Consider the following 115343-nt stretch of genomic DNA (forward strand, 5'->3'; position numbering starts at 1 on the left):
CAAACGGGTCCGGGGCATCAACCCGAGCGAGTTCCGCCGCACCGCGACCACCGTCTACCCGGCGGCCGGGCGCCCTGCGACTACCGTCTCCCCGCCGGCCGGGCGCCCTGCGACCACCGTCTCCCCGGCGGCCGGGCGCGCCGCGACCACCGCCTCTTCGGCGGCCGGGCGCCCTGCGACCACCGTCTCCCCGGCGGCCGGGCGCGCCGCGCGGAGCTGACCGATGTCGCCGCACCGGGCGCGGCCGGTGTCAGCGGGCGAACTTCTCGACGGCTGCCGGGGTGACGGGGGTGAAGAAGTTGACGAGGTTGCCGTCGGGGTCGCGGAACAGCAGTGAGCGGTTGCCCCAGGGCATCGTGGTGGGCTCGGTGACGACGTCGGCGACGACGTCGCCCAGGTTCCGGTACACGCGGTCCACGTCGTCGACGAGGAACTCGGTGATCACGCTGTTGTTGTCCGCCGGGCGGGCCGAGCCCGGCGCGAACAGCGGGACGGTGCGGGTGCTCGCGATCGCGAGGGTGGCCTTCGGGGTCCGCAGTTCGGCGAAGTCCTCCGTGGCCCATGCCGCTCGCACCCCCGTGGCCCGCTCGTAGAAGGCGACGAGGCGCGCCACGTCGCCGGTGATGATGCGGATCGAGACGAAATCCATGGTGATCTCCTCGGCTGATGAAGTTCTCGGGCCTCGCAGGCTAGAAGAAATAGGGGACAGAACCAGTCCGGTATCCGCGTTAGGGTGCGTAAATGCCTCGACCCACCGGACGCGTGCTGACGCTCCTGGAACTGCTGCAGTCCGGCGGTACCCGGACGGTGGCCGAACTCGCCGATCGGCTCGGCGTCGACGGGCGCACCGTGCGGCGGTACGTGAACCAGCTGACCGAACTCGACGTGCCCGTGGAGTCGGTGCGCGGCCGCTACGGCGGATACCGTCTCGCCCCCGGGTACCGGCTGCCGCCGCTCATGCTCAGCGACGACGAGGCGCTGGCCGTGCTGCTCGGCCTGGTCGCCGGCCGCCGGGCGGGGCTGACGACGACACAGCGCACAGCGAGCGAGACGGCTTCGGCCAAGATCCGGCGGGTGCTGCCCAAGCACCTGGCGGGCCGGCTCGACACGCTCCTGGAATCCCTCGACTTCACGGATCGGCCCGGCCCGGACGTCGGCCCGGACGCCGGGGTCCTGCTCACCCTCGCCGACGCGGTGCGCCACCGCAGGCCGGTTTCGCTCAGATACACCGACGGCCACGGCCGGCGCACCGAGCGCACGCTGCACGCGTACGGCATCGTCGCCCACGCGGGCCGGTGGTACGTCACGGGCACGGACCCCGGGATCGGCGAGGACCGGACCTTCCGCCTCGATCGCATCGCGGACGCGCGAACCCTGCCCGGCTCGTTCGAGGCGCCCACGGGCCCCGGTCCGGCGCAGCGCATGCTGTCGGGGTTCGCCACGGCCGAGTACCGACACGAGGTGACCCTGCGGATCCACGGCACGGTCGAGCAGATCCGCGCCCGCCTCCCAGCCGGCGTCGCACGCCTCGTGGAGCAGGCGCCCGCGGCGTGCGAGGACCGAGCGGCCGAGCGCTGGCGACGCGTCGAGGTGCGGGCGGAGCGCCTCGACTGGCTGCCGCCGGTGCTCGCCGCGCTCGACCGGCCGTTCGTCATCGAGCGCCCCGCCGAACTGCGCGACCTCGTCGGCGCGTTCGCCGACCGCCTCGCCCGCCACGCCCGCGGCGACGGCGGACGACCACCGGCCTGACCGGGCCGGACAGCCGCCGACCAGACCCGTGCGGCACGGCACATGGTCCGGACCCGTGCGGCGGTCGAGCCGGCGTCCGGCACCCCTACCGCGATCAGCGGCAGGGCCTCCCCGATGATGCTGTCGCCCACCCCGCTCACGGTCCCGCCCGCCCGGAGAGCTGGACGACCTTTCGGCCGGTGCCGAAGAGACACGGGTCTAGCGTCGGCCGTATGAGCGACATCGCACGGGAAACGGCACAGAACGCCGGACGGGAAGCGGCACAGGACGCCGGACGGGAAGCGGCACAGGACGCCGGACGGGAAGCGGCACAGGACGCCGGACGGGAAGCGGCACCGGTGACCGCACCGGACACGGTGCCGGCAGTGGCCCGGTCCTTCGGCGAGCTGCACCGTCGTCCGGGTGCGCCCCTGCTGCTGCCCAACGCCTGGGACCACGCCTCCGCCGCCGCCCTCGCCGCACGCGGGTTCGCGGCGATCGGCACGACGAGCCTCGGTGTCGCCGCGGCGGCCGGGCTGCCCGACGGCGCGGCGGCGACCCGCGACCACACCCTCCGACTCGCCCTGACGCTCGGTACCGAGCCGTTTCTGCTCTCCGTCGACGCGGAGGGCGGCTTCAGCGACGACCCCGACGAAGTGGCCGAGCTGGCACGGCAGTTGTGGGCCGTGGGGGCCGTCGGCATCAACCTGGAGGACGGGCTCGGACCCATGGACCGGCACGCCGCGAAGATCACCGCCGTCAAGTCCGCCGCCCCCGGCCTCTTCGTCAACGCACGGACCGACACCTACTGGCTGGGCGACGGGCAGGGAACAGGAAAGCGGCTGGATGTCTACCAACGGGCGGGCGCGGACGGCGTGTTCGTGCCCGGCCTGAGCGACGCTGACGAGATCGCCGCCCTGGTACGGCACCTCGACGTCCCCCTGAACATCCTGTACTCGCCCACCGGACCCACCGTCCCCCACCTCGCCGACCTGGGCGTACGCCGGATCAGCCTCGGTTCGCTGCTGTACCGCAGGGCGCTGGGCGCAGCCCTGGACGCCATGGCCGACATCGCGGGCGGGCGCGCCCCGCGCGGTACGACGCCCTCGTACGACGACGTACAGGCGCTGGAGCGGGGACCGGAATGAGACGCGACGGCCCGCTCCGCAGCCGCGGCCGGATGAGAGCGAGGGCACTGAACCGCCCGGCGCGCGCTGGTACGGTGGGTGCTTTGCTGGGTATCAGACCCTTTGGACTCAGCACCGGCGAGGGACCGAGGAACCATGGACCTGGAGATCCCCGGCGAGAGGCGACTGGCGGCCGCCGTCGTGTTGGACGAGCGGGAGCGGGTGCTCCTGGTGCGGCGCAGCGAACGCGAACGGTTCCTGCCCCGGGTGTGGGGCGTGCCGTGCGGGAAGCTGGAGCCGGGGGAGACCCCCGCGGACGGCGCGCTGCGGGAACTGAAGGAGGAGACCGGCCTGCTCGGCGAGGTCGTCCGCCGGGTCGGCGAATCCTCCTTCGTCAGCGACTACCGCGGGCACGAGGTCAAGAACTGGCAGGACAACTTCCTGGTCCGGCCACTGACCCGGGTCATCACCCTGCCCGAGCCGGACCAGGACTACGCCTGGCTGGCCCTCGACGAACTGTCCCGCGTCGACATCGACGACTACAACCTGGACGTCGTGCGCCAGGCCGTCACACACATGAGTTCCTGAGCAGTTCCGCCAGATCGTCCAGCGCGGCCAGATAGTCCGCTACGTCCAGCGGCACCTTGGCCACCGCCCCCAGAAGGCGCTCCCTGCCACTGTTCCGCCGGGGGCCCGGTGGGGCGGGCTGGCCTTCAGGGGCCGGCAGGAGGCGCAGGCCGGGGGAGTCCGGGTCGGCGCAGGTGCGCGTGGTGTGACTGGTGTCACAGGGTGGCCGGGCGGCCCTCTTCCGGGGTGGTGAGGGCGCGGGGCCCCCGGGCGTCCCCCGTCTCGGCACGGGGCGCGGGACCCTGGCCGTTCCCGTCTCGGCGCGGGGCGCGGGGCAGCCGGCCGGTTTCTTCTCCGCGGGGCGCGGGGCGCCCGGTCGGTTTCTTCTCGGTGCGGCGCGCGGGGGACCCGGCACGTCGGGCGTGCGGGCGGGGGCATACCGTGAGGAGTCGAACGCCTGAGCCGGGAGGAGACACGGGATGGGCAGCCGTACCGCGCTGGTCGAGGATCTGATGGAGCGGTTCCCGCATGTACCGCGGGAAGCCGTCATCAAGGAGGACCTGCTCCGGGGCGGTGTCGCCTTCGACGCGTCCGCCCTGTCCGACAACGAGGACGGCGAGGTCAAACCGAAGTCGTACTTCATCTTCTCCTTCGACCACGGCACCCTGCCGGAACTGGGCGAGGCCGCGCTGCGCCGCCCACCGGAGGAGATCATCCTCACCGGCGGCCCCTACGACCTGCGCCGGACCGTGGTCTCCGTGCGGGTGAACCCGTCCTCGCCGTACCGGGTCGCCGCCGACGACGAGGGGCTGCTCGGCCTCTACCTCGACGGGAAGCGGATCGCCGACGTCGGCGTCCCGCCGATGCCCGAGTACTACCGGCACACCCTGTCCAACGGGAAGTCCGTGATGGAGGTGGCCCCCACCATCCAGTGGGGCTACCTGATCTACCTGACCGTCTTCCGGGTCTGCCAGTACTTCGGCGCGAAGGAGGAGTGCCAGTACTGCGACATCAACCACAACTGGCGCCAGCACAAGGCGGCCGGGCGGCCCTACACCGGCGTGAAGGACGTCGAGGAGGTCCTGGAGGCGCTGGAGATCATCGACCGGTACGACACCCAGAAGGCGTCCACCGCCTACACGCTCACCGGCGGCGCCATCACCAAGACGGTCGCCGGGCGCGACGAGGCCGACTTCTACGGCCACTACGCCAAGGCCATCGAGGAGCGCTTCCCGGGCCGCTGGATCGGCAAGGTCGTCGCGCAGGCGCTGCCCAAGGACGACGTGCAGCGCTTCAAGGACTACGGCGTGCAGATCTACCACCCCAACTTCGAGGTGTGGGACCGCAGGCTGTTCGAGCTGTACTGCCCGGGCAAGGAACGCTACGTCGGCCGCGACGAGTGGCACCGGCGCATCCTCGACTCGGCGGAGATCTTCGGCGCGCGCAACGTCATCCCGAACTTCGTGGCGGGCGTTGAGATGGCCGAGCCGTTCGGCTTCACCAGCGTCGACGAGGCCATCGCGTCCACCACCGAGGGCCTGCGCTTCTTCATGTCGCACGGGATCACGCCCCGCTTCACCACCTGGTGCCCGGAGCCCACCACCCCGCTCGGCAAGGCCAACCCGCAGGGGGCCCCGCTGGAGTACCACATCCGGCTCCTTGAGGCCTACCGCGCCACCATGGACGACTTCGGCCTGTCCTCCCCGCCCGGCTACGGCCCGCCCGGACCCGGCCGTGCCGTTTTCTCCGTCAGCTCCTTCATGGACAGCCTCCCCGCGCAGGAACCGGCCGAACTCTGACCGCGCCCGCCTGCCGGTTAGGGGCCCGGTGCGGACAGACAGACGCGGTGCCACGACGCGGGCGCGGCCGGCGGCGTGCCACGGTGAGTCAAAACCCGGTCGCCGTCCGTACAGAAGGCCGGAGTTGTGGCTCGCGGCGGACCGCGCCGCACGGCACCGTACGACGGAACGACCCGCCGTACCCTGCCCGCAGCCAGAATTGAATAGGCCGCTTGTCAGTTGTGTCGAAAGCGTGAAAAGCTCGGGCCCTTCCGCGAGGTTCCCCCCAACTCCATTGCCGATATGGTGAGTTGACCTCGTTCGTGGATGCAGGAGACCCATGCCCGACCTGCCGACCCCCCAGGACGCCACCGAGGCCGCGCTGTTCGCCGAGTACTGGGATGCCGTGCTCTCCTATGCCGACCTGTGTACGTCCGGCGCCCAGACGGCCAACCAGCTGGCCACCGAGGCGTTCGCGACGGGCCTGCGCGAGGCGCGCGCCGTGGGGTCCTCGCCGGTGCGGGCGGGCCGGCGCGCACCGCGGCTGCCCATGATCCCGCTGCTGCTGACCGCCGTCCGCAGCACCGCCGCCGGCTGGGAGGCCGACGGGCTCGGCCACCGGCTCGACCCCGACCTCCGGCTGTGGCTCAACTCGGACAAGGCCGCCCGCTACACCGGGCCGCCCCTGCTGCGCCCGATCGCCCTGCGCGCTCTCAGGGACCTCCAGGAAGCGGACGCCTCGCTGCTGTGGCTGGTCGAGGTGGAGGCGCTGCCGCTGCCCGTCGTCGCCCGCCGGCTCGGTCTCGACCCGGATGTCGCGAGCCAGGAACTCGACCAGGTCCAGGCCCTGTTCCGGGACCGCTGCCACCGCGCCCACCTCGACACCCCGATGGACGCGCAGTGCCGCAGCTACGCCCGGCTGCTCGACGCGGTCACCCGCTCGCCCGCCACCGACACCCCCGACGACCTCTCCCGGCACCTGGCCACCTGTGTCCAGTGCGCGGAGGCCGCCGCCTGCCTGCGACTGCACGGCGGCGGGCTGCCCGCGGCGCTGACCGGCGGGATCATCGGCTGGGGCGGCCTCGCCTATCTGGAGCGCCGCCGCCGGGCCGCCGAGGTGAGGCTCGGCGTCGGCCGCCCGGGGGCACCGGCGGACCGGGAGGGCGAGGACCCGAAGGAGGGCACCGGCCGTGGCCGTCTGCTGCGCGGCGGCCTGCTCGCCGCGGCCGTCCTGCTGTCCCTGCTGGCGCTCGGTGTGTCGATGATGCCCTTCGGCGGCTCGGCCGAGGACCGGACCGCACGCCCCGACGACCGGCAGCCGGTCGCCGATCCCGGCGTGCCGCTCCCTTCCGCGGACCCCTCGCGCGCCGTGCCCACCGCCCGCTCCACCGCGCCCTCCGCGTCCGGTACCGCGATGGGCGGCCCGACCGGGTCGGCCGGCCACGCCCCCGACCCGGAACCCCAGGGCACCTCCGCGGCCACCGCCCGCGGCTCGGATGCCGCGACTTGGCCGGGGACCGCCTGCCGGTTCGCGTACGAGCAGGTCAACGAGTGGCCCGACGGCTTCCAGGCCACTGTCACCATCAGCACCGCGAAGGCCCTCGCCGACTGGCGCGTCTCCTGGTCCTTCCGGGACGGCCAGCAGGTGAGCCAGATGTGGGACGCGAGCCTCAGCCAGCACGGCGCCCGGGTCACCGCCACCGCCGCCGACTACAACAAGTCAGTCGCCGCGGGCGGCCACCTCAGCTTCGGCTTCCTCGCCTCATGGCACGGCAGGAACTCGACGCCGTCCGCCTTCACCCTCAACGGACATGCCTGCACGGCCCATTGACCCACATCCGGCACCGCCCACCGATCACCCAGGGAGAGCGGGTTGACGGGGCAGGCCCAGGGCGGGACACATGCAGCCTGCCACCGGCCGACCACCACTCACCTCACCGCGCCTGTCCGCGCGGCACAGCCGGGGCGACCTTGTGAAGTCCACCCCACACGCGGCCGGCGTACTGCCGCCCGGCCGGGGGCGCCCGTGTCGACGGCGGCAGTGCGACGTGATCACCCCCGCCGGTGCGCTGCGCGCCGACACCGCGTTCGTCACCCCACGACCCGCTGTGGTCGTGTGCACCGGTGACTGCGTCGCCGTCGACCCCGGCGGCACCCCGCGCTACGTACGGGCGTAGCTGCCGCGCCGTACCGCCTTCGTGCGCTCCGTCTCGTCCAAGCGGTCCGAGGGGCAGATCCTCGCCGCCGACGTCGACCACGCGACCGTCGCCGTGTCGCCCGCCCTCGACCTCGACCTCGGCCGCATCGAACGGTTCCTGGCCCTGGCCCGGCGTGTCAACCCGCAGGCCGAGAACGGCATCCTCGACATGGACCGGCCGCCGACTCTCTCGCCTTTCTGCCCGCACTATGGGGAGTCTTTGGAGGGAGGTGCCGGTATCGAGACGGCGATTCGCCGGTGTGCCTGCTGAAGACTCGGCTGAAGTAGAAGGCGCTTCGGAAGCCGCAACGCTCGGCGATCACTTGCAGAGTGTCGTTCGACTCGGTCAGGAGGCGCTGTGCCGTCCGCAGTCGAACGGTACGGAGATAGGCGATCGGTGTGACGCCGTGCACGGCCCGGAAACGCCGGGAGAGCTGTGCAGGGCTGATGCCGAGTGCGAAGGCCAGATGAGCGAGTGAAAGGTCCGCAGAGGCGAAGTGGGTCCGGAGGTACGCAGTGGCCTGCCGCACCAACTCGTCCTCGGGTGCGTCGCGTTGCCGGCACAGCATCAGGACGATGTCGGCAACGACATGAGCAGCGACCATGTCGGCGTGCCGCTGAGCCGCTTCGAGCATCGCGAAGTCGGTGCGGAGCCGGTCGTGGTCCTCCACCCGCGAGCGACCGATGGGTGGTTCGAGATCGGTACTGAAGCGCGCGTGGAAGAACGACGTCGGAGCCTGCATCCGGCGCCAGAGAGACCCTCCCGGCGGGCACATCACGATGTCGTCGAGGCGTGCCACCTCTTGCCCGCCGCCGGAGACGGCGAAGGCGAAGGACCCCGTCCGGGGGATCAGCAGACACCAGTCCTCGTAGGTGTCGATACTGCGGCTGAACCGTTCCTGGGGCGGCGCGAGCAGATAGCCGTCCAGCGTCACCATGGCAAGAAAGTACATGTCCGTGATCGGATTTGCCATGCCCTCACGGGGCCTCACAGCGCCACAGTGGGTGGCTATGAAGACAGCAGCCAGTATCTGTGTCTATGGGGGAACGCCGGCGGGTTGTGCGGCCGCTATCACGGCGCATCAGGAGGGCGCGTCCGTCATTCTGATCGAGCCGAGTCGATGGCTCGGCGGCATGCTGGGCTCGGGCATCAAGCCCGAGCAGGACTGCCCTGTTCCCGCAGCGGCCGGCGGGTTGACGGGCGAGGTGATCCTCGGGTTCGGCACCGACCCTCGCGCCATCATGCTCGCGTTCCAGGAGTGGATCGAGAGCAACGACATCGAAGTGATCTACGAGCGCCGCGTCCGTGCGGTGCACAGGGAAGGCAACCGCATCACCGCCGTCCAGTTGGAGACGTCGGGGCCGGACCGGTGGGGAGTGCCGTTGCCGGCTTCGCTGGCGGCGCCCGATGCTCTCGTAGAGGCGTCGGTCTTCATCGACGCGTCGTACGAGGGCGATCTGATGGCGCTGGCCGGCGTTCCCTATCGCACGGGACGGGAAGCACAAGACGCCTACGGCGAAGACGTCGCCGGCGTGCGAACCGTCACCAACTGGGCACCTGTCGATCCGTATGTCGTTCCAGGCGACAGGACGAGCGGACTGCTGCCTCTGCTCGATCCGGATCACGGCTTGCCCGTCGGGGCCGCGGACGACTACACACAGGCGTACAACTTCCGCTTCTACATCACGGCGGACCCCTCGCGCGGGGCTGAGATCACTGCGCCCGACGGTTACACAGCCGAGGACTTCGCGTTGGTGAAGCGGTATGTGGAACACCTGGGGCCGGACATGGAATCGCTGCGAGGAATTTTTCCCGGCTGGCTCAACTCGGGGGAGTACAACTACCAGCGGGCGTCACTGATCACCAATGCTCCCCTCGGGGTGAGCCGTTGGTACCAGGACGGCGACTGGAATGTCCGATCGCGGCTGTGGCGTCACCACATCGACTATCTCCGTGGGCTCCACCATTTCCTTTCGACGGATCCAGCCGTGCCCGAGGAGTTCAGGAAGGAGACGGCGAAGTACGGACTGGACACGAGTGTCTTCCCCGACACCGACGGCTGGCCACCGCAGTTGTATGTGCGGGTGGCGCGACGGCTGGACGGGAGATACACCCTCACACATGCGGACGTGCTCAACAAGACCGACCCCAGTGACGGTGTCGGGCTCGCACTCTTCGGCGTGGACGTCTATCCGACGCGACGGATACCGCGTGCTCATCCGGAGACCGGGCAGCTTGGTGTGGCGACCGAAGGGGACATGTTCATCGGTGGGCACCTGGGTACCGGCCGGCCGTACCCGGTCCCGTACCGCGCCATCACCCCGCAGCGGTCCGACTGCGGCAACCTGCTGATACCGGTATGCCTGTCGGCCACGCACATAGCCTATGCGGCCACTCGGATGGAACCCGTCTTCTGCGTCCTGGCCGAATCCGCCGCGGTTGCCGCGGTGCAGGCGTTGCGTGAACGGACCGACGTGCAAGGCATCGACGTCGGCACGTTGCAGACTCGGCTCGTCGAGCGCGGTCAGGTGATTGCCTGGGCAGGACGGTAGCGCTTCACCGACGCTGCCCAGGGTGTCCGGTAGGGGCACAGTGGTCGACGTGGTAGATGACGGACTGGTCAGGGTGCAGGCGCGGCATGGCCACTCCTACCTGCTGCAGCACCTGCCCGGACAGTACCGCCCCGTCGAAGGAAACGTGGTCGCGAGGGCGGGCGTGCGAGGGGGCTCCGGTGAACACCGTGCCGTCCTGGTGGCCTTGCCCCCACCACAGTGGGGGAATCAGACCTGAGGGTGTGGGTCCTGGGAAGACGGGACGTATCCGGTAGGCCCGGGAGGCGTCGAGGCCGCGGAGCTTGAGGCGCGCCGGAGGATCGGGATAGCTGGAATCCAGGGTTGCCACGGCGAAGATCGCACGGGAGCGGTCATCGTTGACGACACCGTGGGCGGACACGCGCGTGTCGGGGGTGTCGATGCGTACGAGGGTGCCGGCGAGCAGAAGGTGTCGTTCGTTCTTGTAGTACGCGAGCCAGCGGCGCAGGGCGTCGAGTTCCTCGTCGGTCGCCCGGGTGAGGTCCCACTCGATACCCAGATGACCGAAGACGGCCGTCGCGGCCCGGAAGGCCAGGTCGTGGTGGCGGCCGGTGACGTGGGAGCGTCCGGAGGCGATATGCGAGCCGATGTATTCGGGTGGGAGCAGTTGTGTGGTCCAGCGCAGCACGGACTGGCGGTCGTGGGGGTCGATGTTGTCGGATGCCCAGACGCGGTCGGTTCTCTCCAGGACCTCCAGGTCCACGCGTGCGCCGCCGGAGGAGCAGGACTCGATCTCCAGTCCCGGGTGCGCGGCACGGACGTCATCGAGGAGCCGGTAGAAGGCTCGGGTCTGGGCGTGGACGGCTGGTCGCCCCTCGTCGTGCTGGGACCCGGCCTCGATGAGGTCGCGGTTGTGGTCCCACTTGATGTAGTCGATGGGGTATTCATCCAGCAGGGCGAGGATCCGGGAGCGGATGTGTTCGTACGCTGCCGGGACGGTGAGGTTGAGAACCTGCTGGTTCCGGGCTTCGAGCGGCAGGTGTGCTCGCGCGGACATGATCCAGTCCGGGTGTGCACGGGCAAGATCACTGTCGGGACTGATCATCTCCGGTTCGAACCAGAGACCGAACTGCATGCCGAGCCTGCGCACCCGGTTGACCAGGGGGTGCAGGCCATCGGGCCACACGTCCTCGGAGACGACCCAATCGCCAAGTCCCGACGTGTCGTCGCGGCGCGAGCCGAACCAGCCGTCGTCGAGGACGAAGCGCTCGACGCCGAGCGCCGCCGCGCGTTCGGCGAGTTCGGTCAGATGGCCGAGGTCGTGGTCGAAGTAGACCGCTTCCCAGACATTGAGCGTCACCGGCCGGTCGGCCGAGACGTTCCCGGCGCGGCTTCGGACGTGACGATGGAAGCGGTGGGCGACCGCGTCCAGCCCCACTCCGTGGGCGGCGTACAGCCAGGGGCTGTGGTAGGTCTCGCCTTGGCCGAGTTGTACCTCGCCGGGCCACAGTAGTTCACCCCCTCCGATCAACTGCTCACCGGTGAAGACCTGTTCGGCGTAGTGGCGATGGTTGCCGCTCCAGGCGGTGTGCACGGCCCAGATGTGTCCGTCTGCGAAACCGAAGCCGGGGGTGCCGGCGCCGCCGGTTCTCCGATACTCGGCCCAGTTTCCTCCACAGGCCGGCGGGGCCGGGTGCTTCGATGTGGTGAGCACGCAGCAGCGTCGGGACCGTCTCGAACGGCGTCCTGTGACGGTGCGGGTTGATCAGGTCCTCGTCGACGTCGTCGTCCGCGATGACATCGACGCGGCGCAGGCTCATCGGCCGCGGCCACGACGACTTCAGCCAGGTCTCCGGGGCGTCGGCTTCCAACGGCTCCGACACCCACATGTGCGGGCCCGGGTACAGCGGTGTGACCGTCCATGGCCCTGACCAGGGCTAAAGCGGAGGTTGCCGGTGCCCGGAGGCAGAAGCCGCGGCGCAGCAGACGGCTTCGGCCAGGCCGCCTTCGACGACAGTGATGTCGTGTCGGGCGTTTCGTTTCTCATGGCGAGTAGACCTTCAGTCGTGGGAGCGGCGAGGCCGAAGCCGGCGTGCGCCGCCGCAGAGGGTGAAATCGGGCCGAAGAAGCGAGTTCTTGCGCCGGGGTAGCTCAGCGCATGCGTGCGGGACCGGTGGAGGCGCGCGGAACCAGGCGGGAATCGATCTCCGCGCAGGGGCTCACGGTGCCGTTCGTACGGCCGTTGACTGCTTCCAGGAGCAGTTCGACGGCGCTCGCCACCTCGCGGATCGTGACTGGCACTGATGGCTCCTCATTGCCGCACCGCGGCCGGAGGTCGACTCCGGACCGTCGGCGCTGAGGATCCTTGCGAACGTTCCCGGACGTGTCAAGAGCACTCCTCGCACACAACGTCCCTTCGGTAGAAAGAAGTTCGCGGGGTCTGGATGGCGTCGACGCTGCTCGGACGCCGACCTTGCTGCAATCACGGGAACGTTTTCATGATGCTGGGCCTCCCGCTGTACATGTCACACCCGCCATGGCCGTCGACTCCGGTGGGGCTCAGGTGCCCGGCGCGGTGGTCTCTCCCACGATCAGCTCGCCCGGCACGGGCTGTGGGCCGCGGGGGAGCGGCGCGGTCCCTGCCGCTGCCGCCACCAGGGCCTCGACGGCGCGGCGGCCGATCTCGCCGAGCCGTGGTTCGACCGTAGTCAGGTGCTGGCGGCGCGGGTACCTCGCGCCGGGCCAGCTGTTCCCCTCTGTGTTGTCGTACCCGACGAGGGCGATGTCGTCCGGCACTCGGACTCCGTGACGGGTGAGTGCGGACTCCACCCCCAGCGCGATCGCGTCGTTGCCGCAGAAGATCGCATCCAGTTGACCCATGCGTGGCAGCAGGCGTCGGGCTGCCTCCTCGCCCCAACCACGGCTCCAGTCGCCGTGCAGGGACCGGCGGACCACCATCTGAGTGCCCCGTTCACGCAACCGGTCGACGAAGCCCTGCTGTCGCTGTCGGGCGGCCAATGAAGCGCTGGTGGTCACATGGGCGAAGCGGCTACGCCCGAGGTCGAGCAGGTGGTCGGCCACCATGCGTCCGGCGCCGATGCCGTCGGTGACAAAGCTGGCGTCCGTCCGGTTCGCGGAGATCGCGTAGGCGAACGCGACCGGTACACGAAGGCCGCTCGTCACCACCTTGAGCGGCTGCTCAGGGCCCTTGCCGAGGACGAGCAGTGCCTCGATCTTGCGGGATCGCATGCGCGCCGTGATGCGTTCCAGGGCCGAGAGATCCCCGTCGGCGTCGTAGTGCAGCATGGCGATGTCATGCGCCCCGAGAGCGAGCGAGGCGCCGCCGAAGGTCGGCAACGCGAAGGTCTCCGCGGCATCCTGCGTCAGGACGCCAAAGGTGCGACTGGTTCCGCGAGCGAAGAAGAGCGCTTGGGTATTGGGCACGAAGTCCAGGTCACGAGCGGCTTTGAGGATCCGTTCCCGGGTCGCCGGTGACACATTGCCCTGACCGTTGAGCACCCGGGAAGCGGTCGAGTAGTGCACCCCGGCACGGGCCGCGACATCGTGCAATGTCACTGATGGAGCCATGGACCCCCCAGGAATGGGAGTGAGTGAACCGCTGCTGCCAGCACAGACATCGGACGAGGTTACCACCGCGCAAACCCTTGACAGCGCTGCTCCGCCCGCCGCAACATCCTCAGGCAAACGTTTGCCTCTGGCTTTGAGCCGTTCAACTTCCCATCCGGTCTCACGTTCTGAGGGCCATTCATGAGGAGATCCGTCCGCTCCGTACGTTCGTCATCACCGAAGACCGTGCGCCTCGCAACGGCGGCCTGCGCCGCCCTGGCCGCATCCGTCGTATACGTCACCGCGCCGACGAGCCTTGCCGCAGGCGCTTCAGCAGCCGACGCCGCCACCCTCACGCTGAAGCAGACGGTGAAGGGCAACATCTTCGCGCCGTCCGTCCCCCGCACCGTCGTGGCCAACACCACTGACCCGCTGGTCCGTTGGACCCTCAGCGACACGGACGGGGTCACCGTCAAGAGCGGGTCCGTCGCCCCGTCGGGCGGTTCCGCAGCCATCACCGTCCCCGCGAGCGTGCCCCACGGCTGGTACTCGCTCACGGCGACCGACACGTCCGGTGACAAGGCCACCACCACGCTGGCCACGGTGTCCGCCTCGCCCTCCGGCGCAGGCCGCTTCGGCGTCGGGACGCACTACGCGTTCGGCCGGGACACCTCGACCCAGGCGCTCATCCTGCCCAGCGGCGCGGTGACCGTACGGGACGAGGCCATGTGGGGCACAGCCGAAACCACCAAGGGCGTGCTGGACTGGACCGCCGCGCACAAGTATCTCGACCCGCTCTTCGCGAAGGGCATCCGGCCGCTGCTGGTCGCCGACTACGGCAACAACTTCTACGACGGCGGTCAGGGCCCCACCACGGACGCGGGACGCGCCGCGTTCGCGAAGTACGCGGCCGGTATGGCCAAGGAGTTCGGTGCGCATATCGCCGGCATCGAGGTCTGGAACGAGTGGGATGTGGGCACCGGACACAACGCCACCAGGGACCCCGAGAACTATGTCGCGCTGCTGAAGGCGGCGTCGAGCGCGATCAAGGCCGCCGACCCGTCGGTACCGGTGCTCGGCCCGGCAGTGGCGAACCTGTCGACGTCCTGGCTGGAGACGACGTTCCAGAAGGGCGCGCTGGCCTACGTCGACGCGGTCATCGCCCACCCCTACAACTGGCCCGCGTCCGCTGACGGGTTGGGGCCGCGGATCACCGCGGTGCAGTCACTCGTGCGCAAGTACAACAACGGTGCCGACAAACCCTTGTGGATCACCGAGAACGGTTGGCCCACCGGGACCGATGTACGGGCCGTGAGCGAGGTCGACCAGGCCCGCAACACGGCCAAGGCGGCCGCGATCGCGACCTTCCACGGCGTGGCGAAGTACTACGTCTACGACCTCATCGACGACGGTGACGACCCGTCGAACACCGAGCACAACTTCGGACTGATCCACAGCGGAACCAATACGCTCGGCGCCTACACGCCGAAGCCGGCCTTCGCTGCCTGGGCCACGGCGACGCGTCAACTGGCAGGGGCCGAGCCCCTCGCGCCGGTCACCACCCCCAGCGGCGTCACGGATCTGCGCTACCGGACCGCCGACGGCCAAAGGGTGCAGGCGGTGTGGGCAGACAAGGCCACCACCCTGGCCTTTCCTGGCGCCACCGGGAACGTCCTGGTCACCGACATGAGCGGTGCCTCCCATGTGGTGAGTCCGATCGACGGAAAGATCACCGTGCAGGCAGGCGTGTCGCCCCTCTGGATCCGGGGAGCCCTCGGCGCGCCCACCGCGACCGCGGACAAGTTCGTCGTCGAGCCGACCATCACCCATGAGAGCGCCAGGGCACAGTGGACGGTGCAGAATCCCGACACCTCCCGGTCGCACGAGTTCCGGCTGACGGTGGGGCACACATCTGCCACCGCTCGCGTCCCGGCCGGTGCCAGCCGCGACGTCACCATCTCCCTGCCCGCACAGTCGAGCCCCTCGACGGTTGTCTACCGGGCGGCGGTCACGATGGACGGCAAGCCGTTCGTGCGCCTGTCGGCAGAGGGTAAGGTACGGGACCCCGTCACGTTCGACGGCGTCCGCTCCGTCACGGACGACGGGAAACAGTCCCTGCGCCTGAGTGTGGCCAACGCCGCATCCACCCCCGTCACGATCCAGAGCGTGACCTGGAAGATCGGCAGCGCCACGGGTTCCGGCCTGGAAGGGGCGTCCGTGGCCGCGAAGGGAACCGCCGTGCTCTCCGCGCCGCTGCCCACCCTCGTCTCGGACACCAAGTGGTCGGCCACCGCCACGACAAGCGGCGGCGCGACCTACCAAGTCGGCGGCACACTGCGTCAGTTGGAGAGCGATGCCATCCAGTCCGTGCCGTCCACGACCGTGCACGTCGACGGCAGCGCCGACTTGGCCGTGACGGCGCGGCCCGGCATCGATCTGGACGCCGCTGCGTTTGTCCCGGTGACATCGGGCGCCGGCCGGCCGAGCGGCTTCGGCGGCAAAGCCTGGTACACCACGGACACCTCCCATCTCTACGTCACGGCCGTCGTCGCGGACCGGGTCCAGCACCAGGCACACTCCGGCGCGGAGATCTGGCAGGGCGACTCGGTGCAGTTCACAGTGGCCCGCGGCGGCCCCGGTGAGCAGGCCTCGTGGAACGAGATCGGGGCAGCCCTCACCTCGTCCGGGCCGCAGCTCTACCGATGGCTCGACCCGGTTGATCCCGCGCGCACTTCGGTCGACGGTGCCAAGGTCGCCATAGCCCGGGACGAGAACGCCCACACCACCACCTACGAGATCGCGCTGCCGTGGACCTCGCTCGGGGGACCGCAGGCATCCGACGGACTGTTCTCCTCGTCCCTCGTGGTCAACGACGCCGACGGCGCCGGCCGACTCGGTTGGATCGCCTGGGGCGGCGGCATCGCGGACGGCAAGGACTCCGCCAAGTTCCACGCCCTGCACCCGCAGACCTCCTGACCCCGCCACCGGTACCGAACGAGCGGGCGGGGCCCGCCGTTCAGGTTCGCAGGGGGCCCCGCCCACACCAGGACGCACCAAGCCCGGTTCCTCGCCCTTCGCTCCGCCGTCAAAAGCGCTCACCGACCACCACCTACGTATGGAGCACCACATGAACGCACATCGGACACCGTCCGCCCCTGAACGGCAATTCGGCGGCTCGGCGTACCCGCTGTATCCGCGTGACGGTGGAAGCAAGCCCAAGCAACGCAATTCCTTCGCCCGAGCCGTCGTTGTCGCGATGGCCTGCGCACTGACGAGTTCCCTCGCGGCTTGTTCATCCGGCGACGGCGACAGGGGCGACGGGAAGGTCACCATCACGGTGCAGGGGCTGCCGCCCAAGTCCGCCCCCGCGGCGAGGAAGTCCTTCCAGACACAGATCGCCGCATTCGAGAAGGCCAACCCGGCCATCACGGTCAAGGCCACCGACGCCGCGTGGGACGCGCAGACCTTCGCGGCGAAACTGGCCGGCGGCAACGCGGAGACCGTGATCACGGTACCGCTCACCGAGCCTCAGGGACTGATCGCCCGGCGACAGGTCAAGGACCTCACCTCCGACCTCAAGTCCTGGCCGCAGTACAACGAGTACAACCCGAAGCTGCTGACACCCAACAAGGACGCGGCCACCGGCAAGGTCTACGGCCTCACCGCTCCCGTGGGGGCGTACAGCGTGGGGCTGGTCTACAACCGCTCCCTCTTCGCCAAGGCCGGTCTTGATCCCGACAAGCCGCCCACCACCTGGGAGGAGGTGCGCCGGGCGGCCAAAGCCGTCCACGACAAGACGGGCAAGGCCGGCTACGCCGAGACCACCACCAACAACACCGGTGGATGGCACCTGACCTCACAGACCTACTCCCGCGGCGGCACGATGGAGAAGAAGCAGGACGGCAAGTACGTTCCCGCCTTCACCGGGCAGCCGACCCGGGACGCTCTCCGACTCCTCCACGACATGCGCTTCGTGGACAACTCGATGGGAACCAACCAGCTCCAGAACCAGCAGGACGTCTGGCGCCGTTTCGGCGCCGGCGAGGTCGGCATGTTCCTCGACGGGCCCAGCGCGGTCACCCCGATCGTGCAGCAGTACGGCGGCACATTGAAGGACTTCGGCGCCGCCGCGCTGCCGCAAGGCGGCGGCAACGCCACCCAACTGGGCGGCTCGGTGTTCATGGTCAACGCCCGCGCCACGCAGGCTCAGACCGCAGCCGCCGTCAAGTGGATCCTCTTCAAGTACGTGAAGCCGTACTACGACCCCAAGGCGGCCGCAGAGCAGGCCAAGGCGCTGTCCGCCGATCCGAAGAATCTCATCGGAGTGCCGGAGGTGGCCGGCTTCTCCGACGATGTGCAGAAGAAGGTCGCCGCGGCCCGCAAGCCGTACGTAAACGTGCCGCAGGGCAACTTCCGGCCCTACACCGAAGGAAACGCCAAGCTGAAGCTGCTGCCCGAGCCGCCGGTGGCAGCCCAGAAGGTCTACGCCGCTCTCGACCCCGTGGTCCAGGCCGTACTCACCAAGAAGGACGCCGATCCGGCAGCGCTCCTGGACAAGGCCGCACAGCAGGTGGCAGCAGACCTGGAGCGCGGACAGTGACGTCGCTCGACGTGCGGAGCCGCGTACCGAGGCAGATGAGCAAGACGGCCGACGAGACGAAGAACGCCCCGTCACGCACGGTGCGCCGTCGGCTGCACAACGACGTGGTGGCGCTGGCGTTCCTGCTGCCCGCGTTGTTCTGCTTCGGATACTTCGCCTGGTGGCCGGTGGCCAGAGGACTTGAACTGTCCTTTCAGCAGACCAACCTCGTCGATCCGGCCCAGTGGGTGGGGCTGCGCAACTTCCAGCGCATCCTTGATGATCCGCTGCTGGCGACGGCGGTGCAGAACACGCTGCTGTTCGCCGGACTCGCCCTGGTCATCGGGTTCCCGCTGCCCTTGTTGCTCGCGGTGCAGATGTCGACGCTGCGCCGTCTCGCGGGGTTGTACAGGTATCTCGTGTACCTGCCGGTGATGCTGCCGCCGGTAGTGGGTGTGCTGCTGTGGCAGATGTTCTACGAGCCGGACCATGGCCTGTTCAACACGGTGCTGGGGATGGTGGGCCTCGGCCCCTACCCGTGGCTGCAGTCCACACACTCGGCCATGTTCAGCCTGGTCCTCGAAGCGACGTGGGCCGGCATGGGATCGGCCACCCTGATCTACCTCGCCGCGATCACGCGCGTGCCGCCAGAGCTGTATGAGGCCGCAGAGACCGACGGAGCGCGGATCTGGCGCAGGATCTGGCACATCACGTTCCCTCAGCTACGGGGCACCGTGCTCCTGCTCCTGTTGCTGCAACTCATCGGCACGTTGCAGGTGTTCGCCGAGCCGTACCTGATGACGGACGGCGGCCCGGAGAACGCCACCGTCACCGTGCTTCTTCTGATCTACCGCTACGCCTTCGTCGACGGCGACTACGGCGCCGCAAGCGCCATGTCCATGCTGCTGGCGGTGGCGCTGTCCCTGCTGTCCGCCGTGTACCTCTGGACCACCCGCCGCTGGAGCACCTCATGAGCCTCATCACCGACGGCAGCGTGCGGCAGACGTCCGAGCGGCCCGCCAAGGGCGCGGCGAGGGAGCCGGTGAGCCGACTGATCTCGCCGCACGACCGGCGAAGGCCGCTGATGCGGGTCGGCCTGCGGGCCACCGAGATCGTCGTCCTCGTGTTGCTGCTGCTCTTCTGCGCCGGGCCGATCCTCTGGATGATCAAGGCGGCCGTCTCCCCGTCGGGCGACATCGTGGCGCACCCGCTGTCACTGTGGCCCTCCGAGACTCGTTTCGGCAATCTGAGCGAGGCACTGACCAGTCTGGAGATCGGCCGCTATCTGCTCAACAGCGTGTATCTCGCCGCGGGTTGCCTGGTCGTACAGCTGATCGTGTCGACCAGTGCCGGTTTCGCGCTGTCCGTGCTCAAGCCCCGCTACGGCAAGGTGCTGTACGCCATGGTGCTGGCCACGCTGCTGGTCCCCGCAACGGTCAGCCTGGTCCCGCTCTACCTCACCGCGCAGCACATGCCGGGCCTCGGGGTGAATCTCATCAACTCGTTCTGGGCCGTCTGGCTGCCCGCCGGTGCCAACGCGTTCAACGTGCTGCTGGTCAAGCGTTTCTTCGACGGCATCCCCGCCGAACTGTACGAGGCGGCACGAGTGGACGGCGCCGGCCCGCTGACTCTGCTGTGGCGCATCGTGCTGCCGATGTCCCGGCCGGTCCTGGCCGTCGTGTCGCTGTTCACCCTCATCGCGTCCTGGAAGGAGTTCATCTGGCCACTGATCGCCCTGACCGACCCGCAGAAGCAGCCCATCGCAGTGGCCCTGCCCATGATCGCCAAGACATCCGATCAAGGGCTGCTCATCGCCGGTCTGCTCCTGGCGAGCGTGCCGCCGTTGCTGTTGTTCGTCGTCTTCCAGCGGCAAGTGGTCAACGGCGTCGGCGGTGACACCGGTACCAAGGGCTGAGCCGACGAACCCCGGGCAACGCACACGCCTTCAGCCGCACCCGAAGAGTCCGCAAGGGGCTCCAACCTCACGCGGACACAGAACCCACCGAACTTAGGACACACATGACAGGGCACCACCCGGACCGTCTGCTGGATGCCACGGGCGCTCTCCCGCAGGCCGGTCCACCGTGGACGCACCGTGACCGCCTGCGCATCACCCGAGTGAGGGCGATCGTCACGGCCCCCGAGGGGCTGCCGCTGGTCGTCGTACGGGTAGACACCTCCGACGACGGCCTCCACGGGCTCGGCTGCGCCACCTTCACGCAGCGCTACGAGGCCGTGGTCGCCGCGGTGGAGAAACATGTCGCGCCGCTGGTGATCGGCCGTCACCCGGCCGACATCGAGGACATCACCAGGCTGGTGCACTACTCGTCGTACTGGCGCAACGGGCCGGTGCTGAACAACGCGCTCTCCGGCGTCGACCAGGCACTGTGGGACATCGCGGGCAAGCGTGCCGGCCTGCCGGTGCACGAGTTGCTCGGTGGGCGTACCCGGGCGGCGGTCGAGGTCTACACCCATGCCGCGGCTCCCACCGTCGAGGCCACCTTGGACCAGGCCGAGGAGTTCATCGCCCGCGGCTACCGCAACGTCCGCCTGCAGACGGGCCAGCCGGGTGTGGGCGCCTACGGCGCTCCGGGGCAGCCGGGCGGCTATCCCCGTTCTCCGTACCCCGACGGCTGGGACGTGGAGCGCTATGTGCGCAGCACACCTGCGTTGTTCGCGGCCGCGCGTGAGCGGCTCGGGCAGGGCATCAACCTGATGCACGACGTGCACAGCCGCCTCACACCGAAGCAGGCGGTGGTGCTGGCAAGGGCACTGGAACCGTACGGGCTGTCGTTCCTGGAGGACGTCATCGCGCCCGAGCACTACGACCGGCTGCCGGAAGTCCGTGCTGCCTCGCCGGTACCCATCGCGGTGGGGGAGCAGATCGGATCGGTGACCGACGCCGCCCGCCTGGTGAAGGACGGCGGTGTGGATCTGCTGCGGCTGCACACCTCCTCGGTGGGCGGCCTGACCCCCACCCGCAAGTTGGTGGCACTGGCGGAACTGTGCGGGGTGAGGACCGCCTTCCACTCGCCCGGCGACATCTCCCCGGTGGGGGTGGCGGCGAACCTCGCCGTTGACATCTCCACCCCTGCCTTCGGGTTCCAGGAGTCGCACGAGTACAACGACGCCACGCACGAGGTCTTCACCGGCACGCCGGTTGTGCAGGACGGCCACCTGACCCCGTCCGAGGAGCCTGGTTGGGGTGTGGGCCTGGACGAGAAGGCAGCGGCGCAGTTCCCGCCGACGAAGTTCCTGCACGAGTCCTGGGCGGCGCGCGTGCGCCGCCCCGACGGCGGACTCGAGGCCCCGTGATGCGCGACGTCGCCAACGGCGAGGCACATCGGCCGCAGCGGGTCCTGGTGACCGGTGCCGCCGGGATGGTCGGTCGTTCCGTCATCGATCTGCTGCACGCGCGGGGCGTCGAAGCCACCGCGCTCGTTCTCGACGACCCCGGTGACCTGCCCGTGGACCGCGTGGTCACCGGCGACGCCGGTGATCCGGCGAGTGTGCGCCTGGCTCTGGACGGTGTGGATGCCGTCATTCATCTCGCGGCCCGGCCGTCTCCGCACCACGGCACTCCCCTGGAGGTGTTCGCGGGCAACAGTCGCGCCACCTTCGTCGTCCTTGAGGAGGCGGGGCAGGCGGGCGTGGGCCGGGCGATGATCGCCAGCAGTTACTCGATCCTCGGTATCCCCTGGGCCCCGACGACACTGCACCCCGCGTACTACCCGATCGACGAACAACTGCCGCTTCAGATCACCGACGCGTACGCGCTGTCGAAGCTGGCCGATGAGGGCACCGCGCAGATGATGTGCCGTCGGCACGGCATGAGCGTCGTCGCCATCCGGTATCCCTTCATATCCAACCAGGCCAGGCTCGCCGACCGGCTGGCGATGACCCTCGACGATCCCGGTGCGGCAGCCGCGGACTCCTGGGCCTACCTCGACGTGGACGACGCCGCCAAGGCCGCGTGGCATGCCGTCACCGAGCCGCTGACGGGCTTCCACGCCGTGTTCGCCGCGGCACCGGACATCCTCGCCCCCTACCCGACGGAGGAGTTGATCGCTACATACCACCCCAACACTCCGGTGCGCCGTCCGATCCCCGGCCGTCGCACGCCGATCGACACCAGTGCGGCGACCAGACTGCTCGGCTTCACTCCACGAGCGACGACCGATCTCGAAGAACGCCCCCTCGGCGCGGCCGCCGGCTGACGCCGCCCGGCACGGCTCGCGCGGCTCCCGAGCGCCAAGGGGCCGCTCGGGCCATGCGCAGTCCTGCCCTCACGGTTCACCGGAGCCATCAGTGGCTCCCGCGAAAGCGAAGCCGGCCCGGGACAACTCACGGAGCCGCCACCCACATGTGCTCCGGCCGAGGCAGCGGGCCCATGTCTTGGGCCCGCCGCCACCCCAGCGAAAGAGTCCTTCCATGTTTGTCGACAAACCCCTGGCCGAACTGCGTTCCTACCGGCCTGAACCCACGGAGCCCGCCGATTTCGATGCCTTCTGGCAGCGCACCGTGGCCGGGGCCCGGACCGCGGCGTGGCCCGCGCGCTACGAGCCGTACGAAAGCGGACTGCGCACCGTGGACGTGTTCGACGTAACCTTCAGCGGCTACGAAGGACAGCCGGTACGCGCCTGGCTGATCCTGCCGCGGCATACGCAGGGGCGCCTGCCGTGCGTGGTGCAGTTCATCGGCTACAACGGCGGCCGCGGTCTGCCGCACGAGTATCTGACCTGGTCGGCGGCCGGCTACGCACACCTCGTCATGGACAGCCGCGGCCAGGGCAGCGGAGGGTTCGCCCACGCCGTGACACCGGACCCGGACCCCTCCGGAAAACCGTCCACCCCGGGACGGCTGACCCAGGGCATCGGTTCGCCGGAAACCTATTACTACCGGCGGCTGTTCACCGATGCCGTCCGTGCCGTGGACATCGCCTCGGCGCATCCTCGAATCGACGGCGACCGGATCGCGTTGCAGGGCGGCAGCCAGGGAGGAGGCATCGCCATCGCGGCCGCCGGGCTCGCCCGGGGTGTGGCCGCTGTCATGGCCGACGTGCCGTTCCTGTGCCATTTCCGGCGAGCTGTGGAGATCACCGACGCGAATCCCTACAACGAGGTCGCGACATACTGCCGCACACACCGCCTCAGCGAGGAGCAGGCGTTCAACACGCTCGACTACTTCGACGGCGTCAACCTCGCCGCACGGGCGACCGCACCCGCATTGTTCTCCGTGGCCTTGATGGACTCCGTGTGCCCGCCGTCGACCGTCTTCGCGGCCTACAACCGCTGGGCCGGAACGGACAAGGACATCACAGTGTGGAAGTTCAACGGCCACGAAGGTGGCGGGGCCTTTCAGACCGCGGAACAGTTCCGGTTCCTGACAAGGATCCTCGCCTGACCGGGACGGGGCAATCGGACAGCTGCGCGTCCAGTCCTGTCACCTGTCTGTGCGCAGACGGCCGCCGGTGAAGGCGGCGTGCGCACAGAACCTCAGAAAGGAGAAGACACCCATGTCTTCAGATGGATTTCCCACGCCGGTGGAAGAGACAGATGTCCTTGTGGTGGGCGGTGGCCTCGGTGGCGTGGCCGCCGCGCTCGCCGTGGCCCGGCTCGGACGGCGGGTCGTCCTGACGGAGGAGTCACCCTGGCTCGGCGGCCAGATGACCTCACAGGCCGTACCACCGGACGAGCACCCCTGGATCGAGGAGCAGGGGGCCACCCGCAGCTACCGGCGGTTGCGGGAGAACATCCGTGCCTACTACCGACGCAACTACGACCTCAGTGAGGACGCCCGCACAGCGCCGCTGCTGAATCCCGGCGGGGGAGCGGTGAGCCCGGTCTGTCACGAGCCTCGGGTGGGTGTCGCCGCTGTCGAGGAAATGCTCGCGCCGTACCGGGCCGATCGCCGGCTGACCGTGCTGGAGCAGCACGAACCGGTGTCCGCACAAACCGACGGTGACCGGGTGAGTGCCGTGACATTGCGCTCCCGGGCGACCGGCGCCGAACTGACGGTGAGCGCCCCCTACATCCTGGACGCCACGGAGCTGGGCGATCTGCTGGACCTCGCCGGTGTCGAACACGTCACCGGAGCGGAGAGCCGCGAGGAGACCGGTGAACCGCACGCTCTGGAGGGACCGGCCGACCCGCTCGATCAGCAGTCCTTCACCTGGAGCTTCGCCGTCGACTACCACCCCGGCAAGGACTTCACGATCGACCGCCCGGCCGAGTACGCCTTCTGGCGTGACTACCGACCGAACTGCTGGCCGGGTCCTTTGCTGTCCTGGCAGGACGTGCATCCCCGCACGCTCGCCCCTCGACACCAGGCGCTCTTCGACCACGTGAACTCGCCACGAGGACACGCCGCGCCCGACCGATGGAACTACCGCCGCATCTTCAACGTCGCCCACCACACTCCGGGCCGCTACCAGAGCGACATCACCCTGGTGAACTGGCCGCAAATCGACTACATGGCGGGCCCGTTGACCGGCGTCGACGAGGAGACCCGGCAGCGTCACCTGGAGGCCTCCCGTCAGCAGAGCCTCTCTTTCCTCTACTGGATGCAGACGGAAGCACCACGCCTGGACGGAGGCACCGGCTACCGGGGTCTGCGTCCGCGTGGTGACGTACTGGGAACGGCAGACGGTCTGGCCATGCGCCCCTACGTCCGTGAGTCGCGCCGGATCCGGGCGGAGTTCACCGTCCTGGAGCAGCATGTAGGCGTCGACGCACGCAAGCAGGAGGGGCTGCCGGTCGGATCGGAGATCTTCCCTGACTCCGTCGGTCTCGGCTCCTACCGCATCGACCTGCACCCCAGCACCGGGGGTGCGGACGGGCCCGGCCCGTACATCGACATCGCCGATTACCCCTTCCAGATCCCGTTGGGCGCGCTGATCCCACAGCGCGTCGAGAACCTGCTCCCGGCCAACAAGAACATCGGGACGACACATATCACCAACGGTTGCTACCGCCTCCACCCCGTGGAGTGGAACATCGGCGAGGCGGCCGGGGCGCTGGCCGCGCACTGCCTCAACACAGGCATGACTCCCCGAAAGGTCCGCAACGACCCGCACCGCCTCGAAGAGTTCCAACAGGTGCTCACCGGCGTGCTCGGCTTCCAACTCGGCTGGTCCGAGCGCATCAGAACCACCGAGCAGTGAACCCGCACAGCAGCACACACAAGGTGAGCATCAACGCCGTTGAGACCGGGCCTTTGGAGTTCGCCCGCACCTTCACTTATGGAGAACCCTTGACGCGTCTGCGCACGGCCGTCGCCGCCGGAGCGTACGCCGTGAGTGTCCCCGGCGACTGCGAAGGACTACCACGCAGGGACGAGCTGGCGGCACTCGCATGCACCGCAGACGTCATCCGATGACCCCTGCCGCCCCCTCGCTCCGCCCCTGTCCGACCATCACGGGAAGAACGTACAAGCAATGAGTGATTCGCGCTCACCGATCGACGCGGTCTTCGAGGAAGCAGCCGTACCTCCGAGATTCGGCGTCAACTACGTACCCTCGCGCGGCTGGTGGTACAGCTGGCTGGACTGGGAGCCCGCCGCCGTGGCAACTGATCTGTGTGCCATCGCAGGTCTGGGCATGGATCACATCCGGATCCACTGCATCTGGCCGGTGTTCCAACCCAACCCCGGCCGTATCAGCTCCACAGCGCTCACTCACCTCGTCGCATTGCTCGATACGGCGGACGAGTGCGGTCTCGACGTCAGCGTCACCGTCCTCAACGGGTGGCTCAGCGGCTTCTACTTCCGGCCCGCCTGGCAGCACGAAGACGTCAACCTGTTCACCGACCCGCGGGCAGTCTCCGCACAGTGCGAGCTGCTGACCGCCATGGCCGAGCGCATCGCGTCCCACCCCCGGTTCCTCGGCTTCGACATCGCCAACGAGCCCAACGTGCTGGGGCACTATCCAGGTAACGGCATCACCACTGAACAAGGAGATTCCTGGACCAGGCGTCTGCTGGACCACTGCGCAAGCGTCGCGCCGGGACGCATGCACGTCGCCGGATTCGATCACGAGCCCTGGCTCACCGACTCCGCGCCGTTCAGCCGCGAAGCACTGGCCAGGACCGGCAGCGCCACACCTCTTCACGCCTGGATCGAGTTCACGGGGGTCCTCAAGCGTTACGGGTACCCGTCGACCGCCGCCCACCACCTTGGCGAGTACCTCCTCGAACTCGCCAAGGCATTCCAGGCGGACACTCGTCGCCCCGTGTGGCTGCAGGAGTTCGGCGTCGCCCCCCAGTGGATTCCCTCGGCCCGCATCGCGGACTTCACGGAGGCGTTCACCACCGCTGCTCTGACCTGTGACCATGTGTGGGGCATCACCTGGTGGGCCTCCCATGACATCGATCGGAGCCTCGCCGGGTTCGCTGACCTGGAGTACGACCTCGGGCTGCTGACCACCGACAACCAGGTCAAGCCCGCCGGCCGGCGCCTGGCCACCCTTATCTCCGGTCTCCGCGACAAGCCGCTCACACCTGTGCCCCGCACCACCGCGCTGGTCCTCGATGACACTCGAGCCCCCGGCTGGTCGTTCGCCGAGCGCTTCTTCTCGCTCGTGGACGAGGGCACACGTCCCGCGATAGTCCGGTCCAGCCGTCAGGACGATCTCGCTCATCTCGCCGGACGCGGCATCACCAGGGTCATCGACGTATGATTGGCCGGGGGTGCCCATGAGGGTCTGGGGCCGCCCAGCAGACACTGCGGAAGGCCGCCCCTGGCGGGCCTGCGGGGAGGACCAGGGCCGCGAAGACCTTTCTGTGCAGGGGCCCGTCTGCCGTCGGACGAGGAGCCGTCGGGGCCAGAACCGATCGAGCGTCGGCAGAAGCTCCGAACCCGAGGAAACCTCCAGGGGCCCTTGCGTGCGACGTAGCCGTTCGTCGTGTCCTCGGCCTTCATGGGTGCCCAGCAGGTCGATGATCTTACGCTGTCTCGTCCGTCGATGTAGGGGCACAATGATCGGCGGTCTGCCCGCCCGGGTCGGACACGGTGTGGTGCACGATCCCAAGGCCCGCACCGGCCACGAGGTGGATGTGGCGGTCATCGGCATCGCCGACGAATCACGGCCGCCGCTCCTGGCCCTCGGCGAGGCCAAATGGAACGACACGATGGGCATCGCCCACATCGAACGCCTCCAGCACATCCGCGACCTCATCACCCAGGCGGGACGCTACGACACCACCGGTACCCGACTCCTGTGTCTCAGCGGCGCGGGCTTCAGCGACAAGGCATACGCGGCCGCACAGGCGGACCCTGATGTCCAACTGGTCGACCTGCAGACGCTCTACGGCATGGAATGACCCGTGGGCTCCCCGGCGCACACGCTCCGGAGCGTTGCTTCACATGGGTGCCGCGGTCGAAATTCGGTGGCGTCCGGGGGTGTGTGCGTCTATGGTGAGTGCGCTTGTCGCGGTGGCTGTCCGCTGCCGCTGTCGGCCGAGTGAAGAACGGGAGGTGTGACCGATGGCTGTCTCTGTGATGGGCCCTGCCCGCAACCAGAAGTTCATCCACTCCACCTCCGTGGTCTCCGGCTGACCTTTTCCTTCCTCCGCGCCGTGAGCGCGCGCAGCCGGGGCCGCCCTTGTGAAGGGTTTCCCCCTTGAATCCGTCTTCTCTTTCGGCTTCCTCACACCCTCTCGCCCGTTATGGCTGGGACGAAGGCTGGGAGGCCGAGTTTGTCCCGTACGCCGAGCAGGGTCTCCTGCCCGGTCGTGTCGTCCGAGTCGACCGCGGCCAGTGTGACGTCGTCACCCCGACCGGCACCGTCCGCGCCGATACCGAGTTCGTCGTCCCGCGTGATCCGATGAAGGTCGTGTGCACGGGTGACTGGGTCGCCGTCGACCCCGAAGGCGGCGACCCGCGGTACGTACAAACGCTGCTGCCGCGCCGTACCGCCTTCGTGCGCTCCACCTCGTCCAAGCGGTCCGAGGGGCAGATCCTCGCCGCCAACGTCGACCACGCGATCGTCGCCGTCTCGCTGGCCCTGGAACTCGACCTCGGCCGCATCGAACGGTTCCTGGCCCTGGCCTGGGAGTCCGGCGCGCAGCCCGTGGTCGTGCTCACCAAGGCCGACCTTGTGCCCGACCCGGTGACCCTCGCGCACCTGGTCGAGGACGTGGAGACGACCTCGCCCGGGGCTCCCGTGCTGAGCGTCAGCGCCCTGCACGGGGACGGCCTGGACACCCTCTTCGCACTGGTCGGCACGGGCACCTCCGTGCTGCTCGGGCAGTCCGGCGCGGGCAAGTCGACCCTCGCCAACGCCCTGGTCGGCGAGGACGTCATGGACGTACAGGCCGCGCGGGACGTGGACGGCAAGGGCCGGCACACGACCACCACCCGCAATCTGCTCGCCCTGCCCCACGGGGGTGTGCTCATCGACACGCCGGGGCTGCGCGGCGTCGGGCTCTTCGACGCCGAGACCGGGGTCGGACAGGTCTTCGCCGAGATCGAGGAACTGGCCGGGGGATGCCGCTTCCACGACTGCGCGCACGACAGAGAGCCAGGCTGCGCGGTCACGGCCGCCGTCGAGACCGGCCGGCTGCCGGCCCGCCGCCTGGACAGCTACCGCAAGCTCATCCGTGAGAACCAGTGGATCGTCGCGAAGACCGACGCGCGGGTGCGCGCCGAACTGCGCCGGGACTGGAAGCGGAAGGGCGCGCAGGGCCGGGCGGCGATGGAGGCCAAACGGGGGCGCCTGCGGTGACCCGACGGGGGCGGCAGCGTCGCGTCCGATTTCCGCCAGCCGCCCCCGCCCGCGTCGCCCACACTGGATGACGTGATGGACGAAGACACCAGGTACGAGGCCGTGCGCAGCCGGGACGCCCGGTTCGACGGGGAGTTCTTCTTCGCCGTCGAGACGACCGGGATCTACTGCCGGCCCAGCTGCCCGGCCGTGACCCCGAAGCGGCGCAATGTGCGGTTCTTCACGACCGCCGCCGCCGCGCAGGGCCGCGGCTTCCGGGCGTGCCGCCGCTGCCGCCCGGACGCCGTGCCAGGCTCCGCCGACTGGAACGTGCGCGCGGACGTCGTGGGCCGTGCCATGCGGCTGATCGGCGACGGCATCGTGGACCGCGAGGGCGTCGCCGGGCTCGCCGACCGGCTCGGCTACAGCGCGCGACAGGTCCAGCGGCAGCTCACCGCCGAGCTGGGCGCCGGACCCGTCGCGCTCGCCCGCGCGCAGCGGGCGCACACCGCGCGCGTCCTGCTGCGGACCACCGACCTGCCGATCACCGAGATCGCGTTCGCCTCCGGGTTCGCCAGTGTGCGGCAGTTCAACGACACGATCCGGGCCGTGTACGCGGCCACCCCGAGCCGGCTGCGCGCCGCCGCGCCCCGCGGCGGGGGCGGAGTGCAGCGCGGCGGGGGCCGGGCTCCGCGTGCCACCCCAGGCGCCGGGATACCGCTGCGGCTCGCCCACCGCGGGCCCTACCAGGCCGCCGCCGTCTTCGACCTGCTCGCACGCGAGGCCGTGCGCGGGGTCGAGGAGGTCAGCGGCGCCCGCGGCGACCGCACCTACCGGCGTACGCTGCGGCTGCCGTACGGCACGGGCATCGTCGCCGTCGCGGAACGCACCCGGTCCCCTCGGACGGGGCCCGCCGCCCACCCCGGCGGCTGGCTCGACGCCCGGCTGCACCTCACCGATCCGCGGGACCTGACCACGGCGGTGCAGCGGCTGCGCCGGCTCTTCGACCTGGACGCCGATCCGTACGCGGTCGACGAACGGCTGAGCGCCGACGCACGACTCGCCCCGCTGGTCGCCGCCCGGCCCGGGCTGCGCTCACCCGGCGCCGCCGACCCGGCCGAGTTCGCGGTGCGCGCGCTGGCCGGGCCCGCGGAGTCCGAACGGCTGGTGCAGCGGTACGGCAAGGCGCTGGACGCCCCCTGCGGCAGCCTCACCCATCTGTTCCCGGAGCCCGCCGTGCTCGCCGAGGCCGAGCCGCGCGGCACCCTGGGCGCGCTTACCGCCGCGCTGGCCGACGGCACCGTACGGCTTGATCCCGGCGCGGACCGGGACGAGGCCACGCAGGCGCTGCTCGCCCTGCCCGGCCTGGACCCGGCCGTCGCCGCCGCGATCCGGATCCGCGCCCTGGCCGACCCCGACGTGGCCCCGCCCGGCCTCGACATGCCGGACGGCCGACGGCCCTGGCGCTCCTACGCCGTGCGGCACCTGGAGACCGCACGGGACCTCGGCGCCGGGCCGGACCCGTACGCCCCGCAACACCCGCATCCCGAAGGGAAGTCCACGACGGCATGACCCAGGAACCGACGTACTGGACCACCGTGGCCGCGCCCCTCGGCCCGCTGCTGCTCACCGCGGGCCCGGACGGCGCGCTCACCTCGCTCTCCGTGCCCGGCCAGAAGGGCGGCCGCACGGTCGGCGAGGGCTGGCGGCGCGATCCCGGCCCGTTCCGGGCGGCCGAGGAGCAGCTTTTCGCCTATTTCGCCGGTGAGTTGAAGGAGTTCCGGCTGCACCTGCGGACACACGGCACCGCGTTCCGGGAGCGGGTATGGGACGCGCTCGACTCCGTTCCGTACGGGGCGACCACGACGTACGGCGAGATCGCCGCGCGGATCGGCGCGCCACGGGCCGCGGTACGGGCGGTCGGCGGCGCGATCGGCGCCAACCCGCTGCTGATCGTGCGCCCCTGCCATCGGGTGATCGGCGCGGACGGCTCCCTGACCGGCTACGCCGGCGGCCTCGACCGCAAGACCTGGCTGCTCACCCTGGAGGGAGGCCAACCGGAATACGCCGGAAAGGCGCCGTAGGCCGCCAGCGGCTTCTCACGGCAGATCAGCGCGGCCCAGCCACTTCGGCTTGACCGGCACCCCGTCGGGGTACCGCTCTTCGGACGGCGAGGCCGGCGGCATCGTGTCCACAGGCTCAGGCTTGGTGGCCTCGCGTCCGGCCGTCGACTTCATCGTGGCCTCGCATGGATCCGTCGGCTTCGCCGGTGCGGCGGTGTCCTCCAGCAACTCCGCGATCGTGTACCGAATGCCCGAGGACCGCCAGGCGTCATCTACGACCATCAGGAAGTCGTCGCCGTTGCGGAAGAGCCGACGGCGCTTTCGCTTCTTGGGATGAGCCATTGAGTGCCGAGCATGCCGCTCCAATTCCGCCAGAGCTTCTTCGTACGTACCTTCCACATATGCCAAGACGCGTGTCTCCGTGATGTAGCTGTCCCAATGCTTCACGTTTGTTTTCTCGAGGATCAGCCCCCAGGTCGCCACCGGCACCCTCTTCCCGTTGAGATCAATACGAAGTGCGGCGCCGGGCGACACCGACCCTCCCCTGCTTCTCCAGCGGGGGGGGGTCGGTCGCCGCAGGAAGCTGCCAGGCTCTCTTTACCGCATCAGCTCTTGAGAGTGTCGTTGCTGACGTAGAGCCTTTGGGAGGAGGCTCCGCGGATGCGGATGCGCACCAACTTGTCCTCGGCGATGCTGAGGTTCCAGGTCGCGCTCACACCAGGCTGGAGAGTCCGCCACATCGCGATAACCCATTCGCTGCCGTTGTACCACTCCACGGTGTAGTCCATGTGCCATCCGGCCTGGTTCTTGATTTCGACGACTTCGCCTTTTGCTTCGAAATCGATCGAGGCGAATCCGCTGCCGTTCTGCCATTTGCGTATGTCGGCTGATCCGCTGACGCCACCTGCGTCGCCGTCGTCGGTGTAGCGGTAGCAGGTTCCATACCAGTCTGCACCGGTGTCTTCGTACGGGCATGTGATCAATGCGGCGCTGGCGGAGGGGGCGGAGATGCCGATGAGGGCGAGGGCCATAGCCAAGGAGACGACGGCTATGCGCTGAAAACGTACCGACACACGTACTCCTGTATCCGTTGCGTGGAAGATGATGAATGTCTGGCAGTTCACTGCCGAAGCCTGACCAAAGCCTCACGAGATAGAACGCGAGCTTATTCGACACAGCCCGACAGTCATTTCACGTCGACTCCCTCGCTCCATCTTGATCGGACTGCACGCCTTTGCCATGTCCGCGCGGTGTGTGGAGTGGACACTTCCAACAGTGCAGGGCCGTCAGGGAAATGTCATTGGCCGGCAGTCCACAGTTGCTTGGCTGAGCGTCTACCGAGCATGGGCGCTATTGCGGTAGTCCCTGGGCGGGATGCCATAGGCGGTGCGGAAGGCGCGGGTGAAGTCGGCTGCGTGGGTGAAGCCCCAGCGGGCGGCGATGGTGTGGATGGGGGCAGCGTGCAGCGCTGGGGCGGCAAGGTCGTGACAGGCTCGTTCCAGGCGCTGGCGGCGGATCCAGGCCGCGACCGTTTCTTCTTCGTGCTGGAAGAGGCGGTGAAGGTAGCTGGTGGAGATGTTGTGAACGGCGGCGATGGTCCGCGGGGTCAGTTGTGGATCATGCAGGTTCGCCTGGATAAAGGCCCGGATGCGTAAGACCAGGGTCTGCCGGTGGCTCTCTGGCAGGAGCGAGTCGCCGGCGTCGAGCGCATGGGCGAACAGTGCGGAGAGCAGGTCCACCGCCACGACTCCCAGTCGGGGTCCGTCGTCGGGCCGGTAGGAGCCGGAGTCCCGGGTCACCTGGGTGAGGAACTGGGCGAGCAGCGCCCCGATACCTTCCCGCCCCGATAACCGCTGCATGATCAGTGAGTCGATCGCCTTCTCTGGCAGTGGCAGCAGTTTCCGAGGAATGAAGAGTCCTGTTCCCAGGATTGTGTCCTCGCCGTGGCTGGTGGTCGCCCGTATGAGGTGGGGCTGTGAGGTGTCGTGGAGAACCAGGTCGTACGGTTCGTATTCGGTCTCGTGATCGGAGCGGGCGAGCCCCATCGTCCCGCGCAGGTTGAGCGAGAGATGGTAGAGCTCGGGGTCGGACTGCTGGATCAGCTTCCGCGTTCGCCGCAGCGTCATCGGTGAGTGCTCCATCGTCCACAGCTGTACGGCTCCCAGTGCCAGGACGCGCTGCGACACCGTGGTGTCCGCTGTGCGGTTCCCTTCGACGTCCATCGGCACGTACGTCTGGGCAATGTGCTCGCGCCAACACGAGAAATTGTGAGGCGCGAGCACATCCCGTGTACTGAAAGCCGTTTCGATCAGCATTCTTCTCCCCCGTGAATCCTTGAGCGGCATGCTTCGCATCAATGGCCGTGTGCAAGAGCACACTTGGCGCAGATGCGTACAGTATCGAATTCCCTGGCGGGGTGGGGACCGCATTTAGGGGCGGTGGCCTGTGTCTCGGACGGCCGGATCGGGCTCGTGGGCCCGACGGTCGGGTGGCCGCTCCGTCTGGGGAAACCGGCCCCCGGCTCGAAGACGTCAGGCGGCCGTCCACAGCCGCCCTACCGCTTCGTTCTCGGGCGGCTCCATGTCGAGGTGCCAGGTCCCGGAGCGGCGGGTCTTGCCGGTGATGTTGCCGAGCCTGCGCAGCGGCGCGGCTGGGGACAGCCGGCCCTCGCGGATGGAGAGCACCACGCGTATGAGGTCCTGCCAGTCGTTCTCGATCAACCGCTCGGTCAGGTCGAGCAACACCTTGCGGTGGCTGCGGAAGTGCCGCCGCATCAGCGGGGCGTAGTTGTCGCCGTGGTGGGCCCGTGCGGACCGCCTGCGTGGAGCTGCTCGCGCGAGTCGCCCGCGCGTGCCACCCGCGCGAGCCGTTTGTGCGGACTGCCCGCATGAGCTACCCGCGCGAGCGGCCCGCGCGTGCCGCTCGTGCGTGTCGCCGGGGTGAACTGCCCGCGTGCGCCGCTTGGTTCGGGTTGTTGGTTGATGCGCGCGCTGGGCCGGGTGGGTGGTGTCGTGGTGATGCTGTCCGCGTACCCGTCGGACGTGTGTCACCTTCGGCTCCTGCGGGCCATCGGGAAGGGCGGGCGCACACATGGTCAAGGCCGGGCGGGTACTCGCGGCGGTGCTGCTGGCGCTGGTCGGTACGACGGGCGCGGCGCCACAGACGGGGGCGGCGACAGCCATCGCGCCTGCCACGGCGACGGGGGCGGCGCGCACGGCGGTGTCCACGGCTGTGTCCACGGCGGTCCGTATCGAGTCCCTGCCGGGCTCCTGGACCGGCACCTGGGAGGCCGCCCCGTCCGGCACCGCCCCCGCGCTGCCCGGCGCCGCCGTCCGCAACGTCGTGCACCTCAGCGTCGGCGGTCAGCTGCTGCGGATCCGCCTCAGCAACCGGCTCGGCACCGCACCCCTGACGCTCGGCGCGGTCACCGTAGCGCTGCGGACCGCGGCCGGCCCGGACGCGGTCCCCGGCACGATGCGCACCGTGACCTTCGGCGGCGCGCCCACGACCGTGGTCCCGGCCGGCGGCGACATGGTCAGCGATCCGGTGCCGCTGGCCGTGCCGGCCGCCGCCGATCTGCTCGTCACGGTGCACACCCCCACCGACGGCGGACCCGCCACCTACCACCGCACCGCCCTGCGCACCAGCTACGTCGCCCCGCAGGGCGCGGGCCGGGCGGCCGACGAGGACGGCTCGGCGTACACGGCCACCACCAGCCACTGGTACTACGTCACCGGCGTCGACGTGCTCGTGACCGGCGGCGCCGGCAGCGTCGTCGCCTTCGGGGACTCCCTCACCGACGGCACCGGCTCCACCCCGGACACCGACCGCCGCTGGCCCGACCGGCTCGCCGAACGCCTCAGGCCCCACCGGCTGGGCGTGCTGAACGCCGGGATCGCCGGCAACCGACTGCTGCGCGACGGCACCGGGCCGAGCGCGCTGTCCCGGCTGGACGCCGACGCCCTGTCCCGGTCGGGCGCCCGGGTGCTGATCGTCTTCGAAGGCATCAACGACATCAACGGCAGACCCCAGGCGGACGACGTCGGCGACTTCAAGACCGCGTACCGCGCGATCGTCTCCCGCGCGCACACCCTCGGTATCCGGGTGGTCGGCGCCACCCTCACGCCGTACGGCGGCCACGGCGCCTTCACCGCCGCGCGCGAGGACGTACGGCAGCGGATCAACACCTTCATCCGCACCGGCGGCGCCTTCGACGCCGTCGCCGACTTCGACGCCGCCGTCCGCGACCCGGCACAGCCCCGCCGGATCAGGCCCGCCTACGACCCCGGAGACCATCTGCACTTCAACGACGCGGGCATGCGGGCGCTGGCCGACGCGATCGACCTCGCCACCCTGCGGTGAACCCCTCGCGGCGCCCGGTGGCTCGTTCCGTGCCGCGCCGGGCACGGTCGCGGCGTCAGCCCCAGACCACCGCGCCCAGCCACGCGCCCATGATCAGCAGACAGCTGAACAGCTCCATCAGCACGCCGGAGCCGCCCGAGCGCATCGTCGTGCGCAGCGCGGCCACCGCCTCGCCGTGGCGGCCGAGGCGCAGCCGCTCGTGCAGATAGACCCCGGCCAGAAAGCCGGGGATCGCCCCGACCACGGGCACCAGGAAGAAACCGAGGAACGCCCCAAGCCCCGCGTACGCCCCCGCCCGCGGCGCCGCACCGCCCTGCCACACCCGTCGCGGCGGCAGCGCCCAGCGCACCACCTGGGACAGCAACAGCACGCCGGTGGCACCCACCAGAACGGCCCAGGCGAGCGGCTGCGGATCCTGCAGCGCCCACCACAGCACCGCGGCCCACACCAGCCACGACCCCGGCACCCCGGGCACCAGCACCCCGCACAGGCCGAGCGCCATCACCACGCCGACCAGCAGGAGTCCCCACACTCCCATCTGCCCAGCGTGCCGGACCGCGGCCGGTCCCGCAGGGCAGGTACGCGTCACTCCCGGGCGTCCCGGGCCACCCAGCCGCGCTCGTAGGCATGCCAGCCCAGTTGCAGCCGGGTCGTCACCCCGGTCAGCTCCATCAGCCGCTTCACCCGCCGCTGCACGGTCCGCAGGCCCAGGTCCAGCTGCTTGGCGACGCTCGCGTCGGTCAGCCCGGCGAGCAGCAGCGACAGCACCTCCAGATCGGTGCCGTCGGGGCCTTCCGGCCGCTGCTCGCACACCCCCCGCGCGCCCAGCCTGAGCGGCAGCGCCTGGTGCCACACCGACTCGAACAGCCCGTACACCAGCTCCAGCAGGCCGCTGGCGTGCACGACGAGCGCGGCCGGCTCCGCGCTGTGCGAGGTGAGCGGCACCATGGCCAGCGAACGATCGGCCACCACCAGCTTGGTCGGCACCTCGTCCACCACCCGCACCTGCTCGTCCCGGCCCAGGGCCGCCGTCAGCTCGGTGATCCCGTCGGGCAGGTCCAGCACCGCGCGCTCGACCACCACCCGGTAGCGGACGCCGCGTCCGACGGCCTGCTCCTCCGCATGGTTCTCGATGCCGGAGACGACCATCGGATTGCCGGTGACCAGCGCACAGACCTCGTCGCTCGCGGCCAGTTGCATCTGCAGGAAGCGCTGGGCCACCGCGGCGGCGCCGGTCACCACCTCGACCAGGTCGTGCACGGCGGGCTCGGCCGCCGCCGCCCGGTACTCCTCGGCGAGCAGGGCCGCCGCCAGCTCGGCCTTCTCCAGCTCGTGCCGCTGCTGCGTGAGCAGCGCGCCCAGCGCGACGCCCGGCGGCGCCGCCACCCAGCGGCCCGGACGGGCCGACGACTGGGCCGCGAGGCCGTGCCGCTCCAGCCGGCGCAGGGCGCGCTCCGTGTCGTGCTCGGCCAGCATCAGCCGGCGTGCCAGATCGGGCACGTCGGCGGCGCCCACGGACACCAGTGCCCGGTACGCCGTTTCGTGTGTCTCGTCCAGCCCTATCGCTGCCAGCATCAGCCCTCGTCCCTCCCCGGCGACACGACCACCCCTCGTGGCAGGTGTGGCGGAGACCGGCCACGGCGCAAACCCGCCTCGGCACATCGTCGCCGCACCACCGGTCACTCTGCCATGGTGGCCTCACCGCGAAGTCGATCATCTGCTGTTCGGCCGCGCAGACCGTGGTCCACGAGCGGGCCACCGGGATGTCGCCGGGCGGTTCTCCCGTGGGGGGTGGAGCCGCCCGGCGACGGGTGCCGACGGTGCCCGGCGTACGGCTGGACCGGCTACTGCCGTTTCCCGTAGTACGGCTGGACCGGCTACCGGCGTCTCCCGACATACCCCTGGATCGGCTAGCGCCGCTTCCCGTACGGCAGTTCACCGCTTGGCCCGGCACACCGTGCGAGGCGGTGCGTGCGTCGTTTTTCCCGTGCCCGTTTTCCCGATGCCTGTTCTCCAGGGGCCCCGTGCGGTGGACAATCAGGGCATGAGCCAGCAGGGGGGCGGGCCCGCCCGAGACGCGGACGACTGGTGGGGCCAGCTGTACGACGACTCCACCCAGGACACGGGCCCCGCACCCGCGACCGATTCCCTGGACGACCGCTTCGCCTCGGCATCGCACACGCTCAGCCCCGGCGTGCCGAGCCCACCGGCCGCGGAGGCCGGCACCGACCGGGGCACCTCCGAGTCCCGTCCCGGGGCCCGGCCCGGGTCCGGGTCCGAGGACGCACCGGGCCCGCCGGGCCCGCCAAATTCCGGGCCCGGCGCCGGTGGCCGGTCGGACGAGTGGCGCGCGGACGCGGCCGGCGCGGGAGCAGACGACCGTCTCGGGGGAGAGGACACGGCTCCGGCGGGACATGCCTCCGCTGTGCCGGACGCCGGCCCGGCCCGGCCCGGGGCCCCCGGTGAGCCACCACCCGCGGACCCGCCGCCTCCGCCGGCCTTCCCGGCGGCGACGCAGCAGCGCCCGGGCCCGCAGGAGCGCGCGCCCGAGGACGATCCCGCCGCGCCGCGGGCGGCATCCGCGAGCCCGGCGGAGCCGACGGCCCCCACGCACTGGGCACTGGGCGAAAGCGCCCCGCAGGCAGGGGTGTTCGGCGCGACGGGACCCGCCGCCGGCGGCCCGCAGGAGCAGACGGGTCCCGACGACCGGGATGCCTCACCGGAGTCCGAGGGCACCGCGGCGGGCCCCGGCATCGGACAGGGGGTGGGCGCGGCAGCGTGGGGCGTGGAGTACGTCGGGTCCGGGCCGCCCACCTATGACGCCGAGCCGACCGCGCTGCCGCTCGCCGACCCCGACGGTCTCGACGAGTTGGTCGCCGACACCGTGCTCGACGGTGCCCGGTACGGGGTGTGCACCCTGCGGGCCGCATCCGTGCGGGGCGACTCCGCGCGCTACCGGGGCGAACCGCGCCGCGACGCGCTGCTCACCGCGCGGTTCGGCACCGGCGAACAGGCGCTGATCCTCGTCGCGATGGCGACCGGCACCCGGGCCACCCCGGGCGCCCACCGCGCCGCGGCCGAGGCGTGCCGGTGGATCGGCCAGGCCGTGGGCCGCAGTCATCAGCGGCTGGCCGAGGACATCCACGCGGGCCGCCGCGGCGACCTGAAGTCCGGCCTGCACCGGCTCACCGACCGCAGCCTGGGCAAGCTCCGCGCCGGCGCCACCGAGCAGGGCATCGACCCGGAGGAGTACGCGGCCGGTCTGCGCTGCCTGCTGCTGCCGGTCCGCCCCGACTGCCGTACGCGCATCTTCTTCGGCATCGGCGAGGGCGGCCTTTTCCGGCTCAGGGACGGCGCCTGGCAGGACATCGAGCCGCAGGTCAGCACCGCCGACACCACCGGTGACGCCGTGCTCGGCTTCGGGTCGCCGCCCGCCGAGACGCCCGACGGCGACCGGCTCACGATGGACCTGGGGATACCGACGCCGCCCAGCCCCTACGAGCCCGCCCCCGAGCCGCCCCGTGAACCCTTCCGCTTCCGGGCCTCCGTCGCCCGCCCGGGTGACGCGCTGCTGATGTGCAGCGGCGGCCTGGCGGAACCGCTGCGCGGCGAGCCCGCCCTCTGCGCCTATCTGGCCCGGCGCTGGTCCGGCGGCAGCCCGCCCGGCCTGGCTGCGTTCCTCGCGGACACCCAGGTGCGGGTCAAGGGATACGCGGACGACCGTACGGTCGCCGCCGTCTGGGAGGCGTGACCGCGGCCCCTGGATTCATGGAACCGCGAGCCGACCGTCTCAGACGGCCCGCTCGAACCTGCGGAACATCCCCCGCCCTGAACGGACGTGACGGCGCGGCAGGGCGATCGATTCCGGACAGATTCAACTGCACTGACTGGACGTCAGCGCCGGGCGGAGGATGTCCCGGCTCGTTGTGTCGCAGCGTTCGTGGCGTCCTACCGCCCTCTCGGTGGCCGGATCACGGTGCCCGTGGCGTCCGGGCCGCCGTGACGGCGCCGTACCGCCATGGCCGAACCGCTGGTCGTCGACGGTAGGCCAGGACTGGCCCAGGGCTCATGGGGCATGGATCCCCGTGAACGTGTTCGACCAGGAGGGGCAACGACGACGGCGTGCGGGCGGGGGACATGAGAAAGCAGGTACGAGGGGGCGGTCCCGTGGTCATCAGGGGCTCCTCGGGGAAGGCGACGAGAGAAGGCACCGACGACGGCACCGACCGGGCGCAGGCGCCGCAACTGCGGCGCAGTCTCGGCCGGGCGAACCTGCGGGCCGTGCCCGAGGCGCGCAGGGAACTGCGGAAACTCCTGCGGCACTGGGGGAAACCGGGCCGCTCCGAGATAGCGGAACTCCTCACCAGCGAACTGGTCACCAACGCACTCGTGCACACCGACCGGGACGCTGTCCTGACGGCGGTCGTCGGACCGCGCGGACTGCGGGTGGAGGTAAGGGACTTCGTGGCCCGCAGGCCGGTGCTGCGGGCGCCGTCCGCCGACGAAGCCACGCATGGCCGGGGCCTGCTCCTGGTGCAGTCCCTCGCGGACGCGTGGGGCGTACGACCGCACGGCGTCGGCAAGTCGGTGTGGTTCGAACTCGCCGCAGAAGCCGCCTGAACAACACGACCCACGAACGGCACGGCGGCCCTGGCCGGTTGGCCCGCGAAGGGGGTGCGTGCGGGAGTGGGGTGGCTTGCACAGGGGTGGGTGCGGGAGTGGGGTGGCCTGCGCAGGGCGGCCCCGCGAACGGAGCGATCCTGCGACGAGGCGGGCCTGCGAAGGCGTGGAGGTGTGAACGGGGCGGGGGCGTGAACCGTGTGGTTACGCCCCCGCCCCGTGGTGGCCGGTCCCGGCCGAACCGGCCCTGACCGGACCGAGTCCTAGCCGAACTGCTGCTCCAGATCCTTGAGCTTGCGCTCCAGCGAGTCGAGGCGCGGCAGCGCCATTGTGTCGTCCTCCGCGGTCAGATCGACGGTGATCGGGTCAGCCCCTTTGCGGACCGGCTGAAGAGAGGGCCGAGAGCGTACGGGCAGTTCCGGCGCCGCTATGGCAGGCTCCGCGGAAACCTGAGAGGAGCCACGCTCCACCGCCTGCACCTCGACCTGCCGGCCGCCACGCCCGAAGCCACGGGTGCCGCGGCTGATGGCCTTGAGCTGGGCCCGCTCCAAGCGCTGCTGCTCACGCCTGCGCAGCCGGGCCTCTTCCTTCTGCCGCTTGTCGTCGCGGACCTCGTCGACGGCCTCGTCCAGGCTGCGCACGTTCTCCAGCAGCATCAGGGACCAGGCCCTGTAGGTCTCGCGGGGCGCGCGCAGCCAGCGGACGATGCGGATCTGCGGCAGCGGACGCGGCACCAGGCCCTGCTCGCGCAGGGCGGCCCGGCGGGTCTGCTTCAGCGCCCGGTCGAACAGCACGGCCGCGGAGAGGGACATGCCCGCGAAGAAGTGCGGGGCGCCGTCGTGGCTCAGCCCCCTGGGCGCGTGCACCCAGTTGAACCAGGCAGCGGCGCCCGCGAACGTCCACACGAGGATCCGGGAGCCGAGGGCCGCGTCGCCGTGGCTGGCCTCGCGCACCGCGAGGACGGAACAGAACATGGCCGCGCCGTCCAGGCCGAACGGCACGAGGTACTGCCAGCCGTTGGACAGGCCCAGGTTCTGCTCACCGAAGCCGACCAGACCCTTGAAGGAAAGGGCGGCCGCGACCGCCGCACAGCAGAAGAGGAGTACGTAGGAGGCCGTACCGTAGATGGCTTCCTTGCGCCTGCGCCGCTCCTCGCTCCGTTCCCATGAGTCCTCGGTCTTCGCGTGCTCCCCGGACCGCTTGCTGCGCGCGAGCACCGCCACCGCCGCCAGGATGCCCAGGAGCAGTACGGCGCCCGGAAGCAGCCAGTTCAGCGATATGTCGGTCAGTCTCATCTGGGGTCCCTTGCATTGGGATAGGGCGTAACGCCCGCCATAGTGGCCCAATTCCACCGGCCCTCAGGGGGTTTCGGGGCAAGAGGCCGCCAAGGAGGTGCAAGGGGATGCCCATGGCAGCGTTCTGCTCGAACTGCCGCTTGAGGGGCGGGAGTTGAGTTCGAGTAAGACTACCCGTACGGATGGTTCTACGGAAAGTTCCCGCGACAAGTGAGGAAGTTGTGAATGGGTCGCCCCCGTACGGGTGTCCTGGTTGCAGGTGATCTTACTGGACGTCAGGGGATGCCTCGTCCCGCTCCGTGGCGAGATAGATGCGCCTTGCCTCGCCTTGTCCGTTCGGAATTTGAACTGTCGCGTCATGCGCCTAAGGTGCTTGACGGACAGGTAACAACCCGTCGTAATGACCCCAAGTGCCGACAACCCGGAGGAGGACCCGTGAGGCACGGTGTGCACGACTCCGCCGGGACCGGGATCCCGGAGCTGCGGGCCGGGGCGGCCCGGGTGCCGGCCCAGGTCCTGCCCGCGGACCGGGGCCGGGAGCGGGGTGCGGCGGCGCCGGGCGTCCGCGGGGAGCACACGCACGGTGAGCGGCCGATTCCGCAGCCGCGTCCCGTGCAGCGGGCGTCGGTGCGCGGGCAGATCCTGGACGCGCTGCGCACCGCGCTGGTCACGGGCGAACTCGCACCCGGCGAGGTGTACTCGGCGCCGGCGCTCGGGGAACGGTTCGGGGTGTCGGCGACACCCGTGCGGGAGGCCATGCAGCAGCTCGCGCTCGAAGGCGCGGTCGAGGTCGTGCCGAACCGTGGGTTCCGGGTGGTCGAGCGGGGCGCGCGGGAGCTGGCCGAGCTGGCGGAGGTCCGGGGGCTGATCGAGGTGCCGGTGGTGCTGCGGCTGGCCCGCACGGTGCCGGCCGAACACTGGGCGGAGCTGTGGCCGCTGGCCGAGGACACCGTGCGCGCCGCGTCCTCCGGCTGCCGGGCGACGTACGCCGAGTCGGACCGGGTCTTCCACCGGGCGGTGCTGTCCCTGTCCGGGAACGAGCAGCTGGTGCAGATCGCGGAGGACCTGCACCGACGGTCCCAGTGGCCGCTGGTGGGCGGACCGGCCCGACGCCAGCGCGCCGACCTGCTGGCGGACGCGGTCCAGCACACGGCCCTCCTGGAGGCCCTGATCGCCCACGACCTGACCACGGCCCAATCCCTCACGACAGCCCACTTCACCCCCACCCCCTGACTCCGGGCCCTCCCGGCACGGGACCAAGACCGCTGCGGCGTGCCGACCGGCCGTGGCCGGCCGTGCCGCGTCCTCACCGGCTGCGCCGTGCTTGGCGGTCCTACGCCCGCCAGCGGCTGCCCGCCGAACGCCCCGAGGCGGTGCCGATTCGACACGCGACGCCGGCGCACGCGGGCCGGTTCGGTGGGGTGCTCCGCGGGGCGCGTCGGCGCAAGGCCGTAGGTGGGGTGGGATGGCTTGGTGGGTTTCACTGTCCGTCTGTGGCGGCGGGCGGCGAGTGGTCTGGGGTGGGCGGCGGTCGGGCGTTGCCCGGCGGTGGTGGCGTCGGGCGTGGGGCGGGAGCGCTGTGGTGCCGACCGGTCGTTCTCGGGCCGTGCTGCGCGCTCACCCCTCCTCGCCTGTGTCTTGTTTCGCAGTCCTGGGCCCGACAGGGGCGGCCGGATACGGGCGGCCCGGGGGTGGTCCGGTCCGGTTCCCGGTGTTGGTGCACTCGGGCCGGGCCGGTTCGGTGGGTGCTCCGCGGGGCGCGTCGGCGCGGAGCCGTAGGTGGGGTGGGACGGCTCGGTGGGTTTCACTGCCCGTCTGTGGCGGCGGTCGGGCGTTGCCCGGCGGTGGTGGCGTCCGGCGTGGGGCGGGAGCGCTGTGGTGCCGACCGGTCGTTCTCGGGCCGTGCTGCGCGCTCACCCCTCTTCGCCTGTGTCTTGTTTCGCAGTCCTGGGCCCGACAGGGGCGGCCGGATACGGGCGGCCCGGGGGTGGTCCGGTCCGGTTCCCGGTGTTGGTGCACTCGGGCCGGGCCGGTTCGGTGGGGTGCCCCGTAGGGCCGTGTCGGTGCGGAGCCGTAGGTGGGACTGCTCGGTGGGTTTCCCTTCCGTGCGGGGGTTTCGACCGGGCGCCGTGGGGGGCTGGTCAGGCTGTGGCCGTGTCTGGGGTCGGGGGGGTGAGGTGGTGGGCCAGCCAGGTGGGTACGCCGCCGAGGAGGCGGAACAGGCGGCGGGCCTCCTCGCGCAGGCGGGACGCCTCCGGCTCCGACTCGGTCTCGGCGAGCGAGGCCAGGGCCGGCGCCGTACCGACCAGATAGCCCAACTCCTCGCGGATGCGCAGGGATTCGGCGAAGCCGTGGCGTGCCTCGGCCATCTCGCCGTCCCGCAGGGCGAGCCCCGCGAGGTGCCGCCAGGTGAAGGACAGCAGCAGCGGGTCCGCGTGCGCGGCGGCGCTCGCGTGGGCGCGGCGGTACGCGGCCCGGGCCGCCTGCGGGGAGCGGGCCAGGTTCTCGGCCAGCAGACCCCGGCGGAAGTCCAGCAGCGCCCGGCCGGGCGCCCCGGGCGGGACCAGCGCCGCCGCACGCCCCAGCGCGGCCCGCGCCTCGTCCGCCCGGTCCCGCACCCCGTGCAGCGTGGCCGCGTAGGCGAGCTGGCCGCGCTCGCAGGCCGCCGCGCCGCGCTCCTCGTCGCTCTGGGCCACCGCCTCCGCCGTACGCAGCGCGTCCTCGGCCTCGGCCCAGCCCCGCTCGGTGTACAGACAGCGCTCGACCAGCAGTGCGGCCCGCTGGAGCGCGGCCGGCGCGGTGTCCGGCCGGAGCAGGGCCGCCGCGTCGGCCCAGCAGGCCCGCGAGCGCAATCGCCATACCGCGGTCTGGAGCGGATCGTCACCGGCGGTCGTTCCGTTACCAGACATGGCGGAATGCGCCACGTTGCCCTCCCCGAGCGCGCCGTCGAGCTTTGAGTGGTGGCGGCATTCCAGCACCCTTTCCGGGGCCGGGCCAAGAGGCTGGGTGAAGGATTTCACAAAGTCGTGGGACAAGGCGCCACCCGGTGTCCACCCGGCGCACGCCCGCGTGACCTCAGCTCATGCGCAGCGCCAGGAAGAAATCGAGCTTGTCCTCCAGCCGCGAAAGGTCCCGTCCCGTCAACTGCTCGATCCGGCCCACCCGGTACCGCAGCGTGTTGACGTGCAGATGGAGCCGGGCGGCGCAGCGGGTCCAGGAGCCGTCGCAGTCCAGGAACGCCTCCAGCGTCGGGATCAGCTCGGCCCGGTGCCGGCGGTCGTAGTCGCGCAGCGGGTCGAGGAGCCGGGCGGTGAAGGCCCGCCGTACGTCGTCCGGCACGAACGGCAGCAGCAGCACGTGCGAGGCCAGCTCCTGGTGGCCCGCCGCGCACACCCGCCCGGGGCGTGCCGCGGCCACCCGGCGGGCGTGCCGGGCCTCCTCCAGCGCCCCGCGCAGTCCCTCCGCCGAGTGCACCGCCGCGCTGACGCCGAGGGTGACCCGGCCGTCGTCGTTCAGACCGGCCGTCAGCGGGTCGCGTACGGACGCGAGGAGCGCGTCGGCGAGCACCCCGGTCTCCGAGCCGTCGTGCTCGGTGGAGACGGCCGGGAGCGGGACCAGCGCGACGGCCTCGTCGCCGGTGTGCGCCACGGCGATGCGGTCGGCGGGCTCGGACCCGGTGGCGAGCGGGTCGACCAGGATCTCCTCCAGCAGCGACTGGGCGACCGGGCCGCTCGCGATGCCGCCCGCCCGGTGCCCGTCGGCGCCCTCGGCCGGGGCGTCCGCGGGCCCGCCGGGCATGTCCTCCCACTCGGCCCGGGCCACCACCACCTGCCAGTGCGGGGCCGCGCCGAGCCCGGGCAGCAGTACCGGCGCGGCCACCCGCAGCCGCGCGGCGATCTCGGCGGGCGCCGCGCCGGCCTGCACCAGCTCCAGCACCTCCTGCGCGAGCCGGCGCCGCACCGCGCGCGCCGTCTCCCGCCGGTCCGGTTCCACCGCGATCAGCTGGGTGACGCCCTGGAGGAGGTCGAGCCGTTCCTCGGGCCAGTCCCCGGCGTCGGCCTCCACGGCGAGCAGCCAGTTGGACAGCACTGTCTCCCGTACGTCCCGTAGGTCGTCCCGGGGGGCCTGCGGGGAGCGGCCGCCGGAGCGGATCGGGAAGAGGGAGTACGTCGCGTGGCCGAGGACCAGCCGGTGCGGCCCGCGGCGGCCGGTGCGGCCGGCGGCCAGGTGCTCGGCGGCCAGCCGGGCGCCCGCCCCGGCCGGCAGCTCCGCTCCGGCGGCCTTGGAGCCCGCGATGAGCCGGCCGGTGGGGGAGAGCACCCAGGCCCGCAGGTCCAGGTCGGTGCCGAGCAGGTCGAGGACCACGTCCGGGCCGCCGCCCGCCGGGCCCGCGGTCATCATCCGCCGGTGCCGGTCCACGACGGCCGCGAGGTCACCGGCGCGCTCGCCGGACACCTGACGCACGACATGCTCGGTGATCGTCGCGAACGCCACCGACTCGTGCACCGCGAACAGCGGCAGCCGGTGCCGCGCGCAGGCCAGCACCAGGTCGTCCGGGACGGCGCCCAGTTCGGCCTCGCCGGCGGCCAGGGCGGCGACCCCGGCCTGCACCAGGATCCGTACGAACCGCTCGGAGTCGGTGGCGTCCCGGTGCCAGGCCAGCCCCGTCAGCACCAGCTCACCGCCCGAGAGGTAGCGGCTGGGGTCGCGCAGGTCGGTGGTCATCACGCCCCGCACGGTCCGGTCCAGCTCGTCCTCGCCGCCGAGCAGCCGCAGGCCCAGCGCATCGGAGTCCAGCAGTGCGCGCAGCCGCATGTCGTCGCCGCCGTTCTGTGTCTTGAAACCAACGATGAATCTTGGTGGGGAGTCGGGGGAGGAAACCGGCGACCGGTGCGCGAACCGCTCTCCACGGCGGCCCGGCTGTGTCCCGTGTTTCCTCGGGGAAACGGAGTGGTCACTGATGACCTCCGTTCATACGAATCTACAAGATGTGCGTCCTGGCCAGCCGACTCCTTCATGGTTTCGGTGACTGACCCGCTCGGAGCACGGCGCTGTGTACTGACACCAGGCCGCGTGAAACAGCACATGAACGAGCCGGGCCCGCGCACACGGATGGGCTTGATCCGTACGCTCCACCGGTCCCGGCTCGTACGGGATGCCGACCGCGACCCTGGCGTGGCCGTCGAAGTCAGGGCTCGTCCTGCCCTGCGTGAAGTGGAGAACCAAGCCCGCTGCTTTGCCCGCCTGTTGGTGGATGGTGTAACCGGAGACGACTCGTGAGTAGTCGGTTCCATCTATCTGTATCGAAGCCTTGCTGCCGTCCGCCGTGATTCTGACCTGCTGAAGCTCGGCGGCCGGAGTGTCCGTGATCTACATACGCCGAGCGTAGGACGGTTCTCGGACACTCCGATTCGCCTCACGACGGCGGTGTGATCTCGTCCAGCCGCGTCACGCGCACCAGCTCCACGGTCGACGCTTCGGCCGGGTCGAGGACCTGCCAGCCCCGACCGCCTGTTGCCGCGCTGCCCGAGTGCGCGACCGTGACCTCGACCCGGTCGTACCGCGCGGGCACCGGCGCCCCGAGCGGCCTCAGCAGCCGGTACCAGGACACGGTGTCGTCGAGCCACTGCTTGCCGATGATGCCCTCAGCGGTCACCTGCCCGTGTCCGGACAGCATCGCGCCAGGCCCCTCGTAGACCAGGTCGGCGGGTGCCTCGCCGAGGAGGCCGGTTGCTGGGTCGAGCGCCGGCGTGCCGGTGGGCCGGGTGACGCGCACGGTGTCGAGCAGGAGCTTGGCCTCCAGCTCCTTCCGCACTTCCTCCGGATCGATCGCTGTCGTCACTTCACGCTCCGGTGGTCTGGGTGTTCTGGTCCACCCACGTGGTACGGACGATGCTCAGCGTTGAGGTCTCCCCGATGTCGATCACGCGCCACGTCCGGCCGATGGCTGACTCGTCTTCGGCTTCCACGACGGCGACGGTGTCCTCGCGCGAGGCGACCGGCGCCGACAGCGGCGTCAGGAGACGGTACCGAGAGGGCGTGTCGTCCACGTACGCCTGACCCGCGATGTGCAGGACGACGGACGGCCCGCCCGTTGGAAAGATGGCGCCCGGTCCTTCGTAGACGGTGACGGGCGGCCCAGGTTCGTACTGTCCCGTGTCTGGGTTGAATACCGGCTCGCCAGGCCGGTAGATGCGGATCTTGTTGGTGAGGATTCTCGACGATCGCGCTGACGGCCCCCAGAGTCAGCCCTTCAGTAGGCACGCTCATGCGTTCGAGAGTAGCCGCGAGCAACGACAGGCCGGATTCCGCGCGCTCGGCTCACCGTGGCGTCGCGACGCTCAGGGAGCGAGTGATCACGGCTTCGCTGGCGTCGAGCGCGGCTGAGAGGTCATCAGCCAGGTCGTCAGGCAGGTTTCCTGCCCCCAGTCCGCAGGACCGGAGCAGGTCACGGCACTCCTGGGCCTGGTTGTCTGGTACGAGGGAAGTGAACAGCGCGTGCGCCAGGACCTCGCGGGCCGCGTACCCGTCGCGCGTTTCCCTTGTCCGGAGGAGCAGGTTCTCGACGAGACGGCGGCCTGCGGGGTGTTGGGCGCCGACCGCGTCCAAGACCGTAAGCCCGAGGCGAACGTCGAAGACGGTGCGGCCTGGTTGGGCCTCGTGGTTGAGGTACGTGCTCACCAGTTCGTCTGCGTCGTCGCCGAGGTCTCGGCCGGTGTTACGGCGGCAAAGGGCGGTCAGGCACGCGGTGACGGCCTGTTCCCACGGATCGCCGGGTGCCGTCTCGGTGAGCAGTTCTGCGGCGCGTTCGGTGTGCCCCTCGGTGAGAGCTGCGACTACGGCGACTTGGCGGCCGTCGAGCATCCGTGTGCCTACACCGCGGTGCTGCTCGATGTGGGTCAGTGCTTCGCGCCAACGGCCTTGAGCGGTGAGGCTGCGCGTGCCGTCCGCGAGCACCACACGCCACAGCCAGGCGTGGACCTCCCGCCGGTCCTCGTCGGTGCTGGTGAGGTCCGCTGGCACGGTGATGCCTTCGAAGACGGCGGTGCGGCCCGTGCCGACGGCTTCGTACAGGTCCAGAAGGCGTTGGCGTCCGTCGTCGTTGTGGCCGGCGCGGATCTGCAAGCGCGCGAGGTTGACCAGGGGTTCCAGCCCACGGATGGCGGTCATGGCGGGCAGCGGGCCCGCCCGGAGGTACGCCTCGGCGTGCCGGTGGCACATGGGCCGGGCGAGGTCAGGCAGGTCGATGTCAGAGGCGACAAGCGCGGCCTGGTTGAAGACGGCGGAGGCAACGCCCTGATCCCCCTGGTTCGTCGCCTTGACGGCGAGTTCGGCCAGGGCCCGCACCCGGGCGGGCAGCGGCGAGCAGGCGGGCCGGAATCGGGCGACGAGCGGAAAGCGCCTTGCTATCGGGCCGTGCGGGTCCATGTGTCCCCCTGGTGCGACGGTGCCGGGATGGAGGAGGGCGAGGTGGTGCCCGTCGGCTGTGCGACGGGCACCACCTTTCACAGCCGAGCTGGAGTCACCGCCAGTCGACGACGATGCGGTTCAGCGGAGTGTCAAGAGCGAACAGGCCGGGCACCTGCTCGATGGCCGGGGCGTCGAGGGGCTGGATCTCGAACGTGGCTTCACGGTCGCGGTACTCGCGGTCCCAGGTGCGAATGGCGTCCGCGACCCGCGCGGCGAGCTCGTCGCTGCCCGGACCGTGGCCGATGACGCCGAACTCCCACAGCTTGCCGCCCTCGGGGGTCTTCTTCTCCGACACTCGGCGGGCGAGGTAGGTGACGGCGCCCTTGTCAACAGCCGCGGTTGAGGAGGGGTAGGGGTCCTCCGTGAGCAGCGTCCCCTTGGCGTCGGCGGGGAACAGCATCCGGATCAGGCCGCTGGGCAGGGAGCAGGAGACGAACAGCTCCATCCACTCGGGCGACTCCATGGCGCGAACCGTCATGCCGGTCCACTCCTCGGTGCGCGGCTGGTCCAGCGCTCCGGCCAGGGCGTCGACGTCGATCGGCTGCCCGGCAGGGGCCTGGAGCCGTACAGCGCCGTCCGCGCTGAGGGGGATGACGCGGCGGTCGTCGTCGGCGATGCCGCGCCGTAGCGGCATGAAGGTGTTCATCTTGCTGCTGACGCTGATCCAGCGGCCGTCGCGCTGCTCGTAGGCGATGGAGCGGGAGACGCTGCCCTTGAGGCGCTGGGGAACCACAAGGCGCCCACCGGGTGCGAGCTGCTGCATCCAGGCGTGCGGGACGCCATGCGCGCCGACGGTGGCGATGATCCGGTCGTACGGAGCACCGTCGGCGTGACCGACCGCTCCGTCGCGGGTCAGGGCCTCGACGTTGGTGAATCCGGTGGCAGCCAGGTGCGCGAGGGCGCCTTCCACGAGGTCATCGTCCACGTCGATGGTGGTGACGTGGCCCGTCTCGCCGACGAGGTGAGCGAGCAGTGCCGCGTTGTAGCCCGTGCCGGCGCCGAGTTCGAGGATGCGTTCGCCAGGCTGGGCGTCCAACTGATCCAGCATGAGCGCGACGACTCCGGGCTGCGAGGCGCAGGAGATCGACGTGCCGTCGGCGTCGTACTTGACGTTGACCGGCGTGTTGGCGTACGCGTCTTCGAGCGTGGCGTCGGGAACGAACAGGTGACGGGGCACGGTGCGCAGCGCGGTCTCGACTACGGCGGTGCGGGCGTAGCCGGATTCGCGGATCTTGTCGACCAGGGCGTTGCGGAGCTGCGCTGCGTCGGCCTCGGAGTTGGCGAGCGTGTCGGTATTCACCGCCCTGACGCTAGTGGTTTCGGGCGTCCCCTCGGCGGACGACGCGGTGTTGTCACTCGATCCCATGACTGCCTCTCGTGCGATGTTGAACAGGGCGCTTTGGTCGTTCGAGCGGAGACCTGCGCGGTTTGCGTGGAAGATCAGGTGGTGGGTGACGATGGCGCGCAGGCCGCGGGTGAGGCTGCCCCCGGTAGACAGGTCGGCGAGTGTCGCACCGGCCCGCTCGAAGGCGGCCACCCACTGGTCGTGACCTTCCAACGGACCGCGCGGACGGCACAGGCTGCGGGTGTCGACGGTCATCAACCGCTTCATCGCCTTGCCCAGTGCGGCGGCCCGATCGGGAGCCAGCTCCTCGGGCGCCGGTCGGAGTGCGGCGGCCTTGGCCCACACGTCGCCCTGCTCGAACCAGTCCAGGCGTGCAGCCCGCATCAGCGTGCTGATCAGAAGGACGGCGGTCTCCCGTCTGCCCAGTCGTCCGGGTTCAGGTGGGTAGGTGAGCAGGTGGCGACTGTCCTGGTGGAATAGCTCGTGGGCGGCGTTCATGCCTTCCGGTCCCCCGAACGCCGTGGTCTCCGGCTCGTAGATGCCAGGAAGCCACGACCGGACCGATCCGTCGTCGACAAGATCGCTCAGCACGGACTCGATGAGCGGGGACGGCGCAGCAGAGCGGTACCGCAGCGGCCAAGGCTGCTTGTTCATGAACCACCAGGCGGTGAGCTGTCCGTCTTTCTCGGCTTCGAGCAGGGCAGGGCCGAGGCGGTCGGCTATGGCGCGCTTGCCGGTCGCACGGTCGGCGAAGGTGACGTTGTGCTGGTGCCAGCGGTCCGGGGGCATGGCGAGTCCTTCGGTCGGTGGGTCAGGCGATGGCGAGGCAGGTGTCCCAGGCGGATCTGGGTGGAGCCACGGTGGCAGGGGCCAGGAGCGCCAGCGCCATACCAGCGGCGCCGTTCAGGAACCCGGGCCCTGCTTCCTTGTCCTGGATGATCGCCTCCGCCATGTCCTCCGGGACGGTCCCCGGCGGGCAGACCGCGACCAGGAGCGGCGGTATCACCGCGCGGAGCTGTCCGGCAGTGGAGGCGTGCGCGTCCTCCGCGGTCCGGGCCGCGATGTGGGCGAGGCCGGCGAAGCCGTGGCACAGTCCGCTGTCCGTGGTCGCCTTGAGCTGCGCGCGATCCGTGAGGGCGGACACGAGCGCGTTCTCCGCGTCGAGCTGGCGTTCGGTGTCGCCGAAGGCGAGGGCGGCAAGCTGCCGGGCACGGGCCAGACCGGCCGTTCCGTAGCACCACGACGGTCGCCGTGGCGGGGACGGATCGGGGCGGCCGGAGCGCAGCTCGTCTCGCGTAACCCAGTAAGGCCACGCTTCACCCCGGCCGGTCTTCTCTGTCCACCGGTCGAGCCAGGCCAGGATGGTGTAGGCGGCCTCACGATGGCCGTCGACAATGACACCGCGCCGGGCGGCGAGCCCCAGCAGCGCGAGCACGCCACCGATGCCGTGAGCCATTCCGTTGTTGGCGTGTCCGCCCGGAAAGCGGTCGTCCAGTCGGCCGGACGGTCCGCTCGGCGTCCACCATCCCGGCCAAGCTCCGCCATTGCAGGTGACCGGCTCGGTGAGACGTACGCAGTAACTGAGGATGGCGCGGAGGTCGGCACCAGTCGTGTCGCGGCGCAGGAAGTAGGCGCCGTAACCCACCAGCCCCCGGATGGCGTCGAACTCCGCCAGCTCTGGAAGGCGCCCCTCGTCGATGCGACGGTGCGCCGCCTCCAGACGGCGGCGGACGTCGGCGCTCATCCGCTGGTTCAGGGAGTCCCAGGCCCGCTCGTAGGCGCCGGGCAGATGGTCGGCGGCACAGGCCACGGCGTGTGCGAGGGCAGGTGCACCGTAGAAGGGGTGGCTGTCGGGGCCACTGGTGAACGGCTGCCGGGCGGCTGCGGCGAGCCAGTCCTGGGCCCGCTGCCACGGGCCCAGGCCGGCGGCGGCCCGCTCGATGTGCAGCAGGGCAATGCCGGTCGGCCCGTACGCGAGATGCTGGCGGTGCAGAGACGCGTCACCTGGTCCGGTCGGTGCGGTAGCCGGGTCGGCCAGGAGGTCGGCGACGGCGTCCACCGTCTTGAGCGCGAGGGAATGGATCATCGTGCCCTCCTGGACATCCAGGCCAGGGCGGCGGCGCGGGTGAGGTAGAGGCAGATCTCTTCCTCGGTGAAGTCGACCGCGACGTGCCGTACGAAGTGGACGTGCAGGAGCGAGGAGAGGACGTCGTCCAGTCGGATGCCCCGGGTGTCCGGGCCGGGGATGTGCGGCCGGTAAGCGGCGAGCGCCATGTCGCGGTCGGCCCATGCCTCCGCGATGGATTGCCCGCCGGGCACGTCGCGCAGGGCTGCCCAGTCGCCGGACGGGTCGGCCAGCCGTACGACCTCGGTGAACTGCGGGCGCGGTACCGTCGCGGGCGCGGCAGGCGGGATGTGTTCGATCAGCCAGCGCATCCCCTCCTCAACGCTGCCGAGGAACGCCGTGGCAATGGCGATCGTGTGGGCCGCCACCAGTGCGCGCTGGGGCGGGCGGTGCGACTGCGAGAGCTGGGCAACGATGGCACGCGAGTCCGCACGGAACACCTCCTCGGCCGCGTTCCAGGCATCTCCCGAACCCCACCGCCCCATCTCGCGGTAAGAGGTGGGCAAGCGCATGTCCGACAGCACTCCGGCACTGCGCAGTTCATCGGCCCAGGTGCCGACCGTGCGGGCCGTCGCGGCGAAAGCATCGGGATCAGGCAGGGCGATCCGCACCCGCAGATGCTGATCCGGGTCGCGGAACCGGATGAACCACCACGGTGGGCTGCCGAGCCGGTCCAGCAGGACAGGGAGGTGCTGGGCGAGCAGGACATCCTGACGGCGCAGGTCGCCGTACAGGGTGGTCAGCAGCAGGGACGAGGCTCCGGGCGTCTGGATCTGCTCCGGGGAGAAGGTGCGGGCCGGTGTGGGGGTCGGCAGCGCGGGCCACGCCGGCGGTCGCGACGCCTTGAGCGGCAGGACGACCTCATGCGCACGGCCGTCGGACCAGCCGTACGCGTCGGCGGCCGGGGCCTCCACGAAGACGGCCACGCCGACGCGGTTCAGGTGCTGGCGCAGCAGGTTGCGGTGTCCGGTCTGGTCAAGGTCGAGGTGCAGACGCCGGTCGTCCTCGGCCAGCACAACCCGCTGCGGCATCCGCCGCCGGGTCCGCCATTCCTCAAGGGCGGTGTCCCACTGGCCTTGAGGGCGGTCGTGGCCGGGCAGCTCTGCCGCGTCCAGCCGCCACCGTGCGGGGGCGAGCACCGTGCGGCCGTAGCGGAGCCGGGGCAGGAAGGGCATCGCGCTCGCTGCTCCCCAGTTGAACAGAGTGACCTGCGCGCACTGGGCGCGGGACAGTTCGGTGAGGAACCGGACGAGCGGCGGGGTGTGCGTGGTGAGGTTCAGCGCGTGCATCCCCACGGCCTCGACGCGATGACCCAGCTCTGGTGCCGCCAGATACATGCGGCGCCCGTCGCACGCCACCGCCAGGTCGCCGGGCGTCAGGACGTCGCTGCCGGTGTCGCGGTGCTCTTGGACGCTGATCACCGTGGGCAGCACCTGCGGAGCCCGCGTGACGTGGGCGCTCGTGGGCAGCAGAGGCGGGAACGACAACTGCGCGGCGATGGTGCCAGCGTCAGCGGCCGGCAGGTCGGCCAGCTCCGCTGACAGCCGCTCGCGGTCTTCGGGAGCCAGGACGTCGAGGAAGCGGCCGGTGGTGACCCCGACACCACGGGACACGCTCGCAACCTCCAGGCGGAAGCACCCGCGGTGCAGTTCCTCGACGCTGGCTGCGTGCACCCGGACACCGACCTCCAGGTGCGGCGGCACCCTCGGGCGCTCCGGGCCCAGGTCCATCGCGGAGATCAGGTCGTCGGTGAGTACCACCTCGTCGCGGCCGTCGAGGGCGGCGGCCTGAGCAAGCCGCACCAAGGTGTCGTCCCGTACGGAGAGGCGGGAGCGGTCCTCGGTGGTCTGGGTGCCCGGGTACCCGTCGGGAAAGCCGGTACCGCTGTCGGCGACGACTTCTCGGAGCGGCACCATCGTGCCGATGCCGTACCGCTCGTAGAACCGCCGCTGGTACGCCTTCCACGCCGCAGTGCCGTACGGGTGGGCGCTCACCCGGGTCAGGACACCGGCGGCACGCTCGATCTCCTGCGCGACCGCTTCCGGCAACTCGACCTGAGCGTCCAGACGCAGATCCAGCGCCAGGGGGTGCCGCTTCAAGCCTGGGACCACAGCTCGCATCCGCACGGCGGCACGGGCCCGGCCGCGGCGGGAGTCGCAACCGGCGAGGTCGAGGTGAACGGCATGCAGATCGCGGACCGTATCAGCGACCTGCGCCACGCTGTCGGCACTCACCGAGTCGAGCCGGCCCAGCAGATAGCGCAGTGCGTCAGTCTCCGTACTCGGTGCCCGCAAGTTCGTGATCAGCACCTCGTGCTGAATGAGTTCTCGTACAAGCCGTTGAACCTTTTCAGGACCTGCTGCGGGGAACTCCGCAGCAAGTTTGTCCGCGAGGGCACCCGCTGGGATCGGCGCCCGTGCTGCGTCCAGCACCGCCTGCACCGGCCTGGTCAGGGCCACGGATACTTCGACCGCATGCCGACGGTCGCCCTGGGGGTCGGACCGGTACGGCACGATGAGCCGGTCATCGCGTGTCGCAGTGGTGTTGTTGACGACCACCAGGAGCCGTTCCATCAGCTCGGGGCACGACTCCAGCCGTTCGACCACGGCAGTCAGCCACTCCGCACTCGCCCGGCCGACAACCGTGTGATCCGAACCCCAGGCAGCGCGCGGTCTGGACCCTATGGCGGCCGATGCGACGCCGGCGAACAGGCCGAACGGAGTCGCCCGGCGTTCGGCGCGCAACACGTAACGCGCGACGGAGGCGACGGCACGCCGCACGTCTCGCGCGACAGGGGCACTGGACGAGCACAGGGCGCTCACCTGCGAAGCGAGAGCAGGGCTGGCGTGCTCCAGAGCCTCGGCCACGTCCTCCTCGGACCAGACCTCGCGCAGCCAGGCGAGCCGGGCTGCCGCACCGCCCGGGGACGAGTCGTCAAGGTCGGGACACGGGGGCACGGGAAGTTCCGGCCGAGCGACGGCGCGCAGGAGAGCGGTCTTCCCGGCGCGAAACGCGGTGCTTGAAGCCATCACGATCTCTGTGGTCCAGGCGGGCGGCCGGTGCCTTCGCGCGGTGAGTCGCGAAGGCACCGGCCTGGATGACATGCGGCTCAGGTCAGGCCACGTTGGTGGTGCAGGCGCCGCAGGTCTCGCCGCAGCCGTCGTCCGTCAGGCTGATCAGACCGGCGGTGTCGGAGACCTCGACCAGGCTGACGTCCAGGTCGAAACCGTCCGACGTCGTGCCCGAGCCCTGGGGCTTCACCTGGGTGGTGTGGGTGATCTGGGGACTCATGCGAACTCCCGTGTCTTCGAGTGGAATTGCGGATGGTAGTTCTGCCGAGCACCTACGCGCGGAGCGTATGAAGACCACGACGCCGCAGAGGTGATTCCCGGCCACCGACCCGAGGTGCCTTGCCCTTCACGTGGAGCGTGCAGGGCTGCCTGTCCCAGGTCGGAGTCTTGCGCCGCCTCGGCGGTCGGGCCTGTACCCACCGATTCACCGAGGCGGCCGTTTAGAGGCGAGCTGTCGCGATCTCCCGTTCGAGGTCGACAACCGATACGCCGCGTAGCTCGCGCACGAGCTGCGAGGCGAGGAACCAGGGCCTGAGCAGGTGGTCCTTGTACGGCAGCGGAGTGTCCTTCGCCTCGTCGCTCACCACCACCGGCACCGGCCGCAGGTTGGCCCCGGTGGTGTAGAGGGTGCCGACCACCCCGTACAGGCGCGGTACGCGTACCCGTAGCGCGACGGCTCCGGCCCTCGACAGGTGGGGGCACTGCTCGACCGCGATCGCGGCGCAGCCGAGGCAGAGGGGCGGCTGCCAGGTAAGGACTAGCTCGGGCCAGTCCGGCGCCGGTGAATCCGTCAGCCTTGTCGCGAGGAACAGGTATCCGCTGGCGGTACGGCTGGCCGGCTGGACGACGCAGACCTGGCACCGTAGTTCCTGCATCGTCTCGCGCTGCCGAGACGGATGCACCATGCTCCATCGCGGCGACCCGACCGGCCAGCCATCCTCGCGGGACGGGGAGCACCGAGCCCAGAGGCCCCCTTGGTCATCTCTGTCTCCAGGGCCCTCGTCCAGATAGCACAATCCTCCGCCGCCGGGGCGGAAGCCGAGCATGGCCGTGCTCTCCGGTTCCTCGCCGCGGCGAGCGGTGATGTACGGGACGACAGCGGACCAAGGCGGGGAAGAAGTCACGCCGCTGCCCCCACCACGTTCGAGAAGGGGCGGTGCGGCGCGACGATCTTGCCGTCCGGGAGCAACTCGCCGGTGTCCTCGAAGATCAAGACTCCGTTGCAAAGCAGCACACCATCCCTGCTCGGGATGATGCGCTGCGGCGCGAGCGGCCTCGCGGTCAGAGGCTTCTGCTGGCGGACACGGAGGCTGGTGCTGGCACATGTCATTCCTCATCGACAGCCCCTCCCCACCGGTTCGTCTCGGGGGACCAGAACGAGCTGGTGGAGAGGGAGATCGTTACCGCCGTTGGCGGCTGTTCGTGGTGCGTGAGGCGGCGGCTCCGGGCAGCCGAAGCCGGTGGAGTACCCGAAGAAGCGGAGACGTTCGGGGGCGCCGACCGGTTGGTCTGGGGCCCGTTCCCCCCATTCGACAAGCCAGCTTTCGCCGTACGCCCTGGACAGGCTGACGCGGAGCAGGGGGAACCCCGGCCGGCCGAGCAGCGCAGTGCGTACGGCAAGCGCAACCGTCACCGGCCCCGCGTCGATCCGTCCGCCGCGTCGGCACCCGCCGACTGGGACAGCGAGGAGAGGCGCCCGGAAGATGCGCACGGCAACGCTGTCGAGCAGGAGGTTCGGGTCGTGCAGGCGGGCGGCCACGAATTGGAAGTCGTAGGCTTCGCGAGCGGGCAGTACCTGGATCGCCAGCGGCGAGCGGGCGCAGTCGTCCTGCTCGGGAGCAGCCACTCGACGGCTCACGGCATGTCCTCCAGCAGCTCATCGAGCAGATCCGATACGGCTATGGCAAGGCGCCGAAGGTGAGCGAGAGCCGGAAGGGCTTCGGGCGGAAACCGCTCGGATAAGAGACCGCGGGACGCAGCAACCGTGGCGGGACGCACGCCGGTGTTCGGATGCCCGGCCGCGCCAAGAGCGCGGCGGTACACAGCGTGAAGACGCGGAGTCAGGCTGGCAACTTCCGAGGCCGTCAAAGCGGCGCCCTCACCGAGGATGCGTTCGAGGTCATCGAAGACGGCGTCTACAACGGGGATCTCCGGCGGCTCCAGCAGGAACCGCGCTCTCAGGGCGGCAAGAACCCGCGCCTTCGTCTGATCGTCGTTCTGCGCTTCTCCCCCGTAGTGCTGAGGAACGGCGCCCGTATCGCGCTCAAGCACGCTGCTCCTCATTCGCTTCTCCGCTTCTTCTCGGGGGGCCTTGAGGGTGCACCAGGTCCTCGTGCCGTCCGGACTGACGCCCCATGACGAGGCGATGGCGTCCACGAGGAAGAGGCCACGGCCGCTGAGCGAGTCGGGGCCGGCGTCGCGAAGCTGGGGACGTGCAGGCGAGCCGTCGTCCACTTCGAGCAGCAGCAGCCCGGTGCCGATCACCAGCCGGAAGGTGATCTGGTCACCGCTGCCGTGCCGGAAGCCGTTTGTGACGAGTTCGCTGATCAGTAGCTGAGCGTCATCGACCAGGGCCGACAGGCCCCAGACGTTGAGCTTGGCCCTGCCGATCCGGCGAAGCCGCCCGACCCAAACCGCTGTCGTGCTCGGCACGTCTCCGCCAGCCGTCAGGTACTCACGATCGAGGATCAGCGAGAGGTCGTCGAGGACGGTGGGTATGGCGTTCACAGCGCACCCGGTGCGCAGCTCCTCAAGGATCTCCGGGTCCAGTGCAGCGACAGCCATGCCCCACTCCTTCGCAGCTCAGAAGGGCAAGGCACAGGGAATCCGTACAGTCGGTTGATCAGATTCCTTGCTTCGCTGCCCGCGTTCGTGCTGGCTCAACTACCGTGGACCGGAGGCGGGTTCATCTGCAACCGAATCTGCGCTGAAAATTCAGCGAAGACGATATTGGACTATGCATGAATCTGCACAAGGGGCTGTCAGCCCAGAACACGAGGTGCAACACTCTGCACACGGCACCTCAAGGTCGGCACACGGACACAGGGAGCGTGCACAGGTGGCAGCGAAGCGGGGGGCGACAGGTCGGCGCCTCGAACTGGGCCTTCAACTGCGGGGCATCCGAGAGAACATCCTCGTCAACGGCAAACCGATGACCCGCAAGGTGGCGGTGCAGGGTTCCAGGCTCTCGGAGGCCGCGCTCCAGCGCATCGAGACCGGGGGCCTCAACTTCCGCAACGTCGGCGACCTGAGGAAGCTGCTGGCCAAGTACGGAGTCGAAGAAGAGGAGACCGTCGAGTCCTTCGTCGAGATGAACCGCGACGCGACCAGTCAGGATTGGGTGACGCGCTACCGGGGACAGGTGCTGCCCGCCATGCAGGGGTTCGTGGGGATCGAGGCAGAGGCTCAGGAGATCCGGATCTACCACCCGCAGGTGGTGCACGGGCTGCTACAGACCAAGGCGTACGCAGAGGCGATCTTCGAGATCGAGAAGCCCATCGAAGAGACGAAGACGGAGTTCAACCAGGCCAACGTCGCGCTGCGGATGGAACGCAAGCAGCGGGTCCTGGAGCGCGAGCCCGATCCGGTCAAGCTGTGGGTCATCCTCGGCGAGGCAGGACTGCGCTACCTCATCGGGGGCCCGGACGTCATGCGCGAGCAGTACGAAGAAATCACGCGGCTGTGCTCGCTCGAACATGTCAAAATCCAGGTGCTGCCCATCGACGCTCAGGGGTATAGGGCCAGCAGCGACTTGGCCATCCTCGACCTGGGTGACGGACTGCCGCCGATGGTGCAGGTGGACAACGCCTGGGGTGCGGTCTCCACATCGGACAAGCCCAGGGAGGTGGCACGGTTCACCCGTAGGTTCAACGAGATGATCGCCACGGCGCTTCCGCCCAGGGAGACGCCCGATTTCATGCAACGACTAGCACGAGAGTTGTAGAGCCATCAACACTCACATTCCAGCCCTTGAGCTGGCACCGGAAGATGCCTGGTACAAGTCGTCGTACAGCGGCGGCTCCGGAAATAGCTGTGTCGAGATCGCCGATGTGATCGCCGCCCGCGGGGTGGTCGGTGTTCGCGACTCCAAGGACCCGAGCGGCCCGGCCTTGCAGTTCAGCCCGGCCGGGTGGTCATCGTTCGTGGGGCTGGTGCGTTCGGGCGAGGCCGACTTCGGCACCGTCTGACGTCGGACGAACTGCCCTGGCAAGCAGGCCGATGGCCCTCCTCTGGCGATTAGAGGAGGGCCATCGGTATTCGCCCTGCGGGACAGCGAGGATGCCATGCTCGCACCAAAACAGGCCGCTCGTCTCCGGCGAGGTTGTTGCTCTGGTCGATGGTGACCACGCCGTCAACCGTCATGCGCAGTGGTTCGGCGAGCAGCTTGGCTCGGCGCTCGGCGAGGACTTCGGCAGCGACAGAGCGGGCGCGGCCGAGGCGTGCGTATCGGGTGACGAGGTCCTGTTCGTCCGTGGCAGTGCCGAGCTGCGCCCGCAGCCAGGCGAGAAGGATCGGGTCCATCAGTGCTCCTGGATGGCCGTCGCCCGCCCCCACCCGGACGGGGCGGGGACGGGCTGACGTATCTCGTGCGTTTCGGGTGGGGAATTACGCCGTCGTCGACATGGGCGACCGGGCCGCTCGCGATGCCGCCCGCCCGGTGCCCGTCGGCGCCCTCGGCCGGGGCGTCCGCGGGCCCGCCGGGCATGTCCTCCCACTCGGCCCGGGCCACCACCACCTGCCAGTGCGGGGCCGCGCCGAGCCCGGGCAGCAGTACCGGCGCGGCCACCCGCAGCCGCGCGGCGATCTCGGCGGGCGCCGCGCCGGCCTGCACCAGCTCCAGCACCTCCTGCGCGAGCCGGCGCCGCACCGCGCGCGCCGTCTCCCGCCGGTCCCGTTCCACCGCGATCAGCTGGGTGACGCCCTGGAGGAGGTCGAGCCGTTCCTCGGGCCAGTCCCCGGCGTCGGCCTCCACGGCGAGCAGCCAGTTGGACAGCACTGTCTCCCGTACGTCCCGTAGGTCGTCCCGGGGGGCCTGCGGGGAGCGGCCGCCGGAGCGGATCGGGAAGAGGGAGTACGTCGCGTGGCCGAGGACCAGCCGGTGCGGCCCGCGGCGGCCGGTGCGGCCGGCGGCCAGGTGCTCGGCGGCCAGCCGGGCGCCCGCCCCGGCCGGCAGCTCCGCTCCGGCGGCCTTGGAGCCCGCGATGAGCCGGCCGGTGGGGGAGAGCACCCAGGCCCGCAGGTCCAGGTCGGTGCCGAGCAGGTCGAGGACCACGTCCGGGCCGCCGCCCGCCGGGCCCGCGGTCATCATCCGCCGGTGCCGGTCCACGACGGCCGCGAGGTCACCGGCGCGCTCGCCGGACACCTGACGCACGACATGCTCGGTGATCGTCGCGAACGCCACCGACTCGTGCACCGCGAACAGCGGCAGCCGGTGCCGCGCGCAGGCCAGCACCAGGTCGTCCGGGACGGCGCCCAGTTCGGCCTCGCCGGCGGCCAGGGCGGCGACCCCGGCCTGCACCAGGATCCGTACGAACCGCTCGGAGTCGCTGGCCTCCCGGAGCCAGGCCAGCCCCGTCAGCACCAGCTCACCGCCCGAGAGGTAGCGGCTGGGGTCGCGCAGGTCGGTGGTCATCACGCCCCGCACGGTCCGGTCCAGCTCGTCCTCGCCGCCGAGCAGCCGCAGGCCCAGCGCATCGGAGTCCAGCAGTGCGCGCAGCCGCATGTCGTCGCCGCCGTTCTGTGTCTTGAAACCAACGATGAATCTTGGTGGGGAGTCGGGGGAGGAAACCGGCGACCGGTGCGCGAACCGCTCTCCACGGCGGCCCGGCTGTGTCCCGTGTTTCCTCGGGGAAACGGAGTGGTCACTGATGACCTCCGTTCATACGAATCTACAAGATGTGCGTCCTGGCCAGCCGACTCCTTCATGGTTTCGGTGACTGACCCGCTCGGAGCACGGCGCTGTGTACTGACACCAGGCCGCGTGAAACAGCACATGAACGAGCCGGGCCCGCGCACACGGATGGGCTTGATCCGTACGCTCCACACGACGAAGAAGAGAGCCGTTCATGGACTTCCTTCGCCCCGCCCACTGGGAGGAGGCGCTCGCCGCGAAGGCGGAGCACCCCACCGCCGTGCCGATCGCGGGTGGCACGGACGTGATGGTCGAGATCAACTTCGACCACCGGCGGCCCGAGTACCTCCTCGACCTCAACCGGATCGCCGACCTCTACGAGTGGGAGGTCGGCGCGGACACCGTGCGGCTGGGCGCCTCCGTCCCGTACGCAAGGATCATGGAGCGGTTGCGCGCCGAACTGCCCGGTCTCGCGCTCGCCTCGCACACCGTCGCCTCCCCGCAGATCCGCAACCGCGGCGGCGTCGGCGGCAACCTGGGCACCGCCTCCCCGGCCGGCGACGCCCACCCCGCGCTGCTCGCGGCGGGCGCCGAGGTCGAGGCGGAGTCCGTGCGCGGCACCCGGCTGATCCCGATCGACGCCTTCTACACCGGTGTGAAGCGCAACGCGCTTGCCCCGGACGAGCTGATCCGCGCCGTGCACATCAAGAAGGCCGACGGTCCCCAGCAGTACTCCAAGGTCGGCACCCGCAACGCCATGGTGATCGCGGTGTGCGCCTTCGGGCTCGCCCTGCACCCCGAGTCCCGCACGGTCCGCACCGGCATCGGCTCGGCCGCCCCGACGCCCGTCCGGGCCAAGGCCGCCGAGGAGTTCCTGAACGCGGCGCTGGAGGAGGACGGCTGCTGGGACAACGGCACGATCATCACCCCTTCCGTCGCCCGGCGGTTCGCGGACCTGTGCGCCGCCGCCTGCAATCCGATCGACGACGTCCGGGGCACCGCGAGCTACCGCAGGCACGCGGTCGGTGTCATGGCCCGCCGGACGCTCACCTGGACGTGGGAGTCGTACCGCGGCAGCCGCCGTACCACCGAGGGAGCTGCGTGATGCGCGTCAACTTCACCGTCAACGGACGGCCCCAGCAGGCCGACGACGTCTGGGAGGGCGAGTCCCTGCTGTACGTGCTCAGGGAACGCCTCGGCCTGCCCGGCTCCAAGAACGCCTGTGAGCAGGGCGAGTGCGGCTCGTGCACGGTCCGCCTGGACGGTGTGCCGGTGTGCGCGTGCCTGGTCGCCGCCGGGCAGGTCGAGGGCCGTACGGTGGTCACCGTCGAGGGCCTGGCGGACCACGCCCGGCAGCGGTCGTGCGCGGCGCCCGCCGGCGGCACAGCGCCCGACGAGGCCCGGAGGTGGCAGCCCGGGGGCACCGGCTCACGCACCGCCGAGGGCGGCGGACTCTCCCCGGTCCAGCAGGCGTTCATCGACGCGGGCGCCGTCCAGTGCGGCTTCTGCACCCCCGGTCTGCTGGTCGCCGCCGACGAGATGCTGGAGCGCAACCCCCGTCCGACCGACGCGGACATCCGGGAGGCGCTGTCGGGCAATCTGTGCCGCTGCACCGGCTACGAGAAGATCATGGACGCGGTCCGGCTCGCCGCCGCCCGGCAGTCCGAGGGGGTCTGACCATGCCCAACGGCGCACCCAGCAAGATCACGCAGGGCACTTCGACCAAGGGCGGCGTCGGCGAGTCCACGCTCCGTCCCGACGGCATCCTCAAGGTCACCGGAGAGTTCGCCTACTCGTCCGACATGTGGCACGAGGACATGCTCTGGGGCCAGATCCTGCGCTCCCCGCTCGCACACGCCGAGATCGTGTCGATCGACACGAGTGAGGCCCTGGCCACCCCGGGCGTGTACGCCGTGCTGACGTACGACGACCTGCCGGCCGACGTGAGGCACTACGGCCTGGAGATCCGGGACACCCCGGTCCTGGCCCACGGCAAGGTGCGCCACCACGGCGAGCCGGTCGCGATCGTCGCCGCCGACCACCCGGAGACCGCGCGCCGCGCCGCCGCCAGGATCAAGGCCGACTACCGGGAGTTGCCCGTCATCACCGACGAGGCGTCCGCGACCGCCCCGGACGCGCTCCTCGTCCATGAGAACCGCACCGACCCGCACGCCGCACACGTGCCGCACCCGAACATCGTCCACCGGCAGCCGATCGTCCGCGGCGACGCGGCCGAGGCCGCCGGGAAGGCCGACGTGATCGTCTCGGGGGACTACTGCTTCGGCATGCAGGACCAGGCGTTCCTCGGCCCCGAGTCGGGCCTCGCCGTGCCCGAGGAGGACGGCGGCGTCCACCTCTACGTGGCCACCCAGTGGCTCCACTCCGATCTGCGCCAGATCGCGCCCGTGCTCGGTCTGCCCGAGGACCGGGTCCGGATGACGCTGTCCGGCGTCGGCGGCGCGTTCGGTGGCCGTGAGGACCTGTCGATGCAGATCCACGCCTGCCTGCTGGCGCTCCGCACCGGCAAACCAGTCAAGATCGTCTACAACCGTTTCGAGTCCTTCTTCGGGCATGTCCACCGCCACCCGGCCCGGCTGCACTACGAGCACGGCGCCACGAAGGACGGCAGGCTCACCCATGTGAAGTGCCGGATCGTGCTCGACGGCGGCGCCTACGCCTCCGCCTCCCCGGCCGTCGTCGGCAACGCCGCCTCCCTCGGCATCGGACCGTACGCCGTCGACGACGTCGAGATCGAGGCCGTCGCGCTGTACACCAACAACCCGCCCTGCGGCGCGATGCGCGGCTTCGGCGCGGTCCAGGCGTGCTTCGCGTACGAGGCGCAGATGGACAAGGTCGCGGCCCGGCTGGGCATGGACCCGGTGGAGTTCCGCCGGCTGAACGCGATGGAACAGGGCACCGTCATGCCGACCGGGCAGCGGGTCGACTCGCCCGCGCCGGTCGCCGAACTGCTGCGCCGTGTCAAGGCGATGCCGATGCCGCCGGAGCGCCAGTGGGAGAGCAGTGAGGGCGTCGACGTACGGCAGCTGCCCGGCGGTCTGTCCAACACGACCCACGGAGAAGGCGTCGTACGCGGCGTCGGCTACGCGGTCGGCATCAAGAACGTCGGCTTCTCCGAGGGCTTCGACGACTACTCGACCGCCAAGGTCCGGATGGAGGTCGCCGGCGGCCGGCCGGTGGCCACCGTGCACACGGCGATGGCTGAGGTCGGCCAGGGCGGCGTCACCGTCCACGCGCAGATCGCCCGCACCGAGCTGGGCGTCACCCAGGTGACCATCCACCCCGCCGACACCCAGGTGGGCAGCGCCGGTTCGACCTCGGCCTCCCGGCAGACGTACGTCACCGGCGGCGCCGTCAAGAACGCCTGCGAGCTGGTGCGCGAGCGGGTCCTGGAACGGGGGCGCGGCAAGTTCGGCGCGTACCACCCCGCCTGGGCGACGGCCGAACTGCTGCTGGAGGGCGGCAAGGTCGTCACCGACGGCGGCGAGGTGCTCGCCGACCTGGTGGACGTCCTGGAGGACGAGGCCGTGGAGGTGGAGGCGGAATGGCGGCACCGGCCCACCGAGCCCTTCGACCTGCGCACCGGCCAGGGCAACGGCCATGTGCAGTACTCCTTCGCCGCGCACCGCGCCGTCGTCGAGGTCGACACCGAGCTGGGCCTGGTCAAGGTCGTCGAGCTGGCCTGCGCCCAGGACGTCGGCAAGGCGCTCAACCCGCTGTCGGTCCTCGGCCAGATCCAGGGCGGTACCACGCAGGGCCTGGGCATCGCGGTGATGGAGGAGATCATCGTGGACCCGGCGACGGCGAAGGTCAGGAACCCGTCGTTCACGGACTACCTGATCCCCACCATCCTCGACACGCCGACCATCCCCGTCGACGTGCTCGAACTCGCCGACGAGCACGCCCCGTACGGGCTGCGCGGGGTCGGCGAGGCACCCACTCTGTCCTCCACCCCGGCCGTCCTCGCGGCGATCCGGGACGCGACCGGGCTGGAGCTGAACAGGACACCGGTCCGACCGGAGTACTTGACCGGCACATGACCCTGCCGGGGGGTGGGCAGGAGTTCCCCGGCGGTTCCTGGGGGGGCGCCCGCCGGTCGCGCCCGCGCGGCGGAGCCCCATGTCGATACCGTCCCGCGCCCCCTTCGAGGGCGTGGTCGAGCCGTATGTCGGTAGCGCCCCGTGCCCCTTCGGGGGTGCCTTCCTGAGGAGACCGAGGCATGTTGGAGATCGCCGGGGAGCTGGGCCGGTGGGTCGAGCGGGGGCGTGATGTCGCCGTGGCCACCGTGGTCGCGGTCGGTGGCAGTGCGCCGCGGCTGCCCGGCGCCGCCCTCGCGGTGGACGCCGACGGCACCGCGATCGGCTCGGTCTCCGGCGGCTGTGTGGAGGGCGCCGTCTACGAGTTGTGCCGGCAGGCACTCCAGGACGGCGAGACCGTTCTCGAACGCTTCGGGTACAGCGACGCGGACGCCTTCGCCGTCGGCCTGACCTGCGGCGGCGTCATCGACGTCCTGGTCACACCGGTGCGGGCGGCCGATCTGGTCCGACCGGTGGCCGGCGCCGCGCTGGCCGCTGCCGCGCGCGGGGAGGCGGCGGCGCTCGCACGGATCGTCGCGGGCCCGTCCGGGCCGTCCGGGCGGGCGCTGCTCGTACGCGCCGACGGCAGCTTCGAAGGGGGCTTCGGCGGCCCCCCGGAACTGGACCGCACCATCGCCGCCGAGGCCCGCGCCTTCCTGGACACGGGCCGCACCGGCACCCTGGAGATCGGCGAGCGGGGCTCCCGCTGCGGGGCGCCGCTCACCGTCCTGGTCGAGTCGTCCGTGCCGCCGCCCCGGATGATCGTCTTCGGCGCGATCGACTTCGCGTCGGCGCTGGTGCGGATCGGCAAGTTCCTCGGCTACCACGTGACGGTGTGCGACGCCCGCCCCGTCTTCGCGACACGGACCCGGTTCCCCGAGGCCGACGAGATCGTCGTGGAATGGCCGCACCGGTATCTGGAGCGGACCGACGTCGACGGCCGGACCGTGCTGTGCGCCCTCACCCACGACGCCAGGTTCGACGTACCGCTGCTCCGTGCGGCGCTGCGCCTGCCGGTCGCGTACGTCGGCGCGATGGGCTCCCGCCGCACCCACCTGGACCGTACCGAGCGGCTGCGCGAGGCCGGCGTCACCGAACTCGAACTGGCCCGGCTGCGTTCCCCGGTCGGCCTCGACCTCGGTGCCCGCACGCCCGAGGAGACGGCCCTGTCGATCGCGTCGGAGATCGTGGCGAGCCGTCGCGGCGGCACCGGCGCCGCTCTCACCGGCGCCCACACCCCGATCCACCGCGACCCCCTCGCACCCCCGCCGCCTCGCATCGACTCGATGGCCTGACCGGGCCCGGCGACAGAACGCCACGACGTACGCGCCGCCGCCATGTGCCCGTCCGGCACCGCCGGTGGGGACGGGGTTCCTCAGCCCTTCCTGAGCAGCGAGTCGACCGCTCGTCCGAAGACGGCTCGGGAGGCCCGGACCAGCAGCGGGTCGAAGAGCGACGGGAGTCCGCGGATGCGCAGTTCCTCCCGCCACAGCACCCGGGTGCGGCCGCCGGGGCCCGGACGGACCTCCAGTTCGGCCCAGCCGAGAACCACCTGGCCCCGCTTCGTCAGGCGGACGAGTCCGGGCTCGCCGTCGGCCGGCGGGCGCCACACCGTGACCTCCATCGGGTCGTCGAAGGCGAACGGCCCGATGCCCGTGCGGGCCACGACGCGCGTGCCCACCCCGGTCGGCGGATCGGTGACCACGGTGACGCGGGTCAGCGGCACCGCGTCGCCGTGCCGGGGCCACCTCGTGAGCCGGCGCCACGCCTCGTCGAGGGGAAGCGGTGGCGTGCGCTGGAGGAGGAAGTCGACCACGGGACGATCCTAGGAACCACCCGGCGGGCACAGCGCGTCCAGCGGTCCGTTCAGCCCTGCGTCACCGGCAGGGGGTGTGCGGAGCGGACATATACACAAGGTGAATAGCTCTCGGTGGGCCGTCGTATCACCATGGGAGGCAGGGAGAGTCATCTCCGGCGGAGAGGACCGACCATGCGGTTCCAGGACCGAAGCCAGGCCGGACGCGAACTCGCCGGGCGGCTGTCCGCCCTGCGCGAGCGGGGCGGCCTGCCCGACCCCGTCGTGCTGGCCCTGCCCCGCGGCGGCGTCACGGTGGCCGCGGAGATCGCGCGGGCCCTCGGCGCCCCGCTCGACGTGCTGCTCGTCCGCAAGATCGGCGCCCCGCACCACGAGGAGTTCGGCATCGGCGCGATCGCGGGCGACGATCCTCCCCTCTACGACGAGCACACCCTGGAGCTGCTCGGCCTGAGCGAGGAACGCCTCGCCCCCGCGGTGGCCCGGGAACGGACCGAACTGCACCGTCGTGAGCGGCGCTACCGCGAGGGCCGCCCGCCGCCCGGGCTGGCCGGCCGCACGGTGATCGTCGTCGACGACGGGCTGGCCACCGGCGCCACGGCCCGCGCCGCGCTGCGCCATGTCCGCCGGCAGGCGCCCGCGCGTCTCGTCCTCGCCGTCCCCGTCGGCGCGCCCGAGTCGCTCGACGCCCTGCGCACCGAGGCGGACGACATCGTGTGCCTGTACGCGCCGTACTCCTTCAGCTCCGTCGGCCAGTGGTACGACGAGTTCGGACAGCTCACCGACGACGACGTGATCGACGCGCTGCACGCGAACTGACGCGCCGCACACGGGAACCGAGGAGGCCCACGGTGCCGCGGATGACGGCGGAGGAGGCGCGACGGCGGTTCACCGCCGCCCGGGTGGCACGGCTCGCGACGGTCGACGAGGCGGGCCGGCCCCATCTGGTGCCGGTCGTGTTCGCGGTGCGGGCCGGGCCGGACGGGTCCGGCGCCGACGGCATCGTCATGGCTGTGGACGCCAAGCCGAAGACCACGACCCGGCTGAAACGACTGCGCAACATCGCCGCCCGGCCCGCCGTGTGCCTGCTGGTGGACGCGTACGGCGAGGACTGGGGCCGGCTGTGGTGGGTCCGGGCCGACGGCGAGGCCCGCGTACTGCCGCCGGACAGGGCGGATGCCGCCGATGCCAGTGGCGTCGCCGATGCAGCTGATGCAACCGGCGTCACTGGCACCAGCGATGCAGACGATGCTGCCGACACGGGGGATGCACTGGATGCGCTTGATGCTGCCGACACCGCCGATGCTGCCGATGCTGACGGCATCACCGACACCAGCGATGCAGACGATGCTGCCGACACGGGGGATGCACTGGATGCGCTTGATGCTGCCGACACCGCCGATGCTGCCGATGCCAGTGACGCCGCCGACACCGCCGATGCCGGCCACGCCGTCGCGCGGGACGAGTACCGGGCCGGGCTCGGCGTCCTGCGCGACAAGTACCCGCAGTACCGTGACCACCCGCCGACCGGACCGGTCGTGGCCGTCACCGTCCTGCGCTGGACCGGCTGGCGAGCGGGCCCCGCGGCCTGAGCGCCGCGCCGAGGCGCTGCGCCCGTTCGACCAGCCTCCCGCCGAACCCCTGCCGCCGTCCGGCCCGCGCCGGTGTGGGTGGTGCGGGGGTGGATCTGGTGGGTTGCCGGGGGTGGGACTGCCGCGTCGTGTGTGGAGAGTTCTCCTGTGCCTCCCGCCGAACTCCTGCCGTGGCCCGGCCCACGCCGGTGCGGGCGGTGCGGGGTGCGGGGATGGATCTGGTGGGTTGCCGGGTGGGGCCGCGACGCTGTGTGTGTGAAGAGTTCTCCCGTGCCTTCCGCCGAACCCCTGCCGCCGTCCGGGCGGCGCCGGGTGGTGCGGGGGTGGATCTGGTGGGTTGCTGGGTGGGGCCGCGACGCTGTGTGTGAAGAGTTCTCCCTTGACTCGCGCCGAACCCCTGCCGCCGTCCGGCCCGCGCCGGCGTCGCGGCTCTGGCGGCAGCTCCAGCCCGGCACCCGCCTGTTGGGCGCGCGCCGCGCGGTAGGCCCGTCCCGCCGGGGCCCGCGGTGCGGGGCGCGTGAACGGGGGCTGTCGCCGGGCACAAGACTTGTACAGCTCGTTTTCTTGAATCGTTCGCCTTTGGGGCGGTAGGTTGACCGCCATGACCGCAGCCCAGCCTCCGACCGCCGCCGACGAGCTGCGCGGTGCCGGTCTGCGCGTGACAGCCGCCCGCGTCGCACTGCTCGACGCCGTCCGGCACGGCGACCACCTCGGCGTCGACGCCATCGCCTCCGGGGTGCGCGAGCGTGTCGGCCATATCTCCCTCCAGGCCGTGTACGAGGGGCTGCACGCCCTCACCGCGGCCGGACTCATACGCCGTATCGAACCGGCGGGCAGCCCCGCCCGGTTCGAGGGCCGCGTCGGCGACAACCACCACCACCTCATCTGCCGGTCGTGCGGTGCCGTCGCCGACGTCGACTGCGCGGTCGGCGACGCCCCCTGTCTGACCGCCTCCGACGACCACGGCTACGCCATCGACGAGGCCGAGGTCATCTACTGGGGCCTGTGCCCCGGATGTTCCACCGCCCGCAGTTCCTGAGCACAAGATCCGCCCAGCCCGGAAGGATTTCCATGTCCGAGAACCATGAGGCAATCGTCACCGACCCGAAGACGGAGGAGACCGGCGGCTGCCCGGTCGCGCACGATCGCGCCCCGCACCCGACGCAGGGCGGCGGCAACCGCCAGTGGTGGCCGGAGCGGCTCAATCTGAAGATCCTTGCGAAGAACCCCGCCGTGGCCAACCCGCTCGGCGAGGATTTCGACTACGCCGAGGCCTTCAAGTCCCTCGACCTCCCGGCCGTCAAGCGGGACATCGAGGAGGTGCTGACAACCTCTCAGGACTGGTGGCCCGCCGACTTCGGCCACTACGGCCCGTTCATCATCCGTATGGCCTGGCACAGCGCCGGCACCTACCGGATCAGCGACGGCCGCGGCGGCGCCGGCGCCGGCCAGCAGCGCTTCGCCCCGCTCAACAGCTGGCCGGACAACGCCAACCTGGACAAGGCCCGCCGTCTGCTGTGGCCGGTCAAGAAGAAGTACGGCCAGAGCCTGTCCTGGGCCGACCTGCTGGTCCTCGCCGGCAACGTGGCCCTGGAGTCCATGGGCTTCGAGACCTTCGGCTTCGGCGGCGGCCGGGTGGACGTCTGGGAGCCGGAGGAGGACGTCTACTGGGGTCCCGAGACCACCTGGCTCGGCGACCGGCGCTACACCGGTGACCGCGAGCTGGAGAACCCGCTCGGCGCCGTCCAGATGGGCCTCATCTACGTCAACCCGGAGGGCCCCAACGGCAACCCGGACCCGATCGCCGCGGCCCGCGACATCCGTGAGACGTTCCGCCGCATGGCGATGAACGACGAGGAGACCGTCGCCCTGATCGCCGGCGGCCACACCTTCGGCAAGACCCACGGAGCCGGCCCGGCGGACGCCGTCGGCCCCGACCCCGAGGCCGCCTCGTTCGAGGAGCAGGGCCTCGGCTGGAGGAACAGCTACGGCACCGGCAAGGGCGCGGACACCATCACCTCCGGCCTCGAGGTCACCTGGACCAGCACCCCCACCCGGTGGAGCAACGGCTTCTTCGACAACCTGTTCGGCTACGAGTGGGAGCTGACCGAGAGCCCGTCCGGCGCCAAGCAGTGGAAGCCGAAGGACGGCGCGGGCGAGGGCACGGTGCCCGCCGCCCACGACCCCTCGAAGAAGATCGCCCCGGCGATGCTCACCACCGACCTCGCACTGCGCTTCGACCCGGTCTACGAGCCGATCTCCCGCCGCTTCCACGAGAACCCCGCGGAGTTCGCGGACGCCTTCGCCCGGGCCTGGTACAAGCTGACCCACCGTGACCTGGGCCCGAAGTCGCTGTTCCTCGGCCCGGAGGTGCCCGAGGAGACCCTGCTGTGGCAGGACCCGCTGCCGGCCGCCGAGGGCGAGAGCATCGACGCCGCGGACATCGCCGCGCTCAAGGCCAAGCTGCTCGACTCGGGCCTGACGGTCTCGCAGCTGGTCTCCACCGCCTGGGCCTCGGCGTCGACCTTCCGCGGCAGCGACAAGCGCGGCGGCGCCAACGGCGCCCGTATCCGCCTGCAGCCGCAGAGCGGCTGGGAGGTGAACAACCCGGGCGAGCTGGCGACGGTGCTGCGCACCCTGGAAGGCATCCAGCAGGAGTTCAACTCGGGCGCCAAGAAGGTCTCCCTGGCCGACCTGATCGTGCTCGGCGGCAGCGCCGCCGTGGAGAAGGCCGCCAAGGACGCCGGTCACGACGTGGAGGTCGCCTTCACCCCGGGCCGCGTCGACGCGACGGAGGAGCACACCGACGCGGAGTCGTTCGCCGCGCTTGAGCCGACCGCCGACGGGTTCCGCAACTACCTCGGCAAGGGCAACCGGCTGCCGGCCGAGTATCTGCTCCTGGACCGGGCGAACCTGCTCACCCTGAGCGCCCCCGAGCTGACGGTCCTCGTCGGCGGTCTGCGCGTCCTGGGCGCGAACCACGACAACGCGAAGCACGGCGTCCTCACCGACACCCCCGGCACGCTCACCAACGACTTCTTCGTCAACCTGCTCGACCTGGGCACGACGTGGAAGGCGACCTCGGAGGACCAGACCACCTTCGAGGGCCGGGACGCCGCCACCGGCGCGGTCAAGTGGACCGGCACCCGTGCCGACCTCGTGTTCGGCTCCAACTCCGAACTGCGCGCGCTCGCCGAGGTCTACGCCGCCGACGACGCGAAGGAGAAGTTCGTGACGGACTTCGTCGCCGCCTGGACGAAGGTCATGAACCTCGACCGGTTCGACCTCGTCTGACCGTTGCGACTGTTCCAGCCGTTCTGACGGCTGCGACCGTGCGGATGTTCCGACGGTGACGACCGGACGTCCGGGCCGGCCCACGGTGGCCGGCCCGGACGTCCGCGTACTCCCACCCCCGCCGGGACCCGGCCTCACAGGGGCTGACGGGCGACCGCCGCCAGGAACGTCCCGTACGCGAGTGACACGGCCGTCAGCGTGCCGCCCAGCAGCAGCGCCCGCGCCCGTCTCGTGCGCCAGGTCCGCACCAGCGCCAGGGCGACCGGGACCAGGAGCGGGAACGCGGGCAGCAGGAAACGGGGCTTGGACGCGAACGGCCCCGACACCGCCACCACCATGAGGACCAGCGTGCCCGCGAACACCACCAGCGGCAGCGGGGCACGCTCCAGACACAGCAGGCCGAACAGCACGACCCCGGCGGCCACGACCACCAGGGCCAGCGGATAGACGACCCCGCCGCCGTGCAGGAACAACGCCTTCAGGAAGCGCAGGGCGCCCCTGCCGAAGTCGAGGCGGGAACTCCAGGCGCTCTGCACCCGGAAGTAGCCGTGCAGCAGATCCCCGGTCCGCCGACCCACCCACAGCACATAGCCCGCCCAGCCCAGCGGGGCGAGGACGGCACCCACCCACAGCCCGGCCGGCACCCGACCGCGGCACCGCACGACCGCGTACCCGGCCGCCGCGAGCACCGCCACGGCCGCGGCGATGCCGTTCGGCCGGGACAGCCCGGCCAGGGCCGCGAGCGCACCGGCCGTCAGCCAGCGGTCCCCGAGCACGGCGTACAGACACCAGGCGGCGAGCGCGGCGAACAGCGGCTCGGTGTAGGCGAGGGTGAGGACGACCGAGTGCGGCAGCGAAGCCCACAGCGCCACCAGCGCGGTGGCGACGGCACGCCCGTACAGACGGTGGCCGATGGCGTAGATCCCGCAGGCGGCCACCACCGCCGCGCACCACGCGACCAGCAGACCGGCCCCGCCCGGGGAAAGCGGCAGCACGACCGTGGCCGCCCGGACGAGAGCCGGATACAGCGGGAAGAACGCCCAGTCGGTCTGTACGTCGCCCGTCGGGGTGATCCAGATCAGATGTCCGTAGCCGTGTGTGGCGATATGCAGGTACCAGTGGGAGTCCCAGGCGTGAGCGAGGTTCCTCGTGACCGGCCGGCCGTACAGCAGGCTGGTCACGACGACCGCGACGACACCGGTGGCGCGGACGGCGACGAACACGGCGAGGGCCTGGAGCATGCCGGCCGGGGCCGGGTGCCAGGGCCGCCGGGCCCGGCGGGCCGCGCGAGGCCACACCGGCGGGTACGGTACGGCGGGTTCGGGAAGCGGTGCGGAAGGCGTGCTCACCCTCTGACCTTGGACAAGCCCCGCACCGCACGCAATCCGGACTGGGCCCTTCTTACCCGCCGTATGCGTCCCCGGGGGGAGATCCGCCGACAGGAGCGCCCTCGGTAAGAGGCGCCCCTGAAAGCGGCCGGGGCGTCAGGGGGTGCGGGGCTGGTTGAAGCGGAGCATGTTGCCGGCCGGGTCGCGGAAGGCGCAGTCCCGGACGCCGTAGGGCTGGTCGATCGGCTCCTGGAGGACCTCACCGCCGGCGGCCCGGATCCGTTCGAAGGTGCGGTCGACATCGTCGGTGGAGAAGATCACCCCGCGCAGCAGGCCCTTGGCCAGCAGCTCCGCCATGGCCTGCCGGTCGGCCGGTGAGGCGTTGGGGTCGGCGAGCGGCGGTTCGAGGACGATCTCCACGTCCGGCTGCGCGGGCGATCCGACGGTCACCCAGCGCATCCCCTCGAAGGCGACGTCGTTGCGCACCTCCAGACCGAGGACGTCACGGTAGAAGGCGAGTGCCTTGTCATGGTCGTCGACTGCGATGAAGCACGTGGAAAGCTTGATGTTCATGCCACCGACGCTACGAGGCGGCGGCCGAATCCGCTTCTTCGATCCTGACCGGTTGCCCGCTCGGGCCGGGCCGGCCGTTTCTGACCGGGCGTGTGAAGATCTTGGCCATGCACGCCGGGATCGCGGCGCCCGCGTCATGAGCACGGGCCCGGTACGCGCTCGGGCTCTCCCCGACCAGCTCGGTGAAGCGCGAACTGAAGGACCCCAGGGATGTACAGCCCACCTCGAAGCAGACCTCCGTCACGCTCAGATCGCCCCGCCGCAGCAGTGCCTTGGCACGCTCGATACGGCGGGTCATCAGATAGCTGTACGGCGTCTCGCCGAACGCGGCGCGGAAGCTGCGGGAGAAGTGCCCGGGCGACATGAGGGCGACGGCGGCCAACGCGGGCACGTCAAGCGGCCGGGCGTAGTCGCGATCCATCACGTCCCGCGCGCGCCGCAGTCTCACCAGGTCCTCAAGCGTCACGCCCCCAGCGTCGCACGCCCCACCGACAACCCCCGCCCGACCGCATCCGCGAACCCCGTGCCACCGAACCGGCCCGGCGGCAGCCGGTCGCCGGCCTGAGCGGCTGATACCCGGAGATCGGGGCGCGTGCCGAGCAGCCTGACGGCGCGTGCCGCGGTCGGCGGTGCCGGGTGTCGGGTGGGGGCCGAGCAGTCTGACGGCGCGTGCTGTGGTCGGTGGTGTCCGGGTTTCTGGGTGTCGAGGTGCGGGGACCGGGCGGCTTCCGCGGCTTCGCCGCCATTGCGGGGCCCCGCGGCGCCGGAGCGGTCGGGCGTGTCTTGGGTTCGTGGTGTGAGGTGGTGTCGGAGTGGTCGGGTGGGGCGTGAGGCTGTGGGGTGAGACGGAGAAAAAAGGGGGTGGTCATGTGGGCGGGGGAGCGGGCTATTCTCTGACCGCAGCCAGGCGGCCTTGCGCCGTGCCCCGGGACCGTGGCGTCCCGGTGCCGGTCCCCTCTCCGCCGAGGCCGGCCCTGGCTCGGCCCCGCCCACCCGCACACCGCGCCGGTCGGCGCCCGCGCCCGGACCGCGCCGGAGGGGCGTCACGCGGCCCCGGCCGACACCCCGGTCCGCCAGGTCACCGGCGGACCGCTGCCGCGCCCGCGCCGACCACGCCGACGCAGACCGCGAAGACGGTCCAGCCGGACCACCCACCACAGGGAGAGACGATGACCAACGCACCGAGCACGGACACCCAGGCGGCAGCGGACATGCCGGCGCACGCCGCCGACAGCCACGACCTGATCCGTGTACACGGCGCGCGCGAGAACAACCTCAAGGACGTCAGCGTCGAGATCCCCAAGCGCCGGCTGACGGTGTTCACCGGGGTGTCCGGCTCGGGCAAGAGTTCCCTGGTGTTCGCCACGATCGCCGCCGAGTCGCAGCGGCTGATCAACGAGACGTACAGCGCCTTCGTACAGGGCTTCATGCCCACCCTCGCCCGCCCCGAGGTCGATGTGCTCGACGGGCTGACCACCGCGATCATCGTCGACCAGCAGCGCATGGGGGCCGACCCGCGCTCCACCGTCGGCACCGCCACCGACGCCAACGCGATGCTGCGCATCCTCTTCAGCCGCCTCGGTGAGCCGCGCATCGGCCCGCCCGGCGCGTACGCCTTCAACGTGCCCTCGGTCCAGGCGAGCGGTGCGATCACCGTCGAGCGCGGCGCCAAGAAGACGGAGAAGGCGACCTTCAGCCGCACCGGCGGCATGTGTCCGCGCTGCGAGGGCCGGGGACGCGTCTCCGACATCGACCTGACCCAGCTCTACGACGACAGCAAGTCGCTGAGCGAGGGCGCGCTGACGATCCCCGGCTACAGCATGGACGGCTGGTACGGCCGCATCTTCACCGGCTGCGGCTTCTTCGACCCGGACAAGCCGATCCGCGCGTACACCAAGAGGGAACTGAACGACCTCCTCCACAAGGAGCCCACCAAGATCAAGGTCGACGGCATCAACCTGACGTACGAGGGGCTGATCCCGCGGATCCAGAAGTCGATGCTGTCGAAGGACATCGACGCGTTGCAGCCGCACATCCGGGCCTTCGTGGAGCGGGTGGTGACCTTCGCCGTCTGCCCCGAGTGCGACGGCACCCGGCTGACCGAGGGCGCCCGCTCCTCGAAGATCGAGGGGATCAGCATCGCCGACGCCTGCGCGATGGAGATCCGCGATCTCGCCGAGTGGGTCCGCGGCCTCGGCGAGCCGTCGGTGGCCCCGCTGCTGGCCAAGCTGAAGCACACGCTGGACTCGTTCGTGGAGATCGGCCTCGGCTACCTCGCGCTTGACCGGCCGTCGGGCACGCTGTCGGGCGGCGAGGCGCAGCGCGTCAAGATGATCCGCCACCTCGGCTCCGCGCTCACCGATGTCACCTATGTCTTCGACGAGCCCACCGCGGGCCTGCACCCGCACGACGTCCAGCGGATGAACGACCTGCTGCTGCGGCTGCGGGACAAGGGCAACACCGTGCTGGTCGTGGAGCACAAGCCGGAACTGATCGCCATCGCCGACCATGTCGTGGACCTGGGTCCCGGCGCCGGCACGGGGGGCGGCACCGTCTGCTTCGAGGGCACCGTCGAGGGGCTGCGGGCCTCCGACACCGTCACCGGCCGCCACCTGGACGACCGTTCGGCCCTGAAGGAGACGGTGCGCAAGCCCACCGGCGCGCTGGAGATCCGCGGCGCGTCGGTGAACAACCTGACCGGCGTCGACGTGGACGTCCCGCTCGGTGTGCTCACCGTCGTCACCGGTGTCGCCGGGTCCGGCAAGAGTTCCCTGGTGCACGGCTCGATCCCGGCCGGCGAGGGCGTGGTCTCGGTCGACCAGAGCCCGATCCGCGGGTCGCGGCGGAGCAACCCGGCGACGTACACCGGGCTGCTCGAACCGATCCGCAAGGCGTTCGCGAAAGCGAACGGCGTCAAGCCCGCGCTGTTCAGCGCCAACTCCGAGGGCGCCTGCCCCACCTGCAACGGCGCCGGGGTCGTCTTCACCGACCTGGCGATGATGGCGGGCGTCTCCTCGCCCTGCGAGGACTGCGAGGGCAAGCGGTTCCAGCCGTCGGTCCTGGAGTACACGTTCGGCGGCCGTGACATCAGCGAGGTCCTCGCGATGCCGGTGTCCGAGGCCGAGGAGTTCTTCGGCTCGGGCGAGGCGCGTACCCCGGCCGCGCACCGGATCCTCACCCGGCTCGCCGACGTCGGGCTCGGCTACCTCACCCTCGGCCAGCCGCTCACCACACTCTCCGGCGGCGAGCGGCAGCGCCTCAAGCTGGCCACGCACATGGCGGACAAGGGCGGCGTCTACGTCCTCGACGAGCCGACCGCCGGCCTGCACCTCGCCGACGTCGAGCAGTTGCTCGGCCTGCTGGACCGGCTCGTCGACTCCGGTAAGTCGGTGATCGTCGTCGAGCACCACCAGGCGGTCATGGCGCACGCCGACTGGATCATCGACCTGGGCCCCGGCGCGGGCCATGACGGCGGCCGGATCGTCTTCGAGGGCACCCCGGCCGACCTCGTCGCGGCCCGCTCCACCCTCACCGGCGAACACCTGGCGACCTACGTCGGCGCCTGACCGGCCCCAGGCGGTCCCCGCGGTACGGCTCCGACCACCCGACGCCCGCCGGTGCCCCGGCGGGGGCCGGGCGGTCGCCCGCCGCGATCACCGTCCGGCTCGGCAACACGCTCACCACCGCGTACGCGGCCGCTCGGCGCGGGGGAGCGTCAGCGGCCGTGGGCCTCGCCGGGTCCCTCGGCCGGGCGGGCAGGCTGCGCGATGGCGCGGTACTCGGTCGGGGTCATCCCCAGAGCGGTGCGGAAGGCGCGGGTGAAGTCGGACGGCGCCGGGTAGCCCCAGCGCGCCCCGATGACCGCGACGGGGACCGTGCGCTGCGCCGGGTCCGCCAGGTCCCGCCGGCAGCGGGCGAGCCGCTGCTGCCGGACGAACTCGCCCATCGTGATGCCGTGCTGCTGGAAGACGCGGTGCAGATAGCGGGTGGAGACGAAGTGCGCCGCGGCCACCGTGTCCGGCTTCAGGCCGGGGTCGTGCAGATGGGCGACGAGGAACGCGCTGATCTCCTCGAACAGCGCACGCCGGCGCGACTCGGCCGGAAGCACGTCCTGCCGCCCGCCGTGGTGGGCGAGCAGCGCCGCCGTCAGGTCGACCGCGGTGTTGCCCAGCCGGACGGTGTCGCCCGGGGTGAGATCGCCGTGGGTCTCCACCAGACCGGTGAGCATCAGGCTCAGCAGCCGTCCCACGCCTGTCCGGGCGTTCAGGACCGTGCCGCACAGCGGCGCCACGTCCTTCTCCGGCAGTGGCACCAGCCTCCTGGGGAACTGGAGCAGCAGGGTCCGCGTCCCGCAGGGCGGCGGGCCCGAGACGGCGGTGAACGGCCGGGAGCTGTCGTACAGCACCATGTCGCCGGGGCCGAGCGCGGCGCTCGATCTGGCCTGTTCGATCTCCTGCCGGCCCGCGACGGTCAGCCCGAGCTGGTACAGCTCCGGATCGGACTGCCGGATGAGCCGGGCGGTGCGCCGCGACGACAGCGGCGAGTACGACATCACCGACAGCTGGACGGGACCGAGTGCCAGCGTCTGGATCCGGGCGCTCACCTGCTCGGGCTCCCGGGCGCGGAAGCTGATGAGGGTGGTCACCAGGGCGAGGCCCGTGACCTCGGTCCAGGCCGCCGTCCGGTCGGCGGGCCGTACACGGGCGGTGTCCAGCACTGTGGTGAGCATTCTTCTCCCGGATGACGCCGTGTCAGATGGTTGCGGCGCGCGGTCGGTGCCGGCCCGCCGCGGTCGTGTCCACGATGGTCCCCGGTGGACGACGCTCCCGCACAGTGCGCTGCACGCCAAGCCGAGTGCGCTCCACGCCCAGGGCGGCCGGGCGCCCGGATGGCAGGCTGGGCGCAGCCCGGTGGCGCGGTACGGGGGGCCGCGCCGCCCCGCACCGGCGTCGGCCCTGTCGGCGGGGCCGAGTCGGCGGCGGCCGGCGCCCGGCCCACGGCGGCCGGAGGTCTGCCCTGACCGGTCGCCGAATGTCACACAATCGGTGAATCGATGTGCTTTTGTCGTAGGCTCGGTGCCGTCGCTCCAGCGGTGCCTCCAGGGATGCGAAGAGGTACCTGCTTCTGGGGCTGTAGGTCTGAGCCACCGATGATCATGGACCGCTACCCGCCCATTGCCGGCCACGGCCTCGTCGGCGCCCCGCAGACCGCCGCCCTGATCTCGTTCCAGCGTGGCGTCGACTGGTTGGCAGCTCCCCGGTTTCCCTCGCCCGGTGTCGCAGCCGCCCGGCTCGCGCGTCCGCCCGCACGGGGGCGGACACGCCGACGGATCAGCGGGCGCGGGGAGCCTGCTGGGTACTGATCCGCGGTCGGGCCGTCATGGGCCGCCGGCGCCGCCGTCGCGGGCGGTCCGGCCTGGGCGGCGTTGATGCGGCGTCGCGGGGCGAGCAGCCACCAGACGAAGCATCCGGCGCCCGCTGCCCGGCGAACGGCTCTACGGCCTGCCCGCCCGCCGGGGCCGCAGCGCAGACGAGTCGGGGCCGCCGTCCATGCCTCGCGCCGAGGCCACGGCGGTCGCCGCGCGTACCAGTGCGGCCACGCCCCGGCTGCGAGAGTTCTCGGGCCAGGCGATGACGAGCGTGGCCGGTGGACAGTCCTCGATCGGAACGTAGGCCACGGCCGGCCGGGGATACGCGGCCGCGACCGAGCGGGGCAGGACGGCCGTCGCCTCGCCGAGACCGACGAGGGTGAGCAACTGCGCGAGGTCGTGGACCCCTTGCTCGCCGATGGCGCGCTCCGTCTGGTCGTCGACCTCGTCGAAGCCGACGCCGAGGTCTGCAAGTCGTACCCGGCGGGAGGCGGCCAGGGCATGCCGGGCCGGCAGCGCGGCCACATGCGGTTCGACCGCGACGACATCCGTGTCGATCCCGGCCCGGTCCCGGGGCGCGAACATCAGCGCCGCGTCGGCCTCGCCCGAACGCAGCAGCCCGATGTGCTCGCCCCAGCCGCACAGGCGCACCGCCACGGGCTCGGCATCGGGCTCGGCGGACACCGCGGCGAGGATGTCCTCCAGCAGTCCTCCGTCGGCGTCTGCCTTCACGGCGAGCAGCAGCCTGCCGTCCGGCGCCGCCGCACGCACGGTGCGCCGGACCGCCGCGTCAAGGGCTTCGAGCGCGGGCCGAGCACCGGCCAGCAGAACCGCTCCGGGCTCCGTCACCTCCACCCTGCGCGTGGTCCGCTCGAACAGGCGCACGCCGAGGTCGGCTTCGAGCGTCTGGATCGCACGGGACAGCGCGGGGCCGGCGATGCCGAGCCGCTGGGCGGCGCGCGTGAAGTTACGCTCCTCGGCCACCGCGACGAAGTAGCGCAAGATCCGGGACTCCGCTGCCATGGGGGCATTATGTCCCGACCGGCAACGAGATCAATGCCCCCGTGTTCATAATCCCTGCTTGATCGATCATTCCGCGCGATACGGCCGCGGACCATGCTGAGACGAGCAACGTACGGACGGCTCCGACGCCGGGCAGAACGGAGAAAGCTCATGCGAGCAGTCACCATCGAGCAGTTCGGGGCGACCCCGAAGCTCACGACGCGGCCCGTGCCCGAGCCGGGCCCCGGCCAGGTGCGGATCACCGTCGAAGCCGCGTCGGTCAACCCGCTGGACGCGGCCATCGCCTCCGGCTCCCTGTCCGCCCTCGGCGCGTACCGGTTCCCGCTCACCCTCGGCATGGACGGCGCGGGCACGGTGACCGCGACCGGTGACGGCGTGACCGAATTCGCCATCGGAGACCGCGTCTTCGGCCAGTTCTGGGGCCGGCCGCTCCAGTTCGGCACCTTCGCCGAGGTCGCCGTCGTTCAGGCCGCTCCCGCGCTCGGCGCACTGGCCGCCGTCCCGGACGGCCTGCACAGCCATGTGGCCGCCGCGATGCCGACCTCGGGCATGACCGCACTCGGCGCGATCGACCACTTGCGGGTACCGGACCACGGCACCCTGCTCGTCCTCGGCGCGACAGGCGGGGTCGGCACCTACGCCGTCCAGATCGCCGCGGCCCAAGGGATCCGGGTCATCGCGACGGCGTCCGCCCGACTCGCCGACGGCATACGGAAGCTGGGCGCGGCCGACATCGCCGTTCGGGGCGAGGAGCCGGTCGACCAGGTGCTGCGCAGGCTCGCACCCGACGGCGTCGACGCGATCCTCGACGCCGTCGGTGACCGTACGGCCAACGCCAGGGTGGCCGGCGCCGTACGCGACGGGGGCGCACTGTTCTCGACCGCCTTCGGCCTGGACGAGCACCTCCTTGCCCAGCAGCGGATCCGCACCGCGAACTACCGTCTCGACCGCAAACCCGAACGCCTCGCCGGCCTCGCCGACCTGGTCACCGCGGGCACGGTCCAGCCGGTCATCGGCTCGCTCCTTCCCCTGACGGAGGCACCACGCGCCCTCGCGGGCGACATCACCCCCTCAGGACTGCGCGGCAAGACCGTCCTGCAGATCGCCTGACGTCGGCCGAAGCGACGCGCGTTCCAGGTGCATACCGCAGCCCCTCGCCGACCGCATGCTCACAGCCAGTCCCGTCGCTTGAAGATGACGTACAGGCCGGCGCATACGATCCCCATCAGGACGATGGCGAAGGGGTAGCCGAGTGCCCAGTGCAACTCCGGCATGTGTGTGAAGTTCATGCCGTAGATCGTGCCGACCAGGGTCGGGGCGAACAGGATGGCCGCCCAGGACGAGATCTTTTTGACCTCCTCGTTCTGTTCGAAGCCCGCTTCCGCCAACGCCCGCATCTCTGCGTTCTGTTGCTGGGTGACGAGCGTCGCGTTGACGGTGAGGATCTCGGTGAGCGCCTGACGGAAGCCGTCGACGCGTTCGCTGGTGTGGGTGACGTGGTCGGCGACGTCCCGGAGGTAGCGCTGTAGTTCCTCGTGTGTCTCGTACTTGGCGAAGCCGGCGATGAGGCCGTGCAGCATTCCGACCAGGGGGCGGGTGGCGCGCTGGAACTCGACCATCTCGCGAGAGAGTTCGTAGATGCGGCGGGAGACCTCGGGGTCACCGCCGAACACCTCGGTCTCGATCTCGTCGATGTCGTTCTGCACACCCGACACAACGGGCGCGTACCCGTCGACGACCGCGTCGAGTATCGCGTACAGGACCGCCTCCGGGCCGAGCTTCAGCAGGTCGGGGGAGTCCTCCATGCGGGCGCGGACCGCCGATAGGTCGGGGGCCGCGCCGTGCCGGACGGTGATGACGAAGTCCTGGCCGACGAACACATGCAGCTCGCCGAAGTCGACCTCCTCCGGCGCGTCGAGATAGCGGGCGGCGCGCAGCACGACGAACAGGGTGTCGCCGTACCGTTCCAGCTTCGGCCGCTGGTGTGCCTCCATCGCGTCCTCGACCGCCAGCGGATGCAGGTCGAACTCCTCGGCCAGGGAAAGGAGTTCGTCCGCGGTGGGCCGGGCGAGGCCGATCCACGCCATGCCGGACGGCTGCTCGCGCAGCTCGCGGTAGATCTGCGCGAGCGTGGCCGGCGAGGAGACACGTACCCCGTCGCGGTACAGGGCCGACTCGACCACGCCGGCCGGTTCGGCCGGCTCCGCGGGGGCCGGCCCCGGCGTACTCGCGGAAGGTTCGGCGGCCGGCGGCTGCCGTGGGGGCAGGGCACGGCGCCGACCGGAGCGTGCGGTCCTGGAGGCGGGGCGGGCGCGTCGCTCGGGCATCGCGGCTGCCTCTCGTCGAGCATGGGTACGGCGTGATCTCCGAGCAGGATATACGGGGCAAACGGACCGCAGGGCGGCGCCCGTCCACACGGTTCGGCGCCCGAAGGGGCGCGGGGCCGTGTCGATATGCGGCTCCGCCGCGACGGGGCCCCGGGTCGGGCGAAGCCGAGCACGTGGGGGAGCGGCCGGCCACGACGGTGCCGCGGACGGCCGACGGCACATCGCGGCACCCCAGCGGAGCGTTCAGCGTGCGGGGCATGACCAAGCGGAGCACCACACGGGCGGCGGCCCCCACCCTCGGCACCGCGAGCTGAACCGCGCGACCCTCGACCGTCAGCTGCTGCGGACCCGTTCGCCCCTGTCCGCCGGGGCCGCCCTGGAACACCTGATCGGGCTCCAGGCCCAGAACGTCAAGCCCCGTACCACGCGCTCGCCGCCCGCCTCGACGGCTTCGCCCCCGAGCAGCTGTCCACCCTGCCGGCCGGCCGTGAAGCCGTCCGTATCGTCACCCTGCGGTCGACCGTCCCCACCCACACCGCCGACGACTGCCTCACCCTGCGGCCCCTCGTCAAGCCCGCCCGGCACCGCGCGACGCGGGCAGTTGGATAGGGAGGCGTTGCGGGCCGCTCGTGGAGGCCCGCAACGCCCCCCTGGCTCTCCCTGAGGGGTACTCAGGAGTTCGTGTCCCGGGTGCGAGAACCCCGCCCGGCTAGGAGTTGACCTGCGCGGTCACCAGGTCGGAGAAGGTGGTCAGCCGGGTGTACACCCCCGGGTAACCGGCGCGGGCGCAGCCCTCGCCCCAGGAAGTGATCCCTGCCAGGACGCCCCCGATGAGCAGGGGACCGCCGCTGTCGCCCTGGCAGGTGTCCACACCGCCGGATGTGTATCCGGCGCAGACCATGTCGGTCTGGACGAAGTCCGAACCGTAGGAGGTACCGCAGCTGGAGTCGGACACCACCGGCACGGTCGCGGTCCGCAGCTGGTTGGAGGAGCTTCCGCTCTCCGAGGTGGTGCCCCAGCCGAGGACGCGGGCCGTGGTGCCGGCCGCGTACACACCCGTCTGGGAGGAGGAGACGTACGACGCCGCGGTGTACGGCATGGACGTCGACAGGGTCAGCACGGCCACGTCGTCGCCGTTGGTGGCGTCGGTGTAGCCCGGGTTGACCCAGATCTTGCTGACCTGGCCGACCGTGCCGTTGGTGCCGTTGAGGTAGGTCCGGCCGCCCACCACGCGCACGCTGCCGGTGGTTTCGCCGACCATGCAGTGCGCGGCCGTGACCACCTTGGTGGGGGACACCAGGGTGCCGCCGCAGAACTGGTTCTGCGAGGCGTCGGTGATCTGCATCATGAACGGGTACGCGGTCGTCGTGGTCGTCGTCCCGCCGACGATGGGCCGCGGGGCCGCGAGCGCCGTGGGGGCGGCGAGCAGCGCGGTCGCGGCGCCGGCGGCGGCCACGAAGGCGGCTGCGGTCCTTCTTGCGCGGGTGAGCCCGAACATGGGTCTCCTCAGTGGGGGGTTGCCGGTGGGGGCGCGCGGGTGGGGGGTGGTTCATGAGGGCCGAGGGACCCACCCCCATGTGCCCGGGCGAGCGGCACGCCCTTACGCTAGGACCCGGAGCCCACAACTCCAATGAGGGAACCCCCTAAGGGAGTAGGGCAGGGAAAACCCTCGGTCGGGCCCAGTGAAGCGGCGGTGTTCTCACTTCGCTCGGCGGCCCGCCGCCAATCGGACGATATCCACCCGCGAACGGATCCCGAGCTTGCGGTACACCCGGGTGAGGGTCGCCTCGACCGTCTTGACGCTGACGAACAGGCGCGCGGCGATCTCCCGATTGGTCGCGCCCTCCATGACGAGAGCGGCCACTTGACGCTCCGTCGGGGCCAGCCCTTCGAGTCCGTCGGGGCCGGCCGGCGCGACGGGCGGCTGCGGATCCGGTGCGGTCAGCGCCTCGTCCACCCGGCGCAGCCAGGGCAGCGCACGGCAGCGGCGGAAGAGCCGGGTGGCCTCGTCGTACGCCGCCGCCCGTCCGCGGGCCGCCTCCGGGGTGTCCGGGTCAGGCCGCCGGGTGCGCAGCGCGGCCAGCGCGAAGGCGGCCCGGGCCTCCTCCAGACCGTAGCCCAGTTTGGCGAGCCGGTCCTGAGCGGAGGTCAGCTGGGAGAGGGCGGCCTCCCGTTCGCCGCGGGCGGCGCGCACCAGGGCCTCGGCCCGGTCCAGGACGGCGAGGACGCTCTCCCGGCCGAGCCGCAGCGCATGCTCCCGGGTGACGGCGATGACGTCCTGCGCCTCGTCGGGTTCACCGATCCGGACGAGCGCCTCGGCGAGGTCGCCGTGCCAGCGGCCGCGCGCCGGGTCGGTGATGCCGAGGCCCAGCTCCAGTTCGCGCACCCGGCGCAGCGAGCGGACCGAGGCCGCCGGGTCCCCGGCCACCAGCTGGGCGTACCCGAGTGCGCCCAGCGCCCGGGACAGATACATCTGGTCGCCGTCCTCCTGGGCGTGCTGCACCGCCTCCCGGGCGAGCGCCAGCGCCCGGTCCACGTCTCCGCCGGAGGCTTCGGCGAGCGAGGTGAGCATGGCGGAGGCGGTCTCGCCGATGCCGGAGTCCCGGGCCAGCCGGAGGCCTTCGCGGGCCAGGTCGAGGGCCCGGCCGCAGTGCCCGGAGCGCAGTTCGGTCTCGGCGAGGCCGCGCAGGAAGTGCACCTCGCTCTCCACCGATCCGCGCCGGCGGACCTCGCGCAGCAGTGCGGTGACGGTCGCCCGTGCCTCGGTGAGCTGGTCGCCCATGACCAGCCAGCGGAACCGGGTACTGCCCGCGCCGTTGTGATGGCAGGCCACCGCCGGGTCCTGAGGCTCCTTCAGGGCGCGTTTGATGGTGGCGGGCGCGTTCGGATGGCCCATCAGGGTCTCGGTCTGGGCCTGGAAGGCGAGGGAGAGCAGTTCGGTGCGCCGGTCGCCGCCGCGGGCGGCCAGCTCCGCCGCGTGCGCGGCCGCCTCCCGTGCCTCGGTGAAGTCGCCCTGCACGATCACCCCGCGCCAGGCCAGCTGGTAGTGGACCAGGGCGAGCAGCCGCGGGTCGTCTCCGGCGTCGGCCAGGGCCTGCGGGAAGACCGAGTCGACCTCGCTCATGGTGTGACCGGCCGTGTCGATCACGATGATCCAGGCCCGTACCCGGTCGGCGGGCACGGTCGTCCGGTTCAGCACCTCGTGGGCGATGTCCCGGGCGAGATCGAACTCGCCCGCGGTGATCGCGTCCTCGGCGGCCTGCAGCCGGCGCTCCTCGGGCCCCGGCACGGTGTCGGCGGGGCTGTGCCGGGCGGCCAGCAGGCCGAGCTGCGCCGCCACGGAGGGGGCCCCGCGGTCCCTGGCCTGCGCGGCGGCCTCGGCGAGCCGGCCGGCGACCTCCGGGTCGGTGCCGGTGGTGGCCAGCGCGAGGTGGCGGGCCCGCTCGATCGGGTCGCAGGCCGCGGTGGACAGCGCGGCGTGCGCGGCCCGCCGCTCGGCCCCGGGCGCCTCCGCGTACAGGGCGGCCGAGATGAGCGGGTGCGCGAACCGGATGGCCGGCCCGGCGGGGCCGTCCAGGTCGGTGGCCAGCAGACCGAGTTCGGCGGCCTGGGCGCATTCGGCCTCGGCGTTGTCGCGGCCGGCCGCGAGCAGCAGGGCGGGCGTGGGGCGGGCGCCCGCGCTCGCCACCAGCAGGGTGCGGCGGGCCTCGACCGACAGCATGTCGAGGCGGCTGAGCACCAGGGCGCGCAGCGAGGTGGGCACGGGCAGCGGCTCGCCGGGCCGCGGCGGGGTCGGGCTCTCGGCCAGGGCGCGGCCCAGCTCCAGGGCGAAGAGCGGGTTGCCGCCGCTGGTGCGGTGAATCTCGCGGACCGTGGAGCGGGACAGCCGGTGGCCGCGGTGGTCGAGCAGCGTGGCCACCTGGGTACGGGAGAGCGGGCCGAGGCGTACGGCGACGGTGTCCGGCGGGGACACGCGTAGATAGCGGTCGTACTCCTGCCCTTCGGTGCGCAGGGCGCACAGCAGTTGCACCGGGGTGCCGCCGAGCCGGCGGGCCGCGAAGCCGAGGAGTTCGGCGCTGGCCGGATCGAGCCACTGCAGGTCGTCGGCGACGATCAGGACGCTGCCCTCGGCGGCGAGGGCGCGCAGCGCGGACAGCACCGCGAGGCGCAGGGCCAGGCCGTCGCGCTGGAGGGAGGACTCGGCGCGGCCGGTGAGGGCCGACTCCAGGGCGGTGCGCTGTGCCGCGGGCAGCCGTCCGGAGACCTGGTCGAGGACCAGTCCGAAGAGGTCGGCCAGCGCGAGGAACGGCAGGTGGGATTCGGACTCGGTGGCGGAGCAGCGCAACACGGTGCGGGCGGCGGCGGCGTATTCCGTCGCCAACGCGCGCAGGACGGTCGATTTCCCTATTCCGGCGGGGCCGTGCAGCAGGACGCTGCCGCCCGAGGTGAGCTGGCCACGGGCCGCGGCCAGCGGTTCGTCCCGGCCGAAGACCAGGTCGGGGCGGCATCTCGCAGGCTCCTGGAAGTCCGGTCGCACGGTCGCCGCTCCCCTCGTGTCGTGTCCGGACCAAATTCTAGGCAATGATCATTGGAATTCGGACGGAAGACGTGGTGAGGGAAATAACAGCCCCTAGGGAATTCAAAGATCCGTCCCAACGAATGGACGGGCTCCCGGCTACGGCAGCAGCCCCGCCCGGCGGGCCGCCGCCACCGACTCGCCACGCGTGTGGGTGCCCAGCTTGCGCATCGCCGAACGCAGATAACCCTTGACCGTCTCGGGGCGCAGGCCCAGGCGGTGCGCCACGGCCGCGTTGGTCGCGCCGGCGGCCACCCAGGCGAGGACGTCCAGTTCGCGCGGTGCGAGACGCGCACCCCGCGTCGGCTCCGACGCCGTCAACAACCCGCAGGCGGCGAGCAGTTCGGCCCGCAGCGCCGGGTCGGCGAGCTTCGGCGCCAGGGCGCGCAGCGCGGCGTGGGCCTCGCGCACCTGCTCCCAGCCGGGACCGCGCGGAACGCGTCCGCCGTCGGCCGGGCGGCGCTCGGGGCGGGCCGCCGCCAGCAGTCCGTGCGTCTCCTCGCGCACCACGAGCGCCTGCTCCACGTCACGGGCCGCGGCCACCGCCGCGCTCAGGGTGCGGTCGCCCAGCGGTTGCGCCGAGCGCAGCGCGCCGTAGAGCACGCCCCGCACCCGCCGGCGCACCACCACCGGCACGGCGAGCATCGAACGCAGACCCTCGGTGGCCACCGGGACGTCGTACTCGTGACTGATCTGCCGCGAGGAGGAGTAGTCCGTCACGGCGCACGGCCGCGCGAGGGCCACCGCCTTGCCGCCGAGGCCGTTGCCCGAGGTCACGGCGAGCGCGATCAGCGCCGGCGTGGACGTGCCGGTCAGTTCGCTGATGCGCACCCTCGGCCGGCCTGCCTCCACCAGGCCGCCGAAGGCGACCGGCAGCCCGGTGACACGCCGCAGCCGGGCCAGGGCACCCCTGATCTCCACCGCCCCCGCGACATCCGCTGCCACCTGTTCGCCCCTTCACCTCGGCCCTTGTGCGCTGCACACCCCCGTTCGGGGGTAGTGAGACCTGCATCACGGATTAGACGATGCCAGGGAGCCGTCCGGCAATGGCCCGGCACCGAGGGGAGTGAGCAGGAGAGGCGGCCGGTACCGGCCGACGTGCCCCACGGGCGAGCGACCGGAGACACGGAGACGCAGGGAGCACAGATGACGACGGCGACGAAGCTGTCCCGCAGGGCACGGGACTTCCTGCCGGCACACCGCGCCGACTGCGCCCCGGGCTACGAGGGCTGCGCCGCGGCCTACGAGGTCTGCGCCCCGGGCTACGAGGGCTGCGCCCCGGGCTACGAGGGCTGCGCCGCGGCCTACGAGGACTGCATCGCGGCCCACGAGGGCTACGCCCCGGTCTACGAGGGCTTCGCGGGGTCGCGCCCGGAGGACTTCGACCGGTCTCCGGACCGGTTCGACGTCGTCGCGGACGGCAACGACCGGACCGCCCCGCACACCGTCGAGGAGGACGGCGCCGGGGCCCGGCTGCCCTTCGCCGAGCTGTCCGACCGGGTCGCGAAGTGGCCGTGCTCGCGCCGGGTCGCCGCCGGGGACCGCGTCCCGGTCATGCTCGGCGACCAGGCCGAGCTGTGGGGGACCGCGCCGGCCGCGGTGAAGCGGCGCGCCGTGGTCGTCCCGGCCGCCTCGCTGCTCGGTCCCGCCGACCCGCGCCACCGCGTCGAGCGCGGCCGGGTCCGGTACGTGCTCGTCCGTACGGCCGGCACCGGCACGTTCGCCGACGGGCCCGGCGACCGTACGCGCATCGCGGCCGACGGCGCCCCGGCGGGCCGGCAGCCGTACGAGGACGCGTACGCCGCGGCGGCCGACTTCACACCGGACGGGCCCACGCTCGCCGGCGAACCGCTCAACCCCGAGGTCATCGAGGAGGCCCGCCGGTCCCGGGGGCGTCACCGTGCACGACGGCTTCGGGCAGACCGAGCCCGTACCCGGGCCCGACGTCCCCTGGATCACCGCTTTTCGAACGCGGATCGCGGCATGTGTGTGACGGCAGGCTTGACAGTAAGAAGTGGAGGAGAGCGATGCGGGTTCCTATGACGATTGCGGACTTCCTGGACCGGGCGGAGCTGGGCTTCGCCGCCAGCCCGGGTGTGATCGACGAGCCGAACCAGCCCGCGGCGCCGGTGCCGGCCGCGACGTACGGACGGCTGGGCGAGCGCGTCCGGGCATGGCGGGCGGGGCTGGACGCGCTGGGTGTGGGGGAGGGCGAGCGGGTGGCGGTGGTCAGCCACAACTCGGCCCGTCTCCTGGAGTTGTTGTTCGCGGTGCCGATGAGCGGGCGGATCTGTGTGCCGGTCAACTTCCGTCTGAAGACGGAGGAGATCGAGTACGTGGTGCGGCAGAGCGGTGCCTCGGTGCTGCTGGTCGACCCCGAGGTCCGGGACACGGTGGCGGACATCAAGACAGATCACCGGTTTGTGCTGGGGGAACAGACGGAGAGCGAGCTGATGCGGTTCGGCGTGGAGCCGCGCCCTTGGTCCGATCCGGACGAGGACGCCACCGCGACGATCAACTACACCTCCGGAACGACCGCACGTCCCAAGGGAGTTCAGCTCACCCACCGCAACATCTGGGTGAACGGGCTGACCTTCGGCCTGCACACCCGGGCATGGGAACGGGATGTGTATATGCACACCTTGCCGATGTTCCACTGCAACGGCTGGGGCATGCCGTTCGTGATGGCCGGGCTCGGCGTGAAGCAGGTGGTACTGCGGAAGGTGGACGGGGCAAAGATCCTGCGGCGGGTGGACGAGCACGGTGTGACGCTGATGTGCGGTGCGCCGGCGGTGTGGAACGCGGTGCTGGACGCGGCGGCGGGCTGGGAGGGGGAGGTCCCCGGCCGGGACCGGGTGCGGATCGTGTGCGCGGGGGCGCCGCCGCCCAGCCGGATGATCCAGCGGGTGGAGGAGGAGCTGGGCTGGGAGTTCACGCAGATCTACGGGCTGACGGAGACCTCACCGGTGCTGACGTTCAACCGGACACGGCCGCAGGACGACGGGCTGCCGGCGCGGGAACGGGCGCGGAAGCTGTCGCGGGCGGGGCTGCCGGCCCTGGGGGTGAGGCTTCGCGTCGCGGACTCGGGCGAGGTGCTGGCGCGGTCGAACGTGGTCCTGGACGGCTACTGGGACAAGCCGGAGGAGACGGCGGCGGTGCTGGAGGACGGCTGGTTCCACACCGGGGACGGCGGGTCGATCGACGAGGCGGACGGGCATCTGACGATCTCCGACCGGAGGAAGGACGTGATCATCACCGGGGGTGAGAACGTCTCCTCGATCGAGGTGGAGGACACGATCTTCAGTCATCCGGCGGTGGCGGAGGTGGCGGTCATCGGGGTGCCGGATGCGAAGTGGGGCGAGACGATCAAGGCGTTGGTGGTGCCGGCCGAGGGCGCCGAAGTGTCCGAGACGGAGATCATCGCGTACTGCAAGCAGCGCTTGGCAGGCTACAAGGCCCCCACCTCGGTCGAGTTCCGGGACGCGATCCCGCGTACGGCGACGGGAAAGATCCAGAAGTTCAAGTTGCGCACACCGTACTGGACGGGCCACGACCGGGACGTCAACTGACTCTCTCCAACGGCATCCGGCTCGGCCGTTTCCCGTGGGGTCCGCAAGGTGGGTAAAGAAAGGCGACATTAACTGTCGGGTTTTGGGTCGAGCATGGTCACCGGTCGGCGTCGATGGCGGACGTGGACCAAGCCGTACAGGCAGAAGCCGTACCGACACAAGCCGTACCAGAGAAAAGGACCTTCATGGGATCGCTGCCGGACACATCGACACCCGACCTCCAGGGAAAGATCACGCTGGTCGCGGGGGCCACACGGGGTGCCGGGCGCGGCATCGCCGTACAGCTCGGCGCGGCGGGTGCGACGGTCTACGTCACCGGCCGCACGACTGCGGAACGACGCTCGGAGTACGACCGGCCGGAGACGATCCAGCAGACCGCGGAACTCGTCACCGCCGCGGGCGGAACCGGCATCGCGGTGCCGACCGACCACCTGGTGCCCGAGCAGGTACGTGCGCTGGCCGAGCGCGTCGACGCCGAACAGGGGCGGCTCGACGTGCTGGTCAACAACGTCTGGGGCGGCGAGCGGCTGTTCGAGTTCGAGAAGCCGGTGTGGGAGCACGACCTCGACAACGGACTGCGGCTGCTCCGGCTGGGTGTGGAGACCCACGCGATCAGCAGTCACTTCCTGCTTCCCCTGCTGGTGCGGCGACCGGGCGGCCTCGTGGTCGAGATGACCGACGGCACATCCGCGTACAACGCGACGAACTATCGCAACTCGTACTTCTACGATCTGGTCAAGAACAGTGTGCTGCGCATGGCGTTCGTGCTCGCACACGAGCTGGAGCCGCACGGTGGAACGGCGGTGGCGCTCAGCCCGGGCTGGCTGCGTTCGGAGATGATGCTCGACACGTTCGGCGTCGCCGAGGAGAACTGGCGCGACGCGCTGACCACGGTGCCGCACTTCTGTATCTCGGAGAGCCCGGCGTACGTCGGACGCGCGGTCGCGGCCCTGGCGGGCGACGCCGATGTCGCCCGCTGGAACGGCCAGTCGCTGTCCAGTGGGCAACTCGCGCAGGAGTACGGCTTCACCGACCTCGACGGCTCGCGCCCGGACTGCTGGCGCTATCTGGTCGAGGTCGACGCCGCAGGCAAGCCGGCGGACGCGACCGGGTATCGGTGACGGGAAGACCGCTCACGGGCCGCGGCGGCCCTACCGCGGCCCGTGAGCGGGCCATCGGTCTCCACATGGTGACGGTGCCTTCTGCGAGTTTTCAGTCCGCTGCCCTCAGCGGGGATGTCGCGGGTAGTTCCACGGCGATGCGGAGCCCGCCGGCGGGGCGCGGGGTGAGGGTGAGCGTGCCGTCGTGTGCCCGGGTGATGGTCTTGACGATGGCCAGGCCGAGGCCGACGCCCGCGTGATCATCGGTGTGTATGCGCTCGGTGCCGCGCTGGAAGGGTTCGGTGAGTGTCGCGGCCAGCTCCGCGGTGACCCGCGCACCGGTGTTCTCGACGGTGAGCACCACGGTCTCGGGGCGGACACGGGTATGGACCCACACGGTGCCCTGTTCGGGCAGGTTGTGGACGATCGCGTTGTGCACGAGGTTCGTGGTCAGTTGCAGCAGGAGCGCTTGCGATCCGCTCGTGGGGGTGATGTCGCCGCTGGTCTCGATGGTGACGCCGTGCTTTTCCGCGAGGGGCAGCAGTGTTTCGGTGGCTTCTTCCGCCATGAGGGACAGGTCGACGGGTTGCCGGGTGAAGGACCGCTGGTCGGCGCGGCTGAGCAGAAGCAGTGCCTCGGTCAGGTCGATCGCTCGGGTGTTGACGGCGTGGAGGCGGTCGATGATCTCGCCGGTGTCGTGGTGCGGGTCGGTGCGGGCCAGGTCGATGAGTGTCTTCGAGACGGCCAGCGGGGTGCGCAGCTCGTGAGAGGCGTTGGCCGCGAACCTCTGCTGTTCGGCGACGTGTGCTTCGAGCCGTGCGAGCATCGTGTCGAAGGCGTCGGCGAGTTCGCGGAACTCGTCCTTGCGGCCCGGTAGCCGGATCCGGTGGGAGAGCGATCCGTGCGTGGCGGTGCGGGTGGCGTCCGTGATGCGGGTCAGGGGAGCGAGCATACGGCCGGCGAGGACCCACCCTCCCACGAGACCGAACACCAGCAGGAACGCCAACACCGCGGCTGCCCTCGGAGCGAAAACCTCCAGGAGGGCGGACCGGATGGGAAACACATTCTCGGGTCTGTCATTGGGGTTGATGAGCATCGCCCGGTCGGGGACATAACGCAGGAGGAACAGCCACACGGCCGTGAGCAGCAGGACACCGGCCAGCATGAGGAATCCGGCGTAGCTGAGGGTGAGTTTGAGGCGGACGCTCAACCCGGGCGCTCTATCCACACTCGCCTCCCTCGTGTCCGGCCGCCGGTGGTGTGTCGATGCGGTAGCCGACACCCGGCACGGTGGCGATGATCCAGGGTTCGCCGAGCCGCTTGCGCAGTGCCGAGACGGTGATGCGTACGGCGTCGGTGAACGGGTCGGCGTTCTCGTCCCACGCGCGTTCCAGGAGTTCCTCGGCGCTGACGACACCGCCTTCGGCGGCGACGAGGACTTCGAGCACGGCGAACTGCTTCCTGGTCAGCGCGACATAGCGGCCGTCCCGGTAGACCTCTCTGCGGAACGGGTCGAGGCGCAGACCCGCGACCTCTCGTACGGGGGGCCTGTTGTGGGCGCGTCTGCGGTCGAGTGCTCTGAGTCTGAGCGCGAGTTCTTGCAGTTCGAAGGGTTTTGTGAGGTAGTCGTCGGCGCCGAGTTCGAACCCGGACACCTTGTCGTCGAGACGGTCGGCCGCGGTGAGCATGAGGATCGGCATGCCACTGCCGGCGGCGACGATACGTTCGGCGATCTCGTCACCGGACGGCCCGGGGATGTCGCGGTCGAGGACAGCGATGTCGTAGGTGTTGATGTCCAGCAGTTCCAGAGCGGTGTCACCGTCACCCGCGATGTCGGCTGCGATCGCCTCCAGGCGCAGGCCGTCGCGGATGGCTTCCGCCAGATAGGGCTCGTCCTCGACGATCAGCACACGCATGCCCTCAAGGCTACGAGCCGGCGCATATCGTCGGCGTATCGAAAACCGCATACGTGCCGGCAACACGGCGCCGCCTTGACTGGCGGCATGCGTCGAACGCCGTCATCGGCACGAACATCGGCCACCGCCATCGGCACGAACAGGGAGTCGCCGGTTTCGGTGGCTCATGGTGGTCGGCCCGATGGTCGTGCTACGTCGACACCCGCCGGCGTTCCCGCACGCACGAAACCCGGCACCACGAACCGCGCCCCGAAGCGACCGGTCGTCGCTGTCCGCGTATGTGTGCCGATCCCACCCAGGACCCGAGGACGCAGTAGTGACCGGCAGTGAACGAGGACAGACGATGACGCAGGTGGACACGGCGGAGACCGGACAGGAAGGCGCCGGCCGCCGTGACACCGGCATCGGCGTGTGGCGCGCGCGCCTCCGCCGGACGCTGCGCATCGCCACCCGGCCGGGACCCTGGAAGCGCGGCCTGGTCCTTGCTGCGTCGGCGCTGCTGCTGGGCCTGCTCATGCTGCTGCATGCGCAGATCACGGACCGCGGGGGCCTCGGCAGCCTGGTGGAGACCTTCCTGCCGTGGTTCGGCCTGTTCGTTCCGGTGCTGCTGGCCGGGGCGCTCTGGCGCCGCTCCGCCTCCGCGGTGGCCGCGCTGCTGTTGCCGGTCACGGTGTGGCTGAGCCTCTTCGGCGGGCTGCTCGGCGACAAGTCCCACCCGGGCAGCGACCTCACCGTGGCCGGCCACAACGTCGACGCCGACAACCCCGACCCGGTCGGCACCGCCCGTGACCTGGCCGTGTCCAAGGCGGATGTGCTGGCGCTCGAGGAGATCACCCCGCAGGCCAAGCCGCTGTACGAGAAGGGCCTGGCGAAGGCGTACCCGTACCACACGGTGCAGGGCACGGTCGGCCTGTGGAGCAAGTTGCCGCTGTCGGACACCCGGCCGGTCGACATCAAGATGGACTACGGGCCGCTCGCGGACACCAAGCCGGCCGACGTCAAGCTGTCCTACAACCGGGCGCTGCGCACCACGGTGTCCACGGACCAGGGTCCGCTGGCGGTGTATGTGGCCCACCTGGGGTCCGTACGTGTGTTTCCCCGCAACGGCTTCTGGACGGACAGCCGGGACCGCGGCGCGAAGGCGCTCGCCGAGGCCGTCGCCGCCGAGCCGAACCAGCGGGTGGTGCTGCTCGGCGATCTGAACGGCACCACGGACGACCGCGCGTTCGCCGGCATCACCTCGCGACTGCACTCGGTCCAGGACGCGGCCGGGGACGGCTTCGGTTTCAGCTGGCCGGCGAAGTTCCCGGTGGCACGTATCGACCAGATCCTGGTCCGCGGCGTACAGCCGCAAAGCTCCTGGGTGCTGCCCGCCACCGGCAGCGACCACCTGCCGGTGGCGGCCGGAATCAGCTGGTGAACACCGCGCGAAACCGCCGGATCCATCCGAGGCATCCGTGGAGTCCGCCGGCGCGCATCAAGGCCTGTCCCGCATCGGATCCATCCCGCGGCGCCCGCGGAGTCCGCCGACGAGGCGCCAGGCTTGTCCCGCGCCGGATCCATCCCGCGGCGCCGGCGGAATCCGCCGAAGCGGATCAAGGCGCGTCCCGCCCCCACCAGCCCGAACTCGCCGTGAAGGGCCCGCCCGGAGCATATCGTCGGCGTATCGAAAACCGCATACGTGCCGGCAACAACACGCCGTCTTGACTGGAGGCATGGCCTACAGCGAACCAGCCCGAACAGCAGCCCAGAACCGGTGGTACCCGGGGTGCAGCAGCGCGCCGTCCGAGTACGCCGAGGTGAGGACGGCGGACCGATGAGCCGAACCGCCCACCACCGAGGCGCCGGGGCTACGGGCGCGCGTCTGAGCGTCGGGCCGATCAGCGCCGCCGAGCACGTGGCGTTCGTGCGGGCACAGCGGTCGGTCAGCTTTCTGCAGACCCCGGCATGGGGCCGTGTCAAGACCGAGTGGCGCAGCGAGTCCCTCGGCTGGTACGACGGCCGGCGACTGGTCGGTGCCGGGCTCGTCCTGCACCGCCCGGTGCCCCGGTTCGAGCGCTTCACGCTGGCCTATCTGCCCGAGGGCCCGGTCATCGACTGGACCGGTGAGATCGACGCGTGGCTCGACCCGCTGGCGGCGTATCTCAAGGAACACGGCGCGTTCGCGATCCGGCTCGGCCCGCCGGTGCGCACGAACACCTGGAGCGCCACCCAGGTCAAGGAGGGCATCGCCGACCCGGGCAGCAAGCGGCTCACCGCACTGTCCGGCCAGTGGGCCGACCCGGTCGGCGCCCGTGTGACCAGCGGGCTCAGGGACGCCGGCTGGCTGCCACAGAGCCCCGAGGACGGCTTCGGGGTCGGGCATCCCCAGTTCAAGTACGAGATACCGCTGGCCGGCAAGACCGAGGACGACCTGCTCAGGGACATGAACCAGCTCTGGCGCCGCAACATCAAGAAGGCGGCCAAGGAGGGAGTCGAGGTCACGGTCGATGCGGACCTGAAAGCGTTCCACGACCTCTACGTCCACACCGCCGAGCGCGACCGCTTCACACCCCGGCCGCTGCGCTACTTCGAGACCATGTTCGCGGCGCTGAGCGCCGAGGACCCGGAGCGGATCAGGCTCTACCTGGCCCGCCACCGGGGCGACCTGGTCGCCGCCACCATCCTGGTCCGCGTCGGCGGCCACGCGTGGTACTCCTACGGCGCCTCCTCCACCGAGAAGCGCGAGGTGCGCGGTTCCAACGCCTGCCAGTGGGCGATGATCCGTGACTCACTGGCGGCCGGCTGCGACGTCTATGACCTGCGCGGCATCACCCCCACCCTCGACGCCGACGACCCGCACGTCGGCCTGATCCAGTTCAAGGTCGGCACCGGCGGGCAGGCGGTGCGGTACGTCGGCGAGTGGGACCTGCCACTGCGGCCGATGGTCTACCGGGCCTTCGACCTCTATATGAAACGGCGCGGGCGCTGAGCACGGACCCTGTGGCGGACGGCGATGCCCGGCGCGGCCATGTGCGGGAGGCCGCCGGCGGTGCCTCGTCGTTCGGGTACGGCGCCGTCGTGGGCGACGGCATCGAATGACCGACGTGTGCGCGGTCGATATCACCGGACGTTTATATATCGTCGGCATATCGAAAACCGCATACGTGCCGGCAACACCACATCGCCTTGACTGGACGCATGACGTACAGCGAACCAGATCGAACGGCGGCCCGCCGCACCCGATCGCCGGCGTCCTCTTCCTCCGCCGCCCCGGTAACGGGAATCACGATTTATGGATGCGGGCAGGACGAGGCCGTTCTGTTCCGGGAGCTGGCACCCCGCTTCGGCGTGATACCAACCATCACGGAGGCGGCGGTGTCCGAAGCCAATAGTGAACTGGCCTTCGGAAACCGGTGCATCAGCGTAAGCCATAAGTTCCGGATCACGAATCCAACTCTTCTTGCGCTCGGCGAAGCCGGCGTAACGTACATCTCCACGAGGAGCATCGGCTACAACCACATCGATGTGGAATACGCGGGCAGTACCGGAATCTTTGTCGAAAATGTCGCCTATTCGCCCGACAGCGTGGCCGACTACACGCTGATGCTCATGCTGATGGCGGTACGGAACGCAAAATCCACTGTGCGCCGCTCGGACCTGCACGACTACAGGTTGAACGATGTGCGCGGTAAAGAACTACGCGACCTGACCATCGGGGTCATCGGAACAGGACGCATCGGCGCGGCAGTAGTGGAACGCCTGCGCGGGTTCGGCTGTCGAATACTGGCCCATGACAACCGGCCCAAGATCGCTGCCGATTACGTTCCTCTCGACGACTTGCTGCGGCTGAGCGACATCGTGACCCTCCATGCACCGCTCAACGCGGTCTGCCGCTTGCCGAAGTGATCGACCGGATGGTGTCGCTGGCCCTGACCGGGAAAAGTCGATGAAAGATGATTTCGCCTTCGTGGACGAGCTTGTGTCCGGAATACGCTGGGATGCCAAGTACGCCACCTGGGACAACTTCACCGGCAAGCCCGTGGACGGATACCTGGCAAATCGAATCGTCGGCACGAGGGCCCTGTGCGCGGCTCTGGGAAGGGCGCAAGAAGAGGCCGAATCCCTCGGCTTCGGCCTGCTTCTCTGGGACGGTTACCGCCCGCAACGCGCCGTAGACTGCTTTCTGCGCTGGTCACAACAGCCGGAGGACGGCCGGACAAAGCCACGGCACTATCCGAACATCGACAGATCCGAGATGTTCGACAGGGGATACGTGGCCGCCAAGTCGGGTCACAGCCGGGGCAGCACCGTTGATCTGACGCTGTATCACTTGGCCACCGGTGACCTTGCTCCCATGGGCGGTGAACATGACCTGATGGATTCGATCTCCCATCATGGAGCACAGGGGATCACGCAGGTCGAGGCGGCGAACCGGCAAAATCTGCGCTCTGTCATGGATGCCTGCGGTTTCAGCTCGTACGAGTGCGAGTGGTGGCACTACACACTGAAAGGCGAACCCTACCCGGACACCTATTTCGACTTTCCCATCACATAGTTCGGAGCCGTTCCCCAGCCAGGCTGGTATGTGGACTCTGAGGCGGTGCTGAAGTCCGCGGGCGGTAATCACCCACACCCTCGCCCGCCCTGTCGAGGGCGCCTCGCACATGGCCGAGGGACACACCCGTACCGACGTCGGCCACATTTCTGCTCCGGGCTCACGCCGAGCCGCAGCTGAAGCCCCCGCCGCCGCCACCCCAGGACTGGCGCAGCTCGCGTTCCGTGGTGCCGCCGCGGCCGACCAGGCCCGCCTCCCGTGCGAACCGGGGCGCCAGCTTGGTCAGGGCCGCGTCGCCGTGCACGGCGACCAGCAGCAGCTTGTCCTCGGCCGACAGTCCCGACCTGCGGGTCGGCAGGGGGTGCCGGGCGCGCAGCTCCTTCATCAGGCGGCGTGCGGCGCGGGTGCGGCCGGGCGGGAAGGCCCGCAGGAGACCGGCGGCGGCGAGGTCGCCGCCCAACTCGGCCAGGGCCGTGCGCACCCCCTGCCGGTCCAGCAACTGCCGTATGCCAGCGGGCCGGTACAGCGCGGCGTGCACCGCTTTGGTGAGCGGTGCCCGGATCCGGTCGTCGGCCGGCCCCGACGCCTGCATCGTGCCGGCCCGGCCCGCGCCGACCGCGCCCCGCAGATGGAGATCGAGCACGGCGACCGTCACGGCGGCTCGGCGTCCGCCGCGTATCCGTGCGATCTCGTGCGGCGCCGGCGCCGTCGTGGTGTCCCTGTCCATCGCGCACCCCCCCGTGCGGGCGGGCCCGCCGCCCCCGTGCCGACGGGCCCCGCGTGCCTGGAAGGTGCCCGCCCGCGGGGATGTTCGAAGCATCGTGCGGCGCTGTTCAGAGGTTGATCTGAGGTTGGCGTAGCCCGGGTACGCCGGGGGCGGTACGTGCCGCGCCGTCCCGGGTGCCACGCGTGCCGCCGGCCTACGGCTCCGACAGTCCCGGCCGGTCCTCCGGTCCGCCGCCCGAGGTCCTCGGACATGGGCGACCCCATGATGCCGAGAGGTCGATCCAGGCGGCCGTCGGACGGGCGGACGCCGCACGGTTGGACGCCGCACAGGCGTCGGGGCGGAATCCGCAAGGGTGCTCATGGCGAGGGGGCCTTTTCGACGGCGGTGCGGTGCCGGGGGTTCAGCGCGCCGCGCGTGGGAGCCACTCGAATGCCTCGGCGCTCGGGCGGTCGCCCGGCTGGTACTCCAGGCCGACCCGCCCCTCGTAGCCGGCCTTCCCCAGCCGGTCGAGAAGGTCCGCCAGGGGGAGCGAGCCGGTGCCCGGGGCGCCGCGGCCCGGGTTGTCGGCGATCTGCACATGACCGGTCCGTGCCGTGTAGCGCTCGATGACCGCGGGCAGGTCCTCGCCGTTCATGGACAGGTGGTACAGGTCCATGAGGAACCGGGCGTTGCCGAGTCCCGTCGCCTCGTTGACCCGGTCGACGACGTCGACCGCGGCCGACGCCGACACCAGCGGGTACCGCGGCGACTCGGTCCGGTTCAGCGCCTCAATCAGCAGGATCGCGCCGATCCGGTCGGCCGCGTGGGCCGCGAGCGCCAGGTTCTCCAGGGCCAGCGCGTCCTGCTCGGCCGGGTCCACGCCCGCGATCCGATTGCCGTACAGGGCGTTGAGCGCCGTGCAGCCCAGGGACGCGGCGAAGCCGGCGGCCACGTCGATGTTGGCGCGGAACCTGTCGGACTCCTCACCGGGGACGGACAGCGCACCGCGGTCGGGGCCGGGCAATCGGCCGGCGTAGAAGTTCAGGCCGGTGAGCCGGACACCCGCGTCCTCGATCGCCTTGCGCAGGCCGTCGAGCGTGGCGCGCCCGGGGGTGGCGGAGTCGGCCCAGGGCCACCACAGTTCGACCTCGGAGAAGCCGGCCGCGGCGGCGGCCGTGGGACGCTCCAGGAGCGGGAGGTCCGTGAAGAGGATCGACAGATTGACGGTGAAGCGCTGGTCTGCGAATCCCATCGGGGCCGCACTCCCTTGGTTTGATTCTATATTGCGGAAACCCTTTTCTGCTGTGCGGGAGGCTGCCTTCCGTGGTGGCTGCTTGTCAAGGCCGGGGGCCATCGGTCCGGGTGTCCGTTAGGGTCGTCCCACAGCGACGGGGTGTGCGATGCCATGGGGGCACAGTGCGATTGCGAGTGGAGTTCACTACGGAACCCTTCGACCTCGACGAGGCTCCGGCGCACGCGGTGGTGGCCCGCGAGGTCATCGAGGCGGCCGCACTGGACGCGGTGGACGTCGGCCCGTTCGGCAACACGGCGGAGGGCGCGGCCGACGTCGTGCTCGGTGCCGTGGGCGCCGTGCTGCGCAAGTCGCTCGACGCCGGTGCCACCCGGATCTCGCTCCAGGTCAATGTGATGGGGGAGGGCGGCAATTGACCGGGCACGACCCGTTCGTCGCGGCCGTGAAGCCGCTGGTCGACGCCATGGGCGGGCAGATGCTGCCGCCGGACCGTGCCGGTCCCGACGATGTCGTGCTCACCTGGCAGGGCGTGGATGTGGTGGCCGTACGTCTGCCGCAGCTCGCCGACTCCCTCGATCACATCCTCGCCGCCATGGAGCGCAAGCAGGGCAGGCCGCTGGCCGACCTGGACCGCAAGGCCAAGCAGGAGGTCGTACGGGCGCTGGAGGTGCGCGGCGCCTTCTCGGTGCGGCACGGGGTGGAGACCGTCGCCGGCGCCCTGGGCGTCAGCCGCTTCACCGTCTACAACTACCTCAACCGGGAGAAAAATACCTGATCAGAGCCTTGATCCAGGTCGTGGGCCGGGTTCCGGTCCCGGGAGACGGGGCGGCCGCCGTCCGGTGAGGGGCAGCGGTTCTCCGTCACCCCGAATTTTCAACAAAGTGTTGACGCCGTGTTGTGTGGGGCGTTAGCTGGCCGCAGCCCGATCCGCACAAAGGCCGCTCGCGGCCACGGAGGCTCCCGTGACGTCGACCGACACGCCCCCGGGCCTGGCCCGGTTCAACGTCCTGGCGGAGCACACGGCCCGCGCCGCCCTGTACGAGGTGTGCGCCTGCGCGGCATGGGCCGGACAACTGCTCGCCCATCGGCCCTACGCCACCGTCGACGACCTCTGCGCCGCCGGCGATGCCGCCCTGGCCGCGCTGACCGCCGAGGACCTGGCGGAGGCGATGGCCGGGCACCCGCCGATCGGCCGGCCCACGCCGGGCGACGCGACCTCCGCCCGGGAGCAGCGCGGCATGGCGGGGGCCGCCGCCGCACTGAAGGCCGAAATGCTCCAACTGAACCTGGCCTACCAGAACCGGTTCGGCCATGTGTTCCTCATCTGCGCCACGGGGAAGACGGCCGAACAGATGAGGGATGCCGTCAAGGAGCGGATCGGCAACACGCCCGAGCAGGAGCGTGAGATCGTCCGCACCGAACTGGGAAAGATCAACCGTATCCGACTCGCCCGACTTGTCGAAGAGGACGCCTGAGCATGACCACGAGCACCGCCGCCGCACCGCGCGGCCCGGTGTCCACACACATCCTGGACACCAGCGTCGGCCGCCCCGCCGAGGGCGTCGCCGTCCGGCTCGCCGCCCGCGCCGGACGCCATGCGGACTGGCGGCCGCTAGGCGGCTCCGTGACCGACCCGGACGGCCGGTGCAGGGACCTTCCGGCGCTGCCGGAGGGAACCACCCATGTACGGCTCGACTTCGAGGTGGAGGCGTACTTCGAAAACAGCGCGAACAGCGCGAAGAAGCAAGCCGATGCGCAGCGGGACGCCCCCGCGGACCGGGGCGGCGCAGCCGGTGCGTTCTTCCCGGAGGTGGCGATCACCTTCGCCGTGCACCCCGGGGAGCACTACCACGTACCGCTGCTGCTCACCCCGTTCGGCTACTCCGTTTACCGAGGGAGCTAGCACAGATGCCCATCCTTGGACAGAACCAGTACGGCAAGGCCGAGACCCGGGTCGTCCGCGTCACGCGGGACGGCGCGACCCATCACATCAAGGACCTCAACGTGTCGGTGTCGCTGAGCGGCGACATGGACGAGGTCCACCACTCCGGCTCCAACGCCAACGTCCTGCCGACCGACACCACCAAGAACACGGTGTACGCGTTCGCCAAGGAGCACGGCATCGACTCGGTCGAGCAGTTCGGCATCCGCCTCGCCCGGCACTTCGTGACCTCGCAGAAGCCGATCCACCGGGCCCGTGTCCGCATCGAGGAGTACGCCTGGGAGCGCATCGAGCACTCCGGCCAGGGCGCGCACTCGTTCGTCCGCACGGGGCAGGAGACCCGGCTGACCCAGATCACCTACGACGGCTCCTCGTGGGAGGTCGTCTCCGGTCTGACGGACCTGACGGTGATGAACTCGACCGACTCCGAGTTCCGGGGCTACGTCAAGGACAAGTACACGACGCTCCCAGAGGCGTCCGACCGCATCCTGGCCACCCAGGTCCGCGGACGCTGGCGGTTCAACTGGAGCCGCGACGACCAGGAGACGCCCGACTGGGACACCTCCTACCGGGAGACGAGGAAACACCTGCTCCAGGCCTTCGCCGAGACCTACTCCCGCTCCCTGCAACAGACGCTGTACCAGATGGGCGCCCGCGTCATCGACCACCGCGGCGAGATCGACGAGGTCCGCTTCTCGCTCCCCAACAAGCACCACTTCCTGGTCGACCTGGAGCCGTTCGGGCTGAAGAACGACACCGCCGACGGAGCCGTCTACTTCGCCGCCGACCGCCCGTACGGCCTGATCGAGGCCACCGTGCTGCGCGACGGATGCGAGGCACGGATCCCGGTGGACCTCACCAACCTGTGACGAAAGCGAGAGGACGAACCATGGCATCCGGGCGCATCGTCATCGAGAACGCCGCGATCGCGACCGTCGACGCGCACGACACCGAGTACGCGGACGGGCACGTGGTCATCGCCGGCCACCGTATCGAGGCGGTCGGCGCGGGCCGGGCCCCCGAGGACCTGCCGGACGTGGTACGCCGCATCGACGCCGGCGGCCACCTCGTGACCCCGGGCCTGGTCAACACCCACCACCACTTCTACCAGTGGATCACCCGGGGGCTGGCCACGGACCACAACCTGTTCGACTGGCTGGTCGCGCTGTACCCGACCTGGGCGCGCATCGACGAGCCGATGGTGTACGCGGCGGCCCAGGGCTCGCTGGCGATGATGGCCCGCGGCGGTGTGACCACCGCGATGGACCACCACTACGTCTACCCGCGGGGCTCCGGCGACCTGTCCGGGGCGATCATCCGCGCCGCCCGCGAGACGGGCGTCCGGTTCACCCTCGCCCGCGGCTCGATGGACCGCGGCCGGCAGGACGGCGGGCTGCCGCCGGACTTCGCCGTCGAGACCCTCCAGGACGCCCTCGCCGCCACCGAGGAGACCGTACGCCTGCACCACGACGCCTCCTTCGACGCCATGACCCAGGTCGCCGTCGCGCCCTGCTCGCCGTTCTCCGTCTCCACCGAACTCCTCAAGCAGGGCGCCGAACTGGCCCGCCGGCTCGGCGTGCGCCTGCACACCCACGGCTCGGAGACGGTCGAGGAGGAGAAGTTCTGCCACGAACAGTTCGGCATGGGCCCGACCGACTACCTGGAGTCCACGGGCTGGCTCGGCGACGATGTGTGGATGGCGCACTGCGTCCACATGAACGACTCCGACATCGCGGCCTTCGCCCGCACCAGGACCGGCGTCGCGCACTGCCCCTCCTCCAACGCCCGCCTCGCCGCCGGTATCGCCCGTGTCCCCGACCTGCTCGCCGCCGGCGTCCCGGTCGGCCTCGGCGTCGACGGTACGGCCTCCAACGAGTCCGGCGAACTCCACACCGAACTGCGCAACGCCCTGCTGATCAACCGCCTCGGCGCCCATCGCGAGGCCGCGCTGAACGCCCGTCAGGCGCTGCGGCTCGGTACGTACGGCGGCGCCCAGGTGCTGGGCCGCGCCGACCAGACCGGCTCGCTGGAGCCGGGCAAGCTGGCCGATCTGGTGCTGTGGAGGATGGACACCCTCGCCCACGCCTCCATCGCCGACCCGGTGACCGCGCTGGTCTTCGGCGCGGCGGCCCCCGTCACCGCCTCCTTCGTCAACGGCCGGCAGATCGTGCGGGACGGGCGGCTGCTGCACGTCGACGAGGACGCCGTCGCCCGTTCCACCCGGTCCGAGGCCCGTCGCCTGTCCCGACTCACCACCCAGAACTGACCGGGCCCCGCCCGGACCCGGCGGCCCCGGCTCGGACGAGTCCCGACCTCGTCCAGTGCAACAGGTTGTTCAAGTCCCGGCCATTTCAACCGAGTTCACGATGGGTCGTGCGGCTGGGCCCGCCGTCGTACGGCGTTCCTCACCGGCTCCGGGGACGCAGCACCGCCCCGGCCAGCACCAGGGCCGCCGCCGCGATCACGGTCGCCGCCTTGAAGGCCAGTCGGTAGCCGTCAGCGGTGGCCGGAAGGAGATCGGCGCCCCGGGCGAGGACGGTGTCCGTGCGGGTCGCGGCCAGTGTGGTCAGTGCGGCCAGACCCAGTGAACCGCCCACCACCTGCGTGGTGTTGAACAGCCCCGAGGCAGGAGACGCTGCAACAGTTGACGGACTGGGCCGAGCGCCACCGCGGGCACATCGCGACGGCGCGGGCGGCCTACGACGCCGAGCACCGACCGGAACTGCTCGACGCGTAGGCCGCGCACGGGCTCGCCGCGTGGCGTGGGTTCATCACAGCCCGCGCGGGCTCGCTACAGCCCGAGCGGGCTCGCCGTGGGGCGCGGGCTCGCTACAGCCCGAGCGGGCCGAGGTCCGTCGTCAGTTCCTTGAAGACCTCCCGGGGGTCGGCGACCAGCTTCCGCAGCTTCAGGTCGAGGATCCCGCCGACCGCGCTGATCTCGGCGGCCACGGTGCCGTCGGTCTTGCGTATCGTCTGCAGGATCCGGAACGTCTTGCCGCCGCCCCACTCGAACGCGCAGGTCACCTCGACCTCGTCCCCGGCGAGCAGTTCGCGCAGATAGCGGATCCTGGTCTCCAGCGCGACCGGGCCCACGCCCTGTCCGACGAGCCGGCTCTGGCTGACCCCGACCGCCTGGAGCAGCGACCAACGGGCGTGCTCCGCGTAGTTGAGGTACACCGCCTGGTTGAGGTGTCCCTGGACATCCGTCTCGTATCCGCGGACGGTCACCCGGACGGAAAACGGCTCGCTCACGGTTGGCCTCTCTCGTGTATGACGCCCTGACGTCTCCGATCCTGGCACGCCCGCCTCACACCCGGCGCGGCGAAGCCAGTACATAGCGCTCACGCGTCCGCGGCTGGGTGTACTCGCCGGACTGCCAGCCCGCTGCCTCCAGCGTGGCCGCATACGCCCCGAGCGCCCCGGCGTCCGGCGCGTACACCGCGACCGCCTCCGGCTGTGGGGTCGCACGCACCCGGTAGCCGTCGGCGTCCGGCCCGGCCGGGCGGTGGCCGGCCGCCTCCAGGGCGAGGGCGGCGGCCCGCACCAGATGGGCGCGTTCCCAGCCGCAGGGCCGGTCGGCCGCCCCGTCCGGGTTGGTCATCCGGCGCAGTTCGAGCAGGCCCTGCCAGGCGCTGTGCACCTCGCGCGTCCGCGCGGGACCGGAGGCGGCGCCAACCTCTTCCGCGCCACCGACGCGGGCCGCGAAGACCCCGCCGTCCGCGGCGGGCGCGCCGGCCGGTGCGGCGGGCTCGGCGGGGGCGGGGGCCTGTGCGGCGGGCATGGCGGGGGCGGGGGCCGCTGCGGCCGGGCCCGCGGCCGGTGCGGCCGTCTCGCGCAGGCGGTGTCCCGCGGGGGTGAGGAAGTGGTCGTGCGGCGGACGCGGATGCCGGAAGGCGAGCCCCCGCTTCACCAGCGCGGCGAGCTGCGCCTCCGTGCCCCGCAGCCGCCCGGTGACCGGGTCGGCGGAGTCGATCACCCGCCGCTGCGCGGCGGTAGGCGGTCGGGCCACGGCCTGCTCCTCCCCGGTGGTCGTACGCTGCGAAGAGCCGGCGGCCGGCTCCTTCGAAGCCTACGACCCGGGTACGACAGCGGGCCCGGACCGCCCGGTGTCAGGGGTTCGGCCGTAGGTTCCAGTCGGCGATGACCGGGCGGTTGTGTTCGGTGGTCAGTCGGCACAGGGTGCCGGTGGTCAGGAGGAACAGGGCTCCGTGGGTGGGCGGGAGGCCGAGTCGGCGGGCGGTGAGGACGCGCAGGAAGTGCCCGTGTGCGACCAGGAGCACGCCTTCGGTGTCGGCGAGCGCGGCGCCGATCTTGGCCAGCACCCGGTCGGCCCGCTCGCCGACCTGCCGGGGGCTCTCCCCGGGGTGCTCGGGTGGGCCCGGTGCCACCCCGTCCGTGAACAGGAACCAGCCGGGCCGGGTGCGATGGATGTCCGCGGTGGTGACCCCCTCGTAGCCCCCGTAGTCCCATTCGTGCAGGTCGGCGTCGACGCGGGCGTCGCCCACTCCGATCAGCTCGGCGGTCTCCCGGGCCCGTTGCAGGGGGCTGACGAAGGCCACGCCGATCCGCTGCGAGCGCACCAGCGGGACCAGCCGGCGCGCCTCGCTTCGGCCGTGCTCGGTCAGCGGCACGTCCGTCCAGCCGGTGTGCCGTCCGGACCGTGACCACTCGGTCTCACCGTGCCGGACGAGAAAGAGGTCACCCACCTGCCCACCCTTCCCGCGCGTCTTCTCGCACCGTGGCACGGGAGGCCGGTGGCCGCAGGCCGAACTGGTCCGGACGGCCCTGGACGGCGCCCGAGGGCGTGGGCGGTCACTGCCGGTAGCCGCCGAGGAAGCGTCCGATCCGCCCGATCGCCGCCTCCAGGTCGTCCGCGTGCGGCAGGGTGAGGATCCGGAAGTGGTCCGGGGCCGGCCAGTTGAACCCGGTGCCCTGGACGACCTGGATCTTCTCGCGGAGCAGCAGGTCGAGGACGAACCTCTCGTCGTCGTGGATCCGGTGCACCTTGGGGTCGAGGCGCGGGAAGGCGTACAGCGCGCCCTTGGGCTTCACACAGGACACGCCCGGGATCTCGTTGAGCCGTTCCCAGGCCACGTCCCGCTGTTCTCGCAGCCTGCCGCCGGGCGCGGTCAGTTCGCGGATGGACTGGCGGCCGCCGAGGGCGGCCTGAATCGCGTACTGGGCGGGCGCGTTGGCGCACAGCCGCATGGAGGCCAGCATTGTCAGGCCCTCCAGATAGTCCTTCGCGTGCTGCTTCGGGCCGGTGACCACCAGCCAGCCCGAGCGGAAGCCGGCCACCCGGTATGTCTTCGACAGCCCGCAGAAGGTGAGGACGACCAGGTCGGGGGCGAGCGCGGCGGTGGAGTGGTGGACGGCGTCGTCGTAGAGGATCTGGTCGTAGATCTCGTCGGCGAAGACCATCAGGCCGTGGCGCCGGGCGAGGTCGAGGATGCCCTCGAGGACCTCCTTGGGGTAGACGGCCCCGGTCGGGTTGTTGGGGTTGATGACGACCACGGCCTTGGTGCGGTCCGTGATCTTGGAGGCCATGTCGGCCAGGTCCGGGTACCAGTCCGCCTGCTCGTCGCACAGGTAGTGGACCGGTTTGCCGCCCGCCAGGGTGGTCACCGCCGTCCACAGCGGGAAGTCCGGTGCCGGTACCAGGATCTCGTCGCCGTCCTCCACCAGTGCCTGGACGGCCATCGACACCAGTTCGGAGACGCCGTTGCCGAGGAAGACGTCGTCGACGCCGACCGCGAGGCCCAGGTTCTGGTAGCGCTGGGCGACCGCCCGGCGGGCGGAGAGGATGCCGCGCGAGTCGGTGTAGCCGTGCGCCTGCGGCAGCATCCGGATCATGTCCTGGAGGATCTCGTCCGGTGCCTCGAAGCCGAACAGCGCGGGATTGCCGGTGTTCAGGCGCAGCACGCTGTGACCCGCCTCCTCCAGTGCGTTGGCGTGCTCGATCACCGGGCCGCGGATCTCGTAGCAGACCTCGCTGAGCTTGTTCGACTGCCGGAACTCCATGCGCCGCTTCCCCTCAGATAACTGATGTTGCTTGGTTTTACCAAGTGGGAGCTTGGAAAGTCCAACAACATGTCTAGACTGCGTCGCATGTCACCTCGCCGAAGCTACGACCAGTACTGTTCCGCCGCCCGCGCGCTCGACCTCGTCGGCGACCGCTGGACCCTGCTGATCGTCCGGGAGCTGCTGGCCGGCCCGCGCCGCTACACGGACCTGCACGCCGACCTGCCGGGGGTGAGCACGGACGTACTCGCCTCACGGTTGAAGGACATGGAGCGGGACGGGCTCACCACCCGCCGCAGGCTGCCCCCGCCCGGCGCCGCCTACGTCTACGAACTGACCGGACGCGGACGGCAGTTGCTGCCCGTGCTGCATGCGCTCGGCGCGTGGGGGCAGTCCGAGCTGGCGGAACGCAGACCCACCGACGCGGTGCGCGCGCACTGGTTCGCGCTGCCGCTGCTGCGGGCGCTGGACGGCGAGGGACTGGTCGAAGTCCACCTGGAGGAAGGGGACTTCCATCTGTACGCCGACGGCGAGGAGGGGCCCGTGTACGGCGACGGACGGGCCCCCGCACAGCCCGACGCACGGCTCGCGATGGACACCGGGACCTGCACGGACATCGCCCGCGGCGCGCTCACGCTGCGCGACGCGGTACGGGCCGGGCGCGTCGCCGTCACCGGCGACGGCACACTCGCCAAGACGCTGCGGGAGACGTGAAGACGCGGAAGGCCCGCCGTGGCGGCGGGCCTTCCCGGAGGTCAGGCGCCCGGCGGCACCCGGGACGGCCGTCCCGTGCCACGGGTCAGCGCATACCCGCCGATGCCGGCGAGCGCGGCCAGCACACCGCCCATCCCGGTCCACACCCAGCGGTCCGTCCACCAGCCGGACGACCAGCCGCCGTCGGGTTCGATGCTGGACAGCACCGCCGACTTCACCGACCCGTCCTCGCCCGGATCCGCGGTGGCGTCCGACGCCACTGAGACGCCGGGAACCAGCGGCTGTGCCAGCGAGCCGTCCACCGCGGCCGAACCGCCGATCTCCTTGGATCCGACGCGGACTTCGGCGCTCACCGGCAGGCCCAGGTCGGCCGGGGCGGCGTTCACCACCGTCAGCCGGACGTAGTAGGTGCCCGGCAGCGGATCGTTCGCCCACGGCTCCGACCAGGCCCGTACCGTGCGCAGCACGCACGCCGTCTCGACGGTGGCGGCGCCCTCGGCCGCGGTGCGGGTCTGGGCGCCGTACTGGCAGGACTGGCGGCGGCGCAGACCGTCGTACACGTCCAGCTGCCACGTCTGGGCGCCATGTGTGTCGGGCAGCTTGACCGTGGCCCTGACGTCGGGCCGCTGCCCGGCGTCCGCCGGGAACGACCAGTACAGATAGTCGCCCGTGGAAGCGCTCGCGGTGGCCCGCTGTCCTTGCTCGATCTCGGTCGCCGTACGGAACGACGTCCCCGCCCGGGTGGGCGCGCCCCCGTCGTCGGAGGCGCCCGGCGACGGGGAGGAGTCGGCCGCCGCGGAACCCGCGGCCAGCCCGAGCGCCAGCAGGGCGCCGCTCAACACCTGTGTGATCCGCATCAGTTGGTCCTCCAGACCGCGACCCGCCAGCGCGACAGCCAGCCCCACAGCACACCTGCGACAAAGCCGGTCAGCACCAGCGCGCCGAGCAGCCACCAGCCGCGGCCGAGACCGAAGGCGGCCACGTCGCTCGCCTTGCTCGGGCCGTCCACGACGTCGATGGTCAGCTCCAGCGGCGGCCCCGGTGTCGTCTTCACCCCGGCCGCCACCGAGAAGGAGTTGGTGACCTGGAGGCACACCGGCTCGGCGGTGGCGGTGTCGTCGTCGCTGTCCGGCTTCGGGTAGCGCAGGCCCGTCGAGAGGACATCCGTACGGCCGTTGCCCGCGGCCTCGCCGCGCACGATCTCCCGGCCGTGCACCGTGACGGCCCGCAGCAGCACCCCGTAGTCGGGGTTGACGGCCCGGTCCGCGGCCACGCTCACCGAGGCGCGCAGCTCCTGGCCGGGGTCGACGTCCACCTTGTACCAGCGCTGCTGCCCGAACTCCTCGCGGTCCGTGTACAGCCCGGCCTTCAGCGCGGGCGCCTTCGCGCACTCGGCGGCCCCCTCGGCCGCCACCGGAGTCACCACCGGTTCCGCGGCGCGGTCCACCAACTCACCGACCCGGTCGCTGAGTTCCTCCTTGTGCTGCACGGAGGTGTAGGTGCCGCCGGTGGCGTCCGCGATGCAGATGAGCTGGTCGCGGGTCTTGGCGTCGGGCACCAGACCGAGGGTGTCGATGGTCAGCCCGATGCCCTTGGCGGCTATCTCGCGGGCCACCTCGCACGGATCGAGCGGCGGGCAGGTGTCCTCGCCGTCGGTGATCAGGACGATACGGCGGGTCCCCTCGCCGCCGTCGAGGTCGGTGGCCGCCTTCCGCAGCGCGGGCCCGATCGGCGTCCAGCCGGTCGGCGCGAGGGTCGCCACCGCCGTCTTGGCCTCGGTCCGGTCCAGCGGGCCCACCGGGTACAGCTGTTCGGTGTCCTGGCAGCCCTGCTTGCGGTCGTCGCCGGGGTAGTTGGCGCCCAGTGTGCGGATGCCGAGCCGCACCTCCTCGGGTGTCGCGTCGAGCACCTCGTTGAACGCCTGCTTCGCCGCGGCCATCCGCGACCCGCCGTCGATGTCCCGCGTACGCATGGAACCGCTGACGTCCAGCACGAGTTCCACCTTCGGAGCGGTCTGGTCCGTCTCGTCGGCGACCGCTCCGGCTGGGAACGCGATCCCGGCCGCCAGGGCGGCGAGCAGGGCGCAGACTCCCGCCGCCAGCCGTTGTGTTCTGATCATCGGCGGATCCTATTGATCAGAGGTGTCCTGTTCCAAAACGAGCGGGTTGGGCAGCGCGGCCCACTGGTCACCGGGGGTTCGCGGGGACAGCCGCATCAGGGTCAGTGCCTTGGCCGGCAGCGGTCCCTCACACAGTGCGCCCAGATCGGCGGTGCGCGGTAGGTCCGGCAGGGCCGCGGCCAGCGCGGCCCGCAGCGCCGGCCCCGAACCCGCGGCCCCGGCCAGCGCCCCCGCCACCAGTGAGCCGAACAGCTTGCGGCGCAGCGCCGATACGTCGTCCGTGACCAGCCGGCCCGTCAGATCGGGCGGGGTGATGCCGTGCCGGGCCAGCCGGGCGGGACTGATCCGGATGTCGGCGAGGTCACGGTAGACGAGCCGCAGCGGATCGCCCGCCCCGGACAGCACCACCAGCAGATTCTGACCGTGCGCCTCCAGGGCCACGCCCCACTCCAGCAGCCGCAGCCCCACGGTGAGCGTGAGCCGGGCGAGCGCCGCCAGCCGGCCGGGGCTGTCCGGCAGACCGGTGCCGGCCAGCGCCGCCACCGGGAGCACATACTCGCCCGGCCCCGCGAACCGCTGCGGTGACTCGCGCAACACGGCGGCCAGATCAGGGGAGTTCGCGGAGGCCGCGCCCAGCGTGCGGGTGATGTGCAGCAGCCCGCCCATGCGGTCCGACAGGTTCTCCGCGAACGCCGACAGGGTCGCGGAGGCGCCCACCGAGTACACCGAGAGGTCCCGCACCGAGGACGTCAGCCGGGCGCTCAGAGCGGTCTTGACATGCGGGCCGCCGGGCACGGCGAGAGTGCGCAGGGACATCAGCGGATGGGCCGAAGGGCCCGGCTCACAGGGCGACTTGAGGACATGGGCGGCCTGCCACGGGTGCACCGGGATCAGCAGCCGGTCCCCGTCCCGCCACTCCGCGGGCCACGCACCCGTCAGCAGGCACTCCGACGCCGCGACCGGCACCGTCCCCAGCTGAACCACCGGCCGGTGCTCCGGCCCGTACGCGAACTGCTCCGCCACCGAGAAACCCGGCCGGGAACGGCAGTTGGGGTGGAACGGATGGCCGTCGACCACCCGCTGCTCCCACTCCCAGTCCCACCGCGGCCGGCCGCCCGGCAGTTCCGTCCTGCCCGCCCGCGACAGCGCCAACGAGGCGACGCTGTGCGCCAGTTCTTCCGCCAGGCCCGACGCGTTCGGCACCGCGAGAGCCAACAGCAGCCGGGCGGGGTCGTCGTAGCCCCTACCGTCCAGGAACACCACGGTCGCATACGCGTCGGTCGCGTACGGATCCGCGAGCGGCCCGCGCAGCGTGCGACCGTCGGCGAGCCACAGCGCCAGCCCGTGCGCCCCGGCCGCCCGGCGGACGATCCACGGCAGCGGCTCATGGGCCAGCGCCCGCCACAGACGGGTCAGCACGGCCGCGCGGGCACCGGGCAGCTCGGCCGCGTACCGGGGCACGAGGCCGGGCCGCAGGCCGGCCAGCTCGGCGGCGACCTGGGCCTCGGCGGTGGGGGGACGGTGCACGAGCGGGCTCCTCGGATCCGGGTGGGTGGCAGGAATGCCGGGTTCCAGAGACATACTGATCGCGATCGGACCGTGCGGCCGCACCACACCGCGTGGGCCGTGCCACCTGTGGACGCAGAACGACGAATGGACCGCGTGGACCCCATGCCCCCCAGCGACGACATCGGGGCGCGCGCCGACGCGTATGCCGCCGCGCCCCTGCTCAACTGCCTGCTCCGGGAGATCGCCGAGCCGCTGCCGGGGTCCGGCGAGCCGCGCGCCCACCGGCTGCCCGGCAGCGGCCGGCTGCTGCGTGTGCGCGGCGGTCGGCGGCCCGCCGCACCCGAGATCCACGCGGCCGGCACCTGGCACCGCGTCGGCCACACCGAGCTGGTCAAACTGGTCGCCGACGAACTGCGCCGGCACACCGGGCTGTCCAACGACGACCTGCTCACAGAGATGATCGACAGTCGCGACGCGATCGCCGCGCTGCTCACCGCGCGCGCCGCGGCGACGCCGCCCGATGACCCGTACCGGCTCTCGGAGCAGTCCCTCGTCACCGGCCATCCCCACCACCCGGCGCCCAAGGCCCGCGGCGGCGGCCCGGTCCACCGCTGGCTGCCGTACGCCCCCGAGGCATACGCCCGCTTCCCGCTGGTGCTGCTCGGCGTGCGCGCGGACACGGTGGCCGAGGAAGGCGACACCACGGCGCTGGACGCCCTCGGCACCGCGCCGCCCGGCTACCGGCTGCTGCCCGCCCACCCCTGGCAGCTCGACCTGGTCGCCCGCACCCTCGCGCCCGCCTTCGCCGACGGACGCCTGCTGCGGCTGGGCACGACCGCGTCGCACGCGTGGCCCACCGCGGCGATCCGCACCCTGTACGAGCCCGGGCACGATCTGTTCCTGAAGTTCAGCCTCGATGTGCGCATCACCAACGACATCCGTCGGCTGTGGCGTCATGACCTGCTGAAACTACGCCGTACCGACGCCGCCGCGAGCCATGCCCTCGCCGCCTTCGACGGCCCCGCGGCCTGGCTCGGGGACCGCGGCTACCGCACCGCCGCGTTCGCCTTCGAGGAACTGGCCGTCCTCGTCCGTGACGGGCTGCGCGGCCATCTGCTGCCCGGCGCGACCCCGCTGCTCGCCGCCGGACTGGTGGAGGGCTTCACCGGTGACCCACTGGCCACCGCCGCGGATCCGGCGGCCTGGTGGGCGGCGTATCTGCGGCAGGTCGTCCCGCCCGCCCTCGCCGCCTTCGCCGACCACGGCGTGGTGATCGAGGCGCATCTGCAGAACACGCTGGTCGCCGTGGACGGCGCCGGGACGCCGGTGCAGGCCCTGTTCCGGGACGCCGAGGGCGTCAAACTGCTGACGGACGTGTCCCGGGCGGCCGGCTGGCAGCGGCTCGTGTACTGCCTGGTCGTCAACAACCTCATCGAGGTCGCCGCCGCCCTGGCCGAGCGGCACCCCGGATACGACCCCTGGCCGGCCGCCCGCCGCGAGCTGGCCCGGCACGACCTGCCCGAGGCCCGTGCACTGCTCGCCTCGCCCACCCTGCCCGGCAAGACGAATCTGCTGCTGCGCTGGACCCGCGCGGACGGCGCGGACGCCCGCTACCTCCCCCTGCCGAACCCACTCGCGCACGACACCTGACTCGCCCAGCGGGTGGAATGCGTCGACGCCGATCGCCACGGCCGGCGGGTCCGTTTCGGCGGCCTTGCGCACTCGCACCTGCGCACCGGCCTTCTCGGCACCCTCGACGGCGGCGCGCGCCAGGGCGCGCTCGGTGATCACCCTGGAGGCGGGAGAGCCGGCCGAAGAGGCGTGTAGCCTCGGGACAATGTTGCGTGAGGTCACTGCGACCCGTTATGTCGCGCCGCTGCGCGAGGGTGGCTCCGTGCCGGGGATCGTCGAGGCCGACGACCTGGGCACATACGTCGTCAAATTCACCGGCTCGGCGCAGGGGCGCAAGGCGCTGGTCGCCGAGGTGATCGTGGGCGAGCTGGCGCGCGCCCTCGGACTGCGCTTCCCCGAGCTGGTCCTGGTGCGCTTCGATCCCCGGATCGCCGCGCACGAGCCGCACCAGGAGGTGCGTGACCTCCACGGCGCCAGCGCCGGTGTCAACCTCGGCATGGACCTTCTGCCGGGCGCGCGGGACTTCACCCCCGAGGTGGCGCGGACCTTCCCGGTGGACCCGGTGGAGGCGGGCCGGATCGTCTGGCTCGACGCGCTGACCGTCAACGTCGACCGCACAGTGCACAGCTCCAACCTGATGATCTGGCCGACCCTGGGCATCGCGCCGCCGCGGCTGTGGCTGATCGACCACGGCGCGGCCCTCGTCTTCCACCACCGCTGGGACGGCGCGGACCCCGCGAAGGCGTACGACTTCCGGCACCACGCCCTCGGCCGCGTCCGTGTCCCCGGCCCCGACGGCGCGGCGGGGTCGTCCGCCGCGCCGGACGTCCGCGCGGCCGACGCCGAGTTGGCGCCCAAAGTGACCCGGGACCTGCTGCGCGAGATCGCCGCGGCGGTACCGGACGCGTGGCTGGCCGGGGAGCCCGGCTTCACGACGCCGGACGCGGTCCGGCAGGCGTACGTCGGCTATCTGCACGCGCGCGTACGGGCGTCGTCGGCCTGGATCCCCACGGACTTCCCCACCGGGGAGGAACGCGCCGCCGAGGAGGCCCTGCGGGCGGCGCGTACCCAGGAAGGCCGCCCGCAGTGGCTGAAGCGGGTCCCCGACCTGCATGGCAGACCGGGGGCGGAACAGGACTGGTCGGTGCACCTGGGATGACCCGGCGCGTGGAGATCGAGTACTGCACCTGGTGCCGGTGGCTGCCCCGCGCGGCCTGTCCGGCGCAGAGTCGCTGACCGCCTTCGGGGGCTGAGCTGCCGGAACCGGCCCTGACGCGGGCACGGGCGGCGTCTTCGTTTCGTCCGGGTGAACGACGAGGCCGTGTGGGACCGGCGGGAGCGGGGCTTCTCCGAGCCGACGGC

The 115343-nt window shown here is 71.2% G+C and carries 94 protein-coding genes and 9 pseudogenes (2 of these 103 only partly in view); 55 read left to right on the top strand and 48 right to left on the bottom strand.

Annotated elements, in window-relative coordinates:
• Positions 1-46: pseudogene (locus ABT245_RS03040) on the top strand (AraC family transcriptional regulator); its annotated part reaches 887 nt to the left of the window's first position; the annotation flags it as partial.
• Positions 47-250: 204 nt separating this feature from the next.
• Here ABT245_RS03040 and ABT245_RS03045 read toward each other — a convergent pair.
• A complete protein-coding gene (locus ABT245_RS03045) occupies positions 251-649 on the bottom strand; it encodes a VOC family protein (RefSeq protein WP_351727998.1) in 399 nt (132 codons plus the stop codon).
• A 92-nt stretch (positions 650-741) separates the two neighbouring features.
• Between ABT245_RS03045 and ABT245_RS03050 the strand changes: the two genes are divergently transcribed.
• The 6 genes and pseudogenes from ABT245_RS03050 to ABT245_RS03075 all read left to right on the top strand — a co-directional run.
• Entirely contained in the window at positions 742-1749 is a 1008-nt protein-coding gene (locus ABT245_RS03050; RefSeq protein WP_351727999.1) for a helix-turn-helix transcriptional regulator, read from the top strand.
• Between the two features lie 212 nt (positions 1750-1961).
• Positions 1962-2876, top strand: a complete 915-nt coding sequence (locus tag ABT245_RS03055) for an isocitrate lyase/PEP mutase family protein (protein ID WP_351728001.1) — start codon at positions 1962-1964, stop codon at positions 2874-2876.
• Positions 2877-3011: 135 nt separating this feature from the next.
• Positions 3012-3443 (top strand): NUDIX hydrolase, encoded by a 432-nt coding sequence (locus ABT245_RS03060; protein ID WP_351728003.1) that lies wholly within the window; start codon positions 3012-3014, stop codon positions 3441-3443.
• Positions 3444-3901: 458 nt separating this feature from the next.
• Positions 3902-5221 (top strand): radical SAM protein, encoded by a 1320-nt coding sequence (locus ABT245_RS03065; protein WP_351728004.1) that lies wholly within the window; start codon positions 3902-3904, stop codon positions 5219-5221.
• A 319-nt stretch (positions 5222-5540) separates the two neighbouring features.
• Entirely contained in the window at positions 5541-7031 is a 1491-nt protein-coding gene (locus ABT245_RS03070) for a cellulose binding domain-containing protein (RefSeq protein ID WP_351728005.1), read from the top strand.
• Positions 7032-7101: 70 nt separating this feature from the next.
• A pseudogene (locus ABT245_RS03075) lies at positions 7102-7527 on the top strand (hypothetical protein); the annotation flags it as partial.
• A 7-nt stretch (positions 7528-7534) separates the two neighbouring features.
• Here the strand turns inward: ABT245_RS03075 and ABT245_RS03080 are convergent.
• Positions 7535-8371: an AraC family transcriptional regulator gene (locus ABT245_RS03080; protein WP_351728006.1), complete on the bottom strand. Its 837-nt coding sequence runs from the start codon at positions 8369-8371 to the stop codon at positions 7535-7537.
• A gap of 37 nt (positions 8372-8408) precedes the next feature.
• Between ABT245_RS03080 and ABT245_RS03085 the strand changes: the two genes are divergently transcribed.
• Complete coding sequence (locus tag ABT245_RS03085; RefSeq protein ID WP_351728007.1) at positions 8409-9950, top strand: FAD-dependent oxidoreductase; 1542 nt, start codon at positions 8409-8411, stop codon at positions 9948-9950.
• A 4-nt stretch (positions 9951-9954) separates the two neighbouring features.
• Here ABT245_RS03085 and ABT245_RS03090 read toward each other — a convergent pair whose 3' ends face one another.
• From ABT245_RS03090 to ABT245_RS03100, 3 genes are all read right to left on the bottom strand, one after another.
• Positions 9955-11643 carry an alpha-galactosidase gene (locus ABT245_RS03090; RefSeq protein ID WP_351728009.1) on the bottom strand — a complete coding sequence of 563 codons (1689 nt, stop codon included), beginning with the start codon at positions 11641-11643 and terminating at the stop codon, positions 9955-9957.
• A 437-nt stretch (positions 11644-12080) separates the two neighbouring features.
• Positions 12081-12230: a hypothetical protein gene (locus ABT245_RS03095; protein ID WP_351728010.1), complete on the bottom strand. Its 150-nt coding sequence runs from the start codon at positions 12228-12230 to the stop codon at positions 12081-12083.
• Positions 12231-12488: 258 nt separating this feature from the next.
• The gene (locus ABT245_RS03100) at positions 12489-13505 is read right to left on the bottom strand and encodes a LacI family DNA-binding transcriptional regulator (protein ID WP_351728011.1); all 1017 of its coding nucleotides are present in this window, start codon (positions 13503-13505) and stop codon (positions 12489-12491) included.
• Between the two features lie 237 nt (positions 13506-13742).
• On the opposite strand from ABT245_RS03100, the gene ABT245_RS03105 reads away from it, so the two are divergent.
• From ABT245_RS03105 to ABT245_RS03165, 13 genes are all read left to right on the top strand, one after another.
• Positions 13743-16472 carry a sugar-binding protein gene (locus ABT245_RS03105; protein ID WP_351728012.1) on the top strand — a complete coding sequence of 910 codons (2730 nt, stop codon included), beginning with the start codon at positions 13743-13745 and terminating at the stop codon, positions 16470-16472.
• Between the two features lie 151 nt (positions 16473-16623).
• Positions 16624-18096, top strand: a complete 1473-nt coding sequence (locus ABT245_RS03110; protein ID WP_351728013.1) for an ABC transporter substrate-binding protein — start codon at positions 16624-16626, stop codon at positions 18094-18096.
• Between the two features lie 35 nt (positions 18097-18131).
• A complete protein-coding gene (locus ABT245_RS03115) occupies positions 18132-19049 on the top strand; it encodes a carbohydrate ABC transporter permease (RefSeq protein WP_351728014.1) in 918 nt (305 codons plus the stop codon).
• On the top strand, positions 19046-19990 hold the full coding sequence (locus ABT245_RS03120; RefSeq protein ID WP_351728016.1) for a carbohydrate ABC transporter permease: 945 nt from the start codon (positions 19046-19048) through the stop codon (positions 19988-19990). The genes ABT245_RS03115 and ABT245_RS03120 overlap by 4 nt, the downstream gene beginning before the upstream one ends.
• A 104-nt stretch (positions 19991-20094) precedes the next feature.
• Positions 20095-21390, top strand: coding sequence for an enolase C-terminal domain-like protein (locus ABT245_RS03125; protein ID WP_351728017.1), 1296 nt, complete (start codon positions 20095-20097; stop codon positions 21388-21390).
• Entirely contained in the window at positions 21390-22292 is a 903-nt protein-coding gene (locus ABT245_RS03130; RefSeq protein ID WP_351728018.1) for an NAD-dependent epimerase/dehydratase family protein, read from the top strand. Before ABT245_RS03125 ends, ABT245_RS03130 begins: the two co-directional genes overlap by 1 nt.
• 214 nt (positions 22293-22506) lie before the next feature.
• On the top strand, positions 22507-23478 hold the full coding sequence (locus tag ABT245_RS03135; protein ID WP_351728020.1) for an acetylxylan esterase: 972 nt from the start codon (positions 22507-22509) through the stop codon (positions 23476-23478).
• Between the two features lie 112 nt (positions 23479-23590).
• Complete coding sequence (locus tag ABT245_RS03140; protein ID WP_502982060.1) at positions 23591-25237, top strand: FAD-dependent oxidoreductase; 1647 nt, start codon at positions 23591-23593, stop codon at positions 25235-25237.
• A gap of 273 nt (positions 25238-25510) precedes the next feature.
• Positions 25511-26749, top strand: a complete 1239-nt coding sequence (locus tag ABT245_RS03145) for a glycoside hydrolase 5 family protein (RefSeq protein WP_351728024.1) — start codon at positions 25511-25513, stop codon at positions 26747-26749.
• Positions 26750-27047: 298 nt separating this feature from the next.
• Positions 27048-27392 (top strand): hypothetical protein, encoded by a 345-nt coding sequence (locus ABT245_RS03150; protein ID WP_351728025.1) that lies wholly within the window; start codon positions 27048-27050, stop codon positions 27390-27392.
• A gap of 299 nt (positions 27393-27691) precedes the next feature.
• A complete protein-coding gene (rsgA, locus tag ABT245_RS03155) occupies positions 27692-28795 on the top strand; it encodes a ribosome small subunit-dependent GTPase A (protein ID WP_351728027.1) in 1104 nt (367 codons plus the stop codon).
• Positions 28796-28870: 75 nt separating this feature from the next.
• Positions 28871-30346, top strand: coding sequence for an AlkA N-terminal domain-containing protein (locus tag ABT245_RS03160; protein WP_351728225.1), 1476 nt, complete (start codon positions 28871-28873; stop codon positions 30344-30346).
• Positions 30343-30858, top strand: coding sequence for a methylated-DNA--[protein]-cysteine S-methyltransferase (locus ABT245_RS03165; RefSeq protein WP_351728029.1), 516 nt, complete (start codon positions 30343-30345; stop codon positions 30856-30858). Before ABT245_RS03160 ends, ABT245_RS03165 begins: the two co-directional genes overlap by 4 nt.
• Positions 30859-30873: 15 nt before the next feature.
• Here ABT245_RS03165 and ABT245_RS03170 read toward each other — a convergent pair whose 3' ends face one another.
• From ABT245_RS03170 to ABT245_RS03185, 4 genes are all read right to left on the bottom strand, one after another.
• A complete protein-coding gene (locus ABT245_RS03170) occupies positions 30874-31371 on the bottom strand; it encodes a hypothetical protein (protein WP_351728031.1) in 498 nt (165 codons plus the stop codon).
• 71 nt (positions 31372-31442) lie between these two features.
• Entirely contained in the window at positions 31443-31910 is a 468-nt protein-coding gene (locus ABT245_RS03175; protein WP_351728032.1) for a hypothetical protein, read from the bottom strand.
• A gap of 261 nt (positions 31911-32171) precedes the next feature.
• Positions 32172-33152 carry a helix-turn-helix domain-containing protein gene (locus tag ABT245_RS03180; protein ID WP_351728034.1) on the bottom strand — a complete coding sequence of 327 codons (981 nt, stop codon included), beginning with the start codon at positions 33150-33152 and terminating at the stop codon, positions 32172-32174.
• Between the two features lie 216 nt (positions 33153-33368).
• Entirely contained in the window at positions 33369-33611 is a 243-nt protein-coding gene (locus ABT245_RS03185) for a Tn3 family transposase (protein ID WP_351728035.1), read from the bottom strand.
• Positions 33612-33927: 316 nt separating this feature from the next.
• Here ABT245_RS03185 and ABT245_RS03190 point away from each other — a divergent pair, with 316 nt between their 5' ends.
• Positions 33928-35199 (top strand): SGNH/GDSL hydrolase family protein, encoded by a 1272-nt coding sequence (locus tag ABT245_RS03190; RefSeq protein WP_351728036.1) that lies wholly within the window; start codon positions 33928-33930, stop codon positions 35197-35199.
• Between the two features lie 55 nt (positions 35200-35254).
• On the opposite strand, the gene ABT245_RS03195 is transcribed toward ABT245_RS03190, so the two are convergent.
• Both ABT245_RS03195 and ABT245_RS03200 read right to left on the bottom strand, forming a co-directional pair.
• On the bottom strand, positions 35255-35737 hold the full coding sequence (locus tag ABT245_RS03195; protein WP_351728037.1) for a DUF456 domain-containing protein: 483 nt from the start codon (positions 35735-35737) through the stop codon (positions 35255-35257).
• Positions 35738-35784: 47 nt separating this feature from the next.
• Positions 35785-36774: a helix-turn-helix domain-containing protein gene (locus ABT245_RS03200; RefSeq protein ID WP_351728039.1), complete on the bottom strand. Its 990-nt coding sequence runs from the start codon at positions 36772-36774 to the stop codon at positions 35785-35787.
• Positions 36775-37243: 469 nt separating this feature from the next.
• On the opposite strand from ABT245_RS03200, the gene ABT245_RS03205 reads away from it, so the two are divergent.
• Together ABT245_RS03205 and ABT245_RS03210 are read left to right on the top strand one after the other, a co-directional pair.
• Positions 37244-38950: a protein phosphatase 2C domain-containing protein gene (locus ABT245_RS03205; RefSeq protein ID WP_351728041.1), complete on the top strand. Its 1707-nt coding sequence runs from the start codon at positions 37244-37246 to the stop codon at positions 38948-38950.
• A gap of 386 nt (positions 38951-39336) precedes the next feature.
• Positions 39337-39819, top strand: coding sequence for an ATP-binding protein (locus ABT245_RS03210; RefSeq protein WP_351728043.1), 483 nt, complete (start codon positions 39337-39339; stop codon positions 39817-39819).
• Between the two features lie 263 nt (positions 39820-40082).
• On the opposite strand, the gene ABT245_RS03215 is transcribed toward ABT245_RS03210, so the two are convergent.
• Entirely contained in the window at positions 40083-41114 is a 1032-nt protein-coding gene (locus ABT245_RS03215) for a DUF2637 domain-containing protein (RefSeq protein ID WP_351728045.1), read from the bottom strand.
• 435 nt (positions 41115-41549) lie between these two features.
• Between ABT245_RS03215 and ABT245_RS03220 the strand changes: the two genes are divergently transcribed.
• Positions 41550-42347, top strand: a complete 798-nt coding sequence (locus ABT245_RS03220; RefSeq protein WP_351728046.1) for a GntR family transcriptional regulator — start codon at positions 41550-41552, stop codon at positions 42345-42347.
• 908 nt (positions 42348-43255) lie between these two features.
• On the opposite strand, the gene ABT245_RS03225 is transcribed toward ABT245_RS03220, so the two are convergent.
• From ABT245_RS03225 to ABT245_RS03285, 13 genes and pseudogenes are all read right to left on the bottom strand, one after another.
• Positions 43256-44023, bottom strand: coding sequence for a hypothetical protein (locus ABT245_RS03225; RefSeq protein WP_351728047.1), 768 nt, complete (start codon positions 44021-44023; stop codon positions 43256-43258).
• Positions 44024-44189: 166 nt separating this feature from the next.
• Positions 44190-45929: a PucR family transcriptional regulator gene (locus ABT245_RS03230; protein WP_351728049.1), complete on the bottom strand. Its 1740-nt coding sequence runs from the start codon at positions 45927-45929 to the stop codon at positions 44190-44192.
• A gap of 601 nt (positions 45930-46530) precedes the next feature.
• Complete coding sequence (locus ABT245_RS03235) at positions 46531-46956, bottom strand: DUF6093 family protein (RefSeq protein ID WP_351728050.1); 426 nt, start codon at positions 46954-46956, stop codon at positions 46531-46533.
• A gap of 1 nt (position 46957) precedes the next feature.
• Positions 46958-47329: a DUF6093 family protein gene (locus ABT245_RS03240; RefSeq protein ID WP_351728226.1), complete on the bottom strand. Its 372-nt coding sequence runs from the start codon at positions 47327-47329 to the stop codon at positions 46958-46960.
• Between the two features lie 106 nt (positions 47330-47435).
• Positions 47436-48542 (bottom strand): hypothetical protein, encoded by a 1107-nt coding sequence (locus ABT245_RS03245; RefSeq protein WP_351728052.1) that lies wholly within the window; start codon positions 48540-48542, stop codon positions 47436-47438.
• A gap of 94 nt (positions 48543-48636) precedes the next feature.
• Positions 48637-50718, bottom strand: a complete 2082-nt coding sequence (gene fxlM, locus ABT245_RS03250) for a methyltransferase, FxLD system (protein ID WP_351728053.1) — start codon at positions 50716-50718, stop codon at positions 48637-48639.
• Between the two features lie 22 nt (positions 50719-50740).
• Positions 50741-52015, bottom strand: a complete 1275-nt coding sequence (locus tag ABT245_RS03255) for a lanthionine synthetase C family protein (protein ID WP_351728054.1) — start codon at positions 52013-52015, stop codon at positions 50741-50743.
• Positions 52012-55083: a lantibiotic dehydratase gene (locus ABT245_RS03260; protein WP_351728056.1), complete on the bottom strand. Its 3072-nt coding sequence runs from the start codon at positions 55081-55083 to the stop codon at positions 52012-52014. Before ABT245_RS03260 ends, ABT245_RS03255 begins: the two co-directional genes overlap by 4 nt.
• A gap of 85 nt (positions 55084-55168) precedes the next feature.
• On the bottom strand, positions 55169-55345 hold the full coding sequence (locus ABT245_RS03265) for an FxLD family lanthipeptide (RefSeq protein ID WP_351728058.1): 177 nt from the start codon (positions 55343-55345) through the stop codon (positions 55169-55171).
• Between the two features lie 220 nt (positions 55346-55565).
• Positions 55566-56030 (bottom strand): hypothetical protein, encoded by a 465-nt coding sequence (locus tag ABT245_RS03270; protein ID WP_351728060.1) that lies wholly within the window; start codon positions 56028-56030, stop codon positions 55566-55568.
• A 215-nt stretch (positions 56031-56245) separates the two neighbouring features.
• Positions 56246-56450, bottom strand: a pseudogene (locus tag ABT245_RS03275) (DUF5999 family protein).
• A gap of 8 nt (positions 56451-56458) precedes the next feature.
• Positions 56459-56983: a DUF6302 family protein gene (locus ABT245_RS03280; RefSeq protein WP_351728061.1), complete on the bottom strand. Its 525-nt coding sequence runs from the start codon at positions 56981-56983 to the stop codon at positions 56459-56461.
• A complete protein-coding gene (locus ABT245_RS03285; RefSeq protein ID WP_351728063.1) occupies positions 56980-57909 on the bottom strand; it encodes a DUF6415 family natural product biosynthesis protein in 930 nt (309 codons plus the stop codon). Before ABT245_RS03285 ends, ABT245_RS03280 begins: the two co-directional genes overlap by 4 nt.
• 274 nt (positions 57910-58183) lie before the next feature.
• Between ABT245_RS03285 and ABT245_RS03290 the strand changes: the two genes are divergently transcribed.
• Together ABT245_RS03290 and ABT245_RS03295 are read left to right on the top strand one after the other, a co-directional pair.
• On the top strand, positions 58184-59068 hold the full coding sequence (locus tag ABT245_RS03290) for a helix-turn-helix domain-containing protein (protein WP_351728065.1): 885 nt from the start codon (positions 58184-58186) through the stop codon (positions 59066-59068).
• Positions 59069-59099: 31 nt separating this feature from the next.
• Complete coding sequence (locus ABT245_RS03295; protein WP_242587675.1) at positions 59100-59312, top strand: DUF397 domain-containing protein; 213 nt, start codon at positions 59100-59102, stop codon at positions 59310-59312.
• Positions 59313-59815: 503 nt separating this feature from the next.
• Here ABT245_RS03295 and ABT245_RS03300 read toward each other — a convergent pair.
• Positions 59816-60847, bottom strand: a pseudogene (locus ABT245_RS03300) (PucR family transcriptional regulator ligand-binding domain-containing protein); the annotation flags it as partial.
• A 343-nt stretch (positions 60848-61190) separates the two neighbouring features.
• Here ABT245_RS03300 and ABT245_RS03305 point away from each other — a divergent pair.
• The 4 genes from ABT245_RS03305 (at position 61191) to ABT245_RS03320 (ending at position 66365) form a co-directional block, all read left to right on the top strand.
• On the top strand, positions 61191-62081 hold the full coding sequence (locus ABT245_RS03305; RefSeq protein WP_351728066.1) for an FAD binding domain-containing protein: 891 nt from the start codon (positions 61191-61193) through the stop codon (positions 62079-62081).
• Positions 62081-62653, top strand: a complete 573-nt coding sequence (locus ABT245_RS03310) for a (2Fe-2S)-binding protein (protein ID WP_351728068.1) — start codon at positions 62081-62083, stop codon at positions 62651-62653. The genes ABT245_RS03305 and ABT245_RS03310 overlap by 1 nt, the downstream gene beginning before the upstream one ends.
• Before the next feature lie 2 nt (positions 62654-62655).
• A complete protein-coding gene (locus ABT245_RS03315; RefSeq protein WP_351728070.1) occupies positions 62656-65034 on the top strand; it encodes a xanthine dehydrogenase family protein molybdopterin-binding subunit in 2379 nt (792 codons plus the stop codon).
• A gap of 179 nt (positions 65035-65213) precedes the next feature.
• Positions 65214-66365, top strand: coding sequence for an XdhC family protein (locus ABT245_RS03320; RefSeq protein WP_351728071.1), 1152 nt, complete (start codon positions 65214-65216; stop codon positions 66363-66365).
• A gap of 80 nt (positions 66366-66445) precedes the next feature.
• On the opposite strand, the gene ABT245_RS03325 is transcribed toward ABT245_RS03320, so the two are convergent.
• On the bottom strand, positions 66446-66886 hold the full coding sequence (locus tag ABT245_RS03325) for an SRPBCC family protein (protein WP_351728073.1): 441 nt from the start codon (positions 66884-66886) through the stop codon (positions 66446-66448).
• Positions 66887-67060: 174 nt separating this feature from the next.
• Here ABT245_RS03325 and ABT245_RS03330 point away from each other — a divergent pair, with 174 nt between their 5' ends.
• The 4 genes and pseudogenes from ABT245_RS03330 to katG all read left to right on the top strand — a co-directional run bounded on the left by ABT245_RS03330 (position 67061) and on the right by katG (position 71769).
• On the top strand, positions 67061-67702 hold the full coding sequence (locus ABT245_RS03330; protein ID WP_351728074.1) for a phosphoribosyltransferase: 642 nt from the start codon (positions 67061-67063) through the stop codon (positions 67700-67702).
• 32 nt (positions 67703-67734) lie between these two features.
• Positions 67735-68085: pseudogene (locus ABT245_RS03335) on the top strand (TIGR03668 family PPOX class F420-dependent oxidoreductase); the annotation flags it as partial.
• Positions 68086-69076: 991 nt separating this feature from the next.
• Positions 69077-69514, top strand: coding sequence for a Fur family transcriptional regulator (locus tag ABT245_RS03340; protein ID WP_351728076.1), 438 nt, complete (start codon positions 69077-69079; stop codon positions 69512-69514).
• A gap of 32 nt (positions 69515-69546) precedes the next feature.
• Complete coding sequence (katG, locus tag ABT245_RS03345) at positions 69547-71769, top strand: catalase/peroxidase HPI (RefSeq protein ID WP_351728077.1); 2223 nt, start codon at positions 69547-69549, stop codon at positions 71767-71769.
• Between the two features lie 134 nt (positions 71770-71903).
• On the opposite strand, the gene ABT245_RS03350 is transcribed toward katG, so the two are convergent.
• From ABT245_RS03350 to ABT245_RS03360, 3 genes are all read right to left on the bottom strand, one after another.
• A complete protein-coding gene (locus ABT245_RS03350; RefSeq protein WP_351728079.1) occupies positions 71904-73118 on the bottom strand; it encodes a putative hexosyltransferase in 1215 nt (404 codons plus the stop codon).
• A gap of 135 nt (positions 73119-73253) precedes the next feature.
• Positions 73254-73670, bottom strand: a complete 417-nt coding sequence (locus ABT245_RS03355; protein WP_351728080.1) for a VOC family protein — start codon at positions 73668-73670, stop codon at positions 73254-73256.
• Between the two features lie 10 nt (positions 73671-73680).
• The gene (locus ABT245_RS03360) at positions 73681-74136 is read right to left on the bottom strand and encodes a helix-turn-helix transcriptional regulator (RefSeq protein WP_351728082.1); all 456 of its coding nucleotides are present in this window, start codon (positions 74134-74136) and stop codon (positions 73681-73683) included.
• A 703-nt stretch (positions 74137-74839) separates the two neighbouring features.
• On the opposite strand from ABT245_RS03360, the gene ABT245_RS03365 reads away from it, so the two are divergent.
• Positions 74840-77236, top strand: coding sequence for an ATP-binding cassette domain-containing protein (locus ABT245_RS03365; protein ID WP_351728083.1), 2397 nt, complete (start codon positions 74840-74842; stop codon positions 77234-77236).
• Between the two features lie 149 nt (positions 77237-77385).
• On the opposite strand, the gene ABT245_RS03370 is transcribed toward ABT245_RS03365, so the two are convergent.
• Positions 77386-78399, bottom strand: a complete 1014-nt coding sequence (locus tag ABT245_RS03370; RefSeq protein WP_351728084.1) for an AraC-like ligand-binding domain-containing protein — start codon at positions 78397-78399, stop codon at positions 77386-77388.
• 765 nt (positions 78400-79164) lie between these two features.
• The gene (locus tag ABT245_RS03375; RefSeq protein ID WP_351728086.1) at positions 79165-80061 is read right to left on the bottom strand and encodes a LysR family transcriptional regulator; all 897 of its coding nucleotides are present in this window, start codon (positions 80059-80061) and stop codon (positions 79165-79167) included.
• A 150-nt stretch (positions 80062-80211) separates the two neighbouring features.
• Between ABT245_RS03375 and ABT245_RS03380 the strand changes: the two genes are divergently transcribed.
• Complete coding sequence (locus ABT245_RS03380; protein ID WP_351728088.1) at positions 80212-81171, top strand: NADP-dependent oxidoreductase; 960 nt, start codon at positions 80212-80214, stop codon at positions 81169-81171.
• Between the two features lie 59 nt (positions 81172-81230).
• Here the strand turns inward: ABT245_RS03380 and ABT245_RS03385 are convergent, their stop codons facing one another.
• Positions 81231-82388 carry a magnesium and cobalt transport protein CorA gene (locus ABT245_RS03385; protein ID WP_351728089.1) on the bottom strand — a complete coding sequence of 386 codons (1158 nt, stop codon included), beginning with the start codon at positions 82386-82388 and terminating at the stop codon, positions 81231-81233.
• A gap of 257 nt (positions 82389-82645) precedes the next feature.
• Here ABT245_RS03385 and ABT245_RS03390 point away from each other — a divergent pair.
• Positions 82646-82976 (top strand): annotated as a pseudogene (locus ABT245_RS03390) (DNA glycosylase AlkZ-like family protein); the annotation flags it as partial.
• A 121-nt stretch (positions 82977-83097) separates the two neighbouring features.
• On the opposite strand, the gene ABT245_RS03395 reads toward ABT245_RS03390, so the two are convergent.
• From ABT245_RS03395 to ABT245_RS03405, 3 genes are all read right to left on the bottom strand, one after another.
• Positions 83098-83886: a S1 family peptidase gene (locus tag ABT245_RS03395; RefSeq protein ID WP_351728091.1), complete on the bottom strand. Its 789-nt coding sequence runs from the start codon at positions 83884-83886 to the stop codon at positions 83098-83100.
• Positions 83887-84087: 201 nt separating this feature from the next.
• Positions 84088-86925 carry an ATP-binding protein gene (locus tag ABT245_RS03400; protein ID WP_351728092.1) on the bottom strand — a complete coding sequence of 946 codons (2838 nt, stop codon included), beginning with the start codon at positions 86923-86925 and terminating at the stop codon, positions 84088-84090.
• A gap of 138 nt (positions 86926-87063) precedes the next feature.
• Complete coding sequence (locus ABT245_RS03405) at positions 87064-87909, bottom strand: helix-turn-helix transcriptional regulator (RefSeq protein WP_351728094.1); 846 nt, start codon at positions 87907-87909, stop codon at positions 87064-87066.
• Between the two features lie 372 nt (positions 87910-88281).
• On the opposite strand from ABT245_RS03405, the pseudogene ABT245_RS03410 reads away from it, so the two are divergent.
• The 3 genes and pseudogenes from ABT245_RS03410 to ABT245_RS03420 form a co-directional block, all read left to right on the top strand.
• Positions 88282-88818 (top strand): annotated as a pseudogene (locus ABT245_RS03410) (AMP-dependent synthetase); the annotation flags it as partial.
• A 173-nt stretch (positions 88819-88991) separates the two neighbouring features.
• Positions 88992-90533, top strand: coding sequence for an AMP-binding protein (locus tag ABT245_RS03415; protein ID WP_351728095.1), 1542 nt, complete (start codon positions 88992-88994; stop codon positions 90531-90533).
• Positions 90534-90718: 185 nt separating this feature from the next.
• Complete coding sequence (locus tag ABT245_RS03420; RefSeq protein ID WP_351728097.1) at positions 90719-91654, top strand: SDR family oxidoreductase; 936 nt, start codon at positions 90719-90721, stop codon at positions 91652-91654.
• A 91-nt stretch (positions 91655-91745) separates the two neighbouring features.
• Here ABT245_RS03420 and ABT245_RS03425 read toward each other — a convergent pair whose 3' ends face one another.
• Both ABT245_RS03425 and ABT245_RS03430 read right to left on the bottom strand, forming a co-directional pair.
• Positions 91746-92861 (bottom strand): sensor histidine kinase, encoded by a 1116-nt coding sequence (locus ABT245_RS03425; RefSeq protein WP_502982061.1) that lies wholly within the window; start codon positions 92859-92861, stop codon positions 91746-91748.
• Entirely contained in the window at positions 92854-93549 is a 696-nt protein-coding gene (locus ABT245_RS03430; RefSeq protein ID WP_351728099.1) for a response regulator transcription factor, read from the bottom strand. The genes ABT245_RS03425 and ABT245_RS03430 overlap by 8 nt, the downstream gene beginning before the upstream one ends.
• 343 nt (positions 93550-93892) lie before the next feature.
• Here ABT245_RS03430 and ABT245_RS03435 point away from each other — a divergent pair, with 343 nt between their 5' ends.
• The 4 genes and pseudogenes from ABT245_RS03435 (at position 93893) to vanX (ending at position 98086) form a co-directional block, all read left to right on the top strand.
• Positions 93893-94969, top strand: coding sequence for an endonuclease/exonuclease/phosphatase family protein (locus ABT245_RS03435; RefSeq protein ID WP_351728100.1), 1077 nt, complete (start codon positions 93893-93895; stop codon positions 94967-94969).
• A gap of 396 nt (positions 94970-95365) precedes the next feature.
• Positions 95366-96520, top strand: coding sequence for a lipid II:glycine glycyltransferase FemX (locus tag ABT245_RS03440; RefSeq protein ID WP_351728101.1), 1155 nt, complete (start codon positions 95366-95368; stop codon positions 96518-96520).
• A gap of 209 nt (positions 96521-96729) precedes the next feature.
• A pseudogene (locus tag ABT245_RS03445) lies at positions 96730-97410 on the top strand (NAD(P)-dependent oxidoreductase); the annotation flags it as partial.
• 67 nt (positions 97411-97477) lie between these two features.
• On the top strand, positions 97478-98086 hold the full coding sequence (gene vanX / locus ABT245_RS03450) for a D-Ala-D-Ala dipeptidase VanX (RefSeq protein ID WP_351728103.1): 609 nt from the start codon (positions 97478-97480) through the stop codon (positions 98084-98086).
• Between the two features lie 160 nt (positions 98087-98246).
• On the opposite strand, the gene ABT245_RS03455 is transcribed toward vanX, so the two are convergent.
• Both ABT245_RS03455 and ABT245_RS03460 read right to left on the bottom strand, forming a co-directional pair.
• Positions 98247-98813: a TIGR04222 domain-containing membrane protein gene (locus tag ABT245_RS03455; protein WP_351728105.1), complete on the bottom strand. Its 567-nt coding sequence runs from the start codon at positions 98811-98813 to the stop codon at positions 98247-98249.
• 400 nt (positions 98814-99213) lie between these two features.
• Positions 99214-100044 carry a TIM barrel protein gene (locus ABT245_RS03460; RefSeq protein ID WP_351728106.1) on the bottom strand — a complete coding sequence of 277 codons (831 nt, stop codon included), beginning with the start codon at positions 100042-100044 and terminating at the stop codon, positions 99214-99216.
• A 164-nt stretch (positions 100045-100208) separates the two neighbouring features.
• On the opposite strand from ABT245_RS03460, the gene ABT245_RS03465 reads away from it, so the two are divergent.
• From ABT245_RS03465 to ABT245_RS03490, 6 genes are all read left to right on the top strand, one after another.
• The gene (locus ABT245_RS03465) at positions 100209-100460 is read left to right on the top strand and encodes a YkoF family thiamine-binding protein (RefSeq protein WP_351728107.1); all 252 of its coding nucleotides are present in this window, start codon (positions 100209-100211) and stop codon (positions 100458-100460) included.
• A 47-nt stretch (positions 100461-100507) separates the two neighbouring features.
• On the top strand, positions 100508-100819 hold the full coding sequence (locus ABT245_RS03470) for a helix-turn-helix domain-containing protein (protein ID WP_502982064.1): 312 nt from the start codon (positions 100508-100510) through the stop codon (positions 100817-100819).
• A 187-nt stretch (positions 100820-101006) separates the two neighbouring features.
• Entirely contained in the window at positions 101007-101519 is a 513-nt protein-coding gene (gene uraD, locus ABT245_RS03475) for a 2-oxo-4-hydroxy-4-carboxy-5-ureidoimidazoline decarboxylase (RefSeq protein ID WP_351728111.1), read from the top strand.
• A gap of 2 nt (positions 101520-101521) precedes the next feature.
• Positions 101522-101947 (top strand): hydroxyisourate hydrolase, encoded by a 426-nt coding sequence (gene uraH / locus ABT245_RS03480; protein ID WP_351728112.1) that lies wholly within the window; start codon positions 101522-101524, stop codon positions 101945-101947.
• A 5-nt stretch (positions 101948-101952) separates the two neighbouring features.
• Complete coding sequence (gene pucL / locus ABT245_RS03485; protein WP_351728113.1) at positions 101953-102855, top strand: factor-independent urate hydroxylase; 903 nt, start codon at positions 101953-101955, stop codon at positions 102853-102855.
• Between the two features lie 20 nt (positions 102856-102875).
• Complete coding sequence (locus ABT245_RS03490; RefSeq protein WP_351728115.1) at positions 102876-104252, top strand: 8-oxoguanine deaminase; 1377 nt, start codon at positions 102876-102878, stop codon at positions 104250-104252.
• A gap of 139 nt (positions 104253-104391) precedes the next feature.
• Here ABT245_RS03490 and ABT245_RS03495 read toward each other — a convergent pair whose 3' ends face one another.
• The 5 genes from ABT245_RS03495 to ABT245_RS03520 all read right to left on the bottom strand — a co-directional run bounded on the left by ABT245_RS03495 (position 104392) and on the right by ABT245_RS03520 (position 108007).
• Positions 104392-104583, bottom strand: coding sequence for a hypothetical protein (locus tag ABT245_RS03495; protein WP_502982062.1), 192 nt, complete (start codon positions 104581-104583; stop codon positions 104392-104394).
• Positions 104584-104815: 232 nt separating this feature from the next.
• The gene (locus tag ABT245_RS03505; protein WP_351728116.1) at positions 104816-105238 is read right to left on the bottom strand and encodes an acyl-CoA thioesterase; all 423 of its coding nucleotides are present in this window, start codon (positions 105236-105238) and stop codon (positions 104816-104818) included.
• A gap of 55 nt (positions 105239-105293) precedes the next feature.
• Positions 105294-105995, bottom strand: a complete 702-nt coding sequence (locus ABT245_RS03510; protein ID WP_351728118.1) for a hypothetical protein — start codon at positions 105993-105995, stop codon at positions 105294-105296.
• A gap of 100 nt (positions 105996-106095) precedes the next feature.
• Positions 106096-106692 (bottom strand): histidine phosphatase family protein, encoded by a 597-nt coding sequence (locus ABT245_RS03515; protein ID WP_351728119.1) that lies wholly within the window; start codon positions 106690-106692, stop codon positions 106096-106098.
• Positions 106693-106798: 106 nt separating this feature from the next.
• The gene (locus ABT245_RS03520) at positions 106799-108007 is read right to left on the bottom strand and encodes a pyridoxal phosphate-dependent aminotransferase (RefSeq protein WP_351728120.1); all 1209 of its coding nucleotides are present in this window, start codon (positions 108005-108007) and stop codon (positions 106799-106801) included.
• An 87-nt stretch (positions 108008-108094) separates the two neighbouring features.
• On the opposite strand from ABT245_RS03520, the gene ABT245_RS03525 reads away from it, so the two are divergent.
• Positions 108095-108721, top strand: a complete 627-nt coding sequence (locus ABT245_RS03525) for a winged helix-turn-helix transcriptional regulator (protein WP_351728121.1) — start codon at positions 108095-108097, stop codon at positions 108719-108721.
• Between the two features lie 41 nt (positions 108722-108762).
• On the opposite strand, the gene ABT245_RS03530 is transcribed toward ABT245_RS03525, so the two are convergent.
• From ABT245_RS03530 to ABT245_RS03540, 3 genes are read right to left on the bottom strand one after another with little or no spacing between them, the layout of a single operon-like run.
• Complete coding sequence (locus ABT245_RS03530) at positions 108763-109578, bottom strand: hypothetical protein (protein ID WP_351728122.1); 816 nt, start codon at positions 109576-109578, stop codon at positions 108763-108765.
• Positions 109578-110840: a VWA domain-containing protein gene (locus ABT245_RS03535; RefSeq protein ID WP_351728123.1), complete on the bottom strand. Its 1263-nt coding sequence runs from the start codon at positions 110838-110840 to the stop codon at positions 109578-109580. The genes ABT245_RS03530 and ABT245_RS03535 overlap by 1 nt, the downstream gene beginning before the upstream one ends.
• 9 nt (positions 110841-110849) lie before the next feature.
• Positions 110850-112367: an IucA/IucC family protein gene (locus tag ABT245_RS03540; RefSeq protein ID WP_351728124.1), complete on the bottom strand. Its 1518-nt coding sequence runs from the start codon at positions 112365-112367 to the stop codon at positions 110850-110852.
• 126 nt (positions 112368-112493) lie between these two features.
• On the opposite strand from ABT245_RS03540, the gene ABT245_RS03545 reads away from it, so the two are divergent.
• The 3 genes and pseudogenes from ABT245_RS03545 to ABT245_RS03555 form a co-directional block, all read left to right on the top strand.
• Positions 112494-113999: an IucA/IucC family protein gene (locus ABT245_RS03545; RefSeq protein WP_351728125.1), complete on the top strand. Its 1506-nt coding sequence runs from the start codon at positions 112494-112496 to the stop codon at positions 113997-113999.
• Positions 114000-114186: 187 nt separating this feature from the next.
• Positions 114187-115140: a HipA family kinase gene (locus tag ABT245_RS03550; protein ID WP_351728127.1), complete on the top strand. Its 954-nt coding sequence runs from the start codon at positions 114187-114189 to the stop codon at positions 115138-115140.
• A pseudogene (locus ABT245_RS03555) lies at positions 115137-115343 on the top strand (Rdx family protein); it runs 64 nt beyond the window's last position. Before ABT245_RS03550 ends, ABT245_RS03555 begins: the two are co-directional and overlap by 4 nt.

Source organism: Streptomyces sp. NPDC001508 (assembly GCF_040298665.1).
In the GTDB taxonomy this organism is placed as follows: Bacteria; Actinomycetota; Actinomycetes; order Streptomycetales; family Streptomycetaceae; genus Streptomyces.

Coding starts and splice junctions, on each gene's coding strand:
- ABT245_RS03045 (WP_351727998.1), bottom strand. CDS start 649: ATGGATTTCGTCTCGATCCGCATCATCACCGGCGACGTGGCGCGCCTC.
- ABT245_RS03050 (WP_351727999.1), top strand. CDS start 742: ATGCCTCGACCCACCGGACGCGTGCTGACGCTCCTGGAACTGCTGCAG.
- ABT245_RS03055 (WP_351728001.1), top strand. CDS start 1,962: ATGAGCGACATCGCACGGGAAACGGCACAGAACGCCGGACGGGAAGCG.
- ABT245_RS03060 (WP_351728003.1), top strand. CDS start 3,012: ATGGACCTGGAGATCCCCGGCGAGAGGCGACTGGCGGCCGCCGTCGTG.
- ABT245_RS03065 (WP_351728004.1), top strand. CDS start 3,902: ATGGGCAGCCGTACCGCGCTGGTCGAGGATCTGATGGAGCGGTTCCCG.
- ABT245_RS03070 (WP_351728005.1), top strand. CDS start 5,541: ATGCCCGACCTGCCGACCCCCCAGGACGCCACCGAGGCCGCGCTGTTC.
- ABT245_RS03080 (WP_351728006.1), bottom strand. CDS start 8,371: ATGGCAAATCCGATCACGGACATGTACTTTCTTGCCATGGTGACGCTG.
- ABT245_RS03085 (WP_351728007.1), top strand. CDS start 8,409: ATGAAGACAGCAGCCAGTATCTGTGTCTATGGGGGAACGCCGGCGGGT.
- ABT245_RS03110 (WP_351728013.1), top strand. CDS start 16,624: ATGAACGCACATCGGACACCGTCCGCCCCTGAACGGCAATTCGGCGGC.
- ABT245_RS03115 (WP_351728014.1), top strand. CDS start 18,132: ATGAGCAAGACGGCCGACGAGACGAAGAACGCCCCGTCACGCACGGTG.
- ABT245_RS03120 (WP_351728016.1), top strand. CDS start 19,046: ATGAGCCTCATCACCGACGGCAGCGTGCGGCAGACGTCCGAGCGGCCC.
- ABT245_RS03125 (WP_351728017.1), top strand. CDS start 20,095: ATGACAGGGCACCACCCGGACCGTCTGCTGGATGCCACGGGCGCTCTC.
- ABT245_RS03130 (WP_351728018.1), top strand. CDS start 21,390: ATGCGCGACGTCGCCAACGGCGAGGCACATCGGCCGCAGCGGGTCCTG.
- ABT245_RS03135 (WP_351728020.1), top strand. CDS start 22,507: ATGTTTGTCGACAAACCCCTGGCCGAACTGCGTTCCTACCGGCCTGAA.
- ABT245_RS03140 (WP_502982060.1), top strand. CDS start 23,591: ATGTCTTCAGATGGATTTCCCACGCCGGTGGAAGAGACAGATGTCCTT.
- ABT245_RS03145 (WP_351728024.1), top strand. CDS start 25,511: ATGAGTGATTCGCGCTCACCGATCGACGCGGTCTTCGAGGAAGCAGCC.
- ABT245_RS03150 (WP_351728025.1), top strand. CDS start 27,048: ATGATCGGCGGTCTGCCCGCCCGGGTCGGACACGGTGTGGTGCACGAT.
- ABT245_RS03160 (WP_351728225.1), top strand. CDS start 28,871: ATGGACGAAGACACCAGGTACGAGGCCGTGCGCAGCCGGGACGCCCGG.
- ABT245_RS03165 (WP_351728029.1), top strand. CDS start 30,343: ATGACCCAGGAACCGACGTACTGGACCACCGTGGCCGCGCCCCTCGGC.
- ABT245_RS03180 (WP_351728034.1), bottom strand. CDS start 33,152: ATGCTGATCGAAACGGCTTTCAGTACACGGGATGTGCTCGCGCCTCAC.
- ABT245_RS03185 (WP_351728035.1), bottom strand. CDS start 33,611: ATGCGGCGGCACTTCCGCAGCCACCGCAAGGTGTTGCTCGACCTGACC.
- ABT245_RS03190 (WP_351728036.1), top strand. CDS start 33,928: ATGGTCAAGGCCGGGCGGGTACTCGCGGCGGTGCTGCTGGCGCTGGTC.
- ABT245_RS03195 (WP_351728037.1), bottom strand. CDS start 35,737: ATGGGAGTGTGGGGACTCCTGCTGGTCGGCGTGGTGATGGCGCTCGGC.
- ABT245_RS03200 (WP_351728039.1), bottom strand. CDS start 36,774: ATGCTGGCAGCGATAGGGCTGGACGAGACACACGAAACGGCGTACCGG.
- ABT245_RS03205 (WP_351728041.1), top strand. CDS start 37,244: ATGAGCCAGCAGGGGGGCGGGCCCGCCCGAGACGCGGACGACTGGTGG.
- ABT245_RS03210 (WP_351728043.1), top strand. CDS start 39,337: ATGAGAAAGCAGGTACGAGGGGGCGGTCCCGTGGTCATCAGGGGCTCC.
- ABT245_RS03215 (WP_351728045.1), bottom strand. CDS start 41,114: ATGAGACTGACCGACATATCGCTGAACTGGCTGCTTCCGGGCGCCGTA.
- ABT245_RS03225 (WP_351728047.1), bottom strand. CDS start 44,023: ATGTCTGGTAACGGAACGACCGCCGGTGACGATCCGCTCCAGACCGCG.
- ABT245_RS03230 (WP_351728049.1), bottom strand. CDS start 45,929: ATGCGGCTGCGCGCACTGCTGGACTCCGATGCGCTGGGCCTGCGGCTG.
- ABT245_RS03245 (WP_351728052.1), bottom strand. CDS start 48,542: ATGGACCCGCACGGCCCGATAGCAAGGCGCTTTCCGCTCGTCGCCCGA.
- fxlM (WP_351728053.1), bottom strand. CDS start 50,718: ATGCCCCCGGACCGCTGGCACCAGCACAACGTCACCTTCGCCGACCGT.
- ABT245_RS03255 (WP_351728054.1), bottom strand. CDS start 52,015: ATGATCCATTCCCTCGCGCTCAAGACGGTGGACGCCGTCGCCGACCTC.
- ABT245_RS03260 (WP_351728056.1), bottom strand. CDS start 55,083: ATGGCTTCAAGCACCGCGTTTCGCGCCGGGAAGACCGCTCTCCTGCGC.
- ABT245_RS03265 (WP_351728058.1), bottom strand. CDS start 55,345: ATGAGTCCCCAGATCACCCACACCACCCAGGTGAAGCCCCAGGGCTCG.
- ABT245_RS03270 (WP_351728060.1), bottom strand. CDS start 56,030: ATGGTGCATCCGTCTCGGCAGCGCGAGACGATGCAGGAACTACGGTGC.
- ABT245_RS03285 (WP_351728063.1), bottom strand. CDS start 57,909: ATGGCTGTCGCTGCACTGGACCCGGAGATCCTTGAGGAGCTGCGCACC.
- ABT245_RS03305 (WP_351728066.1), top strand. CDS start 61,191: ATGGACTTCCTTCGCCCCGCCCACTGGGAGGAGGCGCTCGCCGCGAAG.
- ABT245_RS03310 (WP_351728068.1), top strand. CDS start 62,081: ATGCGCGTCAACTTCACCGTCAACGGACGGCCCCAGCAGGCCGACGAC.
- ABT245_RS03315 (WP_351728070.1), top strand. CDS start 62,656: ATGCCCAACGGCGCACCCAGCAAGATCACGCAGGGCACTTCGACCAAG.
- ABT245_RS03320 (WP_351728071.1), top strand. CDS start 65,214: ATGTTGGAGATCGCCGGGGAGCTGGGCCGGTGGGTCGAGCGGGGGCGT.
- ABT245_RS03330 (WP_351728074.1), top strand. CDS start 67,061: ATGCGGTTCCAGGACCGAAGCCAGGCCGGACGCGAACTCGCCGGGCGG.
- ABT245_RS03340 (WP_351728076.1), top strand. CDS start 69,077: ATGACCGCAGCCCAGCCTCCGACCGCCGCCGACGAGCTGCGCGGTGCC.
- katG (WP_351728077.1), top strand. CDS start 69,547: ATGTCCGAGAACCATGAGGCAATCGTCACCGACCCGAAGACGGAGGAG.
- ABT245_RS03355 (WP_351728080.1), bottom strand. CDS start 73,670: ATGAACATCAAGCTTTCCACGTGCTTCATCGCAGTCGACGACCATGAC.
- ABT245_RS03365 (WP_351728083.1), top strand. CDS start 74,840: ATGACCAACGCACCGAGCACGGACACCCAGGCGGCAGCGGACATGCCG.
- ABT245_RS03370 (WP_351728084.1), bottom strand. CDS start 78,399: ATGCTCACCACAGTGCTGGACACCGCCCGTGTACGGCCCGCCGACCGG.
- ABT245_RS03375 (WP_351728086.1), bottom strand. CDS start 80,061: ATGGCAGCGGAGTCCCGGATCTTGCGCTACTTCGTCGCGGTGGCCGAG.
- ABT245_RS03380 (WP_351728088.1), top strand. CDS start 80,212: ATGCGAGCAGTCACCATCGAGCAGTTCGGGGCGACCCCGAAGCTCACG.
- ABT245_RS03385 (WP_351728089.1), bottom strand. CDS start 82,388: ATGCCCGAGCGACGCGCCCGCCCCGCCTCCAGGACCGCACGCTCCGGT.
- ABT245_RS03395 (WP_351728091.1), bottom strand. CDS start 83,886: ATGTTCGGGCTCACCCGCGCAAGAAGGACCGCAGCCGCCTTCGTGGCC.
- ABT245_RS03415 (WP_351728095.1), top strand. CDS start 88,992: ATGCGGGTTCCTATGACGATTGCGGACTTCCTGGACCGGGCGGAGCTG.
- ABT245_RS03420 (WP_351728097.1), top strand. CDS start 90,719: ATGGGATCGCTGCCGGACACATCGACACCCGACCTCCAGGGAAAGATC.
- ABT245_RS03430 (WP_351728099.1), bottom strand. CDS start 93,549: ATGCGTGTGCTGATCGTCGAGGACGAGCCCTATCTGGCGGAAGCCATC.
- ABT245_RS03435 (WP_351728100.1), top strand. CDS start 93,893: ATGACGCAGGTGGACACGGCGGAGACCGGACAGGAAGGCGCCGGCCGC.
- ABT245_RS03440 (WP_351728101.1), top strand. CDS start 95,366: ATGAGCCGAACCGCCCACCACCGAGGCGCCGGGGCTACGGGCGCGCGT.
- vanX (WP_351728103.1), top strand. CDS start 97,478: ATGAAAGATGATTTCGCCTTCGTGGACGAGCTTGTGTCCGGAATACGC.
- ABT245_RS03455 (WP_351728105.1), bottom strand. CDS start 98,813: ATGGACAGGGACACCACGACGGCGCCGGCGCCGCACGAGATCGCACGG.
- ABT245_RS03460 (WP_351728106.1), bottom strand. CDS start 100,044: ATGGGATTCGCAGACCAGCGCTTCACCGTCAATCTGTCGATCCTCTTC.
- ABT245_RS03470 (WP_502982064.1), top strand. CDS start 100,508: ATGGGCGGGCAGATGCTGCCGCCGGACCGTGCCGGTCCCGACGATGTC.
- uraH (WP_351728112.1), top strand. CDS start 101,522: ATGACCACGAGCACCGCCGCCGCACCGCGCGGCCCGGTGTCCACACAC.
- pucL (WP_351728113.1), top strand. CDS start 101,953: ATGCCCATCCTTGGACAGAACCAGTACGGCAAGGCCGAGACCCGGGTC.
- ABT245_RS03490 (WP_351728115.1), top strand. CDS start 102,876: ATGGCATCCGGGCGCATCGTCATCGAGAACGCCGCGATCGCGACCGTC.
- ABT245_RS03520 (WP_351728120.1), bottom strand. CDS start 108,007: ATGGAGTTCCGGCAGTCGAACAAGCTCAGCGAGGTCTGCTACGAGATC.
- ABT245_RS03525 (WP_351728121.1), top strand. CDS start 108,095: ATGTCACCTCGCCGAAGCTACGACCAGTACTGTTCCGCCGCCCGCGCG.
- ABT245_RS03530 (WP_351728122.1), bottom strand. CDS start 109,578: ATGCGGATCACACAGGTGTTGAGCGGCGCCCTGCTGGCGCTCGGGCTG.
- ABT245_RS03535 (WP_351728123.1), bottom strand. CDS start 110,840: ATGATCAGAACACAACGGCTGGCGGCGGGAGTCTGCGCCCTGCTCGCC.
- ABT245_RS03545 (WP_351728125.1), top strand. CDS start 112,494: ATGGACCGCGTGGACCCCATGCCCCCCAGCGACGACATCGGGGCGCGC.
- ABT245_RS03550 (WP_351728127.1), top strand. CDS start 114,187: ATGTTGCGTGAGGTCACTGCGACCCGTTATGTCGCGCCGCTGCGCGAG.